Origin of the sequence: Hyphobacterium vulgare (assembly GCF_042643335.1) — a bacterium.
In the GTDB taxonomy this organism is placed as follows: Bacteria; Pseudomonadota; Alphaproteobacteria; order Caulobacterales; family Maricaulaceae; genus Hyphobacterium; species Hyphobacterium vulgare.
The window spans coordinates 1-113565 of the sequence record NZ_JBHRSV010000028.1; the positions used below are offsets into that span (position 1 = coordinate 1).

General features: G+C 65.2%; 105 protein-coding genes, 1 tRNA gene and 1 other RNA gene (1 of these 107 only partly in view). 66 read left to right on the top strand and 41 right to left on the bottom strand.

Annotated elements, in window-relative coordinates; translation table 11 throughout:
• Positions 1-384: 384 nt before the first annotated feature.
• From ACFOOR_RS12370 to ACFOOR_RS12390, 5 genes are all read right to left on the bottom strand, one after another.
• A complete protein-coding gene (locus ACFOOR_RS12370; protein WP_343162892.1) occupies positions 385-1080 on the bottom strand; it encodes a hypothetical protein in 696 nt (231 codons plus the stop codon).
• A complete protein-coding gene (locus tag ACFOOR_RS12375) occupies positions 1058-1687 on the bottom strand; it encodes a hypothetical protein (protein WP_343162893.1) in 630 nt (209 codons plus the stop codon). Before ACFOOR_RS12375 ends, ACFOOR_RS12370 begins: the two co-directional genes overlap by 23 nt.
• A gap of 23 nt (positions 1688-1710) precedes the next feature.
• The gene (locus tag ACFOOR_RS12380) at positions 1711-2703 is read right to left on the bottom strand and encodes a hypothetical protein (RefSeq protein WP_343162894.1); all 993 of its coding nucleotides are present in this window, start codon (positions 2701-2703) and stop codon (positions 1711-1713) included.
• Between the two features lie 145 nt (positions 2704-2848).
• A complete protein-coding gene (gene uvrB, locus ACFOOR_RS12385; protein WP_343162895.1) occupies positions 2849-4996 on the bottom strand; it encodes an excinuclease ABC subunit UvrB in 2148 nt (715 codons plus the stop codon).
• Positions 4997-5043: 47 nt separating this feature from the next.
• The gene (locus ACFOOR_RS12390; protein ID WP_343162896.1) at positions 5044-5637 is read right to left on the bottom strand and encodes a lipocalin family protein; all 594 of its coding nucleotides are present in this window, start codon (positions 5635-5637) and stop codon (positions 5044-5046) included.
• 153 nt (positions 5638-5790) lie between these two features.
• Between ACFOOR_RS12390 and ACFOOR_RS12395 the strand changes: the two genes are divergently transcribed.
• The gene (locus ACFOOR_RS12395; RefSeq protein ID WP_343162897.1) at positions 5791-6333 is read left to right on the top strand and encodes a response regulator; all 543 of its coding nucleotides are present in this window, start codon (positions 5791-5793) and stop codon (positions 6331-6333) included.
• Here ACFOOR_RS12395 and ACFOOR_RS12400 read toward each other — a convergent pair.
• The gene (locus tag ACFOOR_RS12400; RefSeq protein ID WP_343162898.1) at positions 6330-7352 is read right to left on the bottom strand and encodes a threonine aldolase family protein; all 1023 of its coding nucleotides are present in this window, start codon (positions 7350-7352) and stop codon (positions 6330-6332) included. The two genes, ACFOOR_RS12395 and ACFOOR_RS12400, sit on opposite strands and share 4 nt — an antisense overlap.
• A gap of 32 nt (positions 7353-7384) precedes the next feature.
• Positions 7385-8065: a hypothetical protein gene (locus tag ACFOOR_RS12405; RefSeq protein ID WP_343162899.1), complete on the bottom strand. Its 681-nt coding sequence runs from the start codon at positions 8063-8065 to the stop codon at positions 7385-7387.
• A 78-nt stretch (positions 8066-8143) separates the two neighbouring features.
• Here ACFOOR_RS12405 and ACFOOR_RS12410 point away from each other — a divergent pair, with 78 nt between their 5' ends.
• Positions 8144-8572: a hypothetical protein gene (locus ACFOOR_RS12410; RefSeq protein WP_343162900.1), complete on the top strand. Its 429-nt coding sequence runs from the start codon at positions 8144-8146 to the stop codon at positions 8570-8572.
• Positions 8573-8584: 12 nt separating this feature from the next.
• On the opposite strand, the gene ACFOOR_RS12415 is transcribed toward ACFOOR_RS12410, so the two are convergent.
• Complete coding sequence (locus tag ACFOOR_RS12415) at positions 8585-8731, bottom strand: hypothetical protein (RefSeq protein ID WP_343162901.1); 147 nt, start codon at positions 8729-8731, stop codon at positions 8585-8587.
• A gap of 226 nt (positions 8732-8957) precedes the next feature.
• On the opposite strand from ACFOOR_RS12415, the gene ACFOOR_RS12420 reads away from it, so the two are divergent.
• The gene (locus ACFOOR_RS12420) at positions 8958-10163 is read left to right on the top strand and encodes a pyridoxal phosphate-dependent aminotransferase (protein WP_343162902.1); all 1206 of its coding nucleotides are present in this window, start codon (positions 8958-8960) and stop codon (positions 10161-10163) included.
• 119 nt (positions 10164-10282) lie between these two features.
• Entirely contained in the window at positions 10283-10750 is a 468-nt protein-coding gene (locus tag ACFOOR_RS12425) for a Dps family protein (RefSeq protein ID WP_343162903.1), read from the top strand.
• A gap of 310 nt (positions 10751-11060) precedes the next feature.
• Here ACFOOR_RS12425 and ACFOOR_RS12430 read toward each other — a convergent pair whose 3' ends face one another.
• Positions 11061-11954: a LysR family transcriptional regulator gene (locus tag ACFOOR_RS12430; RefSeq protein WP_343162904.1), complete on the bottom strand. Its 894-nt coding sequence runs from the start codon at positions 11952-11954 to the stop codon at positions 11061-11063.
• 219 nt (positions 11955-12173) lie between these two features.
• Here ACFOOR_RS12430 and ACFOOR_RS12435 point away from each other — a divergent pair, with 219 nt between their 5' ends.
• A complete protein-coding gene (locus ACFOOR_RS12435) occupies positions 12174-12479 on the top strand; it encodes a hypothetical protein (protein WP_343162905.1) in 306 nt (101 codons plus the stop codon).
• Positions 12480-12559: 80 nt separating this feature from the next.
• Here the strand turns inward: ACFOOR_RS12435 and ACFOOR_RS12440 are convergent, their stop codons facing one another.
• The 4 genes from ACFOOR_RS12440 to ACFOOR_RS12455 all read right to left on the bottom strand — a co-directional run bounded on the left by ACFOOR_RS12440 (position 12560) and on the right by ACFOOR_RS12455 (position 16860).
• Entirely contained in the window at positions 12560-13552 is a 993-nt protein-coding gene (locus tag ACFOOR_RS12440) for an aldo/keto reductase (RefSeq protein WP_343162906.1), read from the bottom strand.
• Between the two features lie 75 nt (positions 13553-13627).
• Complete coding sequence (locus ACFOOR_RS12445; protein ID WP_343162907.1) at positions 13628-14785, bottom strand: DUF547 domain-containing protein; 1158 nt, start codon at positions 14783-14785, stop codon at positions 13628-13630.
• A 149-nt stretch (positions 14786-14934) separates the two neighbouring features.
• The gene (gene trxB, locus ACFOOR_RS12450) at positions 14935-15876 is read right to left on the bottom strand and encodes a thioredoxin-disulfide reductase (RefSeq protein ID WP_343162908.1); all 942 of its coding nucleotides are present in this window, start codon (positions 15874-15876) and stop codon (positions 14935-14937) included.
• A 48-nt stretch (positions 15877-15924) separates the two neighbouring features.
• Positions 15925-16860: a mitochondrial fission ELM1 family protein gene (locus ACFOOR_RS12455; RefSeq protein WP_343162909.1), complete on the bottom strand. Its 936-nt coding sequence runs from the start codon at positions 16858-16860 to the stop codon at positions 15925-15927.
• A gap of 40 nt (positions 16861-16900) precedes the next feature.
• Here ACFOOR_RS12455 and ACFOOR_RS12460 point away from each other — a divergent pair, with 40 nt between their 5' ends.
• From ACFOOR_RS12460 to ACFOOR_RS12470, 3 genes are all read left to right on the top strand, one after another.
• Positions 16901-17335 carry a BlaI/MecI/CopY family transcriptional regulator gene (locus ACFOOR_RS12460; protein ID WP_343162910.1) on the top strand — a complete coding sequence of 145 codons (435 nt, stop codon included), beginning with the start codon at positions 16901-16903 and terminating at the stop codon, positions 17333-17335.
• The gene (locus tag ACFOOR_RS12465; RefSeq protein ID WP_343162911.1) at positions 17332-18717 is read left to right on the top strand and encodes a M23/M56 family metallopeptidase; all 1386 of its coding nucleotides are present in this window, start codon (positions 17332-17334) and stop codon (positions 18715-18717) included. The genes ACFOOR_RS12460 and ACFOOR_RS12465 overlap by 4 nt, the downstream gene beginning before the upstream one ends.
• Before the next feature lie 123 nt (positions 18718-18840).
• A complete protein-coding gene (locus ACFOOR_RS12470; protein WP_343162912.1) occupies positions 18841-19398 on the top strand; it encodes a hypothetical protein in 558 nt (185 codons plus the stop codon).
• A gap of 60 nt (positions 19399-19458) precedes the next feature.
• Here the strand turns inward: ACFOOR_RS12470 and greA are convergent, their stop codons facing one another.
• The 6 genes from greA to carA all read right to left on the bottom strand — a co-directional run bounded on the left by greA (position 19459) and on the right by carA (position 28352).
• On the bottom strand, positions 19459-19932 hold the full coding sequence (gene greA / locus ACFOOR_RS12475) for a transcription elongation factor GreA (RefSeq protein WP_039719245.1): 474 nt from the start codon (positions 19930-19932) through the stop codon (positions 19459-19461).
• A 35-nt stretch (positions 19933-19967) separates the two neighbouring features.
• The gene (carB, locus tag ACFOOR_RS12480; RefSeq protein ID WP_343162913.1) at positions 19968-23234 is read right to left on the bottom strand and encodes a carbamoyl-phosphate synthase large subunit; all 3267 of its coding nucleotides are present in this window, start codon (positions 23232-23234) and stop codon (positions 19968-19970) included.
• A 137-nt stretch (positions 23235-23371) separates the two neighbouring features.
• Positions 23372-24016 carry an HD domain-containing protein gene (locus ACFOOR_RS12485; protein ID WP_343162914.1) on the bottom strand — a complete coding sequence of 215 codons (645 nt, stop codon included), beginning with the start codon at positions 24014-24016 and terminating at the stop codon, positions 23372-23374.
• Positions 24009-25508, bottom strand: a complete 1500-nt coding sequence (locus ACFOOR_RS12490; RefSeq protein WP_343162915.1) for a peptide ABC transporter substrate-binding protein — start codon at positions 25506-25508, stop codon at positions 24009-24011. Before ACFOOR_RS12490 ends, ACFOOR_RS12485 begins: the two co-directional genes overlap by 8 nt.
• Positions 25509-25543: 35 nt before the next feature.
• Positions 25544-27169 (bottom strand): phytanoyl-CoA dioxygenase family protein, encoded by a 1626-nt coding sequence (locus ACFOOR_RS12495; protein ID WP_343162916.1) that lies wholly within the window; start codon positions 27167-27169, stop codon positions 25544-25546.
• Between the two features lies 1 nt (position 27170).
• Positions 27171-28352: a glutamine-hydrolyzing carbamoyl-phosphate synthase small subunit gene (gene carA / locus ACFOOR_RS12500; RefSeq protein ID WP_343162917.1), complete on the bottom strand. Its 1182-nt coding sequence runs from the start codon at positions 28350-28352 to the stop codon at positions 27171-27173.
• A gap of 175 nt (positions 28353-28527) precedes the next feature.
• Here carA and ACFOOR_RS12505 point away from each other — a divergent pair, with 175 nt between their 5' ends.
• The 6 genes from ACFOOR_RS12505 to ACFOOR_RS12530 all read left to right on the top strand — a co-directional run bounded on the left by ACFOOR_RS12505 (position 28528) and on the right by ACFOOR_RS12530 (position 35258).
• Positions 28528-28995 carry a GatB/YqeY domain-containing protein gene (locus ACFOOR_RS12505; RefSeq protein ID WP_343162918.1) on the top strand — a complete coding sequence of 156 codons (468 nt, stop codon included), beginning with the start codon at positions 28528-28530 and terminating at the stop codon, positions 28993-28995.
• 39 nt (positions 28996-29034) lie between these two features.
• On the top strand, positions 29035-30861 hold the full coding sequence (dnaG, locus tag ACFOOR_RS12510; RefSeq protein WP_343162919.1) for a DNA primase: 1827 nt from the start codon (positions 29035-29037) through the stop codon (positions 30859-30861).
• A gap of 66 nt (positions 30862-30927) precedes the next feature.
• Complete coding sequence (gene rpoD, locus ACFOOR_RS12515; protein ID WP_343162920.1) at positions 30928-33021, top strand: RNA polymerase sigma factor RpoD; 2094 nt, start codon at positions 30928-30930, stop codon at positions 33019-33021.
• 104 nt (positions 33022-33125) lie between these two features.
• Complete coding sequence (locus ACFOOR_RS12520) at positions 33126-33578, top strand: GNAT family N-acetyltransferase (protein ID WP_343162921.1); 453 nt, start codon at positions 33126-33128, stop codon at positions 33576-33578.
• A gap of 87 nt (positions 33579-33665) precedes the next feature.
• A complete protein-coding gene (locus tag ACFOOR_RS12525) occupies positions 33666-34802 on the top strand; it encodes a serine hydrolase domain-containing protein (RefSeq protein WP_343162922.1) in 1137 nt (378 codons plus the stop codon).
• Between the two features lie 33 nt (positions 34803-34835).
• Positions 34836-35258, top strand: coding sequence for a secondary thiamine-phosphate synthase enzyme YjbQ (locus ACFOOR_RS12530; protein ID WP_343162923.1), 423 nt, complete (start codon positions 34836-34838; stop codon positions 35256-35258).
• Positions 35259-35316: 58 nt separating this feature from the next.
• Here ACFOOR_RS12530 and ACFOOR_RS12535 read toward each other — a convergent pair whose 3' ends face one another.
• The 3 genes from ACFOOR_RS12535 to ACFOOR_RS12545 all read right to left on the bottom strand — a co-directional run bounded on the left by ACFOOR_RS12535 (position 35317) and on the right by ACFOOR_RS12545 (position 37377).
• Positions 35317-36435 (bottom strand): hypothetical protein, encoded by a 1119-nt coding sequence (locus tag ACFOOR_RS12535; RefSeq protein WP_343162924.1) that lies wholly within the window; start codon positions 36433-36435, stop codon positions 35317-35319.
• Between the two features lie 62 nt (positions 36436-36497).
• Positions 36498-36914 (bottom strand): hypothetical protein, encoded by a 417-nt coding sequence (locus tag ACFOOR_RS12540; protein ID WP_343162925.1) that lies wholly within the window; start codon positions 36912-36914, stop codon positions 36498-36500.
• 22 nt (positions 36915-36936) lie between these two features.
• Positions 36937-37377, bottom strand: a complete 441-nt coding sequence (locus tag ACFOOR_RS12545) for a hypothetical protein (RefSeq protein WP_343162926.1) — start codon at positions 37375-37377, stop codon at positions 36937-36939.
• Between the two features lie 181 nt (positions 37378-37558).
• Here ACFOOR_RS12545 and ACFOOR_RS12550 point away from each other — a divergent pair, with 181 nt between their 5' ends.
• Together ACFOOR_RS12550 and ACFOOR_RS12555 are read left to right on the top strand one after the other, a co-directional pair.
• Positions 37559-38440, top strand: a complete 882-nt coding sequence (locus ACFOOR_RS12550) for a hypothetical protein (RefSeq protein WP_343162927.1) — start codon at positions 37559-37561, stop codon at positions 38438-38440.
• Between the two features lie 85 nt (positions 38441-38525).
• Positions 38526-38816 (top strand): aspartate decarboxylase, encoded by a 291-nt coding sequence (locus tag ACFOOR_RS12555; RefSeq protein WP_343162928.1) that lies wholly within the window; start codon positions 38526-38528, stop codon positions 38814-38816.
• Here ACFOOR_RS12555 and ACFOOR_RS12560 read toward each other — a convergent pair.
• From ACFOOR_RS12560 to ACFOOR_RS12570, 3 genes are all read right to left on the bottom strand, one after another.
• Positions 38813-39772, bottom strand: coding sequence for a DUF4349 domain-containing protein (locus ACFOOR_RS12560; RefSeq protein WP_343162929.1), 960 nt, complete (start codon positions 39770-39772; stop codon positions 38813-38815). The two genes, ACFOOR_RS12555 and ACFOOR_RS12560, sit on opposite strands and share 4 nt — an antisense overlap.
• A gap of 70 nt (positions 39773-39842) precedes the next feature.
• Positions 39843-40754: a M23 family metallopeptidase gene (locus ACFOOR_RS12565; RefSeq protein WP_343162930.1), complete on the bottom strand. Its 912-nt coding sequence runs from the start codon at positions 40752-40754 to the stop codon at positions 39843-39845.
• A complete protein-coding gene (locus ACFOOR_RS12570; RefSeq protein WP_343162931.1) occupies positions 40754-41449 on the bottom strand; it encodes a hypothetical protein in 696 nt (231 codons plus the stop codon). Before ACFOOR_RS12570 ends, ACFOOR_RS12565 begins: the two co-directional genes overlap by 1 nt.
• A 181-nt stretch (positions 41450-41630) precedes the next feature.
• Here ACFOOR_RS12570 and panD point away from each other — a divergent pair, with 181 nt between their 5' ends.
• Both panD and ACFOOR_RS12580 read left to right on the top strand, forming a co-directional pair.
• Positions 41631-41996, top strand: a complete 366-nt coding sequence (panD, locus tag ACFOOR_RS12575) for an aspartate 1-decarboxylase (RefSeq protein WP_343162932.1) — start codon at positions 41631-41633, stop codon at positions 41994-41996.
• A gap of 70 nt (positions 41997-42066) precedes the next feature.
• Positions 42067-42522 (top strand): hypothetical protein, encoded by a 456-nt coding sequence (locus ACFOOR_RS12580; RefSeq protein WP_343162933.1) that lies wholly within the window; start codon positions 42067-42069, stop codon positions 42520-42522.
• 35 nt (positions 42523-42557) lie between these two features.
• Here the strand turns inward: ACFOOR_RS12580 and ACFOOR_RS12585 are convergent, their stop codons facing one another.
• Positions 42558-43295: an SIMPL domain-containing protein gene (locus ACFOOR_RS12585; protein ID WP_343162934.1), complete on the bottom strand. Its 738-nt coding sequence runs from the start codon at positions 43293-43295 to the stop codon at positions 42558-42560.
• 183 nt (positions 43296-43478) lie between these two features.
• On the opposite strand from ACFOOR_RS12585, the gene ACFOOR_RS12590 reads away from it, so the two are divergent.
• The 3 genes from ACFOOR_RS12590 (at position 43479) to ACFOOR_RS12600 (ending at position 45732) form a co-directional block, all read left to right on the top strand.
• Positions 43479-43555 (top strand) — tRNA-Ile (locus ACFOOR_RS12590).
• A 69-nt stretch (positions 43556-43624) separates the two neighbouring features.
• Positions 43625-44995, top strand: coding sequence for a M28 family metallopeptidase (locus tag ACFOOR_RS12595; RefSeq protein ID WP_343162935.1), 1371 nt, complete (start codon positions 43625-43627; stop codon positions 44993-44995).
• A gap of 2 nt (positions 44996-44997) precedes the next feature.
• Entirely contained in the window at positions 44998-45732 is a 735-nt protein-coding gene (locus tag ACFOOR_RS12600; protein WP_343162936.1) for a class I SAM-dependent methyltransferase, read from the top strand.
• Here ACFOOR_RS12600 and ACFOOR_RS12605 read toward each other — a convergent pair.
• Both ACFOOR_RS12605 and ACFOOR_RS12610 read right to left on the bottom strand, forming a co-directional pair.
• Complete coding sequence (locus ACFOOR_RS12605) at positions 45729-46688, bottom strand: calcium/sodium antiporter (protein ID WP_343162938.1); 960 nt, start codon at positions 46686-46688, stop codon at positions 45729-45731. The two genes, ACFOOR_RS12600 and ACFOOR_RS12605, sit on opposite strands and share 4 nt — an antisense overlap.
• Complete coding sequence (locus tag ACFOOR_RS12610) at positions 46685-47746, bottom strand: AI-2E family transporter (protein WP_343162939.1); 1062 nt, start codon at positions 47744-47746, stop codon at positions 46685-46687. The genes ACFOOR_RS12605 and ACFOOR_RS12610 overlap by 4 nt, the downstream gene beginning before the upstream one ends.
• Before the next feature lie 89 nt (positions 47747-47835).
• Here ACFOOR_RS12610 and ACFOOR_RS12615 point away from each other — a divergent pair, with 89 nt between their 5' ends.
• From ACFOOR_RS12615 to ACFOOR_RS12640, 6 genes are all read left to right on the top strand, one after another.
• Positions 47836-48312: a GAF domain-containing protein gene (locus tag ACFOOR_RS12615; protein WP_343163367.1), complete on the top strand. Its 477-nt coding sequence runs from the start codon at positions 47836-47838 to the stop codon at positions 48310-48312.
• Positions 48313-48317: 5 nt separating this feature from the next.
• Complete coding sequence (locus ACFOOR_RS12620; RefSeq protein ID WP_343162940.1) at positions 48318-49025, top strand: M48 family metallopeptidase; 708 nt, start codon at positions 48318-48320, stop codon at positions 49023-49025.
• Positions 49026-49419: 394 nt separating this feature from the next.
• Complete coding sequence (locus tag ACFOOR_RS12625) at positions 49420-50085, top strand: hypothetical protein (protein ID WP_343162941.1); 666 nt, start codon at positions 49420-49422, stop codon at positions 50083-50085.
• A 264-nt stretch (positions 50086-50349) separates the two neighbouring features.
• Positions 50350-51510 (top strand): efflux RND transporter periplasmic adaptor subunit, encoded by a 1161-nt coding sequence (locus ACFOOR_RS12630; protein ID WP_343162942.1) that lies wholly within the window; start codon positions 50350-50352, stop codon positions 51508-51510.
• Between the two features lie 11 nt (positions 51511-51521).
• On the top strand, positions 51522-52280 hold the full coding sequence (locus tag ACFOOR_RS12635) for an ABC transporter ATP-binding protein (RefSeq protein WP_343162943.1): 759 nt from the start codon (positions 51522-51524) through the stop codon (positions 52278-52280).
• Complete coding sequence (locus tag ACFOOR_RS12640; protein ID WP_343162944.1) at positions 52277-53509, top strand: ABC transporter permease; 1233 nt, start codon at positions 52277-52279, stop codon at positions 53507-53509. Before ACFOOR_RS12635 ends, ACFOOR_RS12640 begins: the two co-directional genes overlap by 4 nt.
• Before the next feature lie 9 nt (positions 53510-53518).
• On the opposite strand, the gene ACFOOR_RS12645 is transcribed toward ACFOOR_RS12640, so the two are convergent.
• A complete protein-coding gene (locus ACFOOR_RS12645; protein WP_343162945.1) occupies positions 53519-55726 on the bottom strand; it encodes a S9 family peptidase in 2208 nt (735 codons plus the stop codon).
• A gap of 121 nt (positions 55727-55847) precedes the next feature.
• On the opposite strand from ACFOOR_RS12645, the gene ettA reads away from it, so the two are divergent.
• The 7 genes from ettA to metH all read left to right on the top strand — a co-directional run bounded on the left by ettA (position 55848) and on the right by metH (position 64783).
• A complete protein-coding gene (ettA, locus tag ACFOOR_RS12650; RefSeq protein ID WP_343162946.1) occupies positions 55848-57515 on the top strand; it encodes an energy-dependent translational throttle protein EttA in 1668 nt (555 codons plus the stop codon).
• 4 nt (positions 57516-57519) lie between these two features.
• Positions 57520-58188: a helix-turn-helix transcriptional regulator gene (locus tag ACFOOR_RS12655; RefSeq protein ID WP_343162947.1), complete on the top strand. Its 669-nt coding sequence runs from the start codon at positions 57520-57522 to the stop codon at positions 58186-58188.
• A gap of 88 nt (positions 58189-58276) precedes the next feature.
• Complete coding sequence (locus ACFOOR_RS12660) at positions 58277-59044, top strand: CPBP family intramembrane glutamic endopeptidase (protein ID WP_343162948.1); 768 nt, start codon at positions 58277-58279, stop codon at positions 59042-59044.
• A 103-nt stretch (positions 59045-59147) separates the two neighbouring features.
• Positions 59148-60143: an ArsR/SmtB family transcription factor gene (locus ACFOOR_RS12665; protein ID WP_343162949.1), complete on the top strand. Its 996-nt coding sequence runs from the start codon at positions 59148-59150 to the stop codon at positions 60141-60143.
• A complete protein-coding gene (gene metF / locus ACFOOR_RS12670; RefSeq protein WP_343162950.1) occupies positions 60140-61027 on the top strand; it encodes a methylenetetrahydrofolate reductase [NAD(P)H] in 888 nt (295 codons plus the stop codon). The genes ACFOOR_RS12665 and metF overlap by 4 nt, the downstream gene beginning before the upstream one ends.
• 10 nt (positions 61028-61037) lie before the next feature.
• Positions 61038-62096 (top strand): homocysteine S-methyltransferase family protein, encoded by a 1059-nt coding sequence (locus tag ACFOOR_RS12675; protein ID WP_343162951.1) that lies wholly within the window; start codon positions 61038-61040, stop codon positions 62094-62096.
• A 14-nt stretch (positions 62097-62110) separates the two neighbouring features.
• Complete coding sequence (gene metH, locus ACFOOR_RS12680; protein WP_343162952.1) at positions 62111-64783, top strand: methionine synthase; 2673 nt, start codon at positions 62111-62113, stop codon at positions 64781-64783.
• Between the two features lie 26 nt (positions 64784-64809).
• On the opposite strand, the gene ACFOOR_RS12685 is transcribed toward metH, so the two are convergent.
• A complete protein-coding gene (locus ACFOOR_RS12685) occupies positions 64810-65661 on the bottom strand; it encodes a pirin family protein (RefSeq protein ID WP_343162953.1) in 852 nt (283 codons plus the stop codon).
• 162 nt (positions 65662-65823) lie between these two features.
• On the opposite strand from ACFOOR_RS12685, the gene ACFOOR_RS12690 reads away from it, so the two are divergent.
• From ACFOOR_RS12690 to ACFOOR_RS12705, 4 genes are read left to right on the top strand one after another with little or no spacing between them, the layout of a single operon-like run.
• Complete coding sequence (locus ACFOOR_RS12690) at positions 65824-66432, top strand: hypothetical protein (RefSeq protein ID WP_343162954.1); 609 nt, start codon at positions 65824-65826, stop codon at positions 66430-66432.
• A 4-nt stretch (positions 66433-66436) separates the two neighbouring features.
• Entirely contained in the window at positions 66437-66892 is a 456-nt protein-coding gene (locus ACFOOR_RS12695; RefSeq protein WP_380214709.1) for an ATP-dependent zinc protease family protein, read from the top strand.
• Positions 66893-66946: 54 nt separating this feature from the next.
• A complete protein-coding gene (gene rimK, locus ACFOOR_RS12700; protein WP_343162956.1) occupies positions 66947-67852 on the top strand; it encodes a 30S ribosomal protein S6--L-glutamate ligase in 906 nt (301 codons plus the stop codon).
• The gene (locus ACFOOR_RS12705; RefSeq protein ID WP_343162957.1) at positions 67849-68880 is read left to right on the top strand and encodes a succinylglutamate desuccinylase/aspartoacylase family protein; all 1032 of its coding nucleotides are present in this window, start codon (positions 67849-67851) and stop codon (positions 68878-68880) included. Before rimK ends, ACFOOR_RS12705 begins: the two co-directional genes overlap by 4 nt.
• 111 nt (positions 68881-68991) lie before the next feature.
• On the opposite strand, the gene ACFOOR_RS12710 is transcribed toward ACFOOR_RS12705, so the two are convergent.
• Together ACFOOR_RS12710 and ACFOOR_RS12715 are read right to left on the bottom strand one after the other, a co-directional pair.
• Positions 68992-69516 carry a fasciclin domain-containing protein gene (locus ACFOOR_RS12710; protein WP_343162958.1) on the bottom strand — a complete coding sequence of 175 codons (525 nt, stop codon included), beginning with the start codon at positions 69514-69516 and terminating at the stop codon, positions 68992-68994.
• A 152-nt stretch (positions 69517-69668) separates the two neighbouring features.
• Positions 69669-73262 (bottom strand): hydantoinase B/oxoprolinase family protein, encoded by a 3594-nt coding sequence (locus ACFOOR_RS12715; protein WP_343162959.1) that lies wholly within the window; start codon positions 73260-73262, stop codon positions 69669-69671.
• A 51-nt stretch (positions 73263-73313) separates the two neighbouring features.
• On the opposite strand from ACFOOR_RS12715, the gene ACFOOR_RS12720 reads away from it, so the two are divergent.
• The 26 genes from ACFOOR_RS12720 (at position 73314) to ligA (ending at position 102150) form a co-directional block, all read left to right on the top strand.
• On the top strand, positions 73314-74012 hold the full coding sequence (locus ACFOOR_RS12720; protein WP_343162960.1) for a molecular chaperone DjiA: 699 nt from the start codon (positions 73314-73316) through the stop codon (positions 74010-74012).
• 62 nt (positions 74013-74074) lie between these two features.
• Positions 74075-74377 carry a hypothetical protein gene (locus ACFOOR_RS12725; protein ID WP_343162961.1) on the top strand — a complete coding sequence of 101 codons (303 nt, stop codon included), beginning with the start codon at positions 74075-74077 and terminating at the stop codon, positions 74375-74377.
• A 48-nt stretch (positions 74378-74425) separates the two neighbouring features.
• A complete protein-coding gene (locus ACFOOR_RS12730; RefSeq protein WP_343162962.1) occupies positions 74426-75340 on the top strand; it encodes a DMT family transporter in 915 nt (304 codons plus the stop codon).
• On the top strand, positions 75337-76002 hold the full coding sequence (locus ACFOOR_RS12735; protein ID WP_343162963.1) for an N-acetylmuramoyl-L-alanine amidase: 666 nt from the start codon (positions 75337-75339) through the stop codon (positions 76000-76002). Before ACFOOR_RS12730 ends, ACFOOR_RS12735 begins: the two co-directional genes overlap by 4 nt.
• Positions 76003-76682: 680 nt before the next feature.
• The gene (locus ACFOOR_RS12740; RefSeq protein WP_343162964.1) at positions 76683-77207 is read left to right on the top strand and encodes a DUF2306 domain-containing protein; all 525 of its coding nucleotides are present in this window, start codon (positions 76683-76685) and stop codon (positions 77205-77207) included.
• Between the two features lie 18 nt (positions 77208-77225).
• Positions 77226-77621, top strand: an RNA gene (gene rnpB / locus ACFOOR_RS12745) — RNase P RNA component class A.
• Positions 77622-77822: 201 nt separating this feature from the next.
• Positions 77823-78284, top strand: coding sequence for a division/cell wall cluster transcriptional repressor MraZ (locus ACFOOR_RS12750; protein ID WP_343162965.1), 462 nt, complete (start codon positions 77823-77825; stop codon positions 78282-78284).
• A complete protein-coding gene (rsmH, locus tag ACFOOR_RS12755; protein ID WP_343162966.1) occupies positions 78285-79280 on the top strand; it encodes a 16S rRNA (cytosine(1402)-N(4))-methyltransferase RsmH in 996 nt (331 codons plus the stop codon).
• On the top strand, positions 79277-79642 hold the full coding sequence (gene ftsL / locus ACFOOR_RS12760) for a cell division protein FtsL (RefSeq protein ID WP_343162967.1): 366 nt from the start codon (positions 79277-79279) through the stop codon (positions 79640-79642). Before rsmH ends, ftsL begins: the two co-directional genes overlap by 4 nt.
• Positions 79639-81414 (top strand): peptidoglycan D,D-transpeptidase FtsI family protein, encoded by a 1776-nt coding sequence (locus tag ACFOOR_RS12765; RefSeq protein WP_343162968.1) that lies wholly within the window; start codon positions 79639-79641, stop codon positions 81412-81414. Before ftsL ends, ACFOOR_RS12765 begins: the two co-directional genes overlap by 4 nt.
• Positions 81411-82862 carry a UDP-N-acetylmuramoyl-L-alanyl-D-glutamate--2,6-diaminopimelate ligase gene (locus ACFOOR_RS12770; RefSeq protein ID WP_343162969.1) on the top strand — a complete coding sequence of 484 codons (1452 nt, stop codon included), beginning with the start codon at positions 81411-81413 and terminating at the stop codon, positions 82860-82862. The genes ACFOOR_RS12765 and ACFOOR_RS12770 overlap by 4 nt, the downstream gene beginning before the upstream one ends.
• Positions 82859-84271 carry a UDP-N-acetylmuramoyl-tripeptide--D-alanyl-D-alanine ligase gene (locus ACFOOR_RS12775; protein WP_343162971.1) on the top strand — a complete coding sequence of 471 codons (1413 nt, stop codon included), beginning with the start codon at positions 82859-82861 and terminating at the stop codon, positions 84269-84271. Before ACFOOR_RS12770 ends, ACFOOR_RS12775 begins: the two co-directional genes overlap by 4 nt.
• 3 nt (positions 84272-84274) lie before the next feature.
• Positions 84275-85381, top strand: coding sequence for a phospho-N-acetylmuramoyl-pentapeptide-transferase (mraY, locus tag ACFOOR_RS12780; RefSeq protein WP_343162972.1), 1107 nt, complete (start codon positions 84275-84277; stop codon positions 85379-85381).
• Positions 85382-85388: 7 nt separating this feature from the next.
• Complete coding sequence (murD, locus tag ACFOOR_RS12785; protein WP_343162973.1) at positions 85389-86804, top strand: UDP-N-acetylmuramoyl-L-alanine--D-glutamate ligase; 1416 nt, start codon at positions 85389-85391, stop codon at positions 86802-86804.
• Positions 86801-87952: a putative lipid II flippase FtsW gene (gene ftsW / locus ACFOOR_RS12790; protein ID WP_343162975.1), complete on the top strand. Its 1152-nt coding sequence runs from the start codon at positions 86801-86803 to the stop codon at positions 87950-87952. The genes murD and ftsW overlap by 4 nt, the downstream gene beginning before the upstream one ends.
• Positions 87949-89049, top strand: a complete 1101-nt coding sequence (gene murG / locus ACFOOR_RS12795) for an undecaprenyldiphospho-muramoylpentapeptide beta-N-acetylglucosaminyltransferase (protein WP_343162976.1) — start codon at positions 87949-87951, stop codon at positions 89047-89049. The genes ftsW and murG overlap by 4 nt, the downstream gene beginning before the upstream one ends.
• Positions 89046-90449: a UDP-N-acetylmuramate--L-alanine ligase gene (gene murC, locus ACFOOR_RS12800; protein WP_343162977.1), complete on the top strand. Its 1404-nt coding sequence runs from the start codon at positions 89046-89048 to the stop codon at positions 90447-90449. Before murG ends, murC begins: the two co-directional genes overlap by 4 nt.
• A 238-nt stretch (positions 90450-90687) precedes the next feature.
• On the top strand, positions 90688-91620 hold the full coding sequence (gene murB / locus ACFOOR_RS12805) for a UDP-N-acetylmuramate dehydrogenase (RefSeq protein ID WP_343162978.1): 933 nt from the start codon (positions 90688-90690) through the stop codon (positions 91618-91620).
• On the top strand, positions 91617-92531 hold the full coding sequence (locus ACFOOR_RS12810) for a D-alanine--D-alanine ligase (RefSeq protein WP_343162979.1): 915 nt from the start codon (positions 91617-91619) through the stop codon (positions 92529-92531). Before murB ends, ACFOOR_RS12810 begins: the two co-directional genes overlap by 4 nt.
• Positions 92519-93421, top strand: a complete 903-nt coding sequence (locus ACFOOR_RS12815) for a cell division protein FtsQ/DivIB (protein ID WP_343162980.1) — start codon at positions 92519-92521, stop codon at positions 93419-93421. The genes ACFOOR_RS12810 and ACFOOR_RS12815 overlap by 13 nt, the downstream gene beginning before the upstream one ends.
• Positions 93418-94734: a cell division protein FtsA gene (gene ftsA, locus ACFOOR_RS12820; RefSeq protein ID WP_343162981.1), complete on the top strand. Its 1317-nt coding sequence runs from the start codon at positions 93418-93420 to the stop codon at positions 94732-94734. Before ACFOOR_RS12815 ends, ftsA begins: the two co-directional genes overlap by 4 nt.
• Before the next feature lie 114 nt (positions 94735-94848).
• Positions 94849-96351 (top strand): cell division protein FtsZ, encoded by a 1503-nt coding sequence (gene ftsZ, locus ACFOOR_RS12825; protein ID WP_343162982.1) that lies wholly within the window; start codon positions 94849-94851, stop codon positions 96349-96351.
• A gap of 133 nt (positions 96352-96484) precedes the next feature.
• Positions 96485-97381 carry a UDP-3-O-acyl-N-acetylglucosamine deacetylase gene (gene lpxC / locus ACFOOR_RS12830; RefSeq protein WP_343162983.1) on the top strand — a complete coding sequence of 299 codons (897 nt, stop codon included), beginning with the start codon at positions 96485-96487 and terminating at the stop codon, positions 97379-97381.
• Between the two features lie 108 nt (positions 97382-97489).
• Entirely contained in the window at positions 97490-98323 is an 834-nt protein-coding gene (locus tag ACFOOR_RS12835; protein ID WP_343162984.1) for an outer membrane protein assembly factor BamD, read from the top strand.
• Positions 98324-98344: 21 nt separating this feature from the next.
• A complete protein-coding gene (gene recN / locus ACFOOR_RS12840) occupies positions 98345-100048 on the top strand; it encodes a DNA repair protein RecN (RefSeq protein WP_343162985.1) in 1704 nt (567 codons plus the stop codon).
• Positions 100045-102150, top strand: a complete 2106-nt coding sequence (gene ligA, locus ACFOOR_RS12845; protein ID WP_343162986.1) for an NAD-dependent DNA ligase LigA — start codon at positions 100045-100047, stop codon at positions 102148-102150. Before recN ends, ligA begins: the two co-directional genes overlap by 4 nt.
• Before the next feature lie 75 nt (positions 102151-102225).
• Here the strand turns inward: ligA and ACFOOR_RS12850 are convergent, their stop codons facing one another.
• Positions 102226-102804 carry a hypothetical protein gene (locus ACFOOR_RS12850; RefSeq protein ID WP_343162987.1) on the bottom strand — a complete coding sequence of 193 codons (579 nt, stop codon included), beginning with the start codon at positions 102802-102804 and terminating at the stop codon, positions 102226-102228.
• Entirely contained in the window at positions 102768-104597 is a 1830-nt protein-coding gene (locus ACFOOR_RS12855) for an aminopeptidase P family protein (RefSeq protein ID WP_343162988.1), read from the bottom strand. The genes ACFOOR_RS12850 and ACFOOR_RS12855 overlap by 37 nt, the downstream gene beginning before the upstream one ends.
• Positions 104598-104741: 144 nt before the next feature.
• On the opposite strand from ACFOOR_RS12855, the gene ACFOOR_RS12860 reads away from it, so the two are divergent.
• Complete coding sequence (locus tag ACFOOR_RS12860) at positions 104742-104900, top strand: hypothetical protein (RefSeq protein ID WP_343162989.1); 159 nt, start codon at positions 104742-104744, stop codon at positions 104898-104900.
• 92 nt (positions 104901-104992) lie between these two features.
• Here ACFOOR_RS12860 and ACFOOR_RS12865 read toward each other — a convergent pair whose 3' ends face one another.
• The 5 genes from ACFOOR_RS12865 to ACFOOR_RS12885 form a co-directional block, all read right to left on the bottom strand.
• Complete coding sequence (locus tag ACFOOR_RS12865) at positions 104993-105856, bottom strand: 50S ribosomal protein L11 methyltransferase (RefSeq protein WP_343162990.1); 864 nt, start codon at positions 105854-105856, stop codon at positions 104993-104995.
• 123 nt (positions 105857-105979) lie between these two features.
• A complete protein-coding gene (locus tag ACFOOR_RS12870; RefSeq protein WP_343162991.1) occupies positions 105980-106606 on the bottom strand; it encodes a hypothetical protein in 627 nt (208 codons plus the stop codon).
• A gap of 142 nt (positions 106607-106748) precedes the next feature.
• Positions 106749-107825: a hypothetical protein gene (locus ACFOOR_RS12875; protein ID WP_343162992.1), complete on the bottom strand. Its 1077-nt coding sequence runs from the start codon at positions 107823-107825 to the stop codon at positions 106749-106751.
• Positions 107822-110116: an ATP-dependent helicase gene (locus ACFOOR_RS12880; RefSeq protein ID WP_343162993.1), complete on the bottom strand. Its 2295-nt coding sequence runs from the start codon at positions 110114-110116 to the stop codon at positions 107822-107824. The genes ACFOOR_RS12875 and ACFOOR_RS12880 overlap by 4 nt, the downstream gene beginning before the upstream one ends.
• Positions 110117-110216: 100 nt before the next feature.
• Entirely contained in the window at positions 110217-110735 is a 519-nt protein-coding gene (locus ACFOOR_RS12885) for a MarR family winged helix-turn-helix transcriptional regulator (RefSeq protein ID WP_343162994.1), read from the bottom strand.
• A 93-nt stretch (positions 110736-110828) separates the two neighbouring features.
• Between ACFOOR_RS12885 and ACFOOR_RS12890 the strand changes: the two genes are divergently transcribed.
• Positions 110829-111455, top strand: coding sequence for a CPBP family intramembrane glutamic endopeptidase (locus tag ACFOOR_RS12890; protein ID WP_343162995.1), 627 nt, complete (start codon positions 110829-110831; stop codon positions 111453-111455).
• A gap of 23 nt (positions 111456-111478) precedes the next feature.
• On the opposite strand, the gene ACFOOR_RS12895 is transcribed toward ACFOOR_RS12890, so the two are convergent.
• Together ACFOOR_RS12895 and ACFOOR_RS12900 are read right to left on the bottom strand one after the other, a co-directional pair.
• Positions 111479-113140, bottom strand: coding sequence for a chloride channel protein (locus ACFOOR_RS12895; RefSeq protein ID WP_343162996.1), 1662 nt, complete (start codon positions 113138-113140; stop codon positions 111479-111481).
• A 380-nt stretch (positions 113141-113520) separates the two neighbouring features.
• Positions 113521-113565: the 3' end of an MFS transporter gene (locus ACFOOR_RS12900; RefSeq protein WP_343162997.1), read on the bottom strand. 1197 nt of this gene lie beyond the right edge of the window; only the last 45 of its 1242 coding nucleotides appear in the window; its start codon lies beyond the right edge, outside the window; it ends in the stop codon at positions 113521-113523.

Consider the following 113565-nt stretch of genomic DNA (forward strand, 5'->3'; position numbering starts at 1 on the left):
TCGCCCTCATCGCCGCAACCCGGAAACTCACCATTCTCCTCAACACCCTCGTCGCCAGAAACCAGACCTGGAACAACCCGCAACAACACGGTTGCTGAGGTGCCCGCCTGTCCTGAGGAGCCGCATTAGTGGCGTCTCGCCTGTCCCCGCAAGGGCGGGGAAAGGGCGGCGGGCCTCGCCTGTCCCCACGCAGGTGGGGAAAGGGCGAGGGGATCGTCAGCCGCGCCGCCGCCTGTCCCTCGCCTTCGATGGTCCAGACCTGGCCGGGGCTTAGCTCCGGTCGCGCTCCGTCATCCGGTTCCTGCGCGAGGGCAGGCGCGGCGAGAAACAGGGCGACGAGAAGGGAGAAAAGGGTTTTCATGGGGTGAAGCTTGGATGTTGCGATTAGTAAGTGGCTCTCAGTTCATCCCATCGCCGAAGTACCCGCCGGACATGGTGTTGGTAGATATCGTGTTCATCGCCTTGGAGGGGATGAGTTCGAATGGAGAATGCCGTCCCACGAAGCACGTCCAGAATCTCGACGTTCTCGAACACAAGATTGGGCAATGTTTCATGTATGAGCCAGAGTCCGACGCGCGCGGCTTGCGCGGACAAAACCGGCTCTTCCGAAAAGTATGGGTAGACGGCGTGGAGCGCGGTTTGACCCACGCGGAACACGAACATGTTCTCCACCTTCACGTTGATGCCATTCACTGCGTCCTCGTACACGCCAGATAGGTGTCCATCTGCGAGGCTGAGTGGCTCGTTCACGCCGCGCCAATTCGCATTCCACCAATCGAGGAAGCCATCGCGCAGAAGCGGATACAATCGGTGTCGTTGACGGCTTGCTTCGATCCGGGCTTCGATCGCATCGGCGAACGAAAATCCGGGACGGATGATCGACTTGGCTTCACTCCAGAAGGGCGAATGAAAGTCCGCCCCATCCCCGCCAATGATCCCATCCTCCCGCCGCATAACCTGACGAATATCGTTTCGGAGCTTCGACGTAAGCATCCGTTCGTCGCAGAATGCGAGTTGGAGCAAAAAGCGAAGATGCGGGCTTCGGACCGACATGGAATCACTCGCCAGTCCGCTGCTCATCTAAATTTCGGGTAACCACAAACAGAAGGACATGTTGGAAGAAATTCCATAAGAAAATTCTCAGATTCAGCAAAACCGATACTGCTATAGAGATTAGCAAAGAAATACCAACCAGGTTAGCAACTACATATACTAAATCATCGATCATCGGAAAATCAATATTGCTTGTTACAAAAGAAATGGTCGATGCTATCATCAAGAACATTATCGCTAATACGAACTCGAAAAAAATAAAAAAATATGTAAATAGAATCTTATTAATGCGCGTCAGACTCATTTCGTTTATTCGTAATCTCGCAAGTCGCTCAATAAGATTTGATTCAAGTGTTGACATCAAAATCGCAAATGCAGCAAGAAATAACCCCATAAGACTAATTGAAATTATCAACATCGTAGATAGTGATCCTGATAAAATATCATATGAAATGGTTAGGTACCGGCTCGTTCCTACGACATACCACGCAACAAAGTTCACGAGTAACCCTAGCAAGGGCGAAATTAATAACGCAATTCGTTCAGAAACCTGCCCCTGAATAAAATAAAATTTGAAATAGGATATAGCAAGTTTATTGTTTTCAAGAACGGAATCGCGCCAACTTGTATTCATAGGTAGTCTCCCTACTCTGTTTTCTATTTCCTGTCTTCATCTTGAAATAATTTGCTATAAGAGTGTTCGGAATTATTATCTGACTCACCAGTTTTTATTATTTTATCTTTGACAAGATTTACAAAATACGCGACAAAGAGCCTAGTGCGTTCTGCGAGGTCATTTGGTGGGTCGGGCACATGCTGCTTTAACGCGAAATTTTCATTGTCTCCGGAGAGATTGTTGCCATCGTTATCTAGGCCATTGGTTTTTAGGTGCTGATAGCCGTGTGCGGTGGCTTCGGTTGCGAGGTCAATCGCTTCGTCTACATTTAGCCCGTCTCGGCTTCGGTGGGAAAATTCAGTATTTTGCGACTCGAGCCGCATCCCGGCAGCTCTCATGTCTTCAAAAATCTGGGAGGCATCGTCGTCGTCGTTTGTTTCGATGATTTTAAACGATAAATGTTTTAATTTTGAGTATCGACGAAGAAACGCCTCAAGACCAGACGGATCAGAGAGGGGAATAATATTTATACGCGGCTTCGCAATTTTTTCCGCTAAAATTTTTCGTGTAACAGAACGGTCGTATTCTTTACTAAGGCGGTAGGTTTTCTCGAAAAAAACTTCGTACTTTAATTTAATAAACTTCGCAATGGTCGCTCGAAACGTGTCGATACTAGGAGCAGCGACAGTTTCCGGTTGATAAATAAGTCGATGATTGTCGACGATCAATATGAAAAATGAACTTGGAGAAGTTTCAAGTTCAGCATAATCATGAACAATCCCACCTCTTCGATCAAAAAGCTGCTCGCGCGATAGAGTAGTATTTTTTATGAATCGGCCATAAATTACATGAAGACCATCCTCAAGGCGATCTAATTTAACATCGTACAGATGGAAATTGGTGCTGTCAGATATTTCTCTTACGAGAGTATCATCTGTGAATGCCGGAAGCACAATTTCCTCAAGAAAAGAAACCAACGGTTTGTCGCCAAACTTACAAATGAAGTTCGCGAACTGAATTGTATCTCGTTTCATTAGCGTTGTGCACTTTCCTGAGCCATCCCGGAATGGATGTATGTTCCAAAGTACGAAACTCTAGATGGCGAAAAGGCGAGAAGTCAAAGAAAATCACTCCGCTCTCATCCCCCTTCGCCCAGCGGGCTTCGGCGGGATGAAACCGCTACTCGGCTTCAAGGCGTTTGATTTCGTCGCGGAGTTGCGCCGCCTCCTCAAACTCCAGATTCGCCGCCGCTTCGCGCATCCGCTTTTCGAGGTCGGTGATGACGGCCTTGATATTGCTGCCATCAAAGGTGGCGGCCTCCTCGCGCGCTGACAAGCGTTTTCGATCCCGCGCCTTGGCGGACCGGCCCTTGGCGGTTTTCTCCATCACGCCTTCGAGCACGTCGGAAATGCCGCGCACGATCGTGGTCGGCGTGATGCCATGTTCGAGATTGTGCGCCGTCTGCTTCTCGCGCCGGCGTTCGGTCTCGTCCATCGCGCGCTGCATCGAGCCGGTGACGCGGTCGGCATAGAGGACGACCTTGCTTTCGCTGTTGCGCGCAGCGCGGCCGATCGTCTGGATCAGGCTGGTTTCCGAGCGCAGGAAACCTTCCTTGTCGGCATCGAGAATGGCGACGAGGCCGCATTCGGGGATGTCGAGGCCTTCGCGCAGCAGGTTGATCCCGACCAGCACGTCATAGGTACCGAGGCGCAGATCGCGGATCAGTTCGATCCGCTCCACCGTGTCGACATCGGAATGCATGTAGCGCACGCGCAGCCCCTGCTCGTGCATGTATTCGGTCAAATCCTCGGCCATGCGCTTGGTCAGCGTGGTGACGAGGGTGCGCATCCCCTTGTCCGCCGTGGCGCGCGCCTCGGCGATGACGTCATCGACCTGGCTCGCGCCATCCTTCGCGACCGGGCGGACCTCGACCGGCGGGTCGACGAGGCCGGTCGGGCGGATCACCTGTTCGGTGAAGACGCCGCCCGTCCGGTCGAGCTCCCAAGGCCCCGGCGTCGCCGAGACCGAGACGGTCTGCGGGCGCATCAGATCCCATTCCTCGAATTTCAGCGGCCGGTTGTCGAGGCAGGAGGGCAGGCGGAAGCCGTGATCGGCCAGCGTCTTCTTGCGGTTGTAGTCGCCCTTGTACATCGCGCCGATCTGGGGGATGGCGACATGGCTCTCGTCGACGAAGAGCAGGGCGTCCTCCGGCAGGTATTCGAACAGCGTGGGGGGCGGCTCGCCCGGCTTGCGGCCGGTCAGGTAGCGGGAATAGTTCTCGATGCCCGCGCAGCTGCCCGTGGCCTCCAGCATCTCGATGTCGAACTCGGTGCGCTGGGCGAGGCGCTGGGCTTCGAGCAGCTTGCCCTCCGCCTCCATCCATTGAAGCCGCGCCTTCAGCTCGGTCTTGATGCTGGCGATCGCCTGATGGAGGGTCGGGCGCGGCGTGACATAGTGCGAATTGGCGTAGACCTTCACCGATTTGAGGTCGGCCTGCGCCTTGCCGGTCAGCGGGTCGAATTCGGTGATGCGCTCGATCTCGTCGCCGAAGAAATCCACGCGCCAGCCCCGGTCGTCATAATGCGCCGGGAAGACTTCGAGCACGTCACCGCGGAGGCGGAAGGTGCCGCGGGTGAAGGCGGCCTCGTTGCGCGTGTATTGCAGGGCGACGAGCTGTTTGGCGACCTGGCGCGGGTCGGCGGTGGTGCCGGCCTTCAGCTCGAACGTCATCGCGGTATAGGTCTCGACCGAGCCGATGCCGTAGATGCACGAGACCGAGGCGACGATGATGACGTCGTCGCGCTCGAGGATCGCCCGGGTCGCGGCGTGGCGCATCCGGTCGATCGCCTCGTTGATGTTGGACTCCTTCTCTATGTAGGTGTCCGTGCGCGGCACATAGGCTTCCGGCTGGTAGTAGTCGTAGTAGGAGACAAAATACTCCACCGAATTTTCCGGGAAAAAACTCTTGAACTCGCCGTAGAGCTGCGCCGCCAGCGTCTTGTTCGGCGCCAGCACCAGCGCCGGGCGCTGCACCGCCTCGATCACCTTCGCCATCGTGAAGGTCTTGCCCGTCCCCGTCGCGCCCAGCAGAACCTGGTCGCGTTCGCCCTGGTTCAGATTCTCCACCAGCTCCGGGATCGCGGTGCGCTGGTCGCCCATCGGTTCGTATTCCGAGACGCAGCGAAACCGCACCCCGCCTTCGGATTTCTCCGGGCGTTCGGGGCGGTGCGGCGTCCACAGGGCGGGGGCGTTCGCAACGCGGTCGAGCACGAAATCGGCCTGGCCGAGATCGGTGACCGCGCTGTCGTCTGTGGTGAGTCGGGCCATGCGATCCTTATAGGGATGCGGCGCGCCTGTTTCCAGTTTGTTCTATGCTATTGCACCGCGCCGTCCGGCAGACCGGTCGTCGGCATCGCGGCGAGGCTTTCCCACTGATCCGGATAGACCAGGCCTTCGGTGTCATAGCCGAGCCCCTGCAGGAAGCTCAGTCTTTCCTCGATGAAAGCCTCGCCCGGCTGCGGGTCGCGGCTCAATATCCACAGATACCGCCCCGCCGGTTCCGACACGACCGCCCAGCTGTAGTCCTCGGCGAGGTCGAGGATCCAGTAATCACCGTAGAACGGCCCGAAGAAGGAAACCTCCAGCTTCGCCGTGTCACCGGGATCGGCGAGGCGCGCGCGGCCCTCGGCGACGTCCAGCTCACCGTCGAGCGAATCCTTCCAGCAGCGGTTGATGACCCGGATCGTGCCGTCGTCATTCATCTCGTAGAACGCCGTGACGCCCTGGCAGCCGTCCTCGAAGCCGTGTTCGGCCCGGGCGACCTCGAACCACAGGCCGAGATAGCGGTCGAGATCGACACTCTCCACCGTCGGGGGCGGCTGGTCACCGGCCAACCGGTCGGGTGGCGACGACATGCACGCCGCAAGCGGCAGGGACAGAGCGGCGGCGGCAAGCAGGGGTTTCAGCATCGGAGGTTTCCTGAACGGCGCGTCAACAAAAACGAATGTAATCCGCCCCGGTTCCGTGGCAATCGAACGTCGATTTACACACTTGGTTAACGCGCCGCGGCGCAGTTTCGCCGACGGGCTATAGCAGAAACGGGCGCGAGGTCGCGCAACAGAATGTCGGGCAGCTTTGATCGCGTGCGGGTCCTCATCGTCGAGGACAATCCGCATATGTCGAAAATCCTGCGGGTCACCCTGCAGGGTTTCGGCGTGCGCATCATCGAGGAATGCCGCGACGCCGAGACCGCGATCGATTCGCTCAGCGCCTTCAATCCCGACATGGCCGTTGTCGACTACATGCTGGGCGAGATGAACGGGCTCGAACTGACCCGCTACATCCGTTCCAACGAAAGCAGCCCGAACAAGTATCTGCCGGTTCTGATGTGCACCGGCTATACCGACCGCTCGCGCGTGATCGAGGCGATCAATGCCGGCGTGAACGAGTTTCTGGCCAAGCCGGTCCGCCCGGTTGACCTCTATCAGCGCCTGATCGCGATGATCGAACGGCCCCGCCGCTTTGTCCGTGTGCCCGACTATTTCGGCCCTGATCGCCGCCGCCGCCAGGACCCCCGCTTCCATGGCCCTTGGAAGCGCGCCCGCGATGAACACAAGGTCGAGGCCCGAGACACCGACGACGGCGAGGAAAGCGACGCCGCCTAGGCCCGGGCCGCGTCCAGAAGCGCGTTGACGTCGTCTTCCCGTGTCGACCAGCTCGCCACGAGCCGCGCCGTGCCGTCCGGCCACTGATAGAAACCGGCCCCGGCCGCGCGCAGCGTCTGCGCCACCGCATCCGGCAGCGCCACGAAGACTTCATTGCCATCGACCGGGTGGGCCAGTTCCACGCCCTCGATCGCCGACAGCCCGTCCGCCAGCCGCGCCGCCATCGCATTGGCATGGGATGCGAGATCGAGCCACAGCCCGCCGGTGAGCCAGGCTTCGAACTGCGCGGCGACATAGCGCATCTTGGCGACCATGTGCCCGGCGCGTTTCTGCCGCGCCTGCAACTCGCCATACCGGTCCATGACGGACGGGAAGAGGATGACGGCCTCGGCCGCCAGCGCGCCATTCTTCGTCGCGCCGAGTGACAATATGTCGGCCCCGGCTTTCCAGCTTGCCTGTGCCGGAGTCATCCCCGACCCGGCGAGCAGATTGGCGAAGCGCGCGCCGTCGAAATGCACGCCCAGCCCCTTCGCTTTTGCCGGTCCGGTCAGCGCGGCGAGTTCGCCGGCGGTGTAGGCGCAGCCCGATTCGTTCAGGTTCGACACCGACAGCGCGCGCGGCGGCGTGGTGTGGACGAAGTCTTGCGGCCAGCTGTTCAGCGTCGCGGTCAGCGCGGCGGGGTCGATCTTGGCGTGCGCGCCGGGCAGGGGGATCAGCTTCGCCCCGCCGGTGAAGAATTCCGGCGCGCCGCGCTCGTCGCGGTGGATATGCGCCTCGTCATGGCACAGCACGGCGCCGTGCGAAGGGCAGAGGATGGACAGGGCCAGAGCGTTCGACGCCGTGCCGGAGACGGTGAAGAGGACTTTCAGATCCGTCTCGAACACCTCTTTGAGCCGGTCCTCGACGCGCTGGCACAGCGGATCATTGCCATAGCTGGCGGCATAGCCGCCATTGGCATGGGCGATGGCGTCGAGCAGGGCGGGATGGGCCGCGGCGGTGGTGTCGGACAGGAAGTTCATGGGATCGGAAGATCGCGTCTTCGCGGACTTCGTCAATCCCCGAAGGCCGGGTCCGGTCGCGAGGCGGGCAGGGCGTCGCGCATCTGGTCGGCCGTCGACAGGTTTCGCCTTGCCGCCGGACTGTCGAGCGTCGGCTGGCCCGCATAGATGTGGTCACTATCGCCGAAAAGGGCCCGGATCTGGGCCGTCGAGAGATCAAATCCGGCCAGCATGTCTTCCTCAGGGACTTCAATCCGCGCGGTGCGGCGCGCCGTTTCCCCGCAGACGCCAGTGCGGGCGAAGCCTTCGGGATCGCCCGGGCATTGCAGGCCCGACAGGACCGAGCGCGTGCCGGGCGAAACGGCATAGACATCGCGCTCGCCGCTGGGCGGAGATTCGGGGGCTTCATCCACCGACCGGGCCGAGACCGGCGCATTGCTCGGAGCCGGCTGGGACTGCGCGGGAACGGGCGTCTCGGGCGGGCGTTCGGCGACCGGTTCCGGGTCGGGTGGAATGTCCTCGACGACCGGTTCGGGCACCGCCTCTTCGACGATCTCGGGCTCCAGCTCGGCAGCCGGGACAATGAAGGTCACGTCGATGACCCGGAAGCGCTCGATCGTGCCGGGTGGAATCCGGATCAGGCCGAAAATCAGCAGGGCATTGATCAGCGCGCCGCCGCCGATGGCGGCAAGACGCTGGTGCCGGGACAACATTGTTCGGGCAAGATCGGCCACGCCGCCTCACTCAACTACCTGCACCCCGCTTCCTTCTCCCTACAAGACAGTCGGGGTTCGCGCCACTAGCATCGCCGCATGAGCGAAAGCGGATATTCCGGCACGCCTTTGATGAAGAAGCTCGGCGCCAGGCCGGGCATGCGGGCGCTGTTCGTCGGATACCCGGGCGGCATCCCGGAAATCGACGCGTTCGACGCTTGGTCCGAGCGGATCGACGCCGACGAAGCAAGCCTTCCCGATGGGCCGTTCGATTACATCCATGTTTTTGTGAAGCAGGACACGGCGCTCGAGGCCCTGGCCAGCGATCTGAAATCCCGCCTGGTTCCGGCCGGCATGGTCTGGATGTCCTGGCCCAAGAAGGCGTCAGGCGTGGAGACGACGCTCGAAGGCAATGCCGTCCGGCGCATCGGGCTCGATGCCGGTCTGGTCGACATCAAGGTCTGCGCCGTCGATGCGGTCTGGTCGGGATTGAAATTCGTGATTCCGGTGAAGGACCGGAAAAGCTGAACCCCGGAGGGCCTAGTCCATCGCGGCGGTGATCACCGCTTCGTCGGACGGCACGTCGGCCCAGACAAGGCTGTGCTGCGACGGCTGGGCGCGCATGAAGACGAAGGCGGTTGCGGCAAGCATGGCAAGGGCCAGAACAAAGCCGGTGACCGACCCCATTCCTGCGTCTCTGCGATGTGTGTTCGGCTGTGCCATGGTCCCCTCACAACACTCTGATGCGCTGCGTTGTTCCCAAGGTGAACACTAGCAAAGGCAGGTGAAGGGCAGGTTTATGACCATGGTTGCCAATATGTGACCGGAATGGGGCAGTCAGGGGCGTATCGCCCTATTGGCCTTGCCAGCGGCGCTCGTTACGTTCGGCGCAAATCAGCCGGAGTTCGCCTTCATGACCATCCAGCAGTCCGATGCGCTGAAGCGCGTGCAGCCCTCCGCCACACTTGCCGTCACGCAGAAGGCGCGCGAACTGAAGGCGCAGGGGATCGACGTGATCTCGCTGGGCGCAGGCGAGCCGGACTTCGATACACCGGACCACATCAAGGATGCCGCGATCGCGGCGATCCGGGCCGGGAAGACGAAATACACGCCGGTCGACGGAATTCCGGAACTGAAGGCGGCAATCGTCGACAAGTTCGGACGCGAGAACGGGCTGACCTACACGGCGGACCAGATTTCCGTCGCGCCCGGCGGCAAGCCGGTCATCTTCAATGCGCTGACGGCGACGCTGAATCCCGGCGACGAGGTGATCATCCCGGCGCCGTACTGGGTGTCCTACCCGGACATGGTGCGGCTGTGCGGCGGCGAACCCGTGGTGGCCCGTGCCGGGCTGGAGGACGGGTTCAAGCTGCGCCCCGAAACGCTGGCCGCGGCGATCACGCCGAAGACGAAATGGCTGATCTTCAATTCGCCGTCCAACCCGACCGGGGCGGGCTATACGCGCAGCGAAATCCAGGCCCTCGCCGACGTCCTACTCGATCACCCGCATGTCCTCGTCATGACCGACGACATGTATGAGCACATTGCCTATGACGGCTTCCAGTTCGCGACCATGGCCGAGGTCGAGCCGCGGCTTTACGAGCGCACGTTGACCACCAACGGCGTGTCGAAGGCGTTTGCCATGACCGGCTGGCGCATCGGCTATGCCGGGGGTCCGAAGCCGCTGATCGACGCCATGCGCAAGGTGATGTCGCAGACCACGTCGAACCCCTGTTCGATCAGCCAGTGGGCGGCGGTCGCCGCGCTGAACGGCCCGCTCGATTTCCTGCCCGAGCGCAATGCCGCCTTCAAGGCGCGCCGCGACCGGATGCTGGCCGACATCAATGCGGCGCCCGGCCTGACGGCTCCGACACCGGAGGGGGCGTTCTACGTCTTCGCCGACTGTTCGGGTACGATCGGCAAGACCACATCGTCCGGCCACCTGATCGAAACCGACATCGACTTCTGTGCGTTGCTCCTGCAGGACGAGGCCGTCGCGGTCGTGCCCGGCTCGGCGTTCGGTGCGGCACCCGGCTTCCGCGTGTCCTACGCCACCGATGATGCTTCGCTCATCGAGGCGGGTGCGCGGATCAGGCGTTTCTGCGAGGGTCTTTCCTGATCATTGAAAGGCTCTATGGGTTCGAGAGTAATTAGCAGTTTGATTTATCGCTGTGCCGGGCCCATATCCAGAAATGAAGCAAGGCGGGTGCCTCCCCGCCGCCATGCGAGGAGACTGACATGAGCATCAAGATGGGACTGTCCCAGGACCAGCGCGAAACCATGGCCGATGCGGTGGCTGCCGTGCTGGCCGACACCTACGCGCTCTATTTCAAGACGCACGCCTACCACTGGAATGTGACCGGGCCGCGCTTTCACGACCTACACATGCTGTTCGAGACGCAATACAATGAGCTCTGGATGGCCACTGACGTGCTCGCCGAGCGCGTCCGCGCGCTGGGCGTCGCAGCCCCGAATTCCTACGCCGCCATGGACAAGTTCGCCACGGTGAAGTCGGAAGCCACTGAAACCAAGGCCGATGCCATGCTGGGCGATCTGCTCTCGGGGCATGAAACCGTCGTCGCGACGATCCGCTCGGCCCTGGCGAAGGCCGGCGAGTCCGGAGACGAGGCCACCGCCGACATCCTGTCTCCGCGGCTTTCGGCGCACGAGAAGATGGCCTGGATGCTGCGCTCGACGCTCGGCTGACCGCCGTCGGCGCTCTCCGGCCCGTTCAGGCCGAACCGGAACTGCCCCGGCCGCATCCGCGTCCGGGGTATTTTCTTGTCTGGAACCGGGGTGGGGTAGGTCCGAAAAGAAATGCGCCGGGCCCGAGGGGAGGGAACGGACCCGGCGCAGTGTGTGCATACTCTCGGGGAGGAGACGGTATGCAATCGAAGGGGAACGTGGCGCATGCGCGCCGTGTTCGTGAAGCGTATATGCGTCACGCCCGGCCCTTGTTCCAGAGACGATCAGTCAGAACGGCCATGCAAATTTGCTGCACTGCATCATGCCGTGTTCAGCTTTCCCAGTCCTTGGCTTCCTGAAGCAGGAATTCCCGGAAGACGGAGAGGCGGGACGATCCGCGCAGTTCGCCCGGATAGACAAAATAGACGTCGAAGCTCGGCCCATCGGTGTCGGGCAGGACAGGCACCAGCGTATCGTGTCCGCGCGTCACATAGTCGGGCAGGCCGGCAATGCCGATGCCCGACTCCACTGCCCGCAGGATGGCGTAGATCGTGTTCGCTTCCATCACGGCGGGCCGGGGCGGTTCGCCGGGTTTGCGCCCGATCGATGCCGCCCATTCGAGATTGCGGATCGGCGCCATCTGCGGCGGGCCGTATCGGATGATGTGGTGGCGGTCGAGGTCGGCAACAGACTTCGGCGCGCCCTCGCGGTCGAGATAGGACTGGCTCGCGAACAGGTGCTGCCGCGCAGTCAGCAGCTTGCGCTGGATCACGTCATTCTGGGTCGATTCCCAGGGGCGGATGGCGCAATCGGCCTCAAGGCCGGCGATGTCGAATTCGTGGTCGTCAAGCAGCAGGTGGACCCGGATATCGGGATAGGCATCGCGGAATTTTGCGATCCGCGGCGCCAGCCAGATCGCGCCGAGCGCCGTCGGCGCGGTGACGCGCAGATCGCCGGACGGGTTGTCGTGACTGTCGTCGACGACGGACCGCGCCAGGGCCACTTTCGCGGCGATCTCCTTGGTCACCTCGTGCAGCAACCGGCCCGGCTCGGTCGGGATCAGGCCGCGGGCATGCCGGTGAAACAGCTTGACGCCGAGATCCTCCTCCAGCGCCGCGATCTGCCGGCTGACGGCCGATTGAGACAGCAACAGGATATCGGCGGCACCGGTCAGCGACCCGGCCTCGGCCGCAGCATGAAAGGTTTTCAGCTTGTCCCAGTCCATGGGCATTCTCCCCGCCTCATGGTTGTTCCGGGTTTTGCATCGACCCGTCAAGCAAAACGGACGCAAATCGAGGACAGGAAACGTCCGCGATCACTTTTCATTACAGGCGATCACGCACCTTGCGGAATCATCAGGCCGGGAGCATATCCCGCCCGCGATCGAGAAATCGCGGTGTCGGCCCAGGGCCCGCACCAACTCATTTCCCAGGAAGACCGCGCAATGCGCACCCGCCTTGTTCTGGCAACCGTCGCCTCTCTGGCGATGATCTCTGTTGCGGCCTATGCCACGCAACACGACGACACCGTTCCGGCCACCCAGGAAGCCACGGAAGTCGCCACTGACGTCGTCTCGACCGACGAAACCGTCGGCGTCGAAGCCGAAGCTCTGGTCACGGACGACGTGGTCGCCGACGAGACCGTTGCGACCGACGACGAAGCCGTCGCGGACGAAGTCGTAACCGACGAAGCCGCGGCCGAGCCGACCGACGAGACCGTCACGGAAGTCGCTGAAGAGCCGGCGCGCTAACACCGCCCCGCTTTCGCAGACAAATGAATGGCGGGACCTGTCCGGGTCCCGCCATTTTCGTTTCGGCAGAGCTGTGAAGGTCAGCGATTGACCGCGGCCATGCCCATCTCGTTGTAGCGCGCGCCCTGTACCTTGTCGGCGAGTGGCTCGAGCCGTTTCAGGTGCGTATCGCTCAGCGACACGTTCGCAGCCCCGAGATTGGAGTCGAGATTCTTCAGCTTGGTCGTGCCCGGGATGGTGACGATGTCTTCCCCGCGCGACAACACCCAGGCGAGCGCGACCTGGCCCGGCGTGGCATCGATCTCGTCGGCAATCGACTTCACTTCATCGACCAGGGCGAGATTGGCCTCGTATGCGCCCTCGGCCCACCGCGGCTGCATGTCGCCGGAGCGGAATTCTCCCTGACCGCCCGGCTTGTGATCCTTCGAAAAACTGCCGGTCAGCATGCCGCGGCCGAGCGGCGAATAGGCGACCAGCGTCGCGCCTGCGGCCCGCAACTGGTCGAACAGCACCTGCTCGACGTCGCGTGTGAAGATCGAATACTCGCTCTGCACGGCGGCGACAGGGTGGGTGGCATTGGCCCGCGCGAAAGTGTCGCCATTGACCTCGGACAGGCCGATCGCGAGCACCTTGCCTTCCTTCACCAATTCTCCCATCGCGCCGACGGTTTCCTCGACCGGGGTGTTGGGATCGAGCCGGTGCAGATAGTAGAGATCGATATGGTCGGTCCGCAGAAAGCGCAGCGAGTTCTCGACCGCGCGGCGCATGTTGGCCGGTGACCCGTCGATGGTCTGGCCGACACGCTTTCCGTTCTCGTCAAAGGTGAATTTCGGACCGAATTTCGTGGCGATCCGGATCCGGTCGCGCAGGCCTTCAAGCGCCTCGCCGAGCAATTCCTCGTTCCGGCCGTAAAGCTCGGCGGTGTCGAAATGGTCGACACCCATGTCCACGGCTTGCCGCAGCAGGCGGACGGCGTCCGCGTGATCCGTGGGCGGGCCGTAAAAGGCCGACAGGCCCATGCAGCCCAGGCCGATGGGGTTGACCTCGAACGGGCCGATCTTGCGCTTGTTCATGAAAAAACCTCCGGGGTTCGGCGCAAACTCTAGACCGCCAACCCCGGAGGTAAACCCGTCAGCGTTGAATGGGCCTCAACGCTGGGATTCGTCTTCTTCCGTGTCCGGGTCGTCGGTCGGAATGTCGCGGACATAGACACGGCCATAGGTGCCGTTCCGGATCAGCTCCAGACGGCGGATTTCGACATCGCGGATGAGCGCCTGCGCGGTCTGCGGGATCGCGCCGCAAACACCGCTGGAAACATTTCCGCCCTCGCGGCTGTAGGACTGGACGGTTATGTCGCCCGCCCCGCCCGTGCAGCGTCCCGATCCGTTGATCAGGTCGGCGATTTCCCAGGCCTCGACATCGGCGTCGATCGGCAGATTGCCGCGCAGCTGGTCATAGGCGCTGTCGATCGCATAGCCGGAAAGGTGGGAGCGCAGGTCCGCATTCCAGTTCGGGAAGAAGTAAGGACGCGCGTCATTGTAGATGACGGAGACTTCCAGCTCGTCGCGGTCGATCTCGATTCCGCGCAGCGAGTTGATGAATTCCCGCGCATTATTGCTCAGCGACGTCCACACATTGGCGCCGGTATAGGCGTTGCGCAGGATGTTCGGGCTGCCGACGGCGCCGTTGAAGAAGCCGTAGATCACCAGCGGATCGTTCCACTGCTCGTAGACGATGCGCAGGCGGATGTCGTTCAGGCTCAGCGGCACGCCGGCGACGTTGAGGATCTTTGCTTCGTAAAGCGGTTCGCCATTGATCTGAACGCGATTGACCCGCGTGACGGGATACTCGTTCATCAGCTGCTCGATCACCGCGACATTGTGCAGGTTGATCCAGTAGGCGAGCTGCTCGTCGGAAGACAGGCGGGCCAGGTCGACACGCTCGGGCAGGGTTTCGAGGTCGCGGCGGTATTCCGTGATGGCGTTCCGGTATTCCTCGCTCATCAGGTGATAGACGACCCGGTTGCCTTCATAGCGGTAACGGCTGGTATTGCCGGTATTGATCCGCGTTCCGGTCAGGATCGGCCGGCCGACGGGCGGCTCGCGGTCCGACAGGCCGACATCATAGACGATGTCGCGCAACAGGTCGGTCCAGATCTGGTAATCGACCGACGGACCGCCCGAGTGGGTGGAGCGGGCAAAGCTGGAAAATTCCGGGGCGAGACCCTCCTGGGCCATCGCTGCCGGGGCGGAGAGGCACAGCGCCAGCGCGGTGGCGGCGGCCTTGAAGGAAAGCGTTCTGATCATTTTGAGCGTCCCTGACTCAATCAACAAACCGTGGGCGATTACTGCCACCGCGCTTCTTCTTGCGCGCTTACGGGTCACTTAATTCCATTTAAGGCGCCGGTCGACTGGGACAATCGCCTGACCAGTCCCGCCCTGCCGATTTCCGGGGGTCAGTGACCCGACAGCCAGCGTTCGGTGTCGAGAGCGGCCATGCAGCCCATGCCGGCTGCGGTCACCGCCTGGCGGTATTTGTCGTCGGTCACATCGCCCGCGGCGAACACGCCCTCGACCGAGGTCTCCGTCGAACCCGGCTTCACCATCAGATAATTGCCCGGCTTCATGTCGAGCTTGTCGAGGAAAAGCTCGGTCGCCGGCTGGTGGCCGATCGCGATGAAGACGCCGTCGGCCTTGTGCTCGGTCACCTCGTGGGTCTTCAGATTCTTGATCTTCACGCCGGTCACGCCCGGCGGGTTCTGTTCGCCGAGGACTTCTTTCAGCACGCTGTCCCAGATCACCTCGACCTTGGGGTGATTGAACAGGCGTTCCTGCATGACCTTTTCCGCGCGCAAGGAGTCACGCCGGTGCACCAGCGTTACCTTCGACGCGAAATTCGTCAGGAAGAGCGCTTCCTCGACTGCGGTATTGCCGCCACCGATCACGAAGACCTCGCGGTTGCGGTAGAAGAAGCCGTCACAGGTCGCGCACGCCGACACGCCGAAGCCGCGATACTTCTCTTCGGATTCAAGGCCGAGCCATTTCGCGCTCGCCCCCGTCGCGATGATCAGCGCGTCGGCGGTGTAGGTCGTGCCGCTGTCGCCGGTCAGCGTGAACGGGCGCTTGGACAGGTCCACGTCGGTGATGATGTCGCTGACCATTTCCGCGCCGACATGTTCGGCCTGAGCGCGCATCTGCTCCATCAGCCAGGGTCCCTGGATGACGTCGGCGAAGCCCGGATAATTCTCCACATCCGTGGTGATCGTCATCTGCCCGCCCGGCTGCAGGCCGGCGATCACCATCGGCTTCAGCATGGCGCGCGCGCAATAGATCGCGGCGGTGTAGCCGGCGGCGCCGGACCCGACGATGACGACTTTGGAATGGCGGGGTTCGGACATGTGGGAAAGGCTCCGGATGAATCGGGTATCGGCTCTGTGGGCCTCTAGTTAGGCCGCAGCCCCTTGCGGCTCAAGGCCGAGCCTCAACACCACCTCGCGCGCGGCCTGCGCCGTCGCGTCGAGCGGAGTATAGGTCCAGGATTCGACCGGGCCGAGCAGAGGTCGTAGCGCCCCGTGGGCTTCCAGCGCGCCATAGAGACGGGAGAATTTTCCCGGGTCGCCGTCGAGTGGCAGGGAATAGAGCGGTTTCCCCGTTGCGGCGGCCTCGACCAGCATGTTGGTGGAATCTTCCGTGACGCAGATCAGGTCGGCCGCGGCGAGGAAGGCGAAATACGGATTCTCGCCTGTGCCGTCGAACAGCCAGACCCGCTTGTCGTCACCGAAGCGCGCCTTCAGCGCGCCGGTCAGCGCCTTCGGCGTGCGGCGAGAGACCGAGAGCATCAGGGAATATCCGGCGTCCAGAAGATCGCCGATGCGTGCCTCCAGATTGGCGGAGACGTCAGGCGTGACCTTGAAGCGCTTGTTCGGCCCGCCGATCAGTACTGTCGCGCGCGGAGCGGGCAGGGCGGCCAGATGTTTGGCAAAAGCCGCCTCGGCTTTGGCGAGCCGGTCCGGTGTCACGCGGTGCGGTGATCCGATCATCGAGATCGCGTTCGCCTTGCGGACCCGGTCATGTCCCGGCGCGACGATCAGGTCGAAGCGATCATAGTGGTTGCGCGGGTCCTGCACATAGACGAAGCGCGCCCCGGGAAAGATCTTGCGGTGACGCCGTGCCAGCTTCAGCGCCGGCCGGCCGCAGCCGATCCAGATGTCCGGCGTGTCGTGTTCCGGCAGCGTAACGTAGCCGTCGTCGCGGATCGTGACCCGCGCCGTCACGGCATCTCCCAGATGTCGCGCAATCGCTTCGGCCAGGCCGATGGCCTGGTTTTCGACACCGCGGCGCGTATCGGCGACCGCCCAGATGACCTTCGGAGTCGTGCCCATACACCCGTTTAGCAGGCTTCCTGGCCGAGGCGTCAATCACATGCTGCTTGACAGGAACCGCATACATGCGACAAATGTCACATCAAACCTGTGGTGTGTCGTGGAAAAACCCAGCCCCTCCGAAATGTCGGTTCTGAAAGCCCTGTGGTCGCAATCGCCGCTGGGCGCGCGCGAAATCCATGATCGTGTGGGGAGCGGCCAGAGCTGGTCCTACTCCACCACGCGAACGCTGATCGCGCGCATGGTCGAAAAGGGGCTGATCGGGCGCGGCGACTCGCATGGTCTCGCCGTCTTCGCGCCTAAAGCCACGAAAGCCCTTGTGCTCAGCACCATGATCCGCAGCTTCTCCGCGCAGATCTTCGATCTCGACGAACCGCTGCCGGCGTCGGCCTTTGCGTCGAGCCCGTTGCTCGATCCCGCTGACATTGCCGAGCTTGAAAAACTGCTGGCCGAAAAGCCGGAGGACGAGGCATGAGCGTCACAGGAATCAGTCTCGCGGCGGCCGCCAGCCTCGCCATTGCCGCGCTCGTCTGGGTCTTCGGCCGGCGACAGGAACGCGGTGAAGCCTACTGGCTGACGGGATACGCGCTCGCCGCTCTTCCCCTCATCGTCGCCGCCGTGTCCCCCTTGTTGAATGCGGCGCTGCCGTCGCTGGCCGAACCGCTTGAGCCGGTAACGGCCCTGATCGTGCCGCAGCGTTCCGGTGGTACGGAACCGGCCGCGCTGGCACTTTCACCGGTCTGGAGATGGGACTTCGTCCTTTTGGCGCTCTGGGGTTCCGGCGCCGCGCTCCGCAGCGTGATCGAACTCCGCCGCTCGCTTTTGCTCCATCTGCGCCTGAAGCAAACGCGCCGGGCCGATGACCAGACCTCTGCGCGCGTCGCGCAGGTCGCCCGGTCCATGGCGGTCCGCGCGGGGATCGACGTTCGGATCGACGCGGTGGCGTCGCCCTTCGTTTGCGGCCTGCTTCGCCCGATCCTGGTGCTGCCGCGCGAGGGAAAGACCGACGACCTCGTCCTGGCGCATGAACTGGCACACATACGCCGCCGCGACAGCCGCGTCCTGCTCGCCATGCGCCTCGCCGGGCTGGCGCTCTGGTTCAATCCCTTTGTCTTTCTCATCGAGCGCGAACGCCGGCTGGCGGTGGAGATCGCCTGCGACCGCGCCGCGCTCGGGACACTCGGAAACGGCAGGGCGCGTTCCTACGCCCGTTCCCTGCTGCAGGCTGCCTGCGCGAATTCGGGGCCGCAGGCCGCTCTCGGTTTTGGCGTGGAACCCAGGAAGGCACTCGAAATGCGTATACGTTCCATTCTCTCTCCTGCCCCGAAAGCCCGCTCCGCGGGCGGCATGGTCGCGCTCGCCGCGCTCGCCGTGATGGCGCTTCCGGTCGCGGGGCTTCAGGTCGCCGAAGCCTCCGGCATGGCCGTCGATCCGGACTTCAGCGCCCCGGTCGTCCAGGGCCGCACCACGTCCCGCTTCGGCCCGGCCGCGCCCGGCCCCGATGGCCCGCGCAATCACACGGGCCACGACATCGCCGCCCCGGCCGGCACGCCGGTCACCGCGCCGGCAGGCGGCCGCGTCACCTATGCCGGCAGCGGCTATAACGGTCAGGCAGGGTGGGGCAATGTGGTCGAGATCGACCATGGCGGCGGCTGGACCACCGTCTACGCCCAGCTTCAGGACTATGCCGTCGCCCCGGGCGACGCGGTCCGCGCCGGTCAGGTGATCGCCAGCGTCGGGTCGTCGGGCGTGTCGACCGGTCCGCACCTGCATGTCGAAGTGCACCGCGACGGCGAGCGCCTCGATCCTGCCGACCATCTGCCGGGTCTGGCCCCGGCCACGCCATCGGACGGCTGACCCCGAACCGCCGCCGGTAATGCAAACGCCGGGACGGTGATCGTCCCGGCGTTTCGCTTGCCTGTCGCGCTCAAACCCGCCATTGTTACTGTGTAACGAATTGGGGTGTCGATGCGCTTCCTTATGATGATCATCGTTTCAATCGTGGCTGTCACTGCACGGGCATTCGCCGCGACCCCAGACCCTGTTCCGTCGAAACGCAGCTTCAATCCGATCATCGGGGAATATGTCCTCACAACAGGCCCGGAGGATTTCAGACAGGCCTGGTGTGAGCTTTCGGATGTGCTCAACTACGGACAGTTGAACGCCTTTGAGAAGATGATTGTGCTGCAGCTTCGAGGCCGGGCCAGCTACGAGTTGATAGGCGAGCCTGAGTTTGAATGCCGACCCGAATGGCAACGCGTCAGCCGCGGGGAAATCGGCAAGGTCGAAACCGAGAGCATCACTCCCGTGGTTTCGGACCTGCCGCCAGCCCTGCATGAAGCATTCGTTCTGGATGCCGAACCCGACTGGTTCGAAGTGTTCTGCGACGCCACGTCGGCGCTCAATCACAATAATCTCGATGCCCGAACGAAGGCGGTGGTCCTTCAGCTACGCGGGCGGGCGAGTTTTGAAATGGGCGACAGAGATGCCATCCCCCGCGACTGCGGCGCGAAAGGCCTCGTCACCGAAACGCTCTGAGCCGGAAACGAAAAAGGCCGGCACATAGGCCGGCCCTGTTCGTCTCGATGCTATGGATGCTCAGATCCATTCCACCTTCAGGATTTCGTACGATTTGAGGCCGCCCGGGGCGTTCACCTCGATCACGTCGCCGACTTCCTTGTTGATCATGGCGCGCGCGATGGGGGAGGTGATCGAGATCTTGCCCGAGCGCACATCCGCCTCGTCTTCGCCGACGATCTTGTAGGAGGCCTCTTCCTCGGTGTCCTCGTCGACGACGGAAACGGTCGCGCCGAACTTCACAGTGTCGCCGTCCAGCTTGGACACGTCGATGACCTGGGCGCGCGCGATCTTGTCCTCAAGCTCGGCGACGCGGCCCTCGATCCAGCCCTGACGTTCCTTGGCCGCGTGATATTCCGCGTTCTCCGAAAGATCGCCATGCTCGCGCGCTTCGGAAATCGCCTGAATGACGGCCGGGCGCTCGATGGTCTTCAAACGCTTCAATTCTTCGTCGAGGGCCCGATAGCCCTCGTCGGTCATCGGTACTTTGCTCATGTTCGATAGTCTCGCTCGAAAATGGGGAGCTGATCTCAATTCTCACGAGAGTAGGATTGGAGCGAGCGCGGTTCAAGCGCGCCTGCATCGATCTTTTTCAGCGACTTCACCGCGGCCTCGGCGGCGGACGCCGTCGTGTAGCACGGAATTTTCAGTTCCAGCGCCGTGCGGCGGATCGAATAGCTGTCCTTGTGCGACTGGCGGCCTTCGGTCGTGTTGAAGATCAGCTGCACTTCGCCATTCTTGATCGCGTCGACGATGTGCGGGCGTCCGGCGGATACTTTCCTCACACGCGTGACGGCCACGCCGGCCGCTTCGAAATGCGCCGCCGTGCCGTCGGTGGCGAGCACGGTATAGCCCATCTCGACCAGCATCTTTGCCGCGGGAACCATCATGGCCTTGTCGGATTCCTTCAGCGAGACGAACACCGCGCCGGACAGTGGCAGCTTCACCCCTGCGCCCAGCTGGCTCTTGGCAAAGGCGCTCTCGAAGTCGGCGTCAATGCCCATGACCTCGCCGGTCGAACGCATCTCCGGGCCGAGCACCGGGTCGACCCCGGGGAAACGTGCGAACGGCATGACCGCTTCCTTGACGGCGACATGCTTCGGCGCGGGATCCTTCAGCTTGAACGAGGAAACCAACTCGCCCGCCATCACTTTCGCGGCGATCTTCGCCACCGGCACACCGATCGCCTTGGCCACGAAGGGCACGGTGCGCGAGGCGCGCGGATTGACTTCCAGCACAAAAATCTCGCCGTCCTTGATGGCGAACTGGACGTTCATCAGCCCCTTCACGCCGATCGCCCTGGCCAGGGCGATGGCCTCGGTCTTCAGCTCCTCGACGGTTTCCGGCGAGAGCGAGAAGGGCGGCAACGAGCAGGCCGAGTCGCCCGAATGGACGCCCGCTTCCTCGATATGTTCCATGACGCCGGCGACGAAGACGTCCTCGCCGTCGCAGATCACGTCGACATCGACCTCGTCGGCATTGTCGAGATAGCGGTCGACCAGCAGCGGTGTCTTGCCCGTCACATTCACCGCCTCGCGCAGATAGCGTTCGAGGCCTTCCGGTTCGCGCACGATCTCCATCGCGCGGCCGCCCAGCACATAGGACGGGCGCAGCACCAGCGGGAAGCCGAGCGTTTCCATCGCGGCCATCGCCTCTGCCTCGGAGTGCGCGATCACGTTCGGCGGCTGGCGCAGATTCAGCGTGTCGAGCAGCGCCTTGAAGCGCTCGCGGTCCTCCGCGAGGTCGATCGCATCGGGCTGGGTGCCGAGGATCGGAATGCCGGCTTTTTCCAGATCGCCGGCCAGTTTCAGCGGCGTCTGGCCGCCATACTGGACCACGACGCCCGCCAGCGTGCCGTTCGAGCGCTCGGTCTCGATCAGCTCCAGTACGTCTTCCGTCGTCAGCGGTTCGAAATAGAGACGGTCCGCCGTGTCGTAGTCGGTCGAAACCGTCTCCGGGTTGCAGTTCACCATGATGGATTCGAGACCCATCTCGGCAAAGGCGAAGGCCGCGTGGCAGCAGCAATAGTCGAATTCGATGCCCTGGCCGATCCGGTTCGGACCGCCGCCGAGGATGATCGCCTTGCGGCGGTCGGACGGCTGGCTCTCGTCATCGGCTTCGCCGCCGAAGGGGGCCGTCTCGTAGGTCGAATACATGTAGGGCGTCGCGGCGACGAACTCCGCCGCGCAGCTGTCTACCCGCTTGTAGACCGGGCGCACGCCGAGGGCGCGGCGCGCGGCGCGGACATCGTCTTCGTGCTGGTCGGTCAGCTTGGCCAGGCGGGCGTCGGAGAAGCCCATCGCCTTGATCGCGCGGAGGCCGGCCGCGTCCTTCGGCAGGCCTTCCATGCGGACACGATGCTCGACCGCGACGATCTCCTCGATCTGGCGCAGGAACCACGGCTCGTAGGCGCAGGCGGCGTTGATCTCGTCGACGCTCATGCCCTCGCGGAAGGCCTGGGCGACATAGAGCAGCCGGTCCGGCGTCGGCCGGGCCAGTGCGGCGACCATCGCTTCGCGGCGGGCTTCGGGCGTCTTCGCCTCGCTGAGGCCGTCCACCGCGATCTCGTCGAAGCCGCTGAGACCGGTTTCCAGCGAGCGCAGCGCCTTCTGGACCGATTCCTGGAAATTGCGGCCCATCGACATCGCTTCGCCGACCGACTTCATCGACGTCGTCAGGATGTTGGAGGCGCCCGGATACTTCTCGAAGGCGAAGCGCGGGATCTTGGTGACGACATAGTCGATCGTCGGCTCGAAACTGGCCGGCGTCGCACCCTTCGTGATGTCGTTGGCGATCTCGTCGAGCGTATAGCCGACGGCCAGTTTCGCGGCGACCTTGGCGATAGGGAAGCCGGTCGCCTTCGACGCCAGCGCCGAGGAACGCGACACGCGCGGATTCATCTCGATCACGACCATGCGGCCGGTCTTCGGATCGACGGCGAACTGCACGTTCGACCCGCCCGTCTCAACGCCGATCTCGCGCAGCACGGCGATCGAGGCCGAGCGCATGCGCTGGTATTCCTTGTCGGTCAGGGTCAAGGCCGGGGCGACGGTGACGCTGTCGCCGGTATGCACACCCATTGGATCGATATTCTCGATCGAGCAGACGATGATGCAGTTGTCCGCGCGGTCGCGGACCACTTCCATTTCGTATTCCTTCCAGCCGAGGACGCTCTCCTCGACCAGGATCTCGTTGACCGGAGAGGCGGCGATACCCGCCGCGCAGATTTCCTCGAATTCCTCGATATTGTAGGCGATGCCGCCGCCCGTGCCGCCCATGGTGAAGGACGGCCGGATGATCGCCGGCAGGCCGATGTCGGCCTGCAGCGCCTTGGCTTCCTCAAGCGTGTGCGCCACGCCCGAACGCGGGCTTTCCAGGCCGATGGAATCCATCGCCTCGCGGAAGCGCTGGCGGTTTTCCGCCTTGTCGATCACGTCGGCGCGGGCACCGATCATCTCGACGCCGTACTTTTCCAGCACGCCGCGGCGGTCGAGCTCCAGCGCGCAGTTGAGCGCGGTCTGCCCGCCCATCGTCGGCAGCAGGACGTCAGGCCGCTCCTTGGCGATGATCTTCTCGACCATTTCCGGGGTGATCGGCTCGACATAGGTCGCGTCGGCCAGGCCCGGATCGGTCATGATCGTTGCCGGGTTCGAGTTGACCAGGATGACCCGGTAGCCCTCTTCCTTGAGGGCCTTGACCGCCTGAACGCCCGAATAGTCGAATTCACAGGCCTGACCGATGATGATCGGCCCGGCGCCGATGATCAGGACACTGTCGATATCGGTACGTTTCGGCATGGCTCTTCCCGTCTCATCTCGCGCGCGAACACCCGGCCCGGGTCCGCTTTATCGCGCGGGTCCGGCGGGGTGTCGATTGAACTGTCGTGCTAGGCGCCCGTACTAACCGTGAATCGCCGCCTTGGCGAGGGGTTATGTCAACGCGAGAGCCGGGCGATCTCTCGCGCAATATTCTCTCGCGCCTGAGCGCCGAATTCAGCTTCGTAGATGTCGGTGAGAAAGATGCGCTGACGCCCCATCACGCCGCCCAGGAATTCGACTCTACCCGCCTTGAAATACTCGTCCGGCACCCAACCGTACTCGGTTCTCACCTGTTCGGTATATCGGTCGTAGACGTCCGCTGGCGCACCGAGAATGGCGAAGTCCATGTCGAGGAAGAGATCGTCGTCGCCGTCACCTTCGGAAGTGTGAGCCTTGGTCATGCGGATCAGCTTCGCAACCTGGCCCGACAACTTGGTCGGCACATCCATTTTGGTGAGCATCTCGAGGGCGGTCTCGGCGCTGCGTTCTTCGTTATCACTGCGCTGCGTGTCGTAGATCCAGTCGTGGAACCAAGCGGCCAGTTCCAGCCGGTCACGATCGTCAATTCTGTCCGCGTGCCGGTCGATCTCCCCGAACAGGAAATCAAGATGCTTCAGGCCGTGATAGTGCCGGTCCGGCCCGGAATAGGCCTCCACCAAGGTTTCGCCGATGCGATCGCTCACCGATCGATCCGCGCCGAGCCGTTCAACGAGATTGCCCCACAGCCTGCGCAGTGCGGCCCGAAGTTCCGCATCAGGCATCGATCAGCTCCGCCCCGCCCCACAGCATGGGCTGGATCGTCTCGGGTAGGCCTTCGACCCGGTCGGAGATGAGCCAGAAGGCCCGCTCGTGGAAGAGCGGGATGACGACGGTGTGCTCGAGAATGATCGCCTCGGCCGCGCGATAGAGCGCATCTCGCTCCGTGTCGTCCACCGCCGCGCGCGCCTGCGCGATCAGGGCCGTGAATTCCGAAGAGGCCGGGTTGTCGATCGTGTACCAGCTCATGTTGTCGGCGAACTGGCCCGGCGCGAAGGGCTCCAGCATGAAGTTGGGTTCGGATTTCAGACCCCGGTCGAAATGCGCCAGCGCCAGATCGTAATCACCCGCATCGACGGCCTGGTAGAGTTCGGTCGCGGGCGTGGCGAGGATGTCGACCTCAATTCCCGCCCGGCGCAGATCGTCGGCGACGACCACGGCGATGCGTTCGCGTTCACCGCTGAGACAGCGCAGGAGAAGCGGTCCGCGCTCGCGCTGGACCGCGACCATCGCCAGCACCTCGGACACGAACTCCGACCCCGGAATGATCGTCTCCGTCGGCGTCGCCACGCCGGGCAGGAGGTTGTCCGCGATGAAGGCGCGGTCAATGGCCTCGGTACAGCGTTGCCGGGTCGCGGCGTCCACCCGGTCCACATTGCATTTGAGGTAGGTGAATTTCGGCGCGGTATAGCTGTGCAGCCGGTCGCCGATCTGCTCGCGCAGCAGTGCGATCTGGTTCGCCATCGGATTGTCGGCCAGGTCATAATCTCCGGCCCGGAAAAGACGCTGGCGGGTCGCCGCGTCTTCCACAGCCTCGATATGCACATTCTCGATCCGCGCCGGATTGCGCGCCAGCGGATTGCGCCGCAGCTGCAGCGACAGCGCACCGGCACCGGACACGACAAACGGTCCGCAACCGACGAAGTTTTCCGGCCGTGTCCAGCCCGAACCGTGTGCCTCGATGGCGTGGCGCGGGAAGGGATAGAATTCGCGCATCAGAAGCGGGAAGAAGCTGATCGGCGCACTCATCTCGAACTCGACCGTCAGCGGGTCGAGCGCGCGCACGCCCATGGCTTCGGGCGGAGCTTCCTGGCGCAGGACTTCCGGCGCATTCAACACCGAGTAGAAGTCGCCGATCTGCGCGAAGGTCGAAGCCGGATCGACGATCCGCCGCGCCGACCAGACCACGTCCTCGGCGTTCAGCAGCGTGCCGTCCGACCATGTGAGGCCGTCATGCAGGCGGAAGGTCCAGCGCGTGGCGTTGTCATTGGCCGACCAGTCGCGGGCGAGGCCGGGCACAACGCCCCCGTTGTGACCGTAGTCGGTCAGCGGCCCGTGGATCTGCTTGTAGACGAGGGCTGCGGTCGCGAACTGGCCGATCGCCGGGTCGAGCGAGTCCGGCATGCCGCCGATCGCGACGCGGAGGAGGTCACCTTCCGCCGCCGCCTGCCGCTGACCACAGGCGGACAATCCGGCGAGCGAGAGCCCGCCGAGCATCAGGGCGCGGCGATGAAGCGGAAACCGGGGAGGGCTCAGCCCAGCACCTCGCGCTCGGGATCAACCTCGCGCTTGCTCGGATCGGCGAAGTAGAGACCACCGGTATTCCAGCGCTCCACCGGACCATAGGCCGACATCGCGCCGAGCGCGGTGTAGTGCGTGATGATCGCCTTCCGGAGCGCGTTGGGATTCTTCGCCACCGTGCCCCGGTGCAGAAGCCGGGCATGCCAGATCAGCACGTCGCCCTTCTCGGCCAGGAAATCGACCTTTTCGAGATTTTCCTCGGCGATCTTGGATTCGAAGAAGGGTGTCAGCACCCGCTCCGAATGGATCGGCCAGGACCGCTGGGTGCGGACCTCTTCCGGCACGAAGTTGAGGATCTTGCTCTTCTTGATATGCGGCCACTGGTGCGAGCCGGGCACGAACTGGAACGGGCCGCTGTCGGCGGTGATCGTGTCGAGCGCGAACCAGCAGGCGACATAGCGCCCGCGTACCTCGTCGGGATTGAGATAGTCGTCCTGATGCCAATCGCGCTGCGTCGTCTTCCAGCCGGTGAGGTTGAGATTCATCACCATCGGCTCGCCGATCAGCCGCTCCAGCTTGTCCATCAGCGCGCCGTACAGGCAGAGATCGCGGATCTCCTTGATCTCCATATAGGGCGTCTCGTCGTCCCAGCCGCCGGGCGACTTCACCTTTTCGCGGACCCGGCAGTAGCGGTCGATCACATCCTCGGGGATGAAGTTCCGCAGGATCAGATAGCCGTTCTCGCGCCAGAAGCGCTGGTCCTCATTGAGCGTCGAGACGTCGACCGACTTGCGGTCGAGCGGCGGCAGCATGTTGTCGCTGTGCTCGTCCTCGGCGATGTCGGTCCAGCTGATCGCGGTCTTGAACGGGTTCTGCGCGAACAGGATCAGTTCCTGATCGTGGTCCGGGCCGCCGGCAAGCAGGATGCGCGACGCGCCGAACCCGGCTTTTCGGCAGGCCTCTTCCAGACTTTTCGGGGTAAAGAACCAGCGCCGCACATTGGCTCCGAGCGGCGGCCAGTCAACGCCCTCGGCCTTGCGGCCTTCCGCGTCAAAATTCGTCGTCGAGATCATCACCATGCCGCCGGGCTTCAGGCGCGCGCGGCAGGCCTTCAGGAAGGCCACCGGGTCGTCGGTGAAGGTGATCACGTCGAAGGCGGTGACCACTTCGAACTCGTTTTCCGGCGTTGCGCTGTCTTCGATCTTCTTGGGTTCGATCTCGACCTTCAGGTGTTTCTGACCCCAGGCCGCGATCTCGCGCCAGTTGTCGACACCCTGGGCGCGCCAGCCATTGGCCCGGGCGTGCATGCAGAAATAGCCGGGGCCGCAACCGACATCGAGCAGGGCCCGGCCCCACGGCCCGTCCTTGACGACCCACGGGGCGAGGTCGCGCGCGGCCTCGCTCATCCGCTCATACTTGAAGCGCAACCCCGACAGGTCGAGCGCCTGCCAGTCATCCATGTAGGCGTTGGCCGGCAGATCGGTGAATTCGAACGCCGTGCCGGGCTGACGTTCAGCCAGACCGCAGGCCTGGCATTGTTCGACGGTGATCGTCTGATTGATGGGAACGGTGACCGGTCCGTAGATCGTCTCGCGGCTGCCGCCGCAAACCGGGCACGTCTCCACCTGCGCGATCATCTCAGGCCGCTTCCTTCAGCGCGCTCACGAAAGTCTCGAAAACCGCGAAACTGTCCTGTGGGCCGGGGCTGGCTTCCGGGTGGTGTTGCACCGCCCAGACCGGGCGGTCCTTCAGCTTGAAGCCGCAATTCGTGCCGTCGAACAGCGAGACATGAGTCTGGACCGCGTCGGCGGGCAGCGTTGCCGCATCGACCGCGAAACCGTGATTCATCGACACGATTTCCACCTGTCCCGTCTCCAGATTCTTCACGGGATGGTTCGCCCCGTGATGTCCCTGGACCATTTTCAGCGTTTTTCCGCCGAGCGCCAAGGCCAGCATCTGGTGACCGAGGCAGATGCCGAGTGTCGGAACGCCCGCATCGATCACGCCGCGGATGGTTTCCAGCGAATACTGGCCCGTCGCGGCCGGGTCGCCCGGACCATTGGACACCAGCACACCGGCGGGCTGCAGCGCCAGCACGTCGGCCGCGCTCGCCGAGCCGGGCACAACATGCACCCGCGCACCGGCGGAGGCGAGGCGGCGGAGGATGTTGGCCTTCACCCCATAGTCGAGCACCACGACCAGCGGGCCGTCCTTCGGGCCCATGGCGAAACCGGTGGACCACGCCCAGTCGCCCTCGTCCCAGTCCGCCGCGCCGGTCGAGGACACGGCCCGGGCCAGTTCGCGGCCTTCCATCGTCGGAGCCGCAGCGGCCAGAGCTTTCAGCGCATCGAGATCGAATTGGCCTTCGGGGTCGTGCGCGATCACGCCCATCGGCATGCCCTCGTCGCGGATCCGGCGGGTCAGGGCGCGCGTGTCGATCCCGGTGACCGCGACGATGGCGCGATCGGCCAGCCAGTCGCCGAAACCCTGCTCGGCGCGCCAGTTCGCGGGCGGCGTGATCGGCGCGCGCGAAATCATGCCCACGGCGGCCTTTCGCCCCTGATCGCTCGAGGCTTCCTCGTCCTCGATATTCGCGCCGACATTGCCGATATGCGGAAAGGTGAAGCAGACGATCTGGCCGGCATAGGACGGGTCGGCCAGGATTTCCTGATGGCCCGTCATCGCCGTGTTGAAACAGACTTCGCCGATCGCGGAGCCGGTCTTGCCGGCGCCGAAGCCTTGCAGCACCGTACCATCGGCAAGAACGATCACCCCGGTCGGGCGACCTGCCGGGGCTTGATTTTCTCTGGGGGCCGTCATATCAGCGCGCTCCTTGGAATTCGGGCCGGGAGAGACTACATCACCGGTCCGAAATTTGCCGCGACGATAGGCAGGCAGACGGCAGGCGTCAAGAAATGCAACGCGCCGAATATCGCAGGAAAAACAAGATGTTGAACCGGCGATCTGCTTAACGTGCACACAGGTATCGAAACACATGTCCATTCGTGAACGAATCCAGTCCGAACTGACGGCCGCCATGAAGGCGAAGGACCCGGTGCGTCTGTCGACGCTCCGCCTGATTTCCGCTGCCATCAAGGACCGGGACATTGCCGCCCGTGCGGAGGACCGCTGCGGCGGCTGCGATCACACGGAGATGATGGCGATCCTGCAGAAGCTCGCCAAGCAGCGCGACGAAAGCGCTGACACCTATGAGAAGGCCGGCCGTCTCGATCTCGCCGAACGCGAACGTACCGAGGCCGAGATCGTGCGCGAATTCCTGCCCCGGCCGATGGATGAACGAGAAATCGACCAGGCTGCCCGCGGCGTGGTCGACGAACTGAACGCGTCCGGCCTGAAGGATATGGGCAAGTGCATGGGCGCCCTGAAAGAGCGCTATGCCGGCCGCATGGACTTCGCCAAGGCCGGAGCCAAGGTGAAATCCCTGCTGCAGGACGTCGCCTGACCGATGGCGCCCAGCCGCGCCGCGGTCTAGTCTGTCCGCATGCGCCTCACCGACGACTTCAAGGATGAAATTCGCGCGCGTATCCGCCTGTCCGACCTGATCGGGCGGACGGTGCCGCTGAAGCGCCAGGGCCGCGAGTTCGCCGGCCTGTCCCCGTTCAAGAAGGAGCGGACGCCGTCCTTCTTCGTCAATGACGAGAAGCGATTCTACCACTGCTTCGCCTCCGGCGAGCATGGCGATGCCTTCGACTGGCTGATGAAGATGGAAGGCCTCGACTTCATGGAAGCGGCCGAGCGGCTGGCCGGCGAGGCGGGCATGTCGCTGCCCGCACCGGACCCGCTGGCGGCGCAGAAGGCCGAAGAACGCAAATCCCTCATCGAGTGGATGGAGGTCGCGCAGCGCTTCTTCGAGACCGCGCTCCGTTCCCGGGCCGGCACCCATGCGCGCCGCTATCTCGAAGGCCGCGGTCTTGGTCCCGACGACTGGAAGCGGTTCGGCATCGGTTATGCTCCGGAAAGCCGCACCGCGCTGAAGGACGAGCTGATCCAGGCCGGAGCCCACGCCCGCGACCTGATCGAGTGCGGCCTGTTGATCAATCCCGAGGATTCCACCCCCGCCTATGACCGCTTCCGCGACCGGGTGATGTTCCCGATCCGCGACCCGCGCGGCCGGCTGGTCGCGTTCGGTGGCCGTGCGCTCAACAAGCAGGCCCGGGCCAAGTATCTGAACTCCCCGGAAACGCCGATCTTCCACAAGGGCTCGACCCTCTATCGCTATCCCGAGGCCCGGCGCGCAGCCTCGGACCCCACCTCGGGCGCGAAAGGGCTGATCGTGGCGGAAGGCTATCTCGACGCGATCGCGTTCGCGCGCGCCGGAATCGAATACGCCGTGGCGCCGTTGGGCACTGCGTTGACCGAGGATCAGCTGACCCTGCTGTGGCGGGCCGGCGGTGAACCGGTGCTCTGCTTCGATGGCGACAGCGCCGGACGCCGTGCCGCCGCCAGCGCCGCCGACCGCGCCCTGCCGATGATCGAGCCGGGCCGCACGCTGCGCTTCGTCTTCCTGCCGGACGGCAAGGACCCGGACGACATGTTGCGCGAGGAGGGGGCGTCGGCGCTGCGCGCCACCCTCACCCAGACCCGCTCGCTGGCCCAGCTGCTCTGGGACCGCGAGGCCGAACTCGAGCCGCTCGACGATCCCGACCGCCGCGCCGCCTTCCGCCGCCGGATCCGCGCCCTGCTGCAGAAAATCGCCAACCCGGATGTGCGCGAGGAATACCGGGCCGAATTCGACAACCGGATGCAGGCGCTGTTCGGCAGCCAGCGGCGGTCATCGCCGCGCGGGGAGTGGCGCCGCGGCGGCCCGGTGCCAGGCCCGACAGGCGAGTTGAAGCGAAAGATATCCGGCGACGGCACGACGGCGACGCTGCGTCACCTCCTGCTCGCGGCCATTGAATACCCGGAAATCGTCGAACATCACGCCGAGACGCTGGCCGCGCTCGACTGCGGTTCGCTTGACTCCTTGCGCAACGCCGTTCTAGACGCCTGCGCTTCCGGAAAACTGTCCGGCGACGGCGGTTTGCGGGCGGCACTGGAGGCGGAAGGGTTCTCGGACATCTTGCGGCGGCTGGAGAGCGACCGGATTCCCATGCGCGCGGCGCTTGGCGGGTCCGAGGCGCCACTGGCACAGCGCGAGACCGCTTGGAATAGGCTGGCGGCTTCCTATATGGATCGGCTGGACAAGAGTACCAAGCGCGCGGAAATCCGAAATCGCCTGGACGAGGAAATCGGCCGGGGCGATTCGGACAATTTGCGCCGACTCGTGGAAGCCTTCCGGCGGACGGGAGAAGGCGACGGGCCGGTATGAAAACGGGCGGGGGCCGGTTAGCGGCATCACATCTGGCGAATACGCCAAGTGGGATTTGAAGGGCGAATGAGCAAAACCACCGAAGAGGCCACCACGCAGGAGCCGCAGGACGGCCCGATCCTCGATCTCACCGATCAGGGCGTGAAGACTCTCATCAAGACCGCCAAGAAGCGTGGCTATGTCACGCATGACGAACTCGTTCAGGTCCTGCCGGAGGATGAATTCACCTCCGAGCAGATCGAGGACGTGCTCGCCCAGCTGTCCGAGCTCGGCGTGAACGTCATCGAGGCCGAGGAGCAGGACGAGGACGGCGAGCCGAAGGAAGACGCGCCGGCCGGCAAGGCCAAGACGCGCGCGGCGTCCGCCTCCGACGACGATGACGAGGAGGAAGAGGAAGACGACGAGGAGGGCGGTTCCCGCACCCGCGCCGTTTCCGGAAAGGCCTCCACCGCCGTCGCCGGTCAGAACACGCCGGCCTCCGCCGACCGCACCGATGACCCGGTGCGCATGTATCTGCGCGAGATGGGCTCGGTCGAACTGCTGTCGCGCGAAGGCGAAATCGCCATCGCGAAGCGCATCGAGGCCGGCCGCAACGCGATGATCCGCGGCCTGTGCGAAAGCCCGCTGACCTTCGAAGCCATCATGGTGTGGCGCGACGAGCTGGCCGAAGGCCAGGTCCTGCTGCGCGACATCATCGACCTCGAAGCCACCTATGGCGGCAAGAACCCGCAGCCGGACTATTCCGAAGGCGGCCGCCCGGACCAGCAGCCCGGTGCCCAGAACAAGAAGCCGGGGCAGCGCGCTGCGTCGTCGGACGACGATGAGGACGGTGAGGACACCGAAACCGACGAAGCCAAGTCCGACGACGACGAGGATGACGACGAGGAGGGCCAGAACCTCTCCCTGTCGGCGATGGAAGCCGAGCTGCGCGACGGGGTCATGGAAATCCTCGACGCGGTCGCCCGCGATTTTGCGGCCTTCCGCAAGCTGCAGGACCGGCTCGTCGAGGCCCGCGTCTCCGGCAAGGATCTGTCGAAGAAGGACCGCGAGAAGTACGAGGAGCTGCAGTCCGGCATCGTCAACGAGCTGAATTCGCTGCACCTCAACAATGCCCGAATCGAGGCGCTGGTCGACCAGCTTTACGCGATCAATCGCGAACTGATGGCGCTGGAAGGCAAGCTGCTGCGCATGGCCGACGCCCACGGCGTGCCGCGCACCGGCTTCATGCAGGCTTATTTCGGAAACGAAACAAACCCGGACTGGATCTCCGCCCAGAAGGGCACGACCAAGGCCTGGGACCGCTTCATCGAGCGCGAAGCCAGCGACGCCGAGGCGATCCGCATGCAGATCGCCGACTTGGCGCAGCGCTCCGGCGTGCCGGTCGACGATTTCCGCCGCATTGTGAAGACCGTCCAGAAGGGCGAGCGCGAGGCGCGCATCGCCAAGAAGGAAATGGTCGAGGCCAATCTCCGCCTCGTTATTTCGATTGCGAAGAAATACACCAATCGCGGCCTGCAATTCCTCGACCTGATCCAGGAAGGCAATATCGGCCTGATGAAGGCGGTCGATAAGTTCGAGTACCGCCGCGGCTACAAATTCTCGACCTATGCGACCTGGTGGATCCGCCAGGCCATCACCCGCTCGATCGCCGACCAGGCGCGGACCATCCGTATCCCGGTTCACATGATCGAGACGATCAACAAGATCGTGCGCACCTCCCGCCAGGTCCTTCACGAGATCGGCCGCGAGCCGACCCCGGAGGAGCTCGCCGAGAAGCTCGGCATGCCGCTGGAGAAGGTCCGCAAGGTGATGAAGATCGCCAAGGAACCGATCTCGCTCGAAACCCCGATCGGTGACGAGGAAGACAGCCATCTCGGCGACTTCATCGAGGACAAGAATGCCGTCCTGCCGATCGACGCGGCCATTCACGCCAATCTGCGCGAAACAACGACCCGCGTCCTCGCCTCGCTCACCCCGCGTGAGGAACGCGTGCTGCGCATGCGCTTCGGCATCGGCATGAACACCGACCACACGCTCGAAGAGGTCGGCCAGCAATTCTCGGTGACCCGCGAACGCATCCGCCAGATCGAGGCCAAGGCCCTGCGCAAGCTGAAGCACCCGAGCCGGAGCCGGAAGCTGCGGAGCTTCCTGGATAACTGACGACCGCCCGGCGGTCGTCATCCCCGGACTTGATCCGGGATCCGGTCTATAATTCGGCCCATCGGCAAGCCCGGTGGGCCGATTTGCTTTAGGGGAGAATCTCCATGACCGACCTGACCATCCGCGCCGCGCGTTCGAAGGATGCCGCGGCCATTGCCCGGCTGTCGAAAGAGCTCAACGAGGTCGTCAATGATTCTACCGAGCACTGCACGCCGGAGAACATCAAGGCGACGCTCTTCTACCACGACACCAGCTTCCACGTGCTCGTCGCCGAGAAAGCCAACGGCGAAGTCATCGGCTATGCCGTCTGGCACGCCTTCTATGATAGCGGCCATGGCGGTGCCGGGGCCTGGCTGGCGGAGGTTTGCGTCGGCCGGCACGGCCGCGGCGCGGGCGCGGGCCGCGCCCTGTTCGAAGCCGTCGTGGAGGACGTGAAGGACAGCCCCGCCACCTTCATGATGTGGACCAGTTCCGAAACCGACGCCGCCGAAGGCCTCTATGAAAGCTCGGGTGGCTATTCCAAGGGCGTGAAGCGCTGGGAACTGAATGGTCTTTGACAGATCGAGGGTGGCCGCCCGTCTCCCGTCTCCCCATTCTCGTCACACTCCCCCGCAGGACTGCCGCCGGCAATCGAGGGGAATTCCATGCTGCGATCCATCGCCGCCGCCTGCGCGCTCGCCGTCCTGCCCGGCCCGGCGGGCCTTTGCGCCGCGCAGGACAATCCTGATCTGGACCGGCCTGTTCTGGACGGGGTGGATACGGTCGTCCGCGAGGCGATGGAGGCCGGGCATTTCCCCGGCGCGGCCGTGGGGGTGACGCGCCACGGGGAGGCCGTCCATGTAGGCAGCTACGGCCTGGCGAGCATCGAGCATGACGCGCCCGTGCGGCGCGACACCGTGTTCGAACTGGCCTCGCTGACCAAGCACATGACAGCGCTCCTGATCATGGAGTTGGCCGAGGAGGGCGCGCTCTCGACGGATGACCGCGTGACCGAATATCTCGATCGCGCTCGGCCGGAATGGGAGTCGATCACGATCGACGATCTCCTCGCCCATATGGGCGGGCTGGCCCACCGGTTCGAACCGCGCCCGTACGACGAGTTTCTGCTGGAATATTCGACCGATCTCATGCTCGACGGAGCGCTGGACACGGAGATGCAGGCCGAGCCGGGTGAGGACTGGATCTATTCCGACCAGGGCTATTTCCTGCTCGGCTTGGTCATCGAGAACGTCACTGGCCGGCCTTTCGACGCGGTGCTTGAGGAGCGCTGGTTCGGCCCCCTGGGCATGAATGTGACGGGCAGGCTCGACCAGCACGCCATTATCCCCCGCCGCGCCGAAGGCTATGCCTGGAAAGACGGTGAAATCGTCCGCAATCGCCGCGTTTGGCAGTTCGGCCAGATGGCGCATTTCGGCGTCGTCTCCAGCCTGGACGACATGCTCGCCTGGGAGGCGGAACTGGCCGCGCCGTCCGTGACGAGCCCGCAAGCCTTTCTCGACACGACGGACATCCGCCGCGCCTTCGACGCCGGGGAGAGTTGCGAGGCCTGGGGCTACGCCGCCGGCTGGATGACGTTTGAATTCGGCGGCCGGCAAATCGTCGCCCACGGCGGTTATTCCGGCACGGCCTATCTGCGCGATCTGACGACCGGCCTGTCGGTTGTCGTACTGACCAATCGCGAGGACGCGGAGGGCGCGCTCTCGCCGGTCGATATCGCCTGGGCGGTGGCCAACGCCGCCGACCCGGCCCTGCCGGAGACCGGACCGCGCTGCTGGGAATAGGCGGCGGACGCGAAGGCGTGCTATCCGGACGCCATGCCCCAAACCGCCATCACCGTCGAGACCACCGGCCCCGGCCTTTACGATTTCACCCGCGCGGCGGAGGCCTTCGTCAGCGAGGCGGGCGCGGGCGAGGGGCTGCTGACCGTTTTCGTGCGCCATACCTCTTGCTCGCTGGTGATCCAGGAAAATGCCGATCCGGACGTGCGCCGCGATCTCGATGACTTCTTCCGCCGCCTCGTTCCCCGGGGCGACGACCCCTCCATGCGCTGGCTGCGCCACACCACAGAGGGTCCCGACGACATGCCCGCCCATATCAGGGCGGCGCTGACCCAGACCTCGATCGGCATTCCGGTTAGCGGAGGGCGGCTGGCGCTGGGCACTTGGCAGGGCCTCTATCTCTTCGAACACCGCGACCGTCCGCACGCGCGGCAGGTAGTCCTGCATCTTTCCGCATGAGAAAGGGCGCGGCAGGTCTCCCCGCCGCGCCCTCGCCAGGCCCTCGCACTTGCTAGGATCAGTAGCGTTCGCAGCCCTCGACCTCGTCGGCCGCGACGTTGATGGCGCGTTCGCGCAGCGAATTGCCGTCGCCATTACCCTGCGCGCGGATCAGCATGCCGAGCGCGGCACGGCCCAGCCGCTGACCGGCCGGCTGCTCTTCCCGCACGCGGCAGGGCAGCTCTTCTTCGTCCTGGTTGTTCTGCACCGCCGGGAGGAGGAGCGCCGCCGCCATGCCGGCCGCATCGAACCCGCCTGCTCCGCCTTGCGGAGCATCCTCGTAGCCGTCGCCATTGACATCGCCGGAGGCGACATTCACGCCGCCGCGATATTCTGCACGCGCCGGTGTGACGGCTCGGGCGGGAGGACGCGTATCGGCACCATTGGCACGGGTGACGCCGCGCGACCGCGGCGGTTGTTGCGCCGCGACCGTTCCGGCGCCGCCATACTGGGTGACCACGTCCTGGATGTCGGGATCGCCGTGATAGAAGACATGCACCGGCACTTCGACCGCGCGCAGGCCCGCATATTCGCCCGAGACGTTCTGGCTGTCATAGCTGCACCAGCCGACGAGATTGAGCGTCACCGTGGTGACGAAGACGTCGTCGATGCGCAGGAAGTCGGCCTCGCTGCCAGCATTCTGGGCAACGAAATGCTCGAGACGTCCCTCGACGAATTCCACCGGGTTGAAACCGGCAAGGTTCACGCCGCCATTCCAGCTGTCGGGCAAATTCATCGTCGAATTGATCGCGACATTCTCCAGCGTATGCGTGCCGGAGAAGCTCTGCACCGGCGACGGGCTCCAAGGCCCGATCGCCAGCAGGTCGGCGCCGTTATGGGCCGCCACAACATGGGCATCGCCGTAGACCACACGGGCGCGCAGGGCGGCGGTATCGGCAGTATTGTACGACTTGCACCAGACCTGGCCATTCACCTGGATGACCGGGTCGGCGGAGACCATACGCAGATTGCGCTGCGCCGGGTCGGTCGAGGCGGACATGTTCCGCACCGAGATGTTCACCGCCGGAATGTTGCTGGTGATGATGATGTCGTGGACCGGGAAGGACAGGTCCGTCTGATCGGCCAGGGCCGGGGTCGAGGCGAGCGCCATCGCGCCCGCGAGAAGCAGGGTTTTCATGTTCGGAACTCCAGTTTGATGTGCGGCCGGCGCGTTCAGTGCGGCCGGCCGCGGTTTCAGGGTCAGAAGGAACTGTTGCCGACGAAGACGGCTTCGCCGCACTGGCCGGACTCGAAGGCCGAGTAACTCGTGAAGTCGATCTCCGCACAGGCCGCATGGTTCACCAGGCGGTACCGGACCGTGGCGGCCCGCTGACTGGCCGCCATGTCGAGCAGCATCGCGGCGACGGCGATCCGGCTCGACGGTTCATTGCCGCCGTCGAACACCATGGCGACATCGTCGCAGGCGAACACCACACCGCTCTCCGCGATCCACACGCGGAAAATCTCGCAGGTGTCGGTCTGATAGGGTGCATTCGGCGCGTAGCCATTCTGCACTGTCGCGGGCTGGGTGCGTTGCACCCGCTGCTGGGCTTCGGCCGCTGCGGCGAAGGCGAGCATCGCGGTCGCGGCGGTAGCCGCAATCTTCAGCGTTTTCATGGGATTCTCCCGTCTCGGCCGTTTAGTGGCGGTTGCCGGGCGCGGCGCGGCCCGGGCGGGCGGTCCCGGGGCGGGTGCCGCGCGGATTCGCGGGGGCGGCATTTTCGGTCGTCTCGCCCTCGATGTCTTCGACTTCGAGGAGGACCGGCGTACGCGGCTGCGGGCGATTGCCTTGTGCCTGGACATTCTGGACCGCCGGCAGAAGCAGACCCGCCTGCGGCGCGTCATCGCTTGCGCGAATATCCTCCACGACGACTGCGCCGCGACGGCGGGATTGAGCGGTGGTGGCCTGCGCATCGGTCGCGCGATTGTCGATCTCGTCCGGTTCGACGCCGGCCTGAGTTTGTGTCGTGATCCGCTCATAGTTGAGCGAGATGGTTTCGGTCGACTGGCCGAGCGACGGGGTGGACACGAGCAGAGCCAGGGCTCCGGCAGTCAGGAAGAGAGGGGTAAGCATTTTCATTTCGATCTCCTTGTTGATGGACCGCGCTGTCCCTCAACAAGACGCGGCGTTGACGCGGCGCCTTTTGTCCGAGTGCATCCGTCTCGTGCAGGTGCAGCAACGCACACCGGCGTGCATGCGCAGTTGCACCTCGCCATGCAACTTGGTTGCATCCGGTTGCACGGCGTGAGAATAGAGGGGCATGCGACCGGACGGATTTTCGGAAAAACTTCGACTTGTGCTGAAGACCCTGGTCCTCAGCCGAACCGGGCTGGCGTCCGCGCTCAATGTCGACAAGTCGCTGGTGGGACGTTGGGCGGCCGGAACCGTGATCCCGTCCGAGCACAATCTCGCCCTGCTCACCCGTTTCATCGCGGAGCGGATCGACGGCTTCACGATGCTGGACTGGGACAAGGATCTACCCGGGTTTCGCGCCGCGCTGGGTGTGGCCGCGGCCGCGTCGCCCGCTTCCGCGGCTCAGACGCAATGGATCCCCGCCGCCCTGCTCGAAGAGGCGATGCGCGGCGGTCTGCGCCGCGGGACGAGCTATGAGGGCTTCTGGCGCACGACGCGATTCTCCAACGATCTGCCCGGGCGCTGCCTTCGCGACATCACGATGATCCGCTGCGACGACAGCGGCATCATCCATTTCCGTGCGGGTGTGGAGCGCGTGCGCTTCGAGGGCTGGGCCCTGCTTTTGCAGCACCAGCTGTTCTCGGTCGGGTGGGAGCTGACCGGAGGCTCGATGATCTTCGGCCTCTACAATGGCGTGGCCCGGAACCGTGCCGAGATTCTCGACGGGATCAGCATCGGAACGCTGCAGGACGCCGGCGGATCGCCGACCGCGTCGGCCTGCGTGCTGGAACGTATCGGCGAACTGACCGGAAATGCGGACACCGACCTGGTGCGGTTCGAGGCCGAGGTCGATGCGCTCGAACCGGTCGCGCCGGACGGCGAGGTCCCGGAAGCGGTGCGCAATCACCTTGCGCGCACCACCTCCCCCGAAGTGCCCGGCCTGCTCCGCATGCTGTTTTCCACGTCGATGGCGCGCGGCCCGCTCGCGGAAGGAAACGGCACGGGCTGAAAGGCCCGCTTTCCGGCACTGTCACAAGCAGCCCGGCGCGCTAGACTGGGCCTTGACCGATTCCCGCCTTCCCAGAGAGGACGCCATGGCTGCACCCGTCGGCTCGAAAGCCAACCCGTCGAAATATGATTGCTATCCCGACCTCGCCGATGACGAACCCTATTTCGTGATCCGGGCGGGCGATCCGCTCGCCAGTGCGCTGGTCGAACTGCACGCCTATATCGGCGCCGGCCAGGCCGGCGCGGCGCACAACAAGCTGGCGGAGATCATGGATCTGACGCGTGGCAAGCCGCCGCGCCCGTCTGACAGTCCGAAATACCGGGAGACCTTCGCGATCTCTTCGGCGATGGAGCACTGGCGCGACGCCCGGCGCTAGGTCTTCGCTTTCTCGGCGGCCTTGCGGCGGTTGACGCTGCGGCGCCAGCGCGAAAGCAGCCAGACGGCAGGAATGATAAGGATCATCCAGGGCAGGACACCGGCGATCAGGCGGATCATCACGGCGAGACCGCCGAGCACGATGCCGGCGAAATCGCGGACCGCCTCGCCGACGGGATTGACGGTCGACCGGCTGATCGGCCGGATTTCCGACTGATAGGTCAGGTCCGCGATCGACATCGACACCCGCGCCCGCATCGCGCGCAGCTGCGCGGCCGCGCTTTCGATATCGCCATTGACCCGCGCCAGTTCGCGTTCGACCCGGATCAGCTCCTCGATATTCGCACCCTGACGGTCGAGCAGGCCGGTCAGTCGCTCGCGCAGCTGGATCTGGGCATCGAGCCGCGCCTGGGTGTCGAGGATGGGGCGGGTCAGGTCCTCCGCGCTCTGGCTCGAGGACGTGACTTCACCGCCGGCATTTTCCGCGTCGGCTTCCAGCCCGTCCCGGAAGGTGGTGAGCCAGCCCGGTTCCGCGCGGATCACGAGACGGGCATTGACCCGGTCGGACCCGGCCTCGGTGACGTTCGCGTTCACGATCTGGCAGACCGACGGCCCGGCCGCCTCGCAGGTCTGCTGGTGTTGCTGCACCAGCGGTCGCACCGCCTCGGCGGGCGCGCGCAGCCCGTAGGCATAGCGATAGGCGAGGAAGGTTTCGGTTTCGGGTGCTGACGGTTCACCGTTGCCGGGCTCGCTGAGTCCCGCTTCAGTCCGGGCCTCCGCGTCGATCACACCCATCGGTTCGTTTGCTGCGAAACTCGCTCGATCGACCCGGGACCCGGTAACGACGATCCCGTCGTCTTCGGAGAAGTATCCGGCATCGCGTCCGTCGTATTCCAACCCGTCCTCACAGGCCGAAAGCGCCAGTACGGCCACCGCCGCCAGCATCCATGTGCGCATCAAACTCTCCCTGTCCCGATCCCTGCCTCCTGACGCTGGCCGCAAAACCCGGCAAGACTGCGGCAGGACGTCAGGCGCCTTCTTCGCCATCCTCGCCCGAGGCGAGCCGGGCATAGGCATCGACCAGGGTGGCATAGGGCGGCACCGGCACCGTGACCAGCCCGGCCTCGCCGGCGAGGAAGGCCGCGCGGATCTCGAAATGCAGATGGATGGTGGCCGGCGTTCCGCCATAGGCGTTGGAGATGCGCCCGAGTCGCTGGCCCCGAGACACCGTATCGCCGGTCTCTACCGTCATCGAGGCCGGGTCGAGATGGAGATAGGTGAAGCGCAGCCCGCCCTCGCTCATCAGCCGCACGGAATACGCGCCAATCGACGTGACGACACCGTCCGCCGCCGCGACCGCCCAATAGGTGTTGCCCTGGCAGGTGGGCGGGCGAAGGTCCTGGCCCATATGGCTGCCACCCGCGGGACAGATCGGCGCACCGGGCCCGCCGTCCTCGCAGAAGGTGTCGCGCCAAGGATAGGTGTAATTCTCCGGCGCGCACTGGTTGCCGCCGGGTCCGTAGAAACCTCCAGCGCTCCAGGCCTGCGAATTCGCGAAGGCCTGCGCCGTTTCCACCGGGAAGCGCATTCCGGGCGCGAAATTCGCCGTGTTCCAGATACCCGCGCCGGAGCCGTCGGCCAGCGTGCCGGGCCCGCTGAAGTCCGTATCGGATCCCGACGCATCCATGACATCCGGGACAAGGAAATAGTGGGACGTGGGGACCGGCACGTTTTCGGGCAGGCGATCGGACGGCTCAACCGGAGCCGCCTGCTCGGCCATCGTCGTCTGGGCCGGTTCGACCGGCACAGACGTCTCGGGCACTTCCGCGATCTCGAGCACGGGCGGCCAGGGCCCGTCCGGATCCGGCCACCAGATCATCGCGGCGACCCCGGCCGCGGCAATGACGGCCGCACTGGACAGTTCGGCAATCCGGCTCATCAGTTTCCGCCCGGTTGACCGCCTGCGATCAGCAGGCCGCGCGCGACATTGCGCGCATAGTCCGGATCGGCGCAGCGCGCCGCGCCGGGATCACCGCATTCCACCGTCACCGAATAGGCGGCGCCATAGCGGTTGAACGCCACATCCCAGCTGCCTTCCCCCGGCGTGATGATGAAGCCGTCCGCGTCCCGCGCCTCGGCCAGCCGCCGCTCGCTTGCCGGGTCGGGCGCTTCGGTCAGACGCTGGCGTGTGCCGAACACCTCGATCACGACGCCGTCGCCCTCGATCGACGCGGTGTAAAAGCCCTGACGGCCGAACAGGCGCGCCGTCGCGCCGTCGAAATCGACCGCGGTGCGATCGGGCAGCAGGATTGGCAAGCTTACGGCATCAAGGTCGTCGCGGGTGGCATTGACCGGGCGGATCGGCACCGGGCGGGCGACCGGCTCCATAGGGTCGCCGGTCTGTTCGGCGAGATCGGAGCGCGCCGCGTCCCAGTCGATCGGCATCTGCTGGGAAGAGACTTCCAGCATGGCGCCTTCACCGGTGCGCATCGCGGCATCCGAAAGCAGCGCGGAGCGAAAGCCCGGATCGATCGCTGTCGTCGAGGGTTGGAAGACCGGCGGCGGCGTCACGGCGGCTGCAGCGCCCGAAAGCGTGCCCGCACACACCAGTCCGGAAACGATTTTCCAACGCATACTGCCCCTCCGTGCGACCATCATGCCCGATATTGCGGCCGGATGTGAGTCCCTTCCGGCTGGTGTTCGAGCGCGGATTTCACCTGCGACGGCGCTCTGGTCCCGCGCTGGCTCGACCCCTATATCTGCGGCGCGCTATCCAGTATATCGCAGTGCAGCAAAGACGCGCCGGAGCTCGCCAATGCGCCTGACCATGATGAAAGCCAAGCTGCACCGCGCCGCGGTGACCCAGGCAGACCTTCACTATGAAGGGTCGATCTCGATCGACCGCGACCTGCTCGACGCCGTCGGGATACTGCCGCACGAACAGGTCGATGTTCTGAACATCAACACCGGCGCGCGCTTCACCACCTATGCGATCGAGGCGCCCCGAGGCTCGCGTACCTTCGGCATCAATGGGGCTGCGGCGCGACTGGCGCAGGTCGGCGACCGGATCATCGTGGTCGCCTATGCGGGGATGGATGCCGCCGAGGCCGAGCGCTGGGTGCCGGACGTGCTGGTACTCGACGAGCACAATCGCCCCGTCACCGTGGCCGACGCCGCCTGACGCTGCGAAACATTAGCGAAGACTTGACCTTGTCCTGACAGACCTATGTCCTGTGGAAGGGGAGAGGTCTTTGCCGAACACGTCTTTCTCAGTTGAGCGCTTCGTGTTCGTGCCACCCGGCGTATTCATCGCCCGGTTGCACGGATCCAATCGATTCGATGTCAGCCTCGCCAATGCGCAGAAGCTGTGCGAGCGATTTCTGGCCGGTGGTTTGAACGCGCTGATCATCGACTATCTCGACTGCACGCTCGGTCATCAGCCGCACGAATACCGCCGGATCGCGGAAGTCTTCGCGCGCGGCATGCCGGCCGGTCTGCCCTTTGCCTATGTCTACCGGCCCGAACAGGCTGCGCACATCATGGTCATGACCCGCACTCTGGCGGCCGCCGGGCTCAAGGCCCGCGGCTTCAACGACGCGCTGGAGGCCGAAGAATGGGTATTCGCCCAGCTGGGTGCCGACCGGACGAAGGCCGGCGCGCCGCGCGCGCTCGATTCGGCACCCGCGGACGAGCCGCCGGACGCCTAGGCGCCCGGCGCATCGTCACGATGCAGCTATGGATCTCACTCGTCGATCGCGTAGACCGCCGTCACCGTGACCGAGACCTCGATCTGGCCTCCGGAAATCGGGGTCGATGAATCCATCGCCTCGGCGCGTGCGAACATCATCGGCTGCGGCGGCGAGTAATTGCTGCCTTCGGAGAAGTCGACCAGGCGGCCGATACTCACATCGAGCGCCCCGGAATAGAGCGTCCGCAATTCCCCGAGTTCGCGCACCGCGCGGCGGCGGGCCTCGTCCATCGCCGCGTCGCGGTCCTCAAGGCCGAAATTCACCCCCTGCAACTGGTTGGCGCCGGACGCCACCAGCGCATCGACGGTCCGGCCCAGATTGTCCAGATCGCTGACGCGGGCCGTCACCGTGTTGGTCGCTTCATAGCCGGTGATGCGGCGTTCACTCTCCCGGCCGGTCGAGGAATAGCCGCCGGACCAGACCGGGTTGATCTGCAGGTTCGAGGTCTGGATGTCCTCCTCGGCGATGCCGGCCCGGCGCAGCGCGGCGAACACCTGGTTCATCGCGCGGCTGTTGGCCGCCAGAGCCTCCGCCGCGGTGTCCGCCTCCGTCACGACGCCGGCCGAAACCGTCGCCATGTCCGGGGCCATGCGCACGCTGCCGGTCGCATTCAGCGTGACACGGCCTTCGGATGTGGCGTGGTGCATGGTGTGCTGTTCCTGCGCGAAGGCCGGCGCGCCGGCGGCTGCGGGAACGAGCAGGGCGGTGGAAAGAAGTAGCGCTCGAAGCATGAGAGGTCTCCAGATTTTCTGATCGGATGACTTTGCACCTGATCGGGGTGGCGCGGGAAGGGCGGCGGAAAGCCCTTGCCGTGGCAGAACGGTTCATCCGCGTGTCAGGTTGCGTCGGCCGCGCTTCACACCGCTCTTGGCGAGCCGGGGTGTCGCCTGTATCCATCGCATTCCTGAAAGGTGGGGCCTGTAGCTCAATTGGTTAGAGCCGGCGGCTCATAACCGCTTGGTTGCAGGTTCGAGTCCTGCCGGGCCCACCAAACTCATGTTTGACGCCGCCGCCACACGCACTAGCCTCCCCGGCAATCAGATGCCCCGGGGAGACTTCCATGAAGACCATGTTCGCTGCCTCCGCCCTTGCCCTGCTCGCGGGCGCTGCCGCATCCGCGCAGGACGTGCCGCCGTCCGAGTTGCCGATGATCCGCGACATCGTGGCGGACGTGTCCGCCGACCGGATCGAGGCCGACATTCGCCGGCTCGCCGATTTCGGCACCCGCCACACCCTCTCCGAGACCGAAAGCGACACAAGCGGCATCGGCGCGGCACGCCGCTGGATTTTCGAGGAATTCGAGCGCATTTCCGCCGATTGCGGCGGCTGCCTGGAAGTGATGTACATCTCCGACACGATTTCCGGCCAGACCCGAATTCCGGAGCCGACGGAGGTTGTTTCGGTCGTGGCGATCCAGCGCGGCACGATGGACCCGGACCGCTATGTCGCCATGTCGGGCGATATCGACAGCCGCGTCACCGATCCCCTCGACGGCACGTCCGACAGCCCCGGCGCCAACGACAACGCCTCCGGCATGGCCGGCGTGATCGAGGCCGCGCGCGTGCTGTCGCAATACGATTTCCCCGGCTCGATCATCTATATGGGCCTGGCCGGCGAGGAGCAGGGCCTGTTCGGCGGTCAGATCGTTGCAGCCCACGCGCTGGAGAATGACTGGCGTATCAAGGCCGTGCTCAACAACGACATGATCGGCAATATCGCCGGAATCGACGGCGTCATCGACAACTCCACCGCCCGCGTCTTCTCCGAAGGAACCCGCGCCGTGGAGACGCCGGAGGAGGCGCGTATCCGCCGCTTCACCGGCGGCGAGGTCGACAGCCCGTCACGCAATCTCGCCCGCTATATCGACCGCGTCGCCGATGAATACATTCCCAATCTCGACGTGATGATGGTCTACCGGCTCGACCGGTTTGGCCGCGGCGGGCACCACCGCCCCTTCAACGATGTGGGTATCCCGGGCGTGCGCATCATGGAGACGCACGAACACTATGATCGCCAGCACCAGGACCTCCGCAACGAGGACGGCCGGCACTATGGCGACACGATCGAATATGTCGATTTCGACTATGCCGCGCGCCTGACCTCGCTCAACGCCGCCTCGCTCGCCCTTTTGGCCAGCGCGCCGCCCTTCCCGGCCAATGTCACGCTCGAAGGGGCGGTCAGCCCGGACACGACCCTGTCCTGGTCCGCCCCTGACGCGGCCCAGGCGGGCAATCTGGCCGGCTACCGCGTCTACTGGCGTCTGACCGACGAGAACCAGTGGACCTATTCGCGTTGGGTCGGGAATGTCACCAGCTTCACGCTCGAGAATGTCGTCATCGACAACTATTATTTCGGCGTCGCCTCGGTGGCGGCGAATGGCGCGGAAAGCCCGGTCGTCTTCCCGGGCCCGGCGGGAAGTTTCGGGGACTGACCGTGCCGTCCGAACGCGGCGAGGACATCTACGACCCGGCCTTCGTCAAGGATGTCTTCGACCGCTGTTCAGGTCAGTACATCGCCTTCAGCTATGTCTGCTCGATGGGCTTCACCGAGCGCTGGCGGCGGCAGTGCGTTGCGGCGCTCCGGCCTGAAGGCCGGCCGATGGTGGCGGGCTATGACCTGATGGCGGGGACGGGCGAAGTCTGGCCGCATCTTCTGAAAGCCTTCCCCGCGATCGAGACGATCACCGCCGTCGATATATCCTCCGGCATGCACCAGCGCGCACTGGATCGTCTTCACCGCCACCGCAAGCATCGGATCGACTTTATCGAGGACGATGTGCTGGCGAGTGAACTACCTGATGAGAGCGCGGATTTCGTGGTCGCCACCTTCGGTCTGAAGACCTTCAACGACGCACAGCACAAAGCACTGGCCAGGCTGATTGCGCGCGTCCTGAAGCCGGGCGGAGTCTTCTCCCTGATCGAGGCATCGGACCCCGAGGGCTGGTGGCTGCGCCCGGTCTATAACTTCCACCTCCGCGGCTTCCTGCCCCTCGTCGAGCGAACATTGCTCCGCGGCGCGCAGGATTTTGCGATGATCGGCCGCTACACCGCGAATTTCCGTAACGCGCGCGGGTTTTCCGACCTGCTCAGGGATGAAGGGCTGGACGCAGAATACCGGGACTACTTCTTCGGATGTGCCAGCGGTGTATCGGGATCGAAGCCGCTTTAGACCGCCCCCATCGCCAGCCAGGCCGTATAGGCCGCGTACAGGGCGAGCAGGACGACGCCCTCCATCCGGCCGACGCGGCGGCCCGTGGCGGCAACGAGAACCAGCAGGGCGGCTGCACCGAGCATGATCCACATGTCGCTGGCGATGATGCTCGGCGGCACCTCGATCGGCCGGATGATCGCGGTTGCCCCGAGGATGCCGAGCGCATTGAAGATGTTCGACCCGATGACATTGCCGAGCGCGATATCACCCTGACGCTTCATCGCGGCGGCGACCGAGGCGGCCAGCTCCGGCAATGAGGTGCCAACGGCCACGACGGTGAGGCCGATCACGGCGTCGGAGATGCCGAACCCCTCGGCGATCGAGATCGCGCCGTCGACGAGCAGTTTTGCGCCGATCACCACGCCGGCTATCCCGCCGGCCAGAAGCAGCAGCGCGACAGGCAATCCGCCCTTTGGCGGGGCGACACTCTCCGCTTCGGCCGTGTGCAGAGCTGCCGCGCCATTCCGTGAGCGCCTGTCGAGCCAGTAGCTGAGCCCGATATAGGCGATCAGCCCCGCGAACAGCATCCCGCCGGCCGTGCGCCCGACCGGAGTGAGGAAAAGCGCCACCGCCAGTGCGATCTGCGACAGGGCGAGGAAGCTGCCATCTCGCTTCAGCACGCCAGGCGCGACCGCGATCGGCGCGATCACCGCCGCCGCACCGAGGATCAGCAGGATGTTGGCGATGTTCGACCCGACGACATTGCCGACCGCGATACCCGGCGACCCCGAAAGCGCGGCCTGAACACTGGTGGTCAGTTCGGGCATCGACGTGCCGAAACCCACCAGGACCAGACCGATCAGCAGCGGCGAGACGCCCAGCTTCGAGGCCGTGCCGACCGCGCCGCGTACCAGCACGTCGCCGCCAATGGCGAGCAGCACCAGCCCACCGGCAATCAGGAGAAATTCGCTCACGCTGTTTGGTCCGCTTCCGCTTCTTTGCCCCGGTAGAGGCTGGATTGCTTGTAGTAACGAAGACCGTGCTTCGCGAAGACGCTGATTGCGGCCGTCGCCGGCAGCGCCAAGAGCGCGCCGAGGAATCCGAACAGCGAACCGCCGATCAACAGGCCGGCCATGATCCACAAGGGGTGAAGTTTCAACTGGTCGCCGACGAGGCGCGGGGCGAGGAAGACCGTCTCGATCACCTGCGAACTGCCGAAAATCGCCACCACGCCAATGATCGGCCAGATCGAGTCGAACTGGTTGATCGCAACGAGCAGGGCCAGCACGAAGAAGATCAGATTCCCGACCACCGGAATGATCGAGGACAGCCCGGTCAGCACGCCGATCGCGATCGAATAGTTGAGGCCCAGCAGGAACAGGCCGGCGGCGTGGTAGATCATTTGCGACAGGATGACGAGGCTTTGTCCGCGCACCCACCGCGCCAGCTGAAGGTTCGTATCCTTGGCAATGTGCCGGACTTCCCGCGCATAGGGACGCGGCGGCAGGGCGGAGAGGGTCTTCGTGACTTCCGGCCAGTCCTTCAGGAAGAAGAACAGGGCGACCGGCGTCAGCAGCACGAGAAGCGCACCCGACAACACGCTGCCGATCGAACCCGCGGCCTGTACGCCGAGCGAGCGAAGCGGTCCGCCTTCGGCGGCAAGCGACTGCGCCGAAAATTCGGGCAAAGCGAAACCCGTCCCTTCAAGCATCCGGCCGGCGATGGCCGCGACATTGTCGATCAGGACCGGCAGGCGATTGAACAACTCGCCGCCTTCGATGATCAGGATCGGCGTGATCGCGACGAGCGGTGCAAAGATCACGATCAGCGCCAGCAAGGTCGAGAGCAGGGCCGCCGTCCATCGCGGCACGCCGCGATTGCACATCCATTTCGTCGTGGGCTCCAGGATCACGGCCAGCAGGCCCGCGATCAGGAAGGGCAGCACGACAGCGCCGGCGGCGTTGAGCAGCCAGACCAGGAAAACCACGCCGAGAACGGCAAGGAAGAAGCGGAGATCGAGGGTGAGGCGCATCGATTTTCGCCTGGGAAAGGTGAATGGGGACCATTGCATTTCTCCATGAATACGCCAAATGGGACGCCGCAGTTCCGGAGTCCCTCTTGATGAATCCGCAGGAAAAGGCATCGCGCTACGACGAGGTCCGCAAGGAGATCGCTTCGGTGATTGCCGGGGAGAGCAGCCGCACGGCGCGCCTCGCCACGGCGGCCTGCCTTCTGGCCCAGGCCTTCGGTCCGCGCTTCTTCTGGACCGGTTTCTACGAGGTCGATCCGGGCAAGCCTGACGAGCTTGTCGTCGGTCCCTATCAGGGCACGCTGGGCTGTCTCCGCATCCCGTTCGGCAAGGGGGTTTGCGGCGCGGCGGCGGCGTCCCGGCAGACCCAACTCGTCGAGGATGTGCACGCCTTCCCCGGGCATATCGCCTGCGACAGCCGCTCGAATTCGGAGATCGTCGTGCCGGTTTTTGGCGCCGATGGACAGCTGGCGGCTGTGCTCGACGTCGACTCGACCGAATATGCCGCCTTCGACGAGACGGACCGGGCCGGACTGGAAGCGATTTGCGCCGAACTTCTGAAGAACTGAAGACATTGACTATCGCCGGCCGGCCGGTGGAATACCGGCTGGTTCGATCGCCCCGACGCCGGACACTGGCCCTGTCGATCGACGAGACCGGACTGCGCGTGCTGGCCCCGGTTTCGGCCCGGGCCGGCTGGATCGAGCGCATGCTCGACGACAAGTCGGACTGGATCGCGGTGAAGCTCGCCAAATGGTCTGCGCGTCCCGCCCCGCATTTCGATTTCCATACCGGTGGAACGCTCCCCTTCCTCGGGCAGGACCTCGATGTGACGGTCGCGCCGCTTCAGCGCGGCGTGCGGACCCGCGTGACACTGGAGGATCGCCAGTTGCTTGTCGGGATCGATCCCGAGGCGCAGGGGCTGATCCGCGAGAACGCCGTCCGCAGCGGGCTGAAGCGCTTCTACAGGTCCGAGGCCGAGCGAGTCTTCGCGCCTCTGGTTCAACGCCACGCGGACGCGCTCGGTCGCCCGGTGCCGAAAATCGTCGTGCGCGACCAGAAACGCCGCTGGGGCAGCTGCGATACGAAAGGTGTGATCCGCCTCAGTTGGCGTCTCGCGGCGGCCTCACCCGACCTCATCGACTATGTCTGTGCGCATGAAGTCGCGCACCTGATCGAGATGAACCACTCGCCGGCCTTCTGGGCCGTGGTCGAGCGATTGATGCCGGACTGGAAGATCAGGCGGAAACGGATGAAGTCCGTCCGGCCCCTGCCGCTTTAGCGATAAGGTTGCGTCGAGTGTGGGTGCAACGAAAAATATGGACTCCCGTAGTATGCGACTAAAGGTTGTATCTCGCGAAACAGGATTTCGCCAACTGGGAGGACGCATCATGAAACGAATGCTGATGGCCGCCTTGTTGGTCGGCTTTATCGCGATCACGGGGCCGGCCGCCTGGGCCAATTGTCCGCAGTGTGTGGCACAATGTACGGGCAATTGTGACTGGGCAGATCCTTACTCGATGGATCACTTCCGGTGCTATCACACGTGCATGCCAGCCTGCAGTGCTCACTACTGCCCCATGTCCGGGCTTTGATGGGCCGCGGCCGGGACGGTCTATCCTTCCCGGCCGCTTCGCCTCTATGGTTTCAACCTTGGCGCGACCCGGGAGGTTGTGATGCTTCGACATTCACTCATGGCGATTGCTGTTTCGATGGCGGGAGCCTCGGTGGCGGCCGCCGATTGCCCGCTCCAGGCGGAGACCCCGGCGGCAGGCACACATTTCGTCTATGCGATCGAACAAAGCCCGGGAAACGAGATCGACCCGGCCTTTTCCCAGACCGTCTCATCCAGCCGGAACGGCGTCACGACGGTCCGCCACTGGATGGAGATCGACGAGGACGGACGCCCGGTCTACGACGATCCCGCATTGGTCATCTCCACCGTGGGCGGCATCATACCGCTGTCCGAGGAAACGCTGACCCGGCAACGCCGCTTTCACTATGACCGGGATCCGTTCGACGCGTTGCATTCTCTGCAACCCGGAGAGACGCTCACACTCGAGGTGACGCAGACCCTGCCATCGTCTTCGAACGGCCAGACACTCCGCGACGTCGGCGCGTTCGAGATCACCTTCATCGGTTGCGATACCAGCGTGCAGGGGCCCGGCGGAGCGACAGCGGCACTGTTCGAGACCCGTTACGACCGGCTCGATGGAAATGGCGGCCGCCATTCCACGGTCAACCGGGTCTGGATCGACCCCGATCTGGTCTGGCTCATTCGGACCCAGAGCGAAGGCAATAGCGGGTTCACACGGCTCAGCCGGATGGAACTGGCCGGATGACGCTTAACCGAAAAATCGTACTGTTACGCGAGTTCTGTTTGACGACCCATCAGAGGTAGTATTAGGTTACATAGTATCGCTGGCGGCGCAGTAGAGGCAGGTCCAAGACTGTCCGGCCCGCTGCCGGGGGAGGGAATTGTGAGCGCCACGACGGGACATGGCACCCGACGACTGGTATTTGTCTCTACCCAGTTGCTTGCTTCACTATCTTTGCTCTCTGCCTGTTCGGCGCCCGAGACGGACGCGCGTTTCGAGACGGCGGTCGTGGACCGCGGGAACATCTCCGACATCGTGCCGGCGATCGGGACGATCCGGCCGGCGGCCTCGGTCGAGGTCGGCGCGGAAATCTCCGGACGCGTCGCCGAGATCCTGGTCGACTTCGATGACCCGGTGCAGGAGGGCCAGCTTCTGGCGCGGCTCGATCCGGGGCCGTGGGAAGCTGCGCTTGAGCGCGAGGAATCCGCCTTGGCGGTGGCGCGCGCCGACCTGACCGCGGCGCGGGCGCGGTCGGCCCGTCTGCGCGCGGAACTGAACCGGACGCTGGAACTGCACGAGCGCGGGGTGGCGACACAGTCCCGGCTCGATGATCTGCAACTGGAACATGACGAGGCCCTGGCCCAGGCCGACCGGGCCGAGGCGCTGGTGGCCTCGGCGCAGGCCCGGGTCCGCGATGCCGAGATCAACCGCGCCCGCACCGAGATCCGCGCGCCGATCGACGGCTTTGTTCTGGAACGCCGGGTCGAGACAGGCCAGTCCGTCAATGCCGCGCTGTCGACGCCGGTCCTGTTCGTGGTTGCGGCCAGTCTGGACGCGGTGGTGATCGAGGCGCGCGTCGCGGAGGCCGATGTCGGCCGGATCGAGGAGGGCATGGAGGTCCGCTTCCGCGTCGACGCCTTCCCGAACGCCTACTTCACCGGCACGAGCGGACCCGTCCGCCGCGCGCCGGAACGCCAGGGCCGCTTCGTCAGCTATCCGGTTCTGATCGAGGCGAGCGACCCCTATCAGCGCCTGCTTCCCGGCATGACGGCTTCGGTCGAGTTCGTGAATGCCGAAGCGCGCGAGGTGACACGCATCCCCGTCCAGGCCCTCTATGCCATGATGTCGGACTGGTCACCAACCTTCACGGATGAGGAGATCGCCGAGATCAACGCGCTTCAGGATGCCTACGGTTACCCGCGCGTTCCCGAGGATCCGCGCGGACGTCGTGCCGCCCTTATCGGCGCGCGGGCCGCCCAGCTTATCATCGCCGGTGAACAGGATGTCTTCGTGCGGACTCCCGACGGGCCGGAACCCTATGAGGTTCGCATTATCCGCGTCGGCGCGGAAGACAACGATTTTGTCGAGATCGTCGAAGGCGATCTCGAACCCGGCGACGAGGTGATCCTGCGCGATCACCTCGACTATGACTGGGGCGCGGTGAACTAGGGAGGTTCGCAATGAATCGGGTAATCCACGCTTCGAATCTCAACCGCACCTTCCGGCACGGCCACGAGCAGACGATCGCGCTATGCGATGTTGCCCTGTCGATTCCCCCCGCAAGCATGACGGTGTTCGTCGGCGCTTCGGGCTCGGGCAAGTCCACCTTGCTGGCGCTGATTGGTCTCCTCGACCGGCCCGACACGACCTCCCATCTCGAAATCGCAGGCCGCTGTGCGCTGACCATGTCCTCCCACGACATGGCGGAAGCCCGGTCAGAGTTGATCGGCTTCCTGTTTCAGGACGCCAAGCTGATCGAGCGTATGAGTGTCGTCGAGAATGTCGCGCTGCCGCTCGCCTATCGCGGGATTGATCGCAAGACGCGCGAAACCCGCGCCCTGAACTGGCTTGAGCGTGTTGGTCTGGCCTCGCGGGCACGCCTTTCGCCTTGCAAGCTGTCGGGCGGGGAACGCCAGCGTGCGGCGCTGGCGCGGGCAATGATCGCGGAGCCGAAAATCCTCATTTGCGACGAACCGACGGCTGCGCTCGACGAGGGCCGGGCGTCCGAACTCAACGCATTGCTGCGCGATGTCGCGTCCGGCGGAACCGCCGTCTTGATCGCCACGCACGACCCGGCGGTGATCGAGCGCGCGGACCGGGCCTATCTGCTCGACCGGGGGCGTCTGGCACAGGTGCACGGGAGTGAAGCCCTGCGCGAACGCGGGCTTCAGAACATGGCGGCGGTCTGGAGCCATCGCCAATCGGCGGGTGGCGTGTGACACGCTCGGGACTATCCGCCGCCTGGGTGCGCCTGAGCGATACGCTTCGCTTCGCAATCTGGGGCTTGCTCAGTCGGCCGGTCAGGTCGGCCACGGTCGTGGGATCGCTCGCGGCCGGCGTCGCGGCGGTCGTCCTCGCGGTCGGGATTATCCGGGGCTATGGCGAGGCGGCCGAACGGGCGGCCTACGGTGTCTATGCGCGTTCGCTGGTGATCCGGGAGAACGTCTATTCTCTGGACCGTTATGGCCCGCCCATCCTGTCCGACATTCCCCGACTGCAGGACGCCGTGGAATACGTTGACACCATCCTCGCCTGGCGCACGGCGCGCGTCTCCGCGCGATCCGACGAACTCAGCGGTGAAGTCGATGTCTTCGGCGTCTACGGCGACCATCGCATCGAGACCGGCATGGACGTCGCTGAAGGCCGCCGCCTGTCCTATGAGGAGGCCGGGAGTGCGAACCGGGTCTGCCTGCTCGGGCAGGAAGCGGCGGAGCGCTTCTTCCCCGGCGGCGCCGTGGGAGAATCCCTGAGCCTCGGGGGCATCAGCTGCGAGGTGATCGGTGTCCTTGAGCCGTCGCAGGCCCGGACCTCCGACCGCTTCGACCGCGCGGTCATCGCGCCGTTCACGGCGGCGGCGCGCTACTTTCAGCCCACCGAATACATGGCCCCGGACGAGGCCAGCTGGATGACGGTCGTGATCGGGCCGGGCGGCGATCTGTATGATGCGCGGGTCTCGGCGGACCGGGCACTGCGCCGCGCGCGCGGCGTGCCGATGAGCCGGCCGACGCCTTACAGCTATGACGACCCGGGGGCGCCGCGCCGCGCCGTCGAACGCGAGCGCGCTCTTCTCGGGGCCTTGCTCTCGGCGATTGCGGCGGTTTCGATGCTCGCCGCCCTGATCGGCTATAGCGGCGTGCTGATGTCCAGCATCAACGAGCGCAGCCGCGAGATTGCGACCCGCATGGCGATCGGCGCGCACACGCGCCAGGTCGTCCGGCAATTCTTCGTCGAAAGCCTCCTGTCCGGCCTCGCCGGTGGCGGGCTCGGCGGCCTCGTCGGGATCGGGCTGTGCGTCACGCTCGCCCGCATCTGGGACTGGGAAGTCGTGATCGACGGCCAGATCTTCCTGATCGCCCTGGCGCTCGGCCTGGGCAGCGGTGCGGTCTGCGGACTGGCCCCGGCCTGGCGGGTGTCGACCGCCATGCCGTGGCACGTCCTGCGTCAGTAGGTCCCGATCTTACTCGGCAAGCATCCGGTCGAAATAATCCAGGATCAGCTGTGTTCGGTGCGTCTGGCGTTCCGGGGTGCGGATTCCGTGGCGCTGGCCGGGATAGGTCATCAGCTCGAATTGCAGGCTACGCGACTGTAGCGCGTCGATCAGGCGCGTCGTGTTTGCGAAGATCACATTGTCGTCGGCCATGCCGTGGATGATCAGCAGCGGCGTCTCGTAATTGTCGACATGGGCGAAGGCCGAACCCTCTTCGTAGCCGTCGGGATTGTCCTCCGGCGTGCCCATGTATCGCTCGGTGTAATGCGTGTCATAGAGCGACCAGTCGGTCACCGGCGCACCCGCCGCGCCCGCCGCGAACCGGCCCGGCGCCTGCAGCGTCGTCATCAGCGTCATGTAGCCGCCATAGGACCAGCCCCAGATGCCGATCCGGTCGGCATCGACGAAATCGAGCGATTGCAGATAGTCGAGCCCGGCCAGCTGGTCGCGTACTTCCACCTGACCCATCGCCCGGTGCAGCGGGGTCTCAAAGGCATGGCCGCGATTCCACGAACCGCGATTGTCGAGGATGAAATAGACATAGCCGGCCTGGGCAAAGACCTGCGGCGTGCCACCCGCCCAGCTGCGCCGGACCTGCTGGGCATGCGGACCGCCATAGACATAGACGATCGCCGGATAGGTCTCCTCCGGATCGAAATCCGCCGGCAGATACATCATCCAGTGCAGGTCCGTGCCGTCCTCCGCTTCGATCGTTCCGAATTCCGGCGCGACGTGATCGTCGGCATAAGGGAAATAGGGATGGCCCTCGACGAGCGCGTTTTCCTCCAGCCAGCGGATCCGCTCACCCGGCATGTCGTAAAGCGCGGTCTGGGTCGGCGTCACCGGATCGGAATAGCTGCCGATAAAGGCCGTGCCGCCGGAATTGACCGTCGCGCTCCACCAGCCTTCGCCGGACGTGATCTGCGTGGGCTCGCCGCCGGCAAGCGGCACGGAATAGAGATGGCGCTGGGTCGGGTCCTCGGTCCAGCCCTCGAACCACACCGTTCCGGCATCAAGATCGACGCCGGAAATCTCGTCCACGACCCAGTCGCCTGAGGTGACCTGGGTGATCAGTTCGCCGTCATGGCCGAAATGATAGATGTGACGGAAGCCGGTCCGCTCTGACGTCCAGAGAAAGCTGCCGTCTTCGAGCGGCCGCAGATCGTTGTTCAGATTGATCCAGGCGTCATCGATCTCGGTCATGAGGATGCGCGTCGCGCCCGTCGCCGGATCGGCGGCAATGAGGTCCAGCACGGTCTGCTGACGGTTCTGCCGCTGGACCAGCGCTTCGGCGCTGTCGCGCGTCCAGTTCACACGCGCAAGATAGATGTCGGTGTCCTCGCCGAGAGCGACCTCGGTCGTTGCGCCGTCCTCCAGCGCGATCATGTGCAAGGTCACGAGCGCATTGGCATCGCCGGCACGCGGATAGCGCTGTTCGACGACGGTCGCGCCTTCCGCGCCGATTTCAAGGCGGGGGATGATCTCCACCGGCGTTTCGTCGACCCGCGCTGCGGCGATGTAGGCCTCGTCCGGCGACCACCAGTATCCGGTATCGCGGTCCATTTCCTCCTGGGCGACGAATTCGGCCATGCCCCACGAGATGACGCCGCCGCCCTCGCTGGTCAGGGCACGCTCCTCGCCGCTGGCGAGATCAATCACGTACAGGTTCTGGTCGCGGATGAAGGAGACGAAATTGCCGTTCGGCGAGATCCGGGCATCGGTTTCGAAGGTTTCGGTCTCGGTCAGGCGGGTCGCCTCACCGGAGTCAACATTCACGTAAAAGATGTCGCCGCCGAGCGGGACGAGAATGGCTTCGCCGCTCGAGTCCCAGTCGTATTCGACAATGCCGGACGCGCTGATCCGCTGGCGTTCGCGGCGCTGGCGCTCGGCTTCGGAAAGCTCGACTTCCTCCGGGACCAGCACATCGCTGTCGACGAGCAGATAGGGCTCGCCGCCGGCCACGTCGATCGCCCACAGATCGAGCACGTTCGCGTCTTCTTCCTTCGCGCGCAGAAAGGTGATGCGCTCGCCGTCAGGCGAGAAACGCAGCGCCCGCGGGGCCGGGCCGCTGAGGTCCGGGCTGCCATAGAGCCGCTCGATCGTCAGCTGTTCGGCCTCCTGCGCAAGCGCGGACGGGGCGAGGAGGAAGGGCAGGGCGATCAGGGCAGCACGGCGCATCGGCGTCTCCAATTGTCAATTCGCGGGGCAAGCTAGGACTCCCGGCGTTGCCAGCCAAGGGCGCACTCCGCTATAGCGCGCGGCAAAGGAATTTCCCGCTGATTTGAAGGAAGCCGCCCCCATGGCCGCCTACCAGTATGTCTACCACATGGACCGCCTGTCGAAGACCTATCCGGGCGCGTCCAAGCCGGTGTTCGAGAATATCTCGCTGCACTTCCTGCCCGACGCCAAGATCGGCGTCGTCGGGGTCAACGGCTCGGGCAAGTCGACCCTGCTCAAGATCATGGCCGGCATCGACACCGAATTCTCCGGCGAGTCCTGGGCGGAAAAGGGCGTGCGCGTCGGCTACCTGCCGCAGGAGCCGAAGCTCGATGAGTCCAAGACCGTCTGGGAAAACGTCATCGAAGGCTCGGCCGACAAGAAGCTGGTCGACGATTTCAACGCCGTCTCGATGAAGCTCGCCGAGGATTATACCGACGAGCTGATGGAAGAGATGACCGCGCTTCAGGAAAAGATCGATGCGCGCGACGCCTGGGACATCGACTCGAAGATCGAAATGGCGATGGATGCGCTGCGCTGCCCGCCGGGCGACGCCGACGTGACCAAGCTGTCGGGCGGTGAAGTCCGCCGCGTGGCGCTGTGCCGCCTGCTTCTGTCGGAGCCGCACATGCTGCTGCTCGACGAACCGACCAACCACCTCGATGCGGAATCGGTCGAGTGGCTGCAGCACCATCTGGAGAATTTCCCGGGCGCGATCCTGGTCGTGACCCACGACCGCTACTTCCTCGACTCGATCACCACCTGGACGCTCGAACTCGATCGCGGCCGCGGCATCCCCTACGAGGGCAACTACTCCTCCTGGCTGGAGCAGAAGCAGAAGCGCCTGTCCCAGGAATCCCGCGAGGAAGGCGCCAAGCAGCGCGCCCTGTCCCGCGAACTGGAATGGATCCGGTCGAGCCCGAAAGCCCGTCAGGCCAAGTCCAAGGCCCGTATCCGGGCCTATGAGGAAATGCGCGATGCCGCCGACCGGCAGGACATCACCACCGCCGTCATCCGCATTCCGCCGGGTCCGCGCCTCGGCGGCAATGTCGTCAGCTTCGAGCATGTCAGGAAGGGTTTCGGCGACCGCCTGCTGATCGACGATCTCGATTTCAAACTGCCGCCGGGCGGCGTGGTCGGCGTGATCGGCCCCAACGGCGCCGGCAAGACGACGCTGTTCAAGATGATCATTGGCGAGGAACAGCCCGACGAGGGCAAGATCGAGATCGGCGAGACGGTAAAGCTCGGCTACGTCAACCAGTCGCGCGACGCGCTCGATCCGAAAAAGAATGTCTGGGAGGAAATCTCCGGCGGCCATGACATGATCTCGCTGGGCGGCAAGGACGTGCCGAGCCGCGCCTATGTCGGCGCCTTCAACTTCAAGGGCGGTGATCAGCAGAAGAAGGTCGGCCTGCTTTCCGGCGGTGAACGCAACCGCGTCCACCTCGCCAAGATGCTGAAGGAGGGCGGCAATCTGCTACTCCTCGACGAACCGACCAACGACCTCGACGTGGAAACCCTCTCGGCGCTCGAAGCCGCGCTGGAAGACTTCCCCGGCTGCGCGGTGATCATCACCCACGACCGCTTCTTCCTCGACCGGATCGCGACCCACATCCTCGCCTTCGAGGGCGATAGCCATGTCGAATGGTTCGAAGGCAATTTCCACGACTATCTGGAAGACAAGAAGCGCCGCCTCGGTGAGGACTCCCTCGTCCCCACCCGGGTGAAATTCCAGAAGTTCAGCCGCTAGACCGGTGGCCCGGACCGGAATCGAACGCGCGCGCCTCGCCAGCTACCGGCGGGGCCGCGCGATCGCGGCGATCTTGGTCCTGGCCTCGCTTCTCCTGATCCTTGCCATAGGCGCGCTGGCATTGGCCCGCCCGGATGCGGTCTTCCGCAGCCCTGTCATCGTGTTCATCTTTCCAGCGCTCATCTGGATTGCGCTCAATCCCCGTGCCCACCGTCAGTGGTGGGCGTCCCGGCGTGATGCGCACGAGGACGCGGTGGAGACCGTCACAGGGCCCGTACGCCTGCGCCAGCAGGACCGTCCGGGGATTTTCGCCGGGCCGCGCGACCGCCTCCTCGTCGGTGACCGACTCTTCGAGATCGACTCTGCCTTCGCCGACTCCCTCGTGCCCGGCCAGACCGTGACCGTGCGCTTCGCCCCGCATTCCGGTGCGCTCCTGTCGATCGTCCAGAATGCCGATGCGGCCGGCGCGCAGCCTGCGATCGTGGCTGCAGATCTGACCCGTCGCGAGCGTGAACTCCTTGCCCTGATCGCCGAAGGCTTGACCGACAAAGAAATCGCCCGGCGGCTGAACCTCTCGCCCACGACCGTGCGCACCTATAACAGCGCGCTCTACCAGAAGCTGGGCGTAACCAGCCGCACTCAGGCGATCCGGATGGCGAAATCCGGCAGCTGACACCTGTCGACTGACAGATTGCCGACATCTGTCGATGGGCGCAGGCACTCGCGGCCGCCACCCTCCCGCTATCGAAACGGAGGGATACATGACCGCAACCGCCACCAAAACCGCCCGGCTCTGGAGCTTCCGTGACGGCATCGTCGTGCTCGGCGCGGCGATGCTCGCCTACACGCTGATGAGCTGGGGCCACATGGCCGTCGTCGCCCGCACGGTGGGCATGGAGGCCTATCTGGGATCGGGCGACCGCCTGCCGGCTTCCATCCTCGTTGTCAGCCAGGCGTCCAAGGCCGCCGCGCTCCTCGGCGCGCTCTGGCTGCTGGGACTCGTCCCCAAACGCCTCGACTGGTCGGCCGTCGGGCTGAAACCGGTCAAGCGCGGCTGGCTCATCCTCGGGGTCGTCGCTGGTCTGGGCTTCGTCGTCACCGGCCTTTTGCTCGTGAAGGCGATGATCGCCTTCGTCCCGGACTGGGCCGGGATGACAAGATCGCCCTTCGCCTTCGGTCAGGCAAACGGCTGGGCCATGTCCGCCGCCTTTCTGGCGCTGACCTTCGCCATCACGCCGTTCGCGGAGGAGGTCTTCTTCCGTGGCTTTCTCTACAAGTGGATGAAGGGCCACCGGCCGGCCTGGCTCGCCGCGCTCGTTTCTTCGGCGATCTTCGGCGCGTCACACATCATCCCCCCGCAGGCGATCAACGCCTTTATTCTCGCGCTCGTCCTGATCTGGATCTACGAGAAGTCCGGCTCGATCTGGCCCGCCATCCTCGCCCATGCGGTCAACAACATCGCCGGAACGCTGCTTTCTGCCCTCGCGGCGCAGGGGCATCTGCCCGCCTTCCTCACCGCCCCGGGGTGAGGCTGTCGACGCTGATTTTTCCGCACTTGCGAAGGATTGCACGTTGAATCGTCTCGCAATTAAGATATAAAGATATCGTTATAGGTTTTACGGCGCGAGACGCATGGAAGAACTGGTTCGACAGCTCAAGGCTCTGGCCGACCCGTCGCGCTTGCGCGTGGCGAACCTGTTGTCGCGCGGCGAGCTGACCGTGTCCGAGCTGGTGCACATCCTCGGGCACAGCCAGCCGCGCGTGTCGCGGCACCTGAAACTGCTGACCGACGCCAATCTGGCCGAGCGCATGCCGGAAGGGGCCTTCGTCTTCTACCGGCTGACGGGGCAGGGCGCGGGCAAGCGCCTGGCCGCGCTGATCAGTGAATTCGTGCCGGAGAGCGATCCGTCCTTCCGCCGTGACATGGAACGGCTCGACGCGGTAAAGGCGGCGCGCGCCGCGGAGGCGCAAGCCTATTTCGACCGCGCCTCGTCGGACTGGGAGACAATCCGTTCGCTTCACCTGTCGGAGGACGAGGTCGAAGCCGCGATTCTCGCCGCGGCGGGGCCCGGGCCATTCGACCTGATGGTTGATGTCGGCGTGGGCACGGGACGCATGCTGGAAGTCTTCGCCGACCGCGCCGAGCGCGGTGTCGGCGTCGATGTCAATCACGCCATGCTGAACCTCGCGCGGCTCAATCTCGAAAAGGCCGGTATCCGGCATTTCTTCGTGCGCGAGGCGAATGTCACGGCCCTGCCTTTCGCGGACCGCAGCGCCGATCTCGTCACTGTGCACCAGGTGCTGCACTATCTCGACGATCCGGCCAGCGCGATTGCCGAGTGCGCGCGGGTGCTCAAGCCCGGCGGCATCCTGCTGATCGCCGATTTCGCGCCGCACCAGCTGGAATATCTCCGCAGCGACCATGCCCACCGACGCCTCGGTTTCTCCGACGCGGAAATGGGCGACTGGGTCGATGCCGCCGGCCTCGACCTGACGCGGCGGATTGCCTTGCACCCGGAAGAGCCCGCGGGCCGTCTGACCGTGAAGATCTGGGCCGCGACCCGGTCCCAGCGCGCTGCCGAGCCCGGTACGCGCATCACACAGCTAAAACAGGAAGAGAACCCGTGAGCGCGAAAGCAAACACAAATGCGGGGCCCTCCGTTTCCTTCGAGTTCTTCCCGCCGAAAACCGATGAAATGGCCGAGCGGCTGTGGGATTCCGTCTCGCGGCTTGAGGCCTTCCAGCCCGGCTTCGTGTCCGTCACCTATGGCGCGGGCGGCTCGACGCGCGAGCGCACGCACGCCACCGTGAAGCGCATCGTCGAGGAAACCAGCCTCAAGCCTGCCGCACACCTGACCTGTGTCTGTGCGACGAAGGACGAGATCAACGAGGTGATCCGCGAATACCGCGATGCCGGTGTGAAGCATATCGTCGCCCTGCGCGGCGATCCGCCTGAAGGCATCGGCGAGACATACGAACCTCATCCCGGCGGCTATGTGAATGCGGCCGATCTGGCTGCGGGCATCAGCGCGATAGGCGGGTTCGAGATTTCCGTCGGTTGCTATCCGGAAAAGCATCCCGAAAGCGCCAGCTATGACTACGACATCGACCTCCTGAAGCGGAAGGTCGACAACGGCGCGACGCGTGCCATCACCCAGTTCTTCTTCGAGCCGGACGTCTATTTCCGTTATCTCGACCGCGTCCGCGCCGCCGGGATCGATATCCCCATCGTGCCGGGCATCATGCTGCAGTCGAACTTCAAGGGCCTGTCGCGCATGGCGGGCCTGTGCGGCGCTTCCATCCCGGACTGGCTGGCGCATCGCTATGACGGTCTCGACGATGACGCCGAGACCCGCGAATTGCTGACGGCCCAGACCGCCGCGGAACTGGTGCAGAAGCTGACCGAGGGCGGCTGTGGGCACTTCCACTTCTACACGCTGAACCGGGCGAGCCTGACGATGGCGACCTGTCGTCTGCTGGGCCTGAAGCCCGCCATCACCGAACCGGCCTGAGGAGGCCCCTATGTCCCGCAAAGACCGTATCGCCGCCATCGAAGCGGCCGCGAAACAGCGCATCCTGGTCCTTGATGGGGCCATGGGCACGCAGATCCAGAACCTGAAACCCTCCGAGGAAGACTATCGCGGAACGCGCTTCGCCGACTGGTCCTCGCCGGTTCAGGGCAACAACGACCTCCTGAACCTCTCCAGGCCCGATGCGATCCGCGAGATTCACGAGCACTATTTCGAGGCCGGCGCGGACATCGTGGAGACCAACACCTTCTCCGCGACGACGATTGCCCAGGCCGACTACAAGATGGAATCCATCGCGTCCGAGATCGCCCGCGAAGGCGCACGCATCGCGCGCGAAGCGGCTGACAACGTGACCGAGGCGACGGGCATCCAGCGTTGCGTTGCAGGTGCCATCGGGCCGACCAACAAGACCCTGTCCCTGTCGCCCGACGTCAACGATCCGGGTTTTCGCGAAGTCGATTTCGACCAGGTCTATGCCGCCTATTACGAACAGGCCGAGGCGATGGCGCCCTATGTCGATTTCATGCTCGTCGAGACGATTTTCGACACGCTGAACGCCAAGGCCGCGATCAAGGCGCTGCTCGATCTGGCGGACAAGACCGGCGAACACATTCCGCTGATGATCTCCGGCACGATCACCGATGCATCGGGCCGGACCCTTTCGGGCCAGACCACCGAAGCCTTCTGGAATTCCGTCCGCCACGCCCGGCCATGGGCGGTGGGCCTCAACTGCGCGCTCGGGGCTGACCAGCTTCGCCGCTATGTCGCGGAAATGGCGCGGATCGCCGACACGCGCGTCCTGGCCTACCCCAATGCCGGCCTGCCGAACGCGTTCGGCGAGTATGACGAAACGCCGGAAGAAACGTCCGGCCATCTCGGCGAGTGGGCCGAGAGCGGTCTCCTGAACATCGTCGGTGGCTGCTGCGGCACCACGCCCAGACACATCGCCGCCATAGCCGCAGCGGTGAAGGGCCAGTCACCGCGCGAGTATGGCCCGCGCCCGCCGGCCATGCGCCTGTCCGGCCTTGAACCCTTTGCACTGTCCGCCTGAGGAATTCCGTACTGATGTCCGAACAAGCCCAAGCCATTTTCGTCAATGTCGGCGAGCGGACGAACGTCACCGGTTCGGCCGTCTTCCGGCGGCTGATCACCGACGGCAATTACAATGAGGCCCTGTCGGTGGCCCGCCAGCAGGTTGAGAATGGCGCTCAGATCATCGACATCAACATGGACGAGGGCCTGCTCGATTCGCAGGCCGCGATGCGCACATTCCTGCGATTGATCGCGGCCGAGCCGGACATTGCGCGCGTACCGATCATGATCGATTCCTCCAAGTGGGAGGTGATCGAGGAAGGCCTGAAGAACGTTCAGGGCAAGGCGATCGTCAACTCGATCAGCCTGAAGGAGGGCGAAGAGCCCTTCCTGGAACAGGCGCGACTGGTGAAGTCGTATGGCGCGGCTGTCGTGGTCATGGCGTTCGACGAGACCGGCCAGGCCGAGACCGCCGACCGGAAATTCGCGATCTGCAAGCGCGCCTACGATCTGCTCGTCGACACCGTCGGGCTCGACCCCAACGACATCATCTTCGACCCGAATATCTTCGCGGTCGCGACCGGCATCGCCGAACACGATGACTACGGTGTCGCCTTCATCGAGGCGACCCGCCGCATTCGCAAGGAGCTGAAAGGCGCGCACGTCTCCGGCGGCGTCTCGAACCTCTCCTTCTCCTTTCGGGGGAATGAGGTCGTGCGCCAGGCGATGCACTCTGTCTTTCTCTATCACGCCATCAAGGCGGGGATGGACATGGGCATAGTGAATGCCGGCCAGCTCGACATCTACGACGATATCGAGCCGGGCCTGCGCGAAGCCTGTGAGGACGTGATCCTCAACCGCCGCCCCGATGCCGGCGAACGACTGCTCGAACTGGCGGAGCGCTTCCGCGGCGAGGAGGGCAAGCAGGCGAAGAAAAAGAATACCGAATGGCGCGGCTGGCCGGTTGCGAAACGCCTCGAACACTCGCTCGTCCACGGGATCGACGACCATATCGAGGAAGACACCGAGGAAGCGCGCCAGAATTTCGACAAGCCGCTGGACGTGATCGAAGGGCCGTTGATGGACGGCATGAATGTCGTCGGCGACCTGTTCGGCGACGGCAAGATGTTCCTCCCGCAGGTCGTGAAATCCGCGCGCGTGATGAAGAAGGCCGTGGCCTACCTCCTGCCTTATCTGGAGGAGGAGAAGCGCCGCACAGGCATGGAAGGCAAATCCAACGGCAAGATCATCATGGCGACGGTGAAGGGCGATGTGCACGATATCGGCAAGAACATCGTCGGCGTGGTGCTTCAGTGTAACGGATACGAGGTCGTCGATCTCGGTGTGATGGTGCCAGCCGAGACCATTCTCGAAACGGCGAAGTCGGAAAATGCCGACATCATCGGCCTGTCCGGCCTGATCACGCCCAGCCTCGACGAGATGGTCAATGTCGCTGCGGAGATGCAGCGTCAGGGCTTCGACCTGCCGCTACTGATCGGCGGAGCGACGACCAGCCCCGCTCACACGGCGGTGAAGATCGAACCGGCTTACAAGAACAACGCAGCGATCCACGTGAACGATGCCAGCCGTGCGGTTGGCGTGGTCTCGAAACTGCTCTCGGGTACGGCGCGCGACGGCTATGTCGCCGATATTCGTGAAGAGTATCAGAGAATCCGCGAACGCCGGTCCAATGCACAAGCGGCGAAAAACCGCGTGCCCCTCGAAGGTGCGCGCAAGAATGCGATGAAGCTCGACTGGTCGGGCTACGAGCCTCCTCAGCCGAGGACGCCGGGCGTCACGAGGATCGACGATGTCACGGTGAAGGACCTCATCCCCTATATCGACTGGACGCCCTTTTTCGCGGCGTGGGAGATCAAGGGGCGTTTCCCGCAAATCCTCGACGATCCCAATCGCGGCGAGGCGGCTCGCAGCCTGTTCGAGGATGCGCAGCGCATGCTGGGCACAATGGTCCAGGAAGGCTGGCTTCGGCCGCGCGGCGTGATCGGCCTGTGGCCGGCCAATGCCGACGGTGACGACATCACGGTCTGGGCCGACGAGGGCCGCACCGAAAAGCGCGCCACCTTCTTCGGCCTTCGCCAGCAGGCCGCCAAGGACAACAACCGGCCGCATCTCTCCCAGTCCGATTTCGTCGCGCCCGATGGCGCGGACTGGATCGGCGGTTTCGCGGTAACGGCCGGCGAGAATCCCGACAAGATGAAGGAATTCAAGGCCGCGCACGACGATTACTCAGGTATTCTCTTTGCCGCCCTGTCGGACCGGATCGCCGAGGCGTTCGCCGAATACCTGCACGAGCGTGTGCGCCGGCAATTTTGGGGGTATGCGCCTGACGAACGGTTCGAGCGCGAGGAACTGATTGCCGAAGCCTATCGCGGCATCCGACCGGCACCGGGCTATCCCTCGCAGCCTGATCACACCGAGAAGCTGACCCTGTTCGAACTGCTGAGCGCACCGGAAACGGCCGGCATCACGCTGACCGAGAGCCTCGCCATGATGCCGGCCTCCTCGGTGTCGGGCCTTTATATCGGTCATCCGGAGAGCGCGTATTTCGCCGTCGGGCGGATCGCGCAGGACCAGGCGAGGGATTATGCCGCGCGCAAGGGCTGGACGCTGGCCGAGGCCGAAAAGGCGCTCGCGCCGATCCTCGGCTACGAACCCGGCGAAGACAGCGAGAAAAGCGCGGCCTGACGTTTTGCGCCAGGCACTGCATCCGGTCAGAACCTGCCGGCCTGGTAGTCCAGCATCGCCTGGCGCACTTCGCCTTCGGTGTTCATCACGAAGGGCCCGCCCCAGGCGACGGGTTCCCTTATCGGACGGCCGGCCAGGAAGAGGGCGGTTGCCGCTTTGCTTCCGGCTTCGAGCCGGACGGTGTCGCCGCCCATCAGAACGCCGAGTTCGCCTGCGGAGAGCGTGACGGCTTTTCCGTCTGCATCGCGGAAGTTCAGCGATCCGTCACGCACGGCGATCATCACCGTCTTGGCGGGATCGACCGGTTCCTCATAGACGCCCCCGGCTTCGAGCCGCACATCGGCATAGAAGGGATCGGTGGCGACATCGCGCACCGGGCCTTCGACACCGGTCGAGGTCTTGCCGGTGACGATCCGCGCTTTCGCGCCAGTGTTTCGAACGTCCTCGGGAATGCGCCCGGGGTCGAATTCCTGGTAGCGCGCGGGCTCCATCTTCTTTTCGCGCGGCAGGTTGATCCACAGCTGGAAGCCGGACATCAACCCGTCCTCCTGTTCCGGCATTTCGCTGTGCTCGATCCCGCCCGCGGCGGTCATCCACTGCACGCCGCCCGGCTCGATCACGCCTTCATGGCCCTTGTTGTCCTTGTGGCGCAGGCGTCCGGCGAACATGTAGGTCACCGTCTCGAAGCCGCGGTGCGGATGCGGCGGGAAGCCGGCGATATAGTCGCCCGGATTGTCCGAGTGGAAATGGTCCAGCATCAGGAAGGGGTCGAGCATCTGCAGCTCGCGATGGCCCAGCAGGCGGCGGATCTTCACGCCGGCCCCGTCGGACGTCGCAATGCCCTTGGTCCGGAAGGCGAGGGTACGGATCTGGCTCATGGCAAGTCTCCTTCGAGGTCCATTTAATGCCGCGGGCGAACAACGGCGACCCCGGATGCCGGACACTTCTTCTTTCCGATCAGGAGACAATCGGGTTTCGGCTGACGCCGCCGGTGCTTGCCGGTAAGGTGCATGAAAATGCGACTCGGGGAGGGTTCGATCATGCGTCCGGTTTTCGTTTCAGCCATCGCTTCCGTATTCCTGATTGCCTGCGGAAATTCCGCCGCAACCGATCCGGGCGAGGCCGACACGGCCGACGCCGCGTCGGTTGACCATCACGCAACGGACGAAGCCGGTGCGCACGAGCAGGACGGCGTGAACGGGCAGGTCTTCGCCGCGGAGACCGAGCTGTTCGGCTACTACCTCCCGGATTCTGACGTTGGCACCGGCGACATACGCCTCGACCACATCTCGGTCGGTATGGATTGGGAGTTCGAGGAATTCTTCGCGGGCGAACCCGACCGGTACCAGCCGCTCGTCATGGCGTTCGACGATATCTCCAGCCCGACCGGCGTGGGTGAGCTTGGCAATACCTACTACGAAGTCAGCTATGCAGTGTTCCCGGAAAACTTCCTGATCACGGACAGTGCGATGACCTTTTCCGGCACGCATGAGGTCATCGGGACGTATTCCTTCGAAGGCACGTTCAACGCGCAGCAGGTCGAGGCCTTTCATCAGGGTTTCCCCGCCCAGGGCGCGCTGACCGGGACGCTGCGCATCGGCGACGAAGTCTTCGAGAATGTCAGCTTCCAGGGCTGGATGGGCGACTGACGGTTTGGCCTCCGCGAAGAAACAGCCCCTTCTGATCGGATGGCGGGAATGGGTGGAGTTGCCCGACCTGACCGCGATCCCGATCAAGGCGAAGATCGACACCGGGGCGCGAACTTCGGCCATCCACGCCTGGAAAATCCAGCGTTTCTCCGACGCCGGCATGCCCTGGGTCCGGTTCGAGCTTCACCCCGTCCAGAAAGACAACAGGACACGAATTGCCTGCACCATGCCGGTCCACGACGAGCGCGAGATCCGCTCGTCCAATGGCGAAGTCACCGTGCGTCTTGTTGTCAAAACCAGGCTCAGGATGGACGGGCGTATCTGGCCGATCGAGTTGACATTGGCACGCCGTGACCAGATGGGATTTCGCATGTTGATCGGAAGGACGGCGCTGAAACGCCGCGTTCTGATCGACCCGTCTGATTCCTACCTGACAGGGCGCGAGCCCGGCCCGGTTTAGCTTCTGCCTTGCCTGCCCCATACTGAACCGCGTGTCGAACAGGAAATGACTTCCATGCGCCTCCTCATGCTGGCTCGAAATGCCTCGCTCTATTCGCACCGGCGCCTGGTCGAGGCCGCCGAGGCACGCGGTCACGAGATCGATGTGCTCGACACGCTCCGAATTTACATGAACATCACCTCGCTGCGCCCTGAAGCCCGCCACAACGGGCGGTCGCTCGAAGGCTATGATGCGGTCATCCCCCGCATCGGCGCGTCGATCACCAGCTATGGCACGGCGGTGGTTCGACAGTTCGAGATGATGGGCGTGTGGTCGGTGAACGAGTCGGTGGCCATCGGCCGATCGCGCGACAAGCTGCGTTCGCTTCAGCTTCTGTCGCGCGCCGGGATCGGCCTGCCGGTGACCGCGTTCGCCCATGAAACGCGCATGACCGACGACGTGCTCGATATCGTCGGTGGCGAACCCGTCGTCATCAAGCTTCTGGAGGGGACCCAGGGTGTCGGCGTCGTTCTGGCGGAAACCCGCCGCTCCGCCAAGTCGGTGATCGAGGCCTTCCGCGGTGCCAAGGTCGATATTCTCGTCCAGGAATTCATCAAGGAAGCTGGCGGCTCCGACATCCGGATGATCGTGGTCGGCGGCAAGGTGATCGCGGCGATGAAGCGCCAGGGCGGGGACGGCGATTTCCGGTCCAACCTGCACCGCGGCGGCTCGGCCTCGAAAGTCCGGATCACGCCGGAGGAACGCTCGACCGCGATCCGTGCCGCGAAGGTGATGGGACTCAATGTCGCCGGCGTCGATATCCTTCGCTCCAATCATGGCCCGGTCGTGATGGAGGTGAACTCCTCACCCGGACTCGAGGGGATCGAGGAGACCACCGGGTTCGACGTGGCCGATGCCATCATCGAATTCGTCGAGAAGAATGCGACGCCCGGAAAGACCAAGACCAAGGGCAAGGGATGAGCGTGTTCGAAATCGCCGGGCATGCCGTGCCGCACGGCGAGCGTGCGATTGTCGACATTCCCGTTTCGGTGCTGTCCGATCACACACCGATGGCGCTGTCCTGTCAGGTGATCCATGGGCGTCGCCCCGGTCCGGCGGCATTCGTGTCCGCGGCGGTGCATGGCGATGAAATCATCGGCGTCGAGATCATCCGCCGCCTGCTGCGTACACCTCAGCTCAAATCGTTGAAGGGCACGCTGATCTGCGTGCCGATCGTCAATACGTTCGGCTTCATCAACCACACCCGCTACCTGCCCGACCGGCGCGATCTGAACCGGTCGTTTCCCGGTGCCGCGACCGGCTCGCTGGCCGCCCGGCTGGCCCGGCTCTTCATCGACGAGATCGTTTCGCGCTGCGAGGTCGGGATTGACCTGCACTCCGCCGCCGAACACCGGGTCAACCTGCCCCAGATCCGGATCGATGCGGGATCAAAACGGGTGCACGAGCTGGCCGAGGCCTTCTGTGCCCCCGTCATCGTCCAGTCGCGACTGCGTGAGGGGTCGCTGCGCATGGCCGCCCGGCAGATGGGCAAGGATGTGCTGGTTTATGAGGCGGGCGAGGCGCTGCGCTTCGACGAGCAGGCGATCCGCCTCGGTATGAAGGGCATACTGCGCGTCCTCCATCACCTCGGCATGATTGCCAGCGACAAGGGACTGAGCTCGACGATCCGGCCCGTCGTGTCGAAGCATTCGCACTGGGAACGCGCGCCGATGGGCGGCGTTCTGCGCGCCTACAAGGCGGCCGGGACACTGGTCGAAAAGGGCGACATCATTGCGGCGATCGCCGCTCCGCTGGGCGCGCGCGAAGAAATCGTGAGAGCGAATTTCTCCGGTCTCGTCATCGGCCGCACCGTGCTGCCCATCGTCAACGAAGGCGATGCGCTGTTCCACATCGCGGAAATCTCGCGCGTGCCGAGGGTCGACCCGTTGGTCCGCATCGGCGAGGAGACCGAAGGCGACCCGCTGTTTGACGAGGACGAGATTCTCTAGCCGCCACGACGAAAAGAACGGGGCCGCCTGCATGGCAGGCGGCCCCGCGAATTCGGTGCCCCGGACCGGAGGGACTGGGAAGGGGGTCCGGGGCTTTCCGGATCCTGCCCCTTATTCGGGCATGATCACCTGATTGATGACGTGAATGACGCCATTGGATGCATCGACGTCCGCCATGATGACAGTGGCACCATCGACCATGACGTTGTCGCCGGTCGCATCGATGTCGACCGTGTCACCCTGGACCGTTTCCACGGACAGCGCCTGGCCGGCCAGATCGCCTGCCATGTATTCACCCGCGACCACGTGATAGGTCAGGATCGCAACCAGCTGGTCGCGGTTTTCCGGCTGCAGCAGGCTTTCCACCGTGCCTTCCGGCAGGGCAGCGAAGGCTTCGTCGGTCGGCGCGAACACGGTGAACGGACCGTCGCCGCGCAGCGTGTCTTCCAGGCCGGCGGCCTGCACCGCGGCAACCAGCGTGTTGAACGAACCGGCATTCACCGCCGTATCGACGATATCGGCCTGCATGGCGTGATGATCGGACGAGGCGTGATGGTCGATCTTCGACGTGCTGTCGGCCAGCGCCGGGGCACCGAGCAGGGACAGGGCGGCAGTCGCGGTAAAGAGAGTACGCATGTGCTTGCGCTCCATTGAGTTTGCTTATCGGGGGGAGAATCGGCGCCGCCCGTTTAGGGGGCGGGCGGCGCCAGTCTTCAAGAGGGATGTCTTGCGCAAGACACGGGGAGATACGCGCCGGGCCGGCGACCGGATCTCAACATTGCGAAAGTTTAATCCGCTGCCCCGAATCCGCCCCCGCCGGGGGTCTCGATCAGAACGGCGTCACCGGGCTCGACCGCCACGCTGAACAGGGCGGGCAGGGTGTGCTCGCTTCCGTCGGAACGGATCAGGCACTGCACGCCGGACAGCGCGTCGCCGCCACCGGACAGACCTGCCGGATATTCGGTCCTGCGCGAGGACAGCAAGGCCGCGTCCATGGCTTCGAGGAAAACCAGCTTGCGGCTCGAACCGTCGCCGCCGCGCCAGCGGCCAGCACCGCCGGAACCCGGCCGCACCCGATGCCAGGCAAGGCGGACGGGAAAGCGGGTTTCCAGCACTTCGGGGTCGGTCATGCGCGAATTCGTCATGTGCGTGTGGATCGCGCTGGTCCCGGCAAAGCCGCGGCCCTCATTGTCGATGCCCGCGCCGGCCCCGCCGCAGATCGTCTCGTAGTACTGATGACGCGCATTGCCGAAGGTGAAATTGTTCATGCTGCCCTGGGCATTCGCCATCCGGCCGGTGGCCGCGAACAGCGCGTCGACGACGAGTTGGCTGGTCTCGACATTTCCCGCGACCACTGCTGCCGGCGGTTTCGGGTCGAGCAGGCTGCCTTCGGGGATCACGATTTCCAGCGGCTTCAGACAGCCTTCATTCAGCGGGATCGCGTCGCCGACGAGGCAGCGGAAAACGTAAAGCACGGCGGCCCGGGCGACACTCGACGGGGCGTTGAAATTGTTGCGCCGCTGGGCGCTGGTGCCGGTGAAGTCGACCTTCGCGGTCCGGGCGTCCCGGTCGACTGTAATCCGGACCCGGATTTCTGCGCCATCTTCCAGCCGCGACATCGCTTCGCCGTCTTCAAGTGCGTCGATCACGCGGCGCACCGCGCGTTCGGCATTGTCCTGGACATGGCCCATATAGGCGCGCACCACGGCAAGGCCGTGATCGGTCACCATCCGTTTCAGCTCGGCTGCCCCCTTCGCACAGGCCGCCATCTGGGCCTTCATGTCGGCGACATTCTGATCCGGATTGCGGGCCGGGAAGGGGCTGCCATTCAGGACGGCGCGCACATCCGCGTCGAGGAAACGCCCCCCGTCCATGACCTTCAGGTTCCGGAACAGCACGCCTTCCTCGTCGATCGTCGTCGAGAAGGGCGGCATCGAGCCGGGTGCGATCCCGCCGACATCGGCATGGTGTCCGCGCGCAGCAACCCAGAACTGGCGCTTGCCCGACATTTCGTCGAAGACCGGAACCACGATCGTGATGTCGGGCAGATGCGTGCCGCCATCATAGGGCGCGTTGACCGCCACGGCGTCACCGGGCTTGAGGTCGGGATGCGCTTCGGCAGCGGCCTTCACGCTCGCCGACATCGATCCCAGATGCACGGGCATGTGCGGCGCGTTGGCGACCAGTCCGCCCTCGGCGTCGAACACGGCGCAGGAGAAGTCGAGCCGCTCCTTGATGTTCACCGAGTGGGCCGTGCGCTCCAGCGCCGTGCCCATCTGCTCGGCGACCGACATGAAGCGCTTGTTGAACAGTTCGAGCCGGACCGGGTCGAGTTCCGTCGAGTCGGCCTCCCTTGCTGTTCGGCCGTCCCGGCTCAGGACCAGCATGCCGTCGGCTTGCCGCTGCGCCCTCCAGCCTGCCTCGACGACCAGAGTGGAATTCGGCTCGACGATCAGCGCCGGGCCGGGAAACACTGCGCCGGGGCCAAAATCCTCCAGCGCCACGACCGGAGTTTCCTGCCAGACGCCGCCGGAATAGACCTGCGTCATGCGGCGCGGTTCGGGATCGACCGTGCTTTCGGGCAGATCGAGCGTCCAGCCGCCGGCGCCGGGCGGATCCGCTTCGGCCTCTGCGGCGACGCTCTCGATGATCAGCGCCGCATCCCCCGGCGTGAAGCCGAACAACTGGACGTGCGCCCGGTCGAAATCCGCGCGCATCCGGTCCGGGTCGTCGAAAGGAACCGGCAGGGCGGTGTCCGATCCCCCGACCTTGATCCGTGCTTCCTGCCGCGTCCGGATTGCGTCCGCGTGCGCATCCTGCCGGGCGAGGGCGCGGTGCGCTTCCGCCGCCAGCGTTTCCGCACGTGTCCGGGCCGTTTCCAGGCCGACATCGAACGCCAGGCCGACAGCCGCCTCGCGCGTCTCGCGAAGTTCGGCCAGTCCGATGCCGAGCGCAGACAACAAGCCCGCAAAGGGATGGACCAGCACCGTGGTCATGCCGAGCGCCTCGGCGACCTTGCAGGCATGCTGACCGCCCGCCCCGCCGAAGGAGGACAGGGCATAGCTCGCCGGATCGACGCCCTGACCGATCGAGATCTGCTTGATCGCCTGCGCCATGTTTTCGATCGCGACGGCGAGGAAGCCCTCTGCCGCTGTTTCTGGTCCGTCAGCCCCCATCGCTTCGGCGAGCTCCGCCAGCGCGGCACGGCTCGCCTCGGCGTTCAGCGGATTGTCGCCGCCCGAACCAAAGACACACGGGAAATCGTCCGGCTGGATCCGGCCGAGCACGATATTCGCGTCGGTTACGGTGGCCGGGCCACCGCGACCATAGCCCGCCGGTCCGGGCATGGCCCCGGCGCTTTCGGGCCCGACCCGGGCGCGCTCGCCATCGAAGAACAGGATCGAACCGCCACCGGCGGCGACCGTATGCACCGCCATCATCGGCGCGCGCAGGCGCTGACCGGCGATCCGCGCCTCGCTGACCCGCTCATAGTGGTCGCCATCGAAGCGCGACACGTCGGTCGACGTGCCGCCCATGTCGAAGCCGATGACTTTCGGGAAACCGGCCGCGGCGGCGGTCTTCGCCATACCGACCACGCCGCCCGCCGGGCCTGAAAGCACCGCGTCTCGCGCGGCGAACGTCTCAGCCGACGTCAGTCCGCCGGACGATTGCATGAAATAGAGCGGCGCACCGTCGAGTCGTTCGGCGACCCGTCCGGCATAGTCTTTCAGGACCGGTGTCAGATAGGCATCGAGGACGGTGGTCGAGGCGCGCGGCACGATTTTCATCAGCGGGCTGGCCTCGCTCGACAGGATGACCGTGTCGAACCCGGCCTCCCTCGCCAGTTCACCGAGGCGCTTTTCGTGCGCCGGATTGGCATAGGCGTGAAGGCAGGCGATCGCCGCGGTGCGGCATCCTGCTGCCCGCGCGGCTTTCAGTCCCGATAGGGCTGCTGCTTCGTCCAAACGGGTCACGACGGAGCCGTCGGCGGCAAGGCGCTCGCTGACCTCCAGCACGTGTTGGTGGAGCGGCGCAGGCCGGTCGATCTTCATCGCGAAGATGTCGGGCCGGGTCTGGTCGCCGATCACCAGCAGATCGGCAAAGCCTTCCGTCACGACGAACAGGGTTGGCGCGCCCTTGCGTTCGAGCAGGGCGTTGGTCGCGACCGTCGTGCCCATCTTCACCGCGGCGATCGTGTCGGCAGGGATGGGCTCGCCGGACTTCAGACCCAGGAAACGGCGCACACCTTCGGACGCCGCATCGGGATAGTCCGGGCTGTCCGACAGCAGCTTCATCGCGCGAACGCGGCCGCCGGGCTCGCGTGCCAGCACATCGGTGAACGTGCCGCCGCGATCGATCCAGAATTCCCACCTGCCGTTCACGACTCGCGCCCGCCCGATTCCCGCGTTACATGCGGGCCGGAGACTAGACCCATGTCCCTCTGGCGCAAGCTGACCCATTTCATCGCCGGACGGTCCGACCCCTTCGATTGCGAGATCGAGGAATGCGGGCCGGGACGGCGCGTGGACGACGCCGATTTCGCCATGGCGCTGATTGGTCTCGGCGCGAAAATGGCCAAGGCCGACGGGGTGGTCACGACCGACGAGATTGCCGCCTTCCGCCGCGTCTTCCGTGCCCCGAAGGAGGGCGAGGAGGCCATCGCCCGCCTGTTCAACCTCGCCAAGGAAACCACGCTGGGGTTTGAAGGCTATGCGCTGCGTTTGGCGCGCCGCTTCCGCGCCCACCCGGCGGTGCTGGAAGATGTGCTCGACGGCCTGTTTCACATCGCCAAGGCGGATGGCCGTGTGACGCCGGCGGAGCTCACCTTCCTGGAAACCGTCGCCGACATCTTCGGATTTTCGGAGCGGGAATACCGGCGGATCCGCATGGGGCATGTCGGCCTGCCGGAAGATGATCCCTGGCTGATTCTCGGTGTCGACCCCGATATCGACGAGGCCGGATTGAAACGTGCCTATCGCCGCATCGCGGCACAGAATCACCCCGACGCCCTCGTCGCGCGGGGCGCGCCGCCCGAAATGCAGCGCCTCGCCGACGAGAAAATGGCCATGATCAACGCCGCTTACGCTCAAATTCGCGCGATCCGGACACGGGAATCGCGGCCCGGTGATTGACGCGGCGCATTCTGGCCCCAAAATTGATGTCAGGATGCGGGGGCAAGAAGTGGAGTAGCCGCATGACCGACGCGACGAATTCATCCGAACGGATTGCCCAGGGGGCCGGACGCTTCGTCCGCGCGCTCGCTGCGGGCGTGATCGCGATCGCCTTCATCGGTCTGGTGCTCTTCCTCGCCGCAGTCCTGACCGCCGCGGCCATCGCCGCGATCGGTGTCGCCCTGCTGGCGGGCGGGGCCTGGTGGCTGTGGTCGAAGATCCGCGGGCCGCGCAAACGGGGCGGTGACGACAACGGCGATCCGACGCTTCTGGTCGCCCGCCGCGGTCCCAATGGCTGGACCGTCGAAGGCACCGGCCGCTTCTAGATCAAATCATTTGCCTGACGGCTCCATTCCGGGCTAACGCCCGGACCCATGACGCTGCGCGACGCTCTCGGCCTTGTGGCCATGTGCCTGATCTGGGGCTTCAATTTCGTCGTCGCGAAATTCTCGATCGCGGGCATCCCGGCCTGGGTGCCGGGATTCGAGGGCAGCCCGCCCATCTTCTTCGCCTTCCTGCGTTTCCTGCTGCTGGCGATGGTACTCGCGCCTTTCCTGCGACCCATGCCGAAGGACTGGCCGCGCCTCCTCGGCGTGGCGGCGTGCATGGGCGGCGTCCAGTACGCGCTCATCTTCATCGGACTTCAGTCCGCAACCCCATCCGGAATGGCGATCACGCTCCAGCTCGGCGTGCCGTTTGCGACTCTCCTGTCGGTGGTCTGGCTGGGTGAGAAACTCGGGCCGCTTCGCATTATCGGCACAGTGGCGGCCTTCACGGGCGTGGCGCTGGTCAGCGCCGATCCCGCCAATCTGACGATATCGCTCGGCCTTCTGTTCGGTATCGGGGCGGCAGCCGTATCGGCGGTCGGCATGATCCTCGTGAAGAAGATCGACATGAAGCCCTTCCGCCTGCAGGCGTGGATCGGGCTGTTGTCGGCGCCGCCTCTGCTCGCGCTGTCGCTGCTGTTCGAACGCGGGCAGATCGAGGCGGTGACGGGCGGCGGCCTCCTGTTCGCCCTGGCGCTGATCTACACGGTCGGCCTCGTCAACGTCTTCGGCCATGGCGTCTTCTATCACCTCATCCAGCGCTACGAGACCAATCTCATTGCGCCGTTGACGCTGATGGCACCGCTCTCAGGGGTCGCCTTCGGCATTCTGGTGGCGGGCGATCCGTTGGGCTGGCGACTGGCCGTTGGCGGGGCGATCGCGCTCGCCGGCGTGGCGCTGGTCGCGGCGCGTCCGAACAAGGCCTTGCCCAAGGCCCCGCTGGCGCGCGAAGAAGCATTATGACCATCACCGATCTGCCGTCGCCGAACTTCAACGACCGCAAATCGCCGGTCCGCTTCGTCGTGCTGCACTATACCGGCATGGAAACGGGGCAGGCGGCGATCGACCGCCTGCGCGATCCCGAAGCCGGTGTCAGCGCGCACTACGTCGTCGAGGAAGACGGCCGCACCCTGCGTCTCGTGCCGGAAGACAAGCGCGCCTGGCATGCCGGCGTTGGTGAGTGGTGCGGTGAGACGGACATGAATTCGGCCTCGATCGGGATCGAGATCGTCAATGGCGGTCATGATTTCGGTCTGCCGGACTACCCGGACCCCCAGATCGCCGCGGTGATCGAACTCGTTCAGGACATTCTCGAACGCCACGACCTCCCGCCCGCGGCGGTGATCGGGCATTCCGACCTCGCGCCGGGGCGCAAACAGGATCCGGGCGAGAGATTCCCGTGGCGAAAGCTGGCGGACGTCGGCGCTGCCATCTGGCCGTTCCCGATTGACGCTCCTTCCGATGACGTCGAGAGCGATCTGTCGACGATCGGCTACGGCTTCTCTGCGGGCCTGCCTGCGGTGGTCGAGGCCTTCCAGCGCCGCTTCCGGCCCTCCGCCGTCACCGGCAAAGCCGATGAAGAGACCCTGAGCCTGATCCGGGCGGTGGCTGAGATCTCGGGCTGAGACGTCACTCCCGCGAAGGCGGGAGTCCAGATTTTCCTTTGCGCTGGATTCCGGCCTTCGCCGAAATGACGTCGTGACATTGTCGATTTGCTCTGTCCCGGCCTTGTGCCGGGACCTGTCGAACTTGAGAGTTAACCGGAAGCGTGGACGGGCCCCGGAATCCCCGCCGCCGCGGGGACAGGTAAATCCGGGGCGGAAAAGGCTTGAAGATCGCCTGCGTTCGCCCTCCCCCTTTTGCGGGGAGGGCCGGGAGGCTGTGCGCCAGCCAGCCGACCGGGGTGGGGGTGTCTTAGTCGAGGCTTCACCCCACCCCGCTCCCGCCCTTCTGACGAAGGCCGCTCGCGTCCCTCCCCTTCGAGGGGAGGGGAAAGGCTTACCTTCTCGCTTTCACCTTTGACGCTCCCCGGTTTCGCGAAGCGAAGACCGGGGTCCAAAGCGTCTGTCCCGTCAGACTCCGGCCTCCGTCGGAACCATACGAGATGCGCCGTCACTCCCGCGAAGGCGGGAGTCCAGTTTCACAGGTCGTTCGGGATTCCCGCCAGAGTTCACCCCGGACCTGAGCCGGAGCAGGAACGACTCTTCGACTCGATCCCCACCACCGGAACCCGCGCCCTCCCAATCCCCCTTCAAAATCCACAAACTTCAAATTATAAAGTAATTCATACGAAAGGGAGGCATTGATGCAGATCATTCACGACATCTGGGGTGCGGCGCACACGGCGGCGGCGCTGGTCGCACTGATCACGGGCGCGTTCGTGCTGATCCGCCCGAAGGCGGACGGGCAGCACAAGCTGACCGGCTACACTTATTTCGCGGCCTTCTGGGTGCTGATCCTGGCAGGACTGCCGATGGCCGATGACGGCATCACCGCCTTCCACTGGCTGTCCTTGTTGAGCGCCGCGACACTGATCGCCGGCCTGTGGATGATCCTCGCCGCGAAACGGGCAAAGACCGCCAAGGGGCGCGCCCAGCTCGTCTTCGGTCACTACAAATTCATGGCCTGGTCCTATGTCGGCCTGGTCGCGGCGGGCGTGTCCCAGCTCGCGACCCGCTTCGCCGTCGCCTATGGCGGCATGTCGACCTTCTGGTGGGCGGTGGTGCTGGCGACGCTGGCCGTTGCCGGTGTCGGGGCGGTCTGGATCTCCCGCGCAGACCGCACCGTGATCCACCGTTATGCCCGCGCGCTTGACGCGAAGCCGTCCTGAGCCGACATAGGCCTCTGGTCAGGCGGCCGGGCGGCTGCTCCCGCAAGCTCCGAAAGGACGCGGGGGAGGAAAGTCCGGGCTCCGCAAGGGCAGGGTGCCAGGTAATGCCTGGCGGGGGCGACCCCAGGGATAGCGCCACAGAGAACAGACCGCCGGCCGCTCGCGGCAGGCAAGGGTGAAACGGTGCGGTAAGAGCGCACCGCCCCGACCGCAAGGAAGGGGGCATGGCAAGCCCCACCCGGAGCAAGACCGAATAGGAATGGATGCCGGTTCGTCCGGCACACCCGCCCTTGGGTGCCATTCGGGTAGGTCGCGTCAGGCACGCCGCGAGGCGTGTCGCAGAGGAATGGCCGCCGCGTTGTTTCCATCCCGGAAACAGCGGCACAGAACCCGGCTTACAGGCCGCCTGACCCCTCTAACCCCCCGGTTTTTCTCGAAACCGCTTCAATCTGTTCTTTGTATGTTCTTTTTCCGGGGCCGTTCGCGCGGCCGCGAATACTGTCCTGACCCTAGAAAAAGCAGGCCTGGAGACTCTTTCCGCGTTGTTTCCCATGAAATCCCATGTTATCCCATCATTAACCACGAGGGCGATGTCGTGGCGAGGGGAGAACCAGGGTGTTTCTGTCGACGACGACCAACGGAATCGATGCGAAGGGGCGCCTGTCCGTCCCCGCCGATTTCCGCGCGATCGTCCGCAACGGACCCTTTGACGGCATCTATGTCTGGCCGTCCTTCGACGGCGACTATCTAGAAGGTGGCGGGCAATCCTTGATGGATCGCTACCTTCAGATGATCGAAAGCATGGATCCCTACGACGACGCCCGCGTCGCGCTGGAGCGCGCCATCTTCGGCTCGGCGCGTCCGCTGTCCTTCGACGCCAATGGCCGCATCACCCTGCCGAAGCCCTTCGCCGAACATGCCGGACTGTCGGACAAGGCGACCTTCGTCGGTCTCGGCGCCCGCTTCGAGATCTGGAACCCCGACGTCTATGCCGCGCACGAGGTCGAGGCGCGCAAATTCGCCCGCGAGAACAAGCGCGCCATGAAGCTGCCGCCGCCGCGGCCGGTGGGGGCGTAGATGAGCCACGCCCCCGTCATGCTGACCGAAGTGATCGCCGCGCTGCAGCCGCGCGACGGCGCGCTCTACATCGATGGCACATTCGGTGCCGGGGGTTATACCCGCGCCATTCTGGGCGAAGCGGACTGCCGTGTTCTGGGGATCGACCGCGACCCGACCGTCGCGCCGATGGCCGAACAGGTGAAGGCGCTTTTCCCCGGGCATTTCGTCCTCGTCCGGGCGCCCTTCTCCGCGATGGACGAGGTGATCGCCGTCAATGGCGGCGAGACGGTCGACGGCATCGTCCTCGACATCGGCGTCTCCTCGATGCAGATCGATCAGGCCGAGCGCGGTTTTTCGTTTGCGAAGGAAGGGCCGCTCGACATGCGCATGTCGGGTGAGGGGCCGAGCGCGGCGGATGCCGTCATGCTCCTGCCCGAGGCCGATCTCGCGGCGATCTTCTGGCATTATGGCGAGGAGAAGAAGTCGCGCCGGGTGGCGTCCGCCATCGTACGCGCCCGCGCCGAGGAAAAGATCGCCACCACCGAACGCCTCGCCGAGATCGTCGCCAAGGCGGTTGGCGGCAAGCCGGGCCGTATCCACCCCGCCACGCGGACCTTCCAGGCGCTGCGCATCTATATCAATGACGAACTCGGCGAACTGGTCCGCGCGCTGCACGCGGCGGAAAAGATCCTCGCGCCCGCCGGGCGTCTCGTCGTCGTCACCTTCCACTCGCTGGAAGACCGCATCGTGAAGAGCTTCCTGCGCGAGCGTTCCGGCCTGTCGGGCGGGGGCGGGTCGCGCCACATGCCGGAAGCCGAGCCCGCCGCCGAGCCGTCCTTCCGCCTACTCCAGCGCAAGGCGCTTGAAGCCGGTGAGGCGGAAACATCGGAAAACCCCCGTGCGCGCTCTGCGAAGCTGCGTGCCGCCATCCGAACCGATGCGCCGGTCTGGCCGGCCTCGGACGATCTTCTGCCCCCCGCACCGCCGCTGTCCCGTCTGGAGGCCGCCCTATGATCCGTGCGCTCAATCTGTTGGCCTTTGTGGTTGCCGCGGCGCTCGCCGTCGCGCTCTACATCGCCAAGACGGAAGCCCAGGGGGCCCAGGAACGCCTCGCCGACCTGCAGGAACAGCTCTCCGAGGAGCGCCGTCAGATCAATGTGCTGCAGGTCGAGGTCGCGCATCTGGAAGACCCGGAGCGCTTGCGCACGCTCGCCCGCCGCTATCTCGGTTTCGAACCGCTCGATCCCGCCCGCGAGGTCGCGATGAGCGACCTGCCGCTGCTGATCGAGCAGGGCCGTGAGCCTTATTCCGACGATCTGCTGGCTTCCGATAGCGGAGCGGGCGCGGAGGTTGTCCCGGCCGGAGGGCGTCCATGAAAAAATTCTGGCCCTTTGCCCGCCGCCGCGTGACGGCGGAAACCCAGTCCGCCGGCCTGCCGCCGGTCGTTGAAGCCGCGCCCTCCGACATGGCGCGGTTTTTGACGCTTGAGGACGAGGAAACAACGGCGCTCGAAGGTGCGCGCCGCCGCCTCACCATGATCGGCATCGCGCTCGGTTTTGCCTTCACCATTCTCGGCGGGCGCGCCATCATGCTCGCCGTTGCGGGTGAGGCCGGTCCGGCCGAGCCGGTCGTCGCCGCGGACGGTCCGCGCGGCGACCTGGTCGACCGCAATGGCAATGTGCTCGCGACAACGCTGGAAACCTGGTCGCTCTTTGCCGACCCGACCCAGGTCTGGGATGCAGCGGAAACCGCCGAGGCTCTGGCGACCGTTTTGCCCGAACTCGATGTGGAACGGGTCACCCGCGACCTCTCGACCCGCCGCCGCTTCGTCTGGATCCAGCGCAATCTGACGCCGCGCCAGCGCCAGGCGGTCTTCTCGCTCGGCATGCCGGGACTCGACTTCCGCACCGAGCCGCGCCGGGTCTATCCGCGCGGGCGGCTCGCCTCGCATGTCGTCGGCTTCTCCGATCGGGATCTGATCGGCATTGCCGGGGCGGAGCGGGCCTTCGACGGTGCGCTGGAAGCCGGTGACGGCCGCCCGGTCGCGCTCTCGATCGACATGGGTGTGCAATATCATGTCGATGAAGTGCTGCGCGCCTCGATGCAGGAATTCCGGGCACTGGCCGCGGTCGGTGTCGTCATGGACGTGCGCACCGGCGAAGTGCTCTCCATGGTGTCGCTGCCAGACTATGACGCCAACCGGCCCGCCGAAGCACGGCCCGACGATCGCCTCAATCGCGCCACGCAGGCCGTCTATGAAATGGGCTCGACCTTCAAGGCTTTCACCGTCGCGCTGGGACTGGAAACCGGCATTGCCCGGCCGGGTGAAACCTTCGACGCGTCGAACCCCCTCCGGATCGGTGGACACACCATCCACGACTTTCACGCCCAGAACCGGGAGCTGACGCTGTCGGAAATCTTCACCCACTCGTCGAATATCGGTTCATCGCTGATCGCGCTCGAAGCGGGTCCGGAGGCGCAGCGCGATCTGCTGCAGCGTTTGCGCCTGCTCGAAGCGGCACCGATCGAGCTCGCCGAGACCGCCGCGCCGATCCTGCCGCGGCAATGGGGGCCGACAGAGACCGCGACGATCTCCTATGGCCACGGCCTCGCTGTCAGCCCGCTTTCCGTCGCCGCCGCCTTTGCCGCGATCGCCAATGGCGGGGTTTATGTCCAGCCGACCCTGCAGCCGGTCCGTCCGGGCGAAACGGTCGCCGGGGAGCAGGTGCTCGACCCTGAAGTGGCCCAGCATGTGCTCGATCTGATGCGCGAAGTCGTCGAGGATGGCACCGGCCGCCGCGCCGAAGTTCCGGGATACCGCGTCGCGGGCAAGACCGGCACCGCGGAAAAGCCGGACCGGGGCGGCTACAGCCGCAACCGGCTGATCTCGTCCTTCTCTGCCATCTTCCCTTATGACGATCCGCAATATGTCGTGCTGGTGATGCTCGACGAGCCGCACGGCAATGCATCGACTTATGGCTATGCGACGGCGGGCTATACCGCCGCACCCGCCGCCGGAGACATCATCGAACGGATCGCGCCGATCCTCGGTGTCGAACGCATCGATGATCCGCTGGAGCGCGCCGCTCTCGTTCGTGCCGCGCTTTCGCCCGATCCGGACCTGCCCGCGCCGAGGATCCAGCATTGAAGCTCGGCACCCTCCTCGACCCGGGTCTTTTGCCGCCGGGAACGGCGGACATCGACATTCGCGGACTGGCGCTGGACAACCGGGCGGTCAAGCCGGGCGACCTGTTCGCCGCATTGCCCGGTGTGAAAACCCATGGCTGGCAATTCGCCGGGAAAGCCGTTGAAGCCGGTGCGGTTGCTGTTCTGACGGAGACCGGCAAGTCCGGCCTGTCGGTTCCGGTCATTGCCGTGGATGATCCCGCGCTTGTGCTGGCGCACGCCGCTGCGCGCCTCTATCCGCGCCAGCCGGAAACCATCGCGGCGGTCACCGGCACCAATGGCAAGTCGTCGACGGTCGACTTCCTGCGCCAGATCTGGGCACGGGCGGGTATTGACGGCGCCAGTCTCGGCACGCTCGGCGTGGCGCGCGGCGACGGCCGCGTCGAGACCGGCTACACCACGCCGGACGCCATTGCGCTTCACAAGGCGCTCGACGAATTGGCCGGGCAAGGCGTGACGCATCTTGCCATGGAGGCCTCGAGCCACGGCCTCAAGCAGCGCCGCATGCATGGCGTGCGGGTCACGCTCACCGGCTTTACCAACCTGACCCAGGATCATCTCGACTATCACCCGGATTTTGCCGATTACTTCGCGAGCAAACGATTGTTGTTCACGCAATTGGCCCAGCCCGGCTCGCCTGCGGTCATCAATGTCGACTCCGAGTGGGGCGAGAAATATGTCGAGGCCGCGAAGGCAGCAAAGCTGGACGTGATCACTGTAGGCTGGCGCGGCCGCGACTGGCAGATCCGTGAAATCACGCCGCGCCCGGCCAGTCAGCAGATCGTGCTGTCGGTGGCGGGGCGAACGCACCGGGTGGAACTTCCTCTGGTTGGCGAATTCCAGACGGCCAACGCCGTTGGCGCTGCGGCGCTGGCCGCGCATTCTGGCGTCGACATCAAGGCCGCGGTCGAGGCGATCAACCATCTGGGCGGCGTGCCGGGGCGTCTCGAAGAAGCGGCGCGGACAAGCGACGGTTCCCCGGTTCTGGTCGACTACGCCCACACGCCCGACGGGCTCGACAAGCTGCTCCGGGCGGCGCGCCCCCATACCAAGGGCCGTATCATCCTCGTATTCGGCTGCGGCGGCGACCGTGACCCGACCAAGCGCGACCGGATGGGCGCGATCGCGGTGCAACTGGCCGACGAAGTGATCGTCACCGACGACAACCCCCGGTCCGAGGAAGCGGCCACCATCCGCCAGGCGATCCTGCGCGGCGCCCAGGGCGCAACCGAGATCGCCGACCGCGGCGAAGCCATCCGCGCCGGCGTGGCCCGGCTGCGCCCCGGCGACGCGCTGGTGCTGGCAGGCAAGGGGCATGAGACCGGGCAAAAGGTCGGGGATGTCGTCCATCCCTTCGATGATCGCGAGGAGGCCCGCAAGGCCATCGCCGAACGGGAGGGCGGGCAATGACCGAACCATTGTGGACCGCCCGCGAGGCGCTCGCCGCAACCGGCGGGCTGCTGACCGATTCAAAGGACTGGGTCGCCGAGGGCGTCTCGATCGATACCCGGACCCTGAAGCCCAACGACCTCTTCGTCGTGCTGAAAGATCAGCGTGACGGCCATGACTTCGTGCCTGATGCGATGGCGCGCGGTGCGGTTGCCGCTGTCGTCGAGCGTGGCGATTGCGGCCCCGGCCCGCACCTGTTGGTTTCGGACGCGCTTGATGGACTGCGGGCGCTTGCTCGCGCCTCCCGGGAGCGCTCGAAGGCGATCCGCGTCGCGGTCACCGGCAGTGTCGGGAAGACATCGGTCAAGGAGGCGCTCGCCGCCGTCTTCCGCTCGGTCGGCAAGGCGCACTGGTCGGAGAAGTCCTACAACAATCACTGGGGCGTGCCGCTGACGCTCGCCCGCATGCCGCGCAGCACGGGACGAGCCGTCTTCGAGATGGGCATGAACCACGCCGGGGAAATCCGCGATCTGACGACCCTCGTTCGCCCCCATGTCGCGCTGATCACGCGGATCGGACCGGCCCATCTTGAGAATCTCGGCTCCATGGAAGCGATCGCGGACGCCAAGTCCGAAATCTATGAGGGCCTGCTGCCGGACGGGGTCGCAATTTACCCGGCCGATGACGCGTTCGCCTCACGCCTTGCTTCGCATGCAAAGGAAACCGCCGCGGGCTTCCTGCTGGATTTCGGCGTCACGCCCGGCGCCGCGATTTCCGTGACCGGGTTCGAAAGCGGGCCAGGCGGTTCGACCGGCCAGGTGTCCGTCCTCGGCAAGACCGTGCCGTTTGCCCTGCGCGCGGTCGGCGACCACTGGGCCTGGAACGCGGCCGCCATCTTCGCGGCGGGGATTGCGTCAGGGATCGATGCCGAACAGGTTGCCGATGCGCTGGCCGAGGTGGAGCCCGAGGCCGGGCGGGGCCGGGCCGCGAAAATCGCCTTCCCCGACGGTGAATTCACCCTGCTCGACGACAGCTACAATGCCAACCCGGTGTCGATGCGTGCCGGTCTGTCCGTCCTCGCGGCCACCGCGCCGGACCGCGGCGGCAAGCGCATTGCCGTGCTGGGCGAAATGCTCGAACTCGGCCCGGATGCGCCGGCGCTTCACGCCGATCTCGCGGACGCGGTGAGAGCGGCGGGGGTGAGCACGGCCGTCCTGTGCGGCAAGCTGATGAAGCACCTGCAGGATGCCTTGCCCGCCGGGATCGAAACGATCTATGCGCTCGACGCCGAAGCCGGGGTCGGCGCGCTGGCCGAACAGCTCGGGGACGGCGATGTTGTTTTCATCAAGGGATCGAATGCGTCGGGCGTCCATCGGATCGCCCGTGCGCTGACCGAAGGCCGCGCCTTCGGCGGGGGGAAGGACCGCTAGATCATGCTCTACTGGCTGCTCGCACCGCTCGGTGAGGACTTCACCCTCCTCAACCTGTTCAACTACATCACCTTCCGGACCGGTGGCGCGATGATGACGGCACTGGCCTTCGTCTTCATCTTCGGCTCGCCCTTCATCAAGTGGCTGCGCAAGAAGCAGCGCGAAGGCCAGCCGATCCGCGCGGACGGTCCGGAACGTCACATCATCGAGAAGGCCGGGACGCCGACCATGGGCGGCTTCCTGATCCTGACCGGCATGCTGCTCGCGACCCTGTTGTGGGGCGATCTGTCGAACCAGTATCTCTGGATCGTGATCTTCGTCACCGCGGGCTATGGCGCGATCGGCTTCGTCGACGACTACCGCAAGGTGACCAAGCGCTCCTCGGCCGGCCTGCCGGGCTCGGCCAAGCTCATACTGCAATTCCTTATCGCCGGAGCCGCTGTGTTCTGGATGACGCAGCTTCTGTCGAATGCGCCGGATGTGCCCGAAGGCTTCGCGACCTCGATCGCCATGCCTTTCTTCAAGGACGTGCTGATCCCGCTCGGGCCGCTTTTCCTCGTGTTCGGAACGCTGGTGATTGCAGGGGCGTCCAATGCGGTGAACCTGACCGATGGACTCGACGGTCTCGCCATCGTGCCGGTGATGATCGCCGCGGCCAGCTTCGGCTTCATTGCCTACATCGTCGGCAATTTCGTCTTCGCCAACTACCTTCAGCTCAATTTCACCCCCGGCACCGGCGAACTGGCCGTCTTCTGCGGCGCGCTGCTCGGGGCCTCGCTCGGCTTCCTCTGGTACAATGCCCCGCCGGCCATGGTCTTTATGGGCGATACCGGTTCGCTGTCACTCGGCGGCGCGATCGGCACGATCGCGGTCGCGGTAAAGCACGAAGTCGTGCTGGCCATCATCGGCGGTCTCTTCGTCCTTGAGGCCGTATCGGTCATGGTCCAGATCGCCAGCTTCAAGCTGTTCGGCAAGCGCGTCTTCAAGATGGCGCCGATCCACCACCATTTCGAGAAGATGGGCTGGCAGGAACCGACCATCGTGATCCGTTTCTGGATCATCGCCGTCATCCTGGCGCTCATCGGTCTTTCCACCCTGAAACTGAGGTAGCCCATTCATGATCCCGGTCCACGAATTCGAGGGGCGCAGCGTCGCCGTCTTCGGGCTCGGTCGTACCGGGATCGCGGCGGCGAAAGTGCTCGCGGCGGGCGGAACGAACGTCCTCGCCTGGGATGACAATGCCGATACGCGCGAAGCCGCCAGGAAGGCCGGTGTCGAACTGGAGGATCTCGGCCGCCGCGACTGGGGCGACATCGCCGCCCTCGTCCTGTCGCCGGGCGTACCGCTGACCCACCCCGCGCCGCATCGCATGGTCGAATTCGCCCGCGCCGTCGGCGCGGAAGTAATCGGCGACATGGAATTGTTCGCCCGAACGATGAATGCCCTGCCGGAGGCCGAACGCCCCCGGATCGTCGGCATCACCGGCACCAACGGCAAATCCACCACCACGGCGCTGATCGGCCACATCCTGAAGAAGGCCGGTCGCGAAACCCATGTCGGCGGCAATATCGGCGAAGCCGTGCTGGGCCTGCCGGCGCCGCGCCCGGGCTCGGTCTATGTGCTGGAACTGTCCAGCTATCAGCTCGATCTGGTGTCGAGCCTGAAGCTCGACGTCTCGGTCTTCCTCAATCTCACGCCCGACCATATCGACCGGCATGGAGACATGGCCGGCTATCTGGCCGCCAAGAAGCGCATCTTCCTGAACCAGGACGAATCCGGCACCGCCATCGTGGGGGTCGATGACGACCACACGCGCGGCGTCTGTTCGGCTCTGATGGCCGGCGGCCCGATGAGTGTGGTCCCCATTTCGTCCGGCCGCGCCTTGTCGAAGGGCATGTATGCGCTCGGCGGCAAGGTCTACGACGCCACCAATGGTCACACCGAGACCGTCGCCGACCTGAGCCGGGCGTCGGCATTGCCGGGGCGGCACAATGCCCAGAATGCCGCTGCCGCCTTTGCTGCGGTTCGCGCGCTCGGCGTCGATGCCCGCACGGCGGCGCAGGCAATGAAATCCTTTCCCGGCCTGCCGCACCGCGCCGAGCGCGTCGGCGAGCGCGGCGGCATTCTCTTCGTCAATGATTCCAAGGCGACCAATGCCGACAGCGCGGCCCAGGCACTCGGCTGCTGGGACACGATCTACTGGATCGCGGGCGGTCAACCAAAGGAAGGCGGGATCGAACCACTCCGGGCCTTCTTCCCGCGCATCGCCAAGGCCTATCTGATCGGTGAGGCTCAGAACGCCTTTGCCAAAACCCTCGGAAACGAGGTCGCCTTCGAAAAGGCCGGCACGCTGGAGAATGCCCTCGACCTCGCCCTGCGCGATGCCTCGGAAGGCGGACGGAAGAATCCGGTCATTCTTCTTTCACCTGCCTGCGCCAGCTTCGACCAGTTCAACAGCTACGAGCATCGCGGGGACGTGTTCCGCACGCTCGTGAAGAACCGGCTGAACGGGCCGGAGCGGGGGGCGGCATGATCGCGGCACGGGCGCGGGAATTGAATGACTGGTGGCGCGGACTCGATCGGACGCTGCTCTTCGTCGTCTTCGCGCTGATCTGCGTCGGCCTGGTTCTCTCGCTGGCCGCCAGCCCGGCGGCGGCGGAGCGAATCGCCCGTGCGGCGGGCCGCGACCCGTCGCAGGCCAATTCCTTCATCTTCCTCTACAAGCAGATCTTCTTTGCCGGGGCGAGCGTTCTCACGCTGCTCTTCGTTTCCAGCCTGTCGCCCAAGGGCGCTAGGCGGCTCGCCGGCCTCGTCCTCGTCGGGTCCTTCGCACTGATGCTGCTGACCCTGTTCATCGGCTATGAGGTCAATGGCGCGGCGCGTTGGCTGCGCTTCGGGCCGTTCTCGATCCAGCCGTCTGAATTCCTCAAGCCCTCGCTGATCGTCGTCGCGGCGTGGCTGTTCGCGGAATCCCGGCGCGGCGCCCCGATACCCGGCCATCTCGTGGCTTTTGGCCTCTACCTGTTTGCCGTGGCATTGCTGATCGCGCAGCCGGATTTCGGCCAGACCGTACTTTTGACCCTGTGTTTTGGCGGCGTCTTCTTCGCGGCCGGCCTCAGCTGGCGCTGGGTCGCCGGGCTGTCAGGTCTCGCCGTCGCCGGCGCGGTCGCGGCCTATGTCTTCCTGCCGCACGTGGCCTCGCGCATCGAGCGCTTCATCAACCCGGAATCGGGCGACACCTACCAGATCGACCGGGCGATGGAGGCGATCGCGCGCGGCGGCATTGCCGGGGCCGGGCCGGGCGAGGGCGAGGTGAAACGCTTCCTGCCGGACGCGCACACCGACTTCATCTTCGCCGTCGCCGCCGAGGAATTCGGCCTCTTTGCGTCGCTCGCCATCATCGGCCTGTTCGCTATCCTGGTCGCGCGCGCCTGGACCAATGCGATGCGCCTGACCGACCATTTCGCGCAGCTGGCGGTGGCCGGCCTCGCGCTGCAGTTCGGCCTGCAGGCCATCGTCAATATCGCCGTCAATCTCAGCCTCATTCCGCCCAAGGGGATGACGCTTCCCTTCGTCTCCTATGGCGGGTCGTCGATGATCGCGCTGGCTCTGGGCGCGGGCCTGATGCTGGCTTTCACGCGCCGCCGGCCGGGGGCCTATGCGATGAGATTCGCCCGATGAGCGGACGCCGGCTGCTTCTGGCGGCGGGCGGAACGGGCGGTCACATCTTCCCCGCCCGGGCGCTGGCCGACGAGATGATCGCGCGTGGCTGGACGGTGCGTCTGATCACCGATGCGCGCGGTCTGAAACACACGGACGGCTTTCCCGCCGAGACGATCGATCAGATCCGCGCCGCCAGCCCGTCGACGAAAAATCCGGTCAAGCTGGCAAAGGCCGTGCTCGACCTGATGGCCGGGATCGGTCAGGCCAAGCGGATCGTCCGCCAGTGGAAGCCCGGCGTCGTTGCGGGCTTCGGCGGCTATCCGGCCTTTCCCGCGCTGTGGGCGGCGCGGGCGGAGAAAATCCCCTTCGCAATCCACGAACAGAATGCCGTGCTCGGACGGGTGAACCGGGTGTTTGCGAAGCAGGCCGGTGTCGTTGCCAGCGGCTTCGCCCGGCTCGATCGCGCGCCGCGCAACACGAAACGCCTGATCACCGGCAACCCGCTGCGCGCCCCGATCCTCGACGCGCGCGAAGCGGGTTATCCGCCCCTGACCCAGGACGGTCCGATCCGCCTCCTCGTTCTGGGCGGCAGTCTCGGCGCGCGCCTCCTGTCGGAGACTGTGCCGCAGGCCGTGGCCGATCTCCCGGAATGGCTACGATCGCGCCTTGAAGTCGCCCAACAGACCCGGGAAGAATCCCTTCCCATGGCGCAGGACATCTATCAGCAGGCGGGTGTGAGGGCGGAGTGTTCGCCCTTCTTCTCCAATGTCGGGGAAAAGCTCGCCGCCGCGCATTTCGTTATCGCCCGGGCCGGAGCGTCGAGCGTATCTGAAATCGCCGCCGTCGGACGGCCGGCCCTGTTCGTGCCGCTGGGGATCGCGACCGACGACCACCAGAGCGCCAACGCCGGCGATCTGGTCGAGGCGGGCGCGGCCGACAGTGTTCCGGAAGCCGAATTCACGCCTGCCGCACTGGCATCCCTGCTTGAAGTGCGGCTGGCGAACCTTGAAGACCTCAAACAGCGTGCGCAGCGGGCGCGGGCACTCGGCAAGCCCGATGCCGCCGGCCTGTTCGCCGACGCGCTGGAAGCGATTGCGAAGGAAAAATCCCGGTGAAGAAGACGACGGCCCTGCCGCTGCGTGTCGGCCCCATCCATTTCGTTGGCATTGGCGGCATCGGCATGTCGGGCATTGCCGAGGTGATGCTCAATCTCGGCTATGATGTGCAGGGCTCCGACATCAAGGCGAACCCGAATGTCGAACGACTGCGCGCACGCGGCGCGCGCGTCTCGATCGGTCACACGGCAGGGAATATCGGGGGCGCCGGCGCCATCGTTGTGTCGACCGCGATCAAGCGCGACAATCCCGAACTCGTCGCCGCGCGCGAGCAGAAAATCCCCGTCGTGCGCCGGGCCGAGATGCTCGCTGAGCTGATGCGGCTGAAATACTCCGTTGCCATCGCCGGCACCCACGGCAAGACCACGACCACCTCGATGGTTGCGGCGCTGCTGGACGCCGCCGAACTCGACCCGACGGTGATCAATGGCGGTATCATTTCCGCCTACGGATCGAATGCGAAAATGGGCGAGGGCGACTGGATGGTCGTCGAGGCCGACGAGAGCGACGGCAGCTTCCTGAAGCTGCGCGCGACGGCCGGCATCGTCACAAATATCGATCCGGAGCATATGGAGCACTACTCCAACTTCGATGCGATCCGTGCCGCCTTCCGGCAATTCGTCGAGGCGCTGCCCTTCTACGGCTTTGCCGTTCTGTGCACGGATCACCCCGAGGTGCAGACGCTCGCCAGCCGGATCGAGGACCGCAAGGTCATCACTTACGGCTTCAACCCGCAGGCCGATGTGCGCGGCGAAAACCTGCGCCCCGACACCGGCGGCACGATGTTCGACATCGTCTTCAGAAACGGCGAGACCGAAGTCTGGAAGGATTTCTTCCTGCCGATGGTCGGCCAGCACAATGTCCAGAATGCCATCGCCGCGCTCGCCGTCGCGAAACGGCTTGGCGCGACCGAGGACACGGCCCGCAAGGCGCTCGCCGGTTTCGGCGGCGTGAAGCGCCGCTTCACCCGCACCGGCGAGTGGAAGGGCGCAACGATCATCGATGACTATGGCCACCACCCGGTCGAGATCGCTGCCGTCCTCAAGGCGGCCCGGCAAGCCACCAAGGGCAAGGTCGTCGCGGTGATGCAGCCGCATCGCTACACCCGCCTGCACGATCTGTTCGAGGATTTCTCGACCTGTTTCAACGATGCCGACAGCGTTCTGGTCGCCGATGTCTACGAGGCGGGCGAAAGCCCGATCGAGGGCGCCGACCGCGACCACCTCGTCGCCAGCCTGAAGGCGCACGGCCACCGCGATGCGGCGCCCGTGACGCGCGAGACCGTCGCCGAAGCGGTGTCGAAACGCGCCGCCGCCGGTGACATCATCGTCTGCCTCGGCGCGGGCGACATCACCGCCTGGGCCTATGCCCTGCCGGAAGAGCTGAAGGCGTTCGGCTAGTGGCCGGTTCCTTGCGCACCCCACCCCAACCCTCCCCTCAAGGGGAGGGAGTCGCGACGGCGTTTCTCTCCCTCCCCCAACGGGGGAGGGCCGGGGTGGGGGGCACTCATTATCGCTTTCTCCCTCCGCTTGCGGGGGGAGTGCCTCGGACCCGGTCCTGGGCGAGGGGGGGATTTCCCCCCTCCGTCGGCTGCGCTGACACCTCCCCCGTGAACGGGGGAGGAAAGCGGGTGCGGATATGACCTGGCCGTCCCTCATCAGCTGCCTGCCGCAGGTGCGCGGCAAATATGTCGAGAACGCCCCGCTGGCCGATGTGACCTGGCTGCGGGTCGGCGGTCCGGCGCAAGTACTCTACCTGCCGGCCGACGAGGCCGATCTCGCGCGCTTCCTGGCCGAAACCCCCGAGGAAATTCCCGTCACCATTCTCGGCGCCGGGTCGAACACGCTGGTGCGTGATGGCGGCGTGCCGGGGGTGACGGTGCGCCTGACCGCACCGTTTGGGCGGGTCACCGCGGAGGACGGCGCGCGCGTTCGCGCCGGGGCTGCCGCACTCGACAAGAAGGTAGCCCAGACCGCCGCGAAGGCGGGTATCGGTGGCCTTGAGTTCTTCGTGGGCGTGCCCGGACTGATTGGCGGCGCGCTGCGCATGAATGCCGGCTGCTATGACCGCGAGACGAAGGACGTGCTGATCGAGGCCGCCGCGCTGGACCGGCTCGGCCGCCGCATCGTCGTGAAGGCGGATGAACTCGGCTACGCCTATCGCCACAGCGAGGCGCCGGACGACTGGATCTTCGTCGAGGCGCTGTTTCAGGGCGCGCCGGATGTGCCCGAGGCCGTCACCGCGCGCATGGACGTGATCACCGCCCGCCGGGAAGCGACCCAGCCGATCCGGGAAAAGACATCCGGCTCGACCTTCCGCAATCCCGATCCGCCGGGCACGCCGGACCAGCGCAAGGCGTGGAAGCTGATCGACGCGGCCGGCTGGCGCGGCAAGCGCATCGGCGGCGCGCGCTTCTCCGAGATGCACGCCAATTTCCTGATCAATGACGGCACGGCGACCGCCGCCGACCTTGAAGCCGTGGTCGAGGGCGCGCGCGCCGACATTCTTGCGGCGACCGGCATCGACCTCGAATGGGAGGTCAAACGCATCGGGGTGGAGACAAAGACATGACAAAGCGCATCGCGGTTCTTCTGGGCGGCATGTCCGCCGAACGTCCGGTCTCGCTCGTTTCAGGCAAGGCCTGCGCCGACGCGCTGCGCCGCAAGGGCTGGGACGTGGCCGAGATCGACCCGACGCGCGAACTGGCCCGCCAGCTGGCCGAGGCCGCGCCGGACGTCGTCTTCAACGCGCTCCATGGTGAATGGGGCGAGGACGGCAAGGTCCAGGGCATTCTCGAACACTATGGCGCGCCCTACACGCATTCCGGCGTGCTGGCCTCGGCGCTCGCCATGGACAAGCAGCGCGCCAAGGCGGTGTTCGAACGCTTTGGTGTTCCGTGCCCGGAAGGAAAGTTGGTCGACCGTTTCGAGGCCGCCCGCGAACACGCCATGAAGCCGCCTTACGTGGCGAAACCGAACGCGCAGGGATCCTCGGTCGGGGTCTTCATTGTGCTGGAAGGCGCCAACCGTCCGCCTGCGGACCTTGGCGCGACGGACTGGGAACTCGGCAGCGAGATCCTGATCGAGCGATTCATCCCCGGCCGCGAACTGACGGTTGCGGTTCAGGGCGACAGCGCGCTCGGCGTCACCGAAATCATTCCGCGCACGGCGTTTTACGACTACGAAGCCAAATACGCCGCCGGCGGATCGCGCCACGTCATCCCCGCGGAAATCCCCGACGCTGTTGCCGAAGAGGCGAAGCGCCTGGCCCTCCTGGCCCACGAAGCGCTCGGCTGCCGCGGCGTCACACGCAGCGATTTCCGCTGGGACGAACAGGGCGATGGCCAGTTGTGGTTACTCGAAATTAACACCCAGCCGGGCATGACTCCGACTTCCCTCGCCCCGGAACAGGCGGCGTGGAACGGGATCGCGTTTGACGATTTCGTTCAGTGGATGGCGGAGGATGCGACATGTCCCAGGTGAGACGTGCGGGGAAGGCCCGAAAGGCCACCCGTCGCACGACTGGCCGAAAGACGATCGCCGCGGGGTCCGCTCCGCGGCGTTTGCGTAACTGGGCCGAAGCCCAGGTGCGCGGCGCGCGTTACAGCGCGGTCAATGCCGCACGCCTCGGAGCCGGCATCGCCGTTTTCGCCTTCTCCGGATTTGTCCTCTTCATCATCCTGACGGGTCAGCTGTCATCGATCACCGACGGTGTCGCGACGGCGGCGCAGAACCGGCTGGCTTCGCTCGGCTTCGCCATCCGGAACATCGACGTGACCGGTGTCGAGGAAGACCGCGTGGCCGCCATCGCCGAAGCGACCGGCGCGCGCGACGGCCAGCCCGCCTTCGCCTTCGATCCCGCCGAGGCCCGCGACAATGTCGTGGCGATCTCCTGGGTGCGCGACGCGCAGGTTGCCCGGCTCTGGCCCGACCGAGTGGCGGTTGTCGTGGAGACCCGTACGCCCTTCGCGCTGTGGCAGATGAATGGCCGCTTCCACCTGATCGACCGCGACGGCGTGGTTCTGGAAGAGGTCGAGGCCGGTTCGCATCCCGAATTGCCGCTGGTCGTTGATGCCGGTGCGCCCGAGGCTGCGGCCGAAATCCTCGACATCCTCGCCCATTATCCTGAAATCTCCCGGCGCACGGTCGCCGTGGTCCGCGTCGGCTCGCGGCGCTGGAATCTCCGTCTCGACACCGGGGCCGACGTGAAACTGCCGGAACAGGAGGCGGGCGCCGCCCTTGCCCTCCTGTCCGCGATGCAGTCGGAACGCGGCGTCCTTCGTCTCGACGCCGAGGTCATCGATTTGCGCCAGCCCGGGGAAATGATCGTTCGCGCCCTGCCGGAACGCATGGGGGGAGAACGCGACGCATGAGTGTGTTCTGGCCCTTCGGAAGCGATCGCAAGACGGCCCAGTCGCCGCAGCGCCCGGCGATCTGCGCCGCAATCGACCTCGGCTCGTCGAAGATTGCGTGCTTCATCTCGAAGACCGAGGAAACGGCCACCGGTCCCCGTCCGCGGGTCATCGGCGTCGGGCATCTGCCGGCGCGCGGCATGCGCGGCGGCGCCATCATCGACCTCGACACGGCGCGCGACACGATCCGCGACGCGGTTCAGCGCGCCGAGAAAATGGCCGGTCACGCCGTGTCTATGGCCACGGTGACGCTGACCGCCGGTCAGATCCGGTCCGCACGCATCCGGGCGGAGGCGACCCTGTCGGGCCGCGAGGTTGGCGACCGCGATCTCAAGCGCCTGCTCGACGCGGCGATCGCCGAGGCGGACGCCGCTGATCGCGTTATCCTGCACGCCTTCCCGATCGGCTGGAGTGTTGATGAAAGCCGCGGCGTCCGCGATCCGCGCGGCATGTTCGGCCGCAAACTGGGCGTGACGGTCCACGTCATCACCGCGGCAGCCGGGCCGTTGCGCAATCTCCTTCACTGCATCCAGGCCTGTCATCTTGATCTCAAGAGTGTCGTGGTCACACCCTATGCGTCCGGCCTGGCCGCGCTGACCGATGACGAGATCGAACTGGGCGCGACCCTGATCGACATGGGCGCGGGCACGACCAGCGCGGCCGTGTTCGACAACGGGGCCCTGATTCATGTCGATACCGTTCCGGTCGGCGGCGCGCACGTGACCAATGATGTGGCGCGGGGCCTGTCGACGCCGCTGGCCGCCGCCGAACGCATCAAGATCCTCTACGGCTCGGCACTCGACAGCCCGGACGACGATCGCGAGATGATCGAAGTCCCGCCGCTCGAAGGCGCCAGCGACCGCATGGGTTCCGCACCGCGCTCCCTGTTGAACGCGATCATTCGTCCGCGTCTCGACGAGACATTCGAGATGATCCGCGACCGGCTGAAGGAAGCCGGTGCCCACGGCCACCGCGATCATCAGCTCATTCTCACCGGCGGGGCGGCTCAACTGCCCGGCGCCGAGGAAGTGGCCAGCCGCGTCTTCGGCCGCCGCGCGCGCCTGTCGCGTCCGCACGGCGTGGCCGGTTTGGGCGATGCCGTATCCGGTCCGGCGTTTGCAGCCGCATCCGGCATCATCCTGCGGGAAACCCGCGGCGCGGCGGAAGCGATTGCAGGACCGCCCCGCGTGGCGGGATCGGTTCGCGTCACGCGTCCGGCGCCGGCCGAGTCCGGACCGCGCGCCATCCTGCGCTGGTTCGCCGAGTCCTTCTGACAGCAGCGAAATTCGCAGAGAATCCTGTGGATTTAACTCGCGATTAAGCCGCGGGGCCAAGATTAACACGGAGAATCGCTGTTAACCTTTAGGCTTCGTGTACGGAGCGCCCATATGGCCCTGAACCTGTCGGTACCCGAATCAACTGAACTTCGCCCCCGCATCCTCGTCTTTGGCGTGGGCGGAGCCGGCGGAAACGCGGTCAACAACATGATCGACGCCTCGCTCGAGGGGGTCGATTTTGCTGTCGCCAATACCGACGCGCAGGCGCTGACGCGCTCCAAGGCGCAGCGGAAGATCCAGCTGGGGGCCTCGATCACCGAGGGCCTCGGCGCAGGCGCCCGGCCGGAGATCGGCGAGCAGGCGGCCGAGGACTCGCTGCCGGAAATCATGGAACAGCTCGCCGGCGCCCACATGGTGTTCATCACCGCGGGCATGGGCGGCGGCACCGGCACCGGCGCGGCACCCGTCGTGGCGCGCGCCGCGCGCGAGCAGGGCATCCTGACCGTCGGCGTGATCACCAAGCCCTTCCACTTCGAGGGCTCGCGCCGGATGAAGATCGCCGAAAGCGGCATCGAGGCGCTTCAGGGCAATGTCGACACGCTGATCATCATTCCGAACCAGAATTTGTTCCGCATCGCGACGGAGAAGACGACCTTCGCCGAGGCCTTCGGCATGGCCGACCAGGTCCTGCATTCCGGCGTTCGCGGCATCACCGACCTGATGGTCATGCCCGGACTGATCAATCTCGACTTCGCCGACGTCCGCGCCGTGATGAGCGAGATGGGCAAGGCGATGATGGGGACCGGGGAAGCGTCCGGCGAGAAGCGCGCCATCGAGGCCGCGCATGCCGCCATCGCCAACCCGCTGCTCGACGACGTTTCGATGAAGGGCGCAACCGGCGTGCTCATCAACATCACCGGCGGCTATGACATGACGCTGTACGAAGTCGACGAGGCGGCGAACGAGATCCGTTCCGAAGTCGACCCGGAAGCCAACATCATCGTCGGCTCCACCTTTGACGAGAACATGGAAGGCATGATGCGCGTCTCGGTCGTCGCGACCGGGATCGACGCCGAGGCCGAGGTCCAGGACCCGCGCCAGATCCGCCGCCCGATCCAGACCGAAGCCCGTGCGCCCGTGCGCCAGCCGGTTCGCGAACCGCTGGTTCGCCGCGCCCATGACGAGCGTCCGGCCGCGCCGATCCATCAGCCTGAGCGTCCCGCCGAACCGGTGATGATGCCGGAAGCGATTTCCGAACCGTCCAATGTCCGGCCGGAACCCATCGAAGCGGAGATCGAGGACGATCACGATCCCTTCGTCACGGACGAGCGTCCGCAGGTTGTCCGCGACCAGGAACGCATCGCGGCCGAGGCCCGCAACTTCGTTTCTGCGCCGCCGCGTGCCCGCGAGCCGGAGCCCGAAGCGCAGTCCGAAGAGCGGGGCGGCTTCTCCCTGTTCGGTCGCCGCAAGCGCCCGATGGCTCCCGTCCCGAAAACCGCTCCGACCCGCGCCGAGGACGTGACGCATCGTCCCGCTTCCGGCGACCTGTTCGGCGAAACCGGCGACGAGGGCGATCTGGAGATCCCGGCCTTCTTGCGCCGTCAGGCCAACTAACTGAAAACGCTGGGTTTTTCGCGTAACAAAGCGCAACAAAGCTTTAATTGCGGGATGACAACGCGCCGCTAGGGTGCCCTGATCCGGGAGTAAGCGCTTCCGGTTCCTTGGGGCTCCTGGCGGTGTGTTGCGTATGAACCGGCAAACTTTGGCATCTGCGGCGGTGTGTTCCGGAATCGGTCTTCATTCCGGCGAGCGCGTACGCCTCGTCCTGAAGCCGGCCGCGCCGGGCACCGGCATCGTGTTTGAACGCACCGACCTCGAAACCGCGGACAATCGCGTCGAAGCCAGGGCGACCAACGTCACGACCGTTCGCCTCGGCACGACGATCGCCAACGAGGCCGGCGTTTCGGTCGCCACCGTCGAACACCTGATGGCGGCGCTCGCCGCGCTCGGTGTCGACGACGCGCTGATCGAGATCGATGGCCCGGAAGTGCCGATCGTCGACGGTTCGTCGGCGCCCTTCGTGGATCTGATCGCGCAGGTCGGGTTGAAGGCCTCGGCCATGCCGCGCCGCGCCATTCGCGTGCTGAAGGCCGTGTCCGCGGAATTCCAGGGCCGCACGGCGACCTTCATGCCGTCGCTGCGCCCGGTCATCGACGTCGAGATCGACTTTCCACACCCCTCGGTCGGCCGTCAGCGTTATGCGTTCGACATCTCCGCCGAGACCTTTTCCGGTGAAGTGGCATCCGCACGCACCTTCGGGTTCAAGCGCGACGTCGAGGCCCTGCGTGCCGCCGGTCTCGCGCGGGGCGGTTCGATGGACAATGCCGTCGTCCTCGACGAAAGCGGCATTCTCAACGAGGAAGGCCTGCGCTTCGCCGACGAGTTCGCGCGGCACAAGGCGCTCGACGCGCTCGGCGATCTGGCCCTGGCGGGCGCGCCGATCCTGGGCCGCTACCAGGCAAGCCAGCCCGGCCATGCGCTGAACAATGTCGCGGTGCGCGCGCTTCTGGCCGATGAAACCGCGTGGAAGATGGTCACGCTTTCGGAGGCCCTTGCGCCCCAGGCTGCCGCTGCGCGTTCCTGAACGCAGGCAAACGCTTTCGCGTCGCGATTCCATACGCTACAACGCTGACCCGGACGCGGCGCCGCCGCATCTCTGAGATTCGCGCAAATCCTTCAAGAGGAAGCGTTTATGAAGTTCGCGACGCGTCTTGTCCTTATCGCCCTCATTCCCCTGATCGTGGTGTCCTGCCAGCGCGATCGTCCGCGCGCGGCGGTCTATGTCGAACGTCCTGCGGAAGGAATTTACGGTGAGGCTGTCGATCTCATGGATCGCCGCCGCTACACCGAAGCGGCCGAGCAATTCGACGAGGTCGAGCGTCAGCACCCCTATTCCGAATGGGCCCGGCGCGCCATGCTGATGGCGGCCTATGCGAACTATCAGGCCAATAATTACGAAGCCGCGATTTCCGACGCGGAGCGCTTCCTGTCGCTGCATCCCGGCAGCCGCAGCGCACCCTATGCCTACTATCTGATCGCCATCTGCCATTTCGAGCAGATCCGAGATGTTGGCCGCGACCAGGGCACGACCCGCACGGCGCTCGAAGCGCTGGAACAGGTCGTGCGCCGCTATCCGAACAGCCGCTATGCCCAGGACGCGCGGCTGAAGATCGACATGACCCGTGACCACCTGGCGGGCAAGGAGATGGATGTCGGCCGCTATTATCTGCAGCGCGGATTCCATCTCGCCGCGATCAACCGTTTCCGCGACGTGATCGAGAACTATCAGACCACAAGCCACGTGCCGGAAGCCCTGCACCGCCTGGTCGAGTCCTATGTTGCCCTCGGCGTCGACGAGGAAGCGACCCAGGTCGCGGCCGTGCTCGGCTACAACTTCCCGGGCAGCCAGTGGTACGAAGACACCTACCGCCTGATGACGCGTGAAGGCATCGCGATTCCCAACACGGATCTGCGAGAGGAAAACCCCTCCTACCTGCGCCGGGCGCTCGATCGCATCTTCGGTTAGGGCGGGGGCGGCGCGTCGCGCATGCTGCTCTCCCTCTCCATCCGCGATGTGGTGCTGATCGACCGGCTGGAAGCGATTTTCCGTCCGGGTCTGTGTGCCCTGACCGGTGAAACCGGGGCGGGCAAATCCATCCTTCTCGAAGCCCTGGGCCTCGCCGCCGGTGAGCGCGCGGACCGAGGTCTCGTACGCTCCGGCAGCGAGGAGGCGCGCGTCACGGCGACCTTCGACCTGCCCGACGACCATCCTGCCCGCACCGAACTCGACGAGGCCGGGATCACCGTTGAACCCGGCGAACCGGTCATCCTGCGCCGCCGGTTGACGATGGACGGCCGCAGCCAGGCCTGGGTCAACGACCAGCCCGCCAGTGTCGGCCTCCTGAAAGCGCTCGGCGAGTCGCTGGTCGAGGTGCACGGCCAGCATGACGGCCGCGGCCTGATGGACCCGAAGACCCATCGCAGCCTCCTGGACAGCTACGCCCGCAATGACGAAGAGCGGCGCACGGTCCGCGAAGCATGGAGGGCGCTGTGCGAGGCGCGCGACCGGGTCGCATCGCTCGAAGAAGCACAGCGCAATGCCAACTCCGAAGAGGAATGGCTCCGCGCCGCGCTCGAGGAACTCGACCATCTCTCACCGGTCGCCGGAGAGGAACCGGCGCTCGCCGAGGAACGCAAATTCCTGCAGCACGCAGAGAACGCGCTCAGCGAACTGCAGGCCGCCGCCGAGGCGCTGCAGTCCGATGGCGGCCTGTCGGAACGCCTCGGCTCCGCACTGCGCACGCTTGAGCGGGTTTCCGAACAGATCGGCCAGGCCGAGGAAGGCGCCGCGGGCGAAGCCCGCACCGCGCTCCTGCGTGCAACCGGGGCGCTCGACCGGGCGCTGATCGAGTTCGCCGAGGCCGAAGATGCGCTGGCCGATGCCGCCGGAACGTTCGAGGTGGAGCCCGGCCGGCTCAACAAGGTCGAGGAACGTTTGTTCGCGCTGCGCGCCGCCGCGCGAAAGCACAATGTCGCGATCGATGCGCTCGTCCCGCTCAAAGCCGATCTCGCCGACCGGCTCGACGCCATCGAGAATGCCGAAGGATGTCTTGATGAGGCCAGAAAGGCGCTGGCCGCGGCGCAGTCCAGCTACGACCGCGCGGCTGCGGCGCTGACGAAGACGCGGGAAAAGGCCGGCGATGCGCTGGCCAAGGCCATCATGGCCGAGTTGCCGCCACTGAAGCTCGACAAGGCGCGGGTGCGCGTCGCTGTCGAAACCGCCGATGATCTTGCCGGGCCGAATGGCCGCGACCGCGTCCAGTTCGAGATCGCGACCAATCCCGGCGCGCCCTTCGGTGCGCTCGACAGGATTGCGTCCGGCGGCGAGCTGTCGCGGTTCGCCCTGGCGATGAAGGTCTGCCTGTCGGTCGGGGAGGACGGCCTTGTCCTGATCTTCGACGAAGTCGACCAGGGGGTCGGCGGGGCGGTCGCCGATGCGGTTGGCAAACGCCTCTCGGCGCTTGCCAGGACCGGTCAGACCCTTGTCGTCACGCACTCGCCGCAGGTCGCCGCCCGCGCCGATCATCATTGGAAGATCGAGAAGATCGACGACGGCAATGGCGGGGTGCGCACCACGCTGACCGAACTCTCGGGCGCCGAGCGCCGCGAGGAAGTCGCGCGCATGCTCTCGGGCGAGAACGTCACCGACGCCGCCCGGGCTCAGGCCGACCAGCTGATGGGGGTGTCGTGAGCGCTCTGAAGGATGTCGACAGGCTGACCCGGCCCGAAGCCGACGCCGAGCACCAGCGGCTGGTCAAGGAGATCAAGACGCACGACAAGGCGTATTACGGAAAGGACGCGCCAAAGATTTCCGATGCGGCCTATGACGCGCTACGCCAGCGGCTCGAAGCGCTGGAAGCCCGCTTCCCCGATCTCGTCACCGCCGACAGCCCGACCCAGACGATCGGGGCATCGCCGTCCGGCAAGTTCGGTGAGATCAAGCATGCAAAGCCGATGCTCTCGCTCGGTAATGCCTTCACCGACGATGACGTGTCGGATTTCCTGGCCCGCGTCCGCCGTTTCCTCGGTCTGGGTGACGAAGAAGAGCTCAGTGTCACGGCGGAACCGAAGATCGACGGCCTGTCCGCCAGCCTGCGCTACGAGAACGGCAAGCTCGTCGCCGGCGCGACGCGCGGCGATGGCGAGACCGGCGAGGACGTGACGGCCAATCTGCGGACCATCGCGGAAATTCCGCAGACGCTGACCGGAGACGTGCCGGACGTGCTCGAAGTGCGCGGCGAGGTCTATATGAGCCATGCCGACTTCGCGGCGCTCAACGAAGGCCAGCGCGAGGCCGGGAAGCCGGAATACAAGAATCCGCGCAACGCCGCCGCCGGTTCGCTGCGTCAGATTGATCCCGCCATCACCGCGAAACGCCCGCTGCGCTTCTTTGCCTATGCCTGGGGCGAGGTGTCCGAGCCTTTGGCCGGTACGCAATTCGACGCGGTCCAGCGGCTGAAATCGGCGGGCTTCGTCGTCAATGACGACATGATCCGGTCCTCCAGCCACGACGGCCTTCTCGACTATTACCGCAAGCTGGAAACCCGCCGTGCCGATCTCGGCTATGACATCGACGGCGTCGTCTACAAGGTCGACCGCCTCGACTGGCAGGAGCGGCTGGGACAGGTCGCCCGCGCACCGCGCTGGGCCATCGCCCACAAATTCTCGCCGGAGAAGGCGACGACCAGGCTCAACGCCATCGAGATCCAGGTCGGCCGGACGGGTGCGCTGACGCCGGTCGCCAAGCTCGAACCGGTCACGGTTGGCGGTGTCGTCGTGTCGAATGCGACCTTGCACAACGAGGACGAAATCAGGCGCAAGGATGTTCGCGTCGGCGACACAGTGGTGATCCAGCGCGCCGGCGATGTCATCCCGCAGATCGTCGAGGTCGTGAAGGACAAACGCCCTGCGGATTCGCAGCCCTTCGTCTTCCCCTCCGCCTGTCCGGTCTGCGGCAGCGATGCGGTCCGCGAGCACGACGAGAAGACGGGCGAAGCCGACGCCGTCCGCCGCTGCACCGGCGGGCTGATCTGCGCGGCGCAGGCGCGTGAGCGCCTGATCCATTTTGTCTCGCGCAAGGCGTTCGACATCGACGGTCTCGGCGCAAAGCAGATCGAGTTCTTCTTCGAGAAGGGGCTCGTGCGCGAACCGGCCGACATCTTCACCCTGAAGAGGCGCAACGAGGCCGGCGAGATCACCCCGCCGCTACAGGAATGGGAAGGCTTCGGCGAAACCTCGATCGCCAATCTCTTCGCCTCGATCGACCAGCGCCGTTCCATCGGCGCGGAGCGTTTTGTCAACGCGCTCGGCATCCGCCATATCGGCGAAACCAACTCCCGCGTCTTCGCCCGCGCCTATGGCGACTTCGCGTCGCTCCGCGCGACGGCGGAGAAGGCCGTGACTGATGAGGCCGCGCGCGCCGAACTGCTCAACATTGACGGTGTCGGTCCCGCTGCGGTCGAGGCGCTGACCCAGTTCGTCGGCGAGGAACACAATCGCGACGTGCTCGACCACCTGCTCGCGGAAGTGACGGTCGAGGATGCCGCCGCCGTGGCCGCGGACTCGCCGGTCTCGGGCAAGACAGTGGTCTTCACCGGCACGCTCGAAAAGATGACCCGCGACGAAGCGAAGGCGAAAGCGCAGTCGCTTGGCGCCAAGGTGTCCGGCTCGGTCTCGGCCAAGACCGATTATCTCGTCGCCGGACCGGGTGCGGGCTCGAAGCTGAAGAAGGCCCAGGAGGCCGGCGTCACCGTCCTCACCGAGGACGAGTGGTTTGAGCTGATCCGTCAGTAACGTCATTCCCGCGAACGCGGGAATCCAGATGCGTCGAATGATCTGGACTCCCGCGTGCGCGGGAGTGACGGGGGGTTAGTCCCCAACCCTTCGGTAAATCCCGTCGATCCGAAGCGAACCCTCATGTTCGCGCAGATAGGCGGAGAAGGCAGCTTCGAGGGTTTCAAGCTCGTCGATCCGGCACGCGCCTTCCTCGTCGATGACGAGACCGGCCGCCTCCCATCCCGCTTCACTGAGATCGCTGCAGGACGGGATGTGATAGGCGATCACCCCGCCCGCATAGACGAAGAGCAGCCCGTAGCTGTAGATCGGTTCGCCATCCCGGTCCGGCACTTCGGCGACATAGACATTCCCGCCGAGCGAGCGCATGCGCACGCCTTGATGCGGGAAATTTTCCATATTCGCCCGGTAGCGCCGGTCGCGGTGATAGCGGATCTCGCCTTGCCAGGTCGGCGGTGCCCATTCTTCCTGCGTCACCGGATCGACCGGGGCATGCGTGTAGAATCCGGGTTCGATCCCGCGGTCCGCGAAACGCCTCTCGATCAGCGGTTCATCGGCATAGAAACACCCCGCGGCAAAGGCCGCGACCGCCACGATCAACGCGAATTTGACGAGCCTCAGCGCGTGATCGGCGCGGTCGCCGCCTCCAGCCACGCCTTGACCTCGCCTTCGACGAGCGGGGCGATCCTCGCCCCGACGTCGGCGTGATAGGCGTTGAGCCAGTCAAGCTCCCGGTCGGTCATGATCGACGTGTCGACGAGATCGCGGTGGATCGGCGCCAGCGTCAGATTCTCGAAGCCCATCATCGGCCGTTCGCCGCCCGGAACCGGGTCGGGACCGGTCACGAAGATCAAATTCTCGATCCGGATGCCATAGGCGTTCGGCTTGTAATAGCCGGGCTCGTTGGACACGATCATGCCGGGCTTCAACGGCTCGTCGGAAGCGGCCTTGGCGATGCGCTGCGGGCCTTCGTGGACGCCGAGGAAGCTGCCGACGCCGTGGCCGGTGCCATGGTCATAGTCGAGCCCCGCCTGCCACAGCGGCAGGCGCGCCAGCGTATCGAGCTGACCGCCGGTCGTGCCCTTCGGGAAACGCGCCAGCGACAGCGCGATATGACCTTTCAGGACCAGGGTGAAGCGCTCGCGCATTTCCGCCGATGGGTCGCCGATCGGCACCGTTCGGGTCACGTCGGTCGTGCCGTCGGGATACTGACCGCCACTGTCCACGAGATAGAGCGTGCCGCGTTCCAGCTTGCGGTTCGATGCGGTCGAGACGCGGTAGTGCGGCAGCGCACCATTCGGGCCCGCACCGGAAATTGTGTCGAAGGACAGATCCTTCACCTGACCGGACGCCGTGCGGAACTGTTCCAGCTTCACCGCGGCTTCGATCTCGTCGATCGCGCCCGACTGCGCCTCGGTATCGAGCCAGTGCAGGAAGCGCGTCAGGGCGGCACCGTCACGGATATGCGCCTGCTTCGCGCCTTCCAGCTCGGTGTCGTTCTTGATCGCCTTGGGCAGCAGGATCGGGTCGCGGCGGCGCACGATCTTGGCACCGCCCTCGGTCAGCTGGTCGAACACCCAGGCCGATGCCAGACCCGGATCGACGCTGACCGTATGGCCCTTGAGGGCATGCAGCCCGTCGGCGAATTCGTGTTCCGGGCGCAGCGCGACCTCGTTGCCGAGATGCGCGCGCACCTCGTCCGTCACCTTGTCCGGGTTCACGAACAGCGTCGCCGTGCCATCGGACTTGATCAGCGCGGCACCGAGCGCCAGCGGGCTGCGGCGCACATCGCCGCCGCGAATGTTGAACAGCCAGGCAATCGAGGGCGGCGCGGTGATCGCGGCGAACTCCGCCCCGTCCTCGGCGATCGCTTCGCCGACGCGCTTGCGCTTGTCGGCATGGGTTTCCCCGGCGAACTCCATCGGCTGCACGCTCAGCTTCGCGCTCGGAGCGGCGGGGCGGTTTTCCCACGCCTGGTCGATCGGGTTCGTGTCGACAGGCACCAGTTCCGCACCGGCTTTTTCGGCGGCGCGTTTGAAGCGGTCGAGCGTATCAGGGCTGTGCAGCTTCGGGTCATAGCCGATCACGCTGCCCTTTTTCGCGTGCTTCGACAGCCAGACATGAGGCGGCGTTTCGCTGACATCCTCGATCTGGAAGATTTTCGGATCGACTTGTTCGCGGACCTGCACCGTATAGCGGCCATCGGTGAACACACAGGCCTCGTCGCGCAGCACGATCGCCGAACCGGCCGAACCGGTGAAGCCGGTGGCCCAGGCCAGGCGCTCGGCGCAGTCGGGCAGGTATTCGTTGTTGTACTCGTCCTCATGCGGGATCAGGAAACCGTCGAGACCGGCGGTTTCGAGCGCCTTGCGCAGCAGGGGCAGGTGGGCGCGACCGTCTTCCGGTCCGCCCTTCACGTCGAAGGATTGGGGGCTGTAATGGGTCATGGCGCGCAAGCTAGTCCTGCGCCGTGCCGCTTTCAACGCGTGTCCGCAATGTGTGCGAAAAATCGCAAGCCTGTCATGCGAACGCGTCACTACCGGAACCGGTCAACACGGGATTAATCCGCGCCAGCACAACGAGGTCCTCCCATGTCTCCGATCGACGAATTTTTCCGCCTGAATGGCGGCGACGCCTTCAACCACCAGCTCGACCGCTCGCGCCAGCGCGCCGGCATCCGCCGCCGCCCCGGCACGGTCGATGTGAATGCGTTTCTGGAAGCCGCCGGTCTGAAAGGCCGCCGCCGCTAATACCCCACCCCAACCCTCCCCTGAGAGGGGAGGGAGAGAATCGCCTTGCCTATTCCCTCCCCTTGAGGGGAGGGCCAGGGTGGGGTGAATTCCTAGGCGGCCTTCCGCACGACCAGTGTCGCCCAGCCGTCGAGCGGCTCGCGGGCGTCGACGGTGACGCCCTTGTCCTCATAGGCCTTGCGCACCTGTTCCTCCTGCTCAACGAGCAGGCCGGACAGGATGGCGATCCCGCCCGGATTGAGCGCGGCAACGATTTCCGCCGCCAGCAATACCAGCGGCTCGGCGAGGATGTTGGCAAAGATCAGGTCGAATTTCGCTCCGACCAGTTTCACATGGTCGAAGCCTTCCGCGGTGATCGCCTCGATCTCCGGCGTGCCGTTCTTCTGGGCATTGCGGGCCGTCTCGGCGGTTGAATCCGGATCGATGTCGCTGGCGAGAATGCTCGCCTTCGGCAGCACTTTCGCCGCCGCGATGGCCAGCGCCCCGGTCCCGGTCCCGAGATCCAGTACCGTCACTGGATTGAAGCCCTCTTCGAGCAAGGCATCAAACGCGATCAGGCAACCCTTCGTCGTGCCGTGATGACCGGTGCCGAAGGCCGGACCAGCCTCGATCACGATCGCGATCTTGCCCGGCGGCGGTTCGTCATGACTGCCATAGAGGGCGAAGCGCCCGGCCAGGACCGGTGGCAGCCCCCGCTGCGACAGCGCCACCCAGTCCTCTTCCGGCAGGATGATGGCCCGGGCCTCGTACCCATCCTTGAGACCGGTCGCCTCGCGGACGGAGTCCTCGTCCGGCGCAGCATCGAACAGCAATTCCAGACTGCCGGTCGTCTCATGGTCTTCATCGATGATCGACCAGCTGAGCAGGTTCGAAAGCTCGACCTCATCAAGCCGTTCCGCGGCGCGGTAGAGCGGCTCGCTGGGGCCGGTAAAGCTGAGTTTCCAGATCGTGCTCATCGGCGGGCATCCTGCAGCGGCTTTGCGTCCAATGGTCTTCTGCTGCCATTTCCACTCTGGCGCAAATGCAAACGGGCACCCCTCGGGGTGCCCGCCGCGTCCCGCGAACAGGTGCGGGACCGTCTACTCTTCGATTTCCGTATCGTCGTCCGACGGGTCCTCGAAGCTCGTGCAGCGTTCGACCGTCACTTCGGTCGTGTCCATGATCGACAGCGAGCCGTCGTCCTGCAGCGCCAGCGTCATCGTGCGCTGTCCGGTCGACGTGTTGTCCGCGGAACGGCAATCGCCGGTGACCTCGATCTGGCCGGCCCCTTCCTCGATATTGGTCAGGGTGCAGACTTCGCCTTCCGGTGTGGTCACCGAACTGGCTGAAATCGCCCAGGTCTGTGCACTGGCGCACTGGGCTTCGCTGCCCCACACGCCAGCGTAGTCGAGACCGAAATTGGCTTGCTCCGAACCGGAGGCCGCGTCGCCGGCCGGCGTACCGGCCTGCATCAGTTCGTCCTCGACGGCGCCCTCATTGTAGACTGTCCCGCTGTCGAGCTCCTCGCGAAGCGAATCCATCGACTGGGCGCCGCCGGGCGAGGTCACTTCGCGGTTCTCGGTTTCCGGAATGCTTTCGTCCCGGACGTCCTGCGCGAGCGTGGTTTCATCGGTGTCGGTCTCGTCCATCGTGACATCGTCGCCGGGGGAGCATGCGGCGCTCACCAGCGCAAATCCCGAAACGGCAAGCATGAAAGAGCGGGTCATTCGTGTCTCCATGACAGCTGGTTGCCGGAGAAACGCCGTGTCCGGCGGGCCGGTTCCCGCGAATTGATCCGAGTGTCCGGGCGCGCGGCGCGGATTTCGAGATTACCGCCTGATCGAAAAGGAATTTTCGCCGAGAAAAGACTCAGCCGAGAAGCGCGGCTGCCGCCGGGCTGGTCTTGGCGATTTGCTCCAGCCAGGCCATGCCGCGTGCAATATCGCCGCCGCGGACCTGCCGGGTCTCTTCCATCAGCGCCCGGCGCATCTGCGGCGTGAAGCTCTGCCCGGCCGCCTTGGAATATTGCGACATCAGCGGCCCGGTCGCCGCGGCTTCGACAGCGGCGTCAGTTGCGCCGAGTTGGAGGTGGTTGGCGATCCGGCCCAATTCCTCGGCCGGCCGGTCAAGGAAGGTGTCGAAATCGACATCAATGACGCGGTCCTTCGTCTCTCTGGCCGTCAGCACGTCGTGTTCGACCTGGCGCTCGACCAGCCAGGCCAGCGCGGCGTGTTCGCCCGGCGTCATCGCGTGGACGGGCTGCGCCAGATCTCCGAAACGGCGCTGGAACCGTTTCATCCGCTCGATCGAGAAGCCGAGCAGTTCGCGGATCGGATTCTGCCGCGCCAGCAGCGCCGTGATGAAGGCTTCAGGCTGCAGGGTCAGCGAGATCGCCCGGCTCGCGGCGTGTGTGCGCAGAATGTCGGGCACGGCGCGGCCGGCATGGCTGGTCGCTTTCACGACGCCGGTCGTTTCCGGCCGGAAGACACGCGACCAGACCGTGACTAGCGAGTCGCGAAGGATGCCGTAGTCCTGTTCCGAGACGACGCTGTGCTTCGTTCCGAGATCGTCCTGCAGCTCCGCCAGCGAGATTAGCGGCCAGGGCTCGCGCACGCCGAGCGTGGTGCCGGTCGCGTCAAGCAGGCGGGAGACCAGCGTCGAGCCGGTATGGCTCGGATGCAGGATGAAATGGACGGGTCTCGCGGGCGCGGTCCGCGCCTGCGCATACTCCGTCACCCGGAACAGCGGGATGTTCGCACCGAGCGTATCGAGCGACACGATGTCCTTGTTCATGAAACGCGCAGCGTTGTAGGCCGCCTCGTCCATGACCATCACGGATGCCGTGCCCTGGATCGGTTCGATCCGGTAGAGATAGAGGTCGGGGTCGGTGGCGAAATTCGGAAACAGCCGCCCGACAGCTTCTTCACCCGGATTGAGCTGGTTCACGGCAATTCCCTCACAAAGCTGTCGACCACCTTCTTCTCACCGGCCTTGTCGAAGGCGACGGTCAGTTTCGCACCGTCGGCGCGTCTCACCGTGCCGTAGCCGAACTTGTCGTGGAACACCCGGTCGCCCGCCCGCCATTTCGAGGACGACTCCGCGCTGTCGATCAGCTTCGCCTTGCCCTCGATCACGGGCGGAGAGCCCTTGCGGCCTTCATTCGTGGCGGCCTGGTAGCGCCGCCAGCCGGGCGAGGAATAGGACGAGGCCATCGGATTGGCCGGCTCTCCGAAACCCTCGAAGCCCGGCCCGGAATCGTAGTAGCCGGTTTCCGAGGACGCATCGGCGTGGTCGGCGGGCAATTCGTCGACGAATCGCGACGGCAGCACTGACTGCCAGCGCCCGAAAATCATCCGATTGGCGGTGAAGGTGATCACCGCGCGTTCGCGTGCCCTTGTGATGCCGACATAGGCGAGGCGGCGTTCCTCCTCGAGTGAGGCGGTGCCGCCTTCGTCGAGCGCGCGCTGCGACGGGAAGACCGTCTCCTCCCAGCCCGGCAGGAAGACCAGCGGGAATTCGAGCCCCTTCGCGGCGTGCAGCGTCATCAGCGACACCTCGTCGCCATCGCTCGCCGTATCGAGATCGCTGACCAGCGCGACGTGCTCGAGATAGGCTTCGAGACTGTCATACTCGCCCATCGCGCGGACGAGTTCCTTGAGGTTGTCGAGCCGGCCGGCGGCCTGGGGCGTCTTGTCCTCGCGCCACATCGCGGTATAGCCGCTCTCGTCGAGCACGATCTCGGCGAGCTCGTCATGGCGCATCGTCTCGGCCATCTGCGCCCATCGGTCGAGATCGCGCAGGAAGACCTTGAGACCCGTGCGCGCCGGGCCGCGGATCTCGTCGGTCTCGACCAGCATTCTTGCCGCTTCCGCCATCGATATTCCGGCGCCGCGCGCCACCTGCGCCAGCTTCTGCACGCTGGTTTCGCCGACCCCGCGCTTCGGCACATTCACGATCCGCTCGAAGGCGAGGTCGTCGTCGGATGAGCGCACGAGGCGGAAATAGGCGTGGGCATCGCGGATTTCCGCGCGCTCGAAGAAGCGCGGCCCGCCGACGACCTTGTAGGGCAGGCCGAGCGTCAGGAAGCGGTCTTCGAACGCCCGCATCTGCCACGACGCGCGCACCAGAACGGCGATGTCGGAATGCTTGCGCCCGTCCTTGACCCAGCGCTCGATCTCGTCACCGACATAGCGGGCCTCGGCTTCGCCGTCCCAGATGCCCTTGACCTGCACCTTCTCGCCCGGATCGTCCTCGGTCCACAGCGTCTTGCCGAGCCGCGCTCGGTTCGCCGCGATCAGCCCCGCCGCCGCACCGAGAATATGGCCGGTCGAGCGGTAATTGCGCTCCAGCCGGATCACCTTGGCGCCGGGGAAGTCCTTCTCGAATTTCAGGATGTTGTCGACTTCCGCCCCGCGCCAGCCATAGATCGACTGATCGTCATCCCCCACGCAGCAGATATTGTGCGAGCCCTGCGCTAGGAGGCGCAGCCACAGATACTGCGCGACATTCGTGTCCTGATACTCGTCGACCAAAAGGTAGCGGAACTTGCGGTGATACTCCCGCAGCACGTCCGGATGGTTCTGGAAGATCGTCAGATTGTGCAGCAGCAGATCGCCGAAATCACAGGCATTCAGCACCTGCAGCCGCGCCTGGTAGATCTCGTAGAGTTTCTGTCCCGCGCCTTCGGCGAAGATCCATTTCTGGTCTTCCGGCACGCGGTCGGGCGTCCAGCCCCTGTTCTTCCACCCATCGATCAGGGATCCGAGAAAGCGCGGCGTCCAGCGTTTTTCGTCAATGCCTTCGGCCTGGATGATCTGCTTCATCAGCCGCAGCTGATCGTCGGTGTCGAGAATCGTGTAGCTCGATTTCAGCTCCACCAGTTCGGCATGCCGCCGCAGGATCTGCGCCGCAATCGAGTGGAAAGTGCCGAGCCAGGGCAGGCCCTCGACGCCCTGTCCGATCAGCCGTCCGACCCGTTCCTTCATCTCCCGCGCGGCCTTGTTGGTGAAGGTCACCGACAGGATTTCCCACGGCCGCGCCCGTCCGGTGGCCAGGATGTGCGCCAGCCGCGTCGTCAGAACGCGCGTCTTTCCCGTGCCCGCTCCTGCGAGCACCAGAACCGGACCGTCGAGTGCCTCGACCGCCGCGCGCTGTTCCGGGTTCAGCCCGTCAAGATAGGACGCCTGCCCGGCCGGCGCGGCAGGCCGCGCCTGCTGGGAAAGGGGAATGGAATTCATGGTCAGGGTCTACGCTGTTTCCGCGCCGAATCCAAAGCGGAACATAACCGGCACACGCGGGGCTGTCTGCCCGGTCAGGTGTGTGGGGTGCAGCGACGCTTCAATCCTGCGACGGCTCGCGGTTCAATGCGTCGGCGAACTTCCGCATCAAGGCATTCAATGCATCGATTTCGCTTGTGGTGAGAGAGGCGGCGGCCCGTGCCGCACTGCCGAAACGGCTGGTCAGGGCTTCATCAATCAGCGCTCGGCCCTCGTCGGTCAGGCGCACGATTCGACCTCTCCGATCATCCTGCCGGATCTCCCGGATGACGAGCTTGGCCTGTTCGAGCCGATCGAGGCACGAAGTCATCGAACCGGATGTGATCATCGCCTGACGAAGCAAGGCCGCTGGCGACATGGCGAAGGGCGATCCGGACCGCCGCAAATTTCCGAGTACATCAAGATCGGTGTAGTTGAGCCCGTGGCGTTTCAGGATGCGTTCTGCATGCGCCTGCGCGACTCGGCCCGAATAAATCATCCGGCAAGCGGTCTCGATGGCGCGCGGATCCAGGTCGGGTCGCTCCGTCCTGAAACCATCCACCACCTCGTCGACAAGATCGAATCCGATGTCGCGGGACATACCCTCTTCTTTACCTCAAGGCGGAGTGTCCGCCAAGAAATCTTGACATCAAACTATAATAGCTTGATACCAAGATAAAGTTGGAGGGATCTCATGTTGACGCAGGAAGTCGTGAACGCTGCCATACAGGTTGCGATTGCGCTCGTGATCGCCTTGCTCGTCTGGCTTTTTTGGGGTCGCAAGCGCGCCGGGTTTTTCCGCTATTCCGGTTTGATTCTGCCGACAATGCGGTCCATGGGCCTGGCGCTCGTGATCTTTGCCCTGTGGTCGCTTGTCACCGCGATTATCTATTTCTCGCCGGAATTCAGTGACGCCGCATCGGCGGGCAATACGGTCGCCGGAATGATCCGGGCGCAGGGCTTCGGCACCGAAACCGTGCTTCTGATTCTGATCATTGCGGGCGTGAAAACGGCACTCAGCGAAGAGATATTGTTTCGCGGCGTGCTCGCGAAGCGCCTGATCGGCGTATTTGGTTTCTGGGTGGGCAATACAATCCACGCGCTTGTGTTCGGCGGGATCCATCTGCTCATATTTCTGGTGCCAGGCGGACCGGAATTCACGCCGGTTCTCGGGGCCGCATTCCTGCTCTTGCCGGGGACGGCTGGTTGGCTGATGGCACTTGCCAACGAAAAGCTCGGCAACGGGTCGATCGCGCCGGGATGGTTGATCCACGCCATGGGAAATGCAATTTCGTATCCCATTCTCGCCTTTGTCGCCTAACGCGTGCGAGCGAGACCACGAGGCTACAAATGCTCTTCCTCGTGCGTCTCGGCGAGCGCGCGGGCATAGGCGGCATGGGCGTCGGCGCGGGACAGCCAGCCGACAACCGGCTGGTCGCCTTCGCGGGACCGTACCGGCGCGCCGTCGAGGCTTTCCGCCGACATGAGGCCGATGGCGCGGCCGAGATAGTCGTCATCATAGAGACTGGGCGCGCCACTCGCCGTATCCATGTCGGCGGCGTCGCCCTCGAACGGCGCCATGATGTCGCGAACGCGGATCGTCTGCAGGAGGACCCGCGACTGCCCCCGCGAGAGATCGTAGCCATGGCGGAGTATCTGCTTCTGGAAGATCGAACCGCCGGTCGCCGCCTGGGTCAGCACGGTGGCGATCGAGACCGCCACCAGCACGGCAACGGAGGCTTCGTAATTCGCCGTCAGTTCGAACACGATCAGCGTCGTCGACAGCGGCGCGCCGAGCGCTGCACCGGCCACTGCGCCCATGCCGACCACGGCGTAGAAGGGCACGCCGGCCGTTTCGCCTCCGGTCGCGAGACCGATCACCGCCCCGAAGGCCGCGCCCAGCATTGCGCCGAGATAGAGCGCCGGTGAGAACACGCCGCCGCCGAAACGAAAGCCGAGCGTCACCCCCGTCGCGACCAGCTTCATCACGATCAGGCCAAGCAGAAAGAGAACGGCATACTGCCCGCCGAGCGCGTTCGACGTGGCTTCGTAGCCGACGCCGAGGATTTCCGGCATGGGCAGGGCGAGAAGCCCGATCCCGATCCCGCCGATCGGCGGCAACGCCCATAAGGGAATGCGCCATTTCTCCGCCTGCTGAGCGACAAGCCGCGGCGCATGCACGCTCGACTGCACGAAGGCGATGGCCAACCCAGCGGCGGCGAGACTTAAAAGGAAGACGCCCGGCAGATCCCAGGCGCTGGCCGCCCCCATCGCCGGGACGGTGAAGGCGGGCGTTGCACCGAGGTGAATGCGCGAGACGACCGCACCGGCGACGCTAGCGATCGCGACCGGCGCGATCGAGCGCAGCGCGTAATGCCCCAGCACCACCTCGAAGGCGAACAGCGCGCCGGCGATCGGCGCGTTGAAGCTGGCGGCCACGGCGGCCGCCGCGCCGCAGGCGAGGAGGGTGCGCACCGCCCGTGCCGGAATGCCGAGCGACTGGGCGCCGAAACTGGCCAGCGCACCGCCGAGATGCACTGCCGGTCCTTCCCGGCCGGCCGATCCGCCAGACCCGAGCGAAATCGCGGAAATCACGGCCGAGAGCAGTCCCGTCTTCAGCACCACGCGGCCCGACCGCACCGCCCGTGCCTCGACCACGTCGGCCACGGCATGGGCGCGGGTTTCGGTCAGCCAGTTGTAGCGCTGGCCAAGGAAGAGCAGTCCGGCAACGACCAGACCGCCGATCACCGGACCGGCGAAGATCCGCCAGCCGGGCAGGGCATCGACCCCGCTCGCCAGCGCATCATGGTTCGCACCGAACACGGCAAGGGAGACTCCATGAATGGCGAGGATGAAGCCGAGCGCGGCATAGCCTGACACGATGCCGGTCAGAAGACCGAGCAGCCACATCGCTGGTGATCGGCCCTGGCGCCATTGTTCGCGCAGCCAGCCCCAGCTCCGGCGCGAGCCCATGACCGCGGCGCGCGCGGCGGCGCGTGCACGCAAAGCCAGCTTTAACCGGCCGGGAGGCGAGGGCGTTTCCATGCGTCGTTAGAGCGCCGCTAACGATGCAAGGTCAAGGGGATGGGCAACGCGCTCGTTTCCCTCCCCTTGAAGGGGAGGGACGCGAGCGGTGTCCTTCAGGACGACGGGAGCGGGGTGGGGTGAGTGTTTATTTTCCCTGGGGTTCCCGCAAAAGCGGGAATCCGAAACCGGGTACATGCTTCAGGTCCCCATTTTCATGGGGACCCCATGAAACTACCCCCATCCCGGTCGGCTGGCCGACGCGCAGCCTCCCGGCCCTTCTTCCCTCGAAACGCTCCACCGGAGCGTTTCGCCCTGTGGGACGGGGCGAAGCCTCAAGGGGGAGGGCAATACGTCGGATGCTAAGCCCGCCCGTCGAGACGCCGCGCCTTGCGCAGGTCCGGGAA

Coding starts and splice junctions, on each gene's coding strand:
- ACFOOR_RS12370 (WP_343162892.1), bottom strand. CDS start 1,080: ATGAGCAGCGGACTGGCGAGTGATTCCATGTCGGTCCGAAGCCCGCAT.
- ACFOOR_RS12375 (WP_343162893.1), bottom strand. CDS start 1,687: ATGAATACAAGTTGGCGCGATTCCGTTCTTGAAAACAATAAACTTGCT.
- ACFOOR_RS12380 (WP_343162894.1), bottom strand. CDS start 2,703: ATGAAACGAGATACAATTCAGTTCGCGAACTTCATTTGTAAGTTTGGC.
- uvrB (WP_343162895.1), bottom strand. CDS start 4,996: ATGGCCCGACTCACCACAGACGACAGCGCGGTCACCGATCTCGGCCAG.
- ACFOOR_RS12390 (WP_343162896.1), bottom strand. CDS start 5,637: ATGCTGAAACCCCTGCTTGCCGCCGCCGCTCTGTCCCTGCCGCTTGCG.
- ACFOOR_RS12395 (WP_343162897.1), top strand. CDS start 5,791: ATGTCGGGCAGCTTTGATCGCGTGCGGGTCCTCATCGTCGAGGACAAT.
- ACFOOR_RS12400 (WP_343162898.1), bottom strand. CDS start 7,352: ATGAACTTCCTGTCCGACACCACCGCCGCGGCCCATCCCGCCCTGCTC.
- ACFOOR_RS12410 (WP_343162900.1), top strand. CDS start 8,144: ATGAGCGAAAGCGGATATTCCGGCACGCCTTTGATGAAGAAGCTCGGC.
- ACFOOR_RS12415 (WP_343162901.1), bottom strand. CDS start 8,731: ATGGGGTCGGTCACCGGCTTTGTTCTGGCCCTTGCCATGCTTGCCGCA.
- ACFOOR_RS12420 (WP_343162902.1), top strand. CDS start 8,958: ATGACCATCCAGCAGTCCGATGCGCTGAAGCGCGTGCAGCCCTCCGCC.
- ACFOOR_RS12425 (WP_343162903.1), top strand. CDS start 10,283: ATGAGCATCAAGATGGGACTGTCCCAGGACCAGCGCGAAACCATGGCC.
- ACFOOR_RS12430 (WP_343162904.1), bottom strand. CDS start 11,954: ATGGACTGGGACAAGCTGAAAACCTTTCATGCTGCGGCCGAGGCCGGG.
- ACFOOR_RS12435 (WP_343162905.1), top strand. CDS start 12,174: ATGCGCACCCGCCTTGTTCTGGCAACCGTCGCCTCTCTGGCGATGATC.
- ACFOOR_RS12440 (WP_343162906.1), bottom strand. CDS start 13,552: ATGAACAAGCGCAAGATCGGCCCGTTCGAGGTCAACCCCATCGGCCTG.
- ACFOOR_RS12445 (WP_343162907.1), bottom strand. CDS start 14,785: ATGATCAGAACGCTTTCCTTCAAGGCCGCCGCCACCGCGCTGGCGCTG.
- trxB (WP_343162908.1), bottom strand. CDS start 15,876: ATGTCCGAACCCCGCCATTCCAAAGTCGTCATCGTCGGGTCCGGCGCC.
- ACFOOR_RS12455 (WP_343162909.1), bottom strand. CDS start 16,860: ATGGGCACGACTCCGAAGGTCATCTGGGCGGTCGCCGATACGCGCCGC.
- ACFOOR_RS12460 (WP_343162910.1), top strand. CDS start 16,901: ATGCTGCTTGACAGGAACCGCATACATGCGACAAATGTCACATCAAAC.
- ACFOOR_RS12465 (WP_343162911.1), top strand. CDS start 17,332: ATGAGCGTCACAGGAATCAGTCTCGCGGCGGCCGCCAGCCTCGCCATT.
- ACFOOR_RS12470 (WP_343162912.1), top strand. CDS start 18,841: ATGATGATCATCGTTTCAATCGTGGCTGTCACTGCACGGGCATTCGCC.
- greA (WP_039719245.1), bottom strand. CDS start 19,932: ATGAGCAAAGTACCGATGACCGACGAGGGCTATCGGGCCCTCGACGAA.
- carB (WP_343162913.1), bottom strand. CDS start 23,234: ATGCCGAAACGTACCGATATCGACAGTGTCCTGATCATCGGCGCCGGG.
- ACFOOR_RS12485 (WP_343162914.1), bottom strand. CDS start 24,016: ATGCCTGATGCGGAACTTCGGGCCGCACTGCGCAGGCTGTGGGGCAAT.
- ACFOOR_RS12490 (WP_343162915.1), bottom strand. CDS start 25,508: ATGCTCGGCGGGCTCTCGCTCGCCGGATTGTCCGCCTGTGGTCAGCGG.
- ACFOOR_RS12495 (WP_343162916.1), bottom strand. CDS start 27,169: ATGATCGCGCAGGTGGAGACGTGCCCGGTTTGCGGCGGCAGCCGCGAG.
- carA (WP_343162917.1), bottom strand. CDS start 28,352: ATGACGGCCCCCAGAGAAAATCAAGCCCCGGCAGGTCGCCCGACCGGG.
- ACFOOR_RS12505 (WP_343162918.1), top strand. CDS start 28,528: ATGTCCATTCGTGAACGAATCCAGTCCGAACTGACGGCCGCCATGAAG.
- dnaG (WP_343162919.1), top strand. CDS start 29,035: ATGCGCCTCACCGACGACTTCAAGGATGAAATTCGCGCGCGTATCCGC.
- rpoD (WP_343162920.1), top strand. CDS start 30,928: ATGAGCAAAACCACCGAAGAGGCCACCACGCAGGAGCCGCAGGACGGC.
- ACFOOR_RS12520 (WP_343162921.1), top strand. CDS start 33,126: ATGACCGACCTGACCATCCGCGCCGCGCGTTCGAAGGATGCCGCGGCC.
- ACFOOR_RS12525 (WP_343162922.1), top strand. CDS start 33,666: ATGCTGCGATCCATCGCCGCCGCCTGCGCGCTCGCCGTCCTGCCCGGC.
- ACFOOR_RS12530 (WP_343162923.1), top strand. CDS start 34,836: ATGCCCCAAACCGCCATCACCGTCGAGACCACCGGCCCCGGCCTTTAC.
- ACFOOR_RS12535 (WP_343162924.1), bottom strand. CDS start 36,435: ATGAAAACCCTGCTTCTCGCGGGCGCGATGGCGCTCGCCTCGACCCCG.
- ACFOOR_RS12540 (WP_343162925.1), bottom strand. CDS start 36,914: ATGAAAACGCTGAAGATTGCGGCTACCGCCGCGACCGCGATGCTCGCC.
- ACFOOR_RS12545 (WP_343162926.1), bottom strand. CDS start 37,377: ATGAAAATGCTTACCCCTCTCTTCCTGACTGCCGGAGCCCTGGCTCTG.
- ACFOOR_RS12550 (WP_343162927.1), top strand. CDS start 37,559: ATGCGACCGGACGGATTTTCGGAAAAACTTCGACTTGTGCTGAAGACC.
- ACFOOR_RS12555 (WP_343162928.1), top strand. CDS start 38,526: ATGGCTGCACCCGTCGGCTCGAAAGCCAACCCGTCGAAATATGATTGC.
- ACFOOR_RS12560 (WP_343162929.1), bottom strand. CDS start 39,772: ATGCGCACATGGATGCTGGCGGCGGTGGCCGTACTGGCGCTTTCGGCC.
- ACFOOR_RS12565 (WP_343162930.1), bottom strand. CDS start 40,754: ATGAGCCGGATTGCCGAACTGTCCAGTGCGGCCGTCATTGCCGCGGCC.
- ACFOOR_RS12570 (WP_343162931.1), bottom strand. CDS start 41,449: ATGCGTTGGAAAATCGTTTCCGGACTGGTGTGTGCGGGCACGCTTTCG.
- panD (WP_343162932.1), top strand. CDS start 41,631: ATGCGCCTGACCATGATGAAAGCCAAGCTGCACCGCGCCGCGGTGACC.
- ACFOOR_RS12585 (WP_343162934.1), bottom strand. CDS start 43,295: ATGCTTCGAGCGCTACTTCTTTCCACCGCCCTGCTCGTTCCCGCAGCC.
- ACFOOR_RS12595 (WP_343162935.1), top strand. CDS start 43,625: ATGAAGACCATGTTCGCTGCCTCCGCCCTTGCCCTGCTCGCGGGCGCT.
- ACFOOR_RS12610 (WP_343162939.1), bottom strand. CDS start 47,746: ATGCGCCTCACCCTCGATCTCCGCTTCTTCCTTGCCGTTCTCGGCGTG.
- ACFOOR_RS12615 (WP_343163367.1), top strand. CDS start 47,836: ATGAATCCGCAGGAAAAGGCATCGCGCTACGACGAGGTCCGCAAGGAG.
- ACFOOR_RS12625 (WP_343162941.1), top strand. CDS start 49,420: ATGCTTCGACATTCACTCATGGCGATTGCTGTTTCGATGGCGGGAGCC.
- ACFOOR_RS12635 (WP_343162943.1), top strand. CDS start 51,522: ATGAATCGGGTAATCCACGCTTCGAATCTCAACCGCACCTTCCGGCAC.
- ACFOOR_RS12645 (WP_343162945.1), bottom strand. CDS start 55,726: ATGCGCCGTGCTGCCCTGATCGCCCTGCCCTTCCTCCTCGCCCCGTCC.
- ettA (WP_343162946.1), top strand. CDS start 55,848: ATGGCCGCCTACCAGTATGTCTACCACATGGACCGCCTGTCGAAGACC.
- ACFOOR_RS12660 (WP_343162948.1), top strand. CDS start 58,277: ATGACCGCAACCGCCACCAAAACCGCCCGGCTCTGGAGCTTCCGTGAC.
- ACFOOR_RS12665 (WP_343162949.1), top strand. CDS start 59,148: ATGGAAGAACTGGTTCGACAGCTCAAGGCTCTGGCCGACCCGTCGCGC.
- ACFOOR_RS12675 (WP_343162951.1), top strand. CDS start 61,038: ATGTCCCGCAAAGACCGTATCGCCGCCATCGAAGCGGCCGCGAAACAG.
- metH (WP_343162952.1), top strand. CDS start 62,111: ATGTCCGAACAAGCCCAAGCCATTTTCGTCAATGTCGGCGAGCGGACG.
- ACFOOR_RS12685 (WP_343162953.1), bottom strand. CDS start 65,661: ATGAGCCAGATCCGTACCCTCGCCTTCCGGACCAAGGGCATTGCGACG.
- ACFOOR_RS12690 (WP_343162954.1), top strand. CDS start 65,824: ATGCGTCCGGTTTTCGTTTCAGCCATCGCTTCCGTATTCCTGATTGCC.
- rimK (WP_343162956.1), top strand. CDS start 66,947: ATGCGCCTCCTCATGCTGGCTCGAAATGCCTCGCTCTATTCGCACCGG.
- ACFOOR_RS12705 (WP_343162957.1), top strand. CDS start 67,849: ATGAGCGTGTTCGAAATCGCCGGGCATGCCGTGCCGCACGGCGAGCGT.
- ACFOOR_RS12710 (WP_343162958.1), bottom strand. CDS start 69,516: ATGCGTACTCTCTTTACCGCGACTGCCGCCCTGTCCCTGCTCGGTGCC.
- ACFOOR_RS12720 (WP_343162960.1), top strand. CDS start 73,314: ATGTCCCTCTGGCGCAAGCTGACCCATTTCATCGCCGGACGGTCCGAC.
- ACFOOR_RS12725 (WP_343162961.1), top strand. CDS start 74,075: ATGACCGACGCGACGAATTCATCCGAACGGATTGCCCAGGGGGCCGGA.
- ACFOOR_RS12730 (WP_343162962.1), top strand. CDS start 74,426: ATGACGCTGCGCGACGCTCTCGGCCTTGTGGCCATGTGCCTGATCTGG.
- ACFOOR_RS12735 (WP_343162963.1), top strand. CDS start 75,337: ATGACCATCACCGATCTGCCGTCGCCGAACTTCAACGACCGCAAATCG.
- ACFOOR_RS12740 (WP_343162964.1), top strand. CDS start 76,683: ATGCAGATCATTCACGACATCTGGGGTGCGGCGCACACGGCGGCGGCG.
- rsmH (WP_343162966.1), top strand. CDS start 78,285: ATGAGCCACGCCCCCGTCATGCTGACCGAAGTGATCGCCGCGCTGCAG.
- ftsL (WP_343162967.1), top strand. CDS start 79,277: ATGATCCGTGCGCTCAATCTGTTGGCCTTTGTGGTTGCCGCGGCGCTC.
- ACFOOR_RS12765 (WP_343162968.1), top strand. CDS start 79,639: ATGAAAAAATTCTGGCCCTTTGCCCGCCGCCGCGTGACGGCGGAAACC.
- ACFOOR_RS12775 (WP_343162971.1), top strand. CDS start 82,859: ATGACCGAACCATTGTGGACCGCCCGCGAGGCGCTCGCCGCAACCGGC.
- mraY (WP_343162972.1), top strand. CDS start 84,275: ATGCTCTACTGGCTGCTCGCACCGCTCGGTGAGGACTTCACCCTCCTC.
- murD (WP_343162973.1), top strand. CDS start 85,389: ATGATCCCGGTCCACGAATTCGAGGGGCGCAGCGTCGCCGTCTTCGGG.
- ftsW (WP_343162975.1), top strand. CDS start 86,801: ATGATCGCGGCACGGGCGCGGGAATTGAATGACTGGTGGCGCGGACTC.
- murG (WP_343162976.1), top strand. CDS start 87,949: ATGAGCGGACGCCGGCTGCTTCTGGCGGCGGGCGGAACGGGCGGTCAC.
- murB (WP_343162978.1), top strand. CDS start 90,688: ATGACCTGGCCGTCCCTCATCAGCTGCCTGCCGCAGGTGCGCGGCAAA.
- ACFOOR_RS12810 (WP_343162979.1), top strand. CDS start 91,617: ATGACAAAGCGCATCGCGGTTCTTCTGGGCGGCATGTCCGCCGAACGT.
- ACFOOR_RS12815 (WP_343162980.1), top strand. CDS start 92,519: ATGTCCCAGGTGAGACGTGCGGGGAAGGCCCGAAAGGCCACCCGTCGC.
- ftsA (WP_343162981.1), top strand. CDS start 93,418: ATGAGTGTGTTCTGGCCCTTCGGAAGCGATCGCAAGACGGCCCAGTCG.
- ftsZ (WP_343162982.1), top strand. CDS start 94,849: ATGGCCCTGAACCTGTCGGTACCCGAATCAACTGAACTTCGCCCCCGC.
- lpxC (WP_343162983.1), top strand. CDS start 96,485: ATGAACCGGCAAACTTTGGCATCTGCGGCGGTGTGTTCCGGAATCGGT.
- ACFOOR_RS12835 (WP_343162984.1), top strand. CDS start 97,490: ATGAAGTTCGCGACGCGTCTTGTCCTTATCGCCCTCATTCCCCTGATC.
- recN (WP_343162985.1), top strand. CDS start 98,345: ATGCTGCTCTCCCTCTCCATCCGCGATGTGGTGCTGATCGACCGGCTG.
- ACFOOR_RS12855 (WP_343162988.1), bottom strand. CDS start 104,597: ATGACCCATTACAGCCCCCAATCCTTCGACGTGAAGGGCGGACCGGAA.
- ACFOOR_RS12860 (WP_343162989.1), top strand. CDS start 104,742: ATGTCTCCGATCGACGAATTTTTCCGCCTGAATGGCGGCGACGCCTTC.
- ACFOOR_RS12865 (WP_343162990.1), bottom strand. CDS start 105,856: ATGAGCACGATCTGGAAACTCAGCTTTACCGGCCCCAGCGAGCCGCTC.
- ACFOOR_RS12870 (WP_343162991.1), bottom strand. CDS start 106,606: ATGACCCGCTCTTTCATGCTTGCCGTTTCGGGATTTGCGCTGGTGAGC.
- ACFOOR_RS12880 (WP_343162993.1), bottom strand. CDS start 110,116: ATGAATTCCATTCCCCTTTCCCAGCAGGCGCGGCCTGCCGCGCCGGCC.
- ACFOOR_RS12885 (WP_343162994.1), bottom strand. CDS start 110,735: ATGTCCCGCGACATCGGATTCGATCTTGTCGACGAGGTGGTGGATGGT.
- ACFOOR_RS12890 (WP_343162995.1), top strand. CDS start 110,829: ATGTTGACGCAGGAAGTCGTGAACGCTGCCATACAGGTTGCGATTGCG.